Here is a 112,350-nt window from a genome sequence, read left to right on the forward strand (position 1 = left end):
TCTGCCTTCACCAGCGCCTCGATCGAGCCGATGAAGAGATCATCGGGCAGCTCGGGCATCGCCATCCGCCGCGCCGAATCGCGAAAGCGCTGTGCATTAGCGTCGGGGCGGAACAGCGCGATCCCGCCATCGTCGTGGCGATAGGCCTTCAGCCCCTCGAAAATCTCCTGCGCATAATGCAGCACCGCCGTCGCCGGATCGACCGTCAGCGTCGTGCGCGCCGTGATCGTCGGTTCATGCCAGCCCTTGTCGTCGCTCCACCGGATCGTCGCCATATGATCGGTGAAAACACGGCCGAAGCCCGGATCGGCGATCCGCGCCGCGCGCTCGCTGGCGGGGATCGGCGCGGCGTTGGGCACGAAGGCGAAAGGCACGGCAGGAGGCTCCCAAGAGGCGCGAACGTCGCTTCTAAGCGGTTGCGGTCGGGTAGGGCGGATGGCAAGGCCGGTCAACATGGCTGCCCCGACGTCCTCCGCCTCCCCGCTTTTCCTGCGTGAACCCGAGATTCGGCGTGGGCTGGAGCTGCTGTATTTCGGCAATGCGCACGTCACGCGCTCGATCGATCACGGGCTGGCGCGGCGCGGATTGGGGCGCGCGCACCACCGCGCGCTGTACTTCATCGCGCGCAAGCCGGACATGGCGGTGTCTGATCTGCTGGCGCTGCTCGGGATCACCAAACAGTCGCTCGGCCGCGTACTCGGCGAGCTGACCGAGCGCGGGCTGGTCGAAGCGCGGCCGGGCGAGCGCGATCGGCGGCAGCGGCTGCTGCGTCTCACCGAAGCGGGAAGCGCGTTCGAGGCCGAACTGTACGATGCCCTGCGCGAGCGTCTGGCTGCGGCCTATTCCAAGGCCGGCCAGGGCGCGGTGAGCGGCTTCTGGGCAGTGCTCGAGGGGCTGATCCCCGACGAAGAAATCGAGCGCGTCGAAGCGCTGCGGGGTTAGCTACTCGCGGCCGTGCGCGCGATCGCTGCCAGTTCGGCATTGCGATCGCGGCTCGCCGCCAGCGTCGCCGCCAGCAACGCGTTCAGCGCGCCATCGCGGTCGAGTACGTTGAGCCCCTCACGCGTCGAGCCGCCGGGGCTCGCGACACGGTCGGCCAGCACGGCAGGCTCTTCCCCTGCCCCAGCCGCCATCGCCGCGGAGCCTTCGACCGTCGCGAGTGCAAGCCGCGCCGCCTGATCCGCCGGCAAGCCGAGCGCCGCGCCCGCCTGCGCCAACGCATCGATGAAGCGGAATACGAAGCCCGGCCCGCACCCCGACAAGGCCGTGACGGCGTCGAACAGCGCCTCGCCCGAAATCCATTCGACCGCACCCAGCGGCGTCACCAGCGCCTCGGCGGTCGTGCGCGCTGCCGGCGTCGCGGTGGCGGCATGCAGCGCGGTCACGCCCTTGCCGATCGCGACCGGCAGATTGGGCATCGCACGTACCACCGATTCCGCCGGGATGCGCGTCGCCAGCGTCTCTTCCTCCACCCCGGCGAGGATCGATAGCAGCAGCGCCGGTCGCACCGCTGCGAGGGACGGCGCCACCGCATCGAGCAACTGCGGCTTCACCGCGAGCACCAGCACCTCGGGCGCTGCCTCGCCCGGCGGCGTATCCAGCACGCGCACGCCGCTCGGCACCACCGGCGCACCGGGATCGATCACCGTCACTGCCTCGGCCGCCATCCCGGCGGCAATCCAGCCGCGCAGCATCGCACCACCCATGTTGCCGCAACCGACGAGCCATAACGACTCCGGCCACTGCGCCGTCGGCAGCATCATGCCTCGCCTTGGGTTTCGATCAGAGCGGCGGCAATTGCCTCGCGCGGCGTCTTGCCGCCCCACAGTACGAACTGGAACACCGGGTAGAAGCGCTCGCACTCGTCGATCGCCGTCTCGATCAGCAGTTGCGCGGCATCGAGCGACAGGGTCGCCTCTTCGTCCTCGTCCTGGTCGATTAGCGCGGCATGACGGTACAGCAGGATGCCGCTCGACGACCACAATTCGAAATGGCCGAGCCACAATTGCTCGTTCGCGAGACCGATCGCCTCGTAGATCGCAGGGCGCGAATGCTCCGCCACCTTCACGTCTGGGAAGGCGAGGAACTGCAGCACGCCATCCTCGTCGCGCCACAGGGCACGCAGCTCATACTCCGTCCAGCTGCCCTTGACGGTCGCGGTGATCTCTTCCTCGTGCCGCTCGTAAGTCCAGCCGTGCGCGGAGAAATAGCTCTCGAGCATATCGAGCGGCGCTTCGGGTTCGTCGTCCTGGTCGGCTTCGTCGAGCATCATGTCGGTATCGCACAACTCAGGGCCGGCGCGCAAAGCCCCGCCGCAAACGCTTGCATCACGATTTTCAGCCCTGCTGCTTCGCCTCGAGTACATCGAGCCGGGCGCGCAATGCATCGGCTTCGTCGCGCGCGGCAACGGCCATGGCCTTCACCACCTCAAATTCCTCACGGCTGACGAAATCGAGCCCGCCGATCCATTCGCGCGCACGATCGCGCGCGCCGGCCTGCGCCTCGCGGCCAACGCCTGCCACGGTGCCGGCGGCGCCGTTCACCAGCTTCACCAGATCGTCGAACATCCGGTTTTCGGATTGCATGCTTTCGGCCTTTCGGAAAGGAACTCAGCCGATGACTTGGGAGGTTCGCGCGCCGGGCACAAGAGTTTCTGCATCGGGGTTTAGCTGACCGATCCGCCAGTTGAGCCCCGTCGCGAAGCTGAGCCACACCAGATACGGCACCATCAGCCACGCCGCGGTGCGCCGGATGCGCGCGAATTGGAACGTTGTGGCGATCGACAGCAGCAGCATGCCCACGATGGTCAGCAACGCCCAGCCGACCAGATGCGCGCCGAAGAACAGGGGCGACCAGGCAAGGTTCAGCCCCAGTTGCCCCGCGAACAGCGCCACCGCCAGCCCCCGCCCACGTGCGCCGCGCGCATTGAGGATCATTGCCAGCGCGAACCCGATCATGATGTAAAAGGTCGACCAGGCGACCGGGAAAAGCCAGTCCGGCGGCGTGAGTGCTGGTTTTACCAACGCTGAGTACCAGCGGTTATCGTTGCCGGTCGGCACGCTCCGACTCGACAGGAAGCCCAACAGCACCACCAGCGGCACGCACACGAGCGCCCAGCGTGCGAGCGACATGCGCAACTGTCCCTTAGACGCGATCCCGCCCACATTACCTCCGCTATTGGTTCGCTGCCCTAACCACGACTGGCGGAACGCGTAAACCGTAGGAACAACGCGCTGCGGCGCGCACCTGCCTCATCCTCGGACAGCGGCGAGCAGATATTCGACATTGCCTTCCGGCCCGGTAATCGGGCTCTCACTGATCCCCTGCACCTGCCAGCCCTTCGTTTCGAACCAGGCGGCGACGTCGTCGCACGCGCGCTGCCGCACCGCGGGATCGCGCACCACCCCGCCCTTGCCGACGTCCTCGCGCCCCGCCTCGAACTGCGGCTTCACCAACGTCATCGCGCGTGCAGCGGACCGAGCGAAGCCGAGCGGCACGTCGAGCACCTTGGCGATCCCGATGAAGCTTGCATCGCACACGATCAAGTCGACCGGCTCGGGAATATGCGCGGGCGTCAGGATGCGTGCGCTGGTCTGTTCGTGAACCAGCACGCGTTCGTCCTGGCGCAGCTTCCAGGCAAGCTGGTTGGTGCCGCTGTCGACCGCATAGACGCGCGCCGCGCCGCGCGTGAGCAGCACATCGGTGAAACCGCCAGTCGACGATCCGACGTCGATCGCCACCGCGCCGGCCACGTCCCAGCCAAAGTGGTCCAGGCCATGCGCCAGCTTGATCCCGCCACGCGAAACCCAGGGATGATCGCGCCCGCGCACATCGATCGCGGCATCGTCGGGGATCGTCTGCCCGGGCTTGTCCACCTTGCGGGTGCCGACGAACACCAGCCCCGCCATGATCAGCGCCTGCGCGCGCGTGCGCGATTCGGCGAGGCCGCGATCGACGAGAATCTGGTCTGCACGCGCCTTTGCCATAGCGGCTCTATCGGGTCGCAATCGCTTCGTCGCAAGCGCTGGGCATTCCGGCTCTCGCGAGGAACCGAGTCATTGCCCATCGATTTAGTAGGCTATACATCGAGGTCAGAGGTCGCGGTTCCGGGCGCCCCCCTAGAGCACCGGAAACGCGGCCTCGCCGAACAGCAGGAGAGCCATCATGGGCCATTTCGCGTCCAATCTCGCGCTTCGTCCGAGCGTGCTGACGGTTCCGGGGCTGGGCAATTCCGGCCCATCGCACTGGCAGACGCTGTGGGAGCAGAGCCGGCTCGATACGCGCCGGGTCGAGCTCGGCATGTGGGATACACCGCATCGTAACGTCTGGGTGACCAAGCTCGATCAGGCAGTGTCGCAAGCGCAGGCGCCGGTGATCCTCGTCGGCCACAGCCTCGGGTGCCTGGCCATCGCCTGGTGGGCCTCGCTGAGCCCACAGCCATATGGTTGGCCCGTGGCCGGCGCGCTGCTCGTCGCCCCGGCCGATGTCGATCGAGACGACACGCCCCCCGAACTCGCGACCTTTGCGCCTGCGCCCAAGACGCCCCTGCCCTTCCCATCGATCGTCGTGGCAAGCACCGACGATCCCTGGATTGCGATCGACCCCGCGCACAGCCTGGCGGTCGACTGGGGCAGCCATTTCGTCGACGCCGGCGCGCAGGGCCACCTGAACGCAGCAAGCGGGCTTGGCTGGTGGCCCGAGGGGCAGGAACTGCTCGAACGCGTGATCGAAGCCACCGGCGGCCCCTATGGCGAAGTGCGCACGCCGGGCGATGCGAGGGCGATCCTCACGCGGCCAGCGGAGGCGCGTTCCGGGGCACGAGCCTAACCACGTCGGGTAGGATCGGGGGAGGCTTACTCCCCCTCCCGCTCCTCCAGTGCCACCAGCCGCCGCACTTCGCGCAATCGACGCCAAAGCGCGACATTGAACCCGATCAATGCCACCAGCACAATTGCCGTGGCGAGGATTACCTTGGTCCAGCCGCTCACGCGCGAGCGCCGAGCGCCCCACTTCCCTCCGCGTCGTTCCAGCGCAGCGCCTTGAGCACCGTGGCGACGATCCCATCAGCGTCGAGCCCGGCGGCGGCATATTGCACCTCGGGCTTGTCCTGATCCTGGAATATGTCAGGCAAGCGCAGCGTCCGCAGCTTCAGGCCATTGTCGATCAGCCCCGTGTCAGACGCCAGCGTCAGAACGTGCGCGCCAAGCCCCCCGATCGAGCCTTCCTCGATCGTCACTGCGACCTGATGGCTCGCCAACAAGCGCTTGATCAGCGCTTCATCGAGTGGCTTGGCGAAGCGCAGGTCCGCAACCGTGGTCGACAGCCCCTTCGCCTCGAGCTGATCGGCCGCCTTGAGCGCCTCGGCCAACCGTGTGCCAAGCGAAAGGATCGCCACGGTCTTGCCCTCGCGCACGATGCGACCCTTGCCGATCTCCAGCCGCTCCGGAACCGTTGGCAGCGCCACGCCGGTTCCATTGCCGCGGGGATAGCGAAGCGCGATCGGCCCCGAATCATGCTCGACACAGGTATGCGTCATGTGAACGAGCTCGGCCTCGTCGGCCGGCGCCATCACGACGAAATTGGGCAGCGTTGCGAGATACGTCACGTCGAACGACCCGGCATGTGTAGCGCCGTCCGCGCCGACCAGCCCGGCGCGGTCGATCGCAAATCGCACCGGCAGATTTTGGATCGCCACATCGTGAACAACTTGGTCGTACGCGCGCTGCAGGAAGGTCGAATAGATCGCGCAGAACGGCCGCATCCCCTGCGCGGCAAGGCCGGCCGCGAAGGTGACGGCATGCTGCTCGGCGATGCCGACGTCGAATGCGCGATCGGGATGGCGCTGCGCAAAGCGGTCGATCCCCGTCCCGCCCGGCATCGCGGCAGTGATCGCGCAGATTCGCGAATCCTTGTCCGCCGCGTCGGCGAGCGCATCGCCGAACACGTTCTGATACGCCGGCGGCCCCGGCGGGGCCTTGGCCTGCGCGCCGGTGATGACGTCGAACTTCTGCACGCCATGGTACTTGTCGGACGCGGCTTCAGCGGGCGCATAGCCCTTGCCCTTCTTCGTCACGACGTGGACGAGGATGGGGCCTTCCTCCGCATCGCGCACGTTCTCGAGCACGGGAATGAGATGGTCGAGATTATGACCGTCGATCGGGCCGACATAATAGAAGCCGAGTTCCTCGAACAGCGTGCCACCCATCGTCATGCCGCGGGCGAATTCGTCGGTCTTGCGCGCGGCGACATGGATCGGCCGCGGCAAGCGGCGTGCGACTCGCTTCATCAAATCGCGCAGCGACAGGAACTCGCGACTCGTCACGATCCGCGAAAGATATGCGGAGAGGCCACCGACCGGCGGCGCGATCGACATGTCGTTGTCGTTGAGGATCACGACCAGCCGATTGCCCGCCGCGGCGGCGTTGTTCATCGCCTCATAGGCCATGCCGGCCGACATCGCGCCATCGCCGATCACCGCAATTGCCTTGCCCGGCTGCTCACCCAGCTTGTTGGCAATCGCAAACCCGAGCGCGGCCGAGATCGAGGTCGAGCTGTGCGCCGCGCCGAACGGGTCGTATTCGCTTTCGCTCCGCTTGGTGAACCCGCTGAGCCCCCCGCCCTGCCGCAGCGTGCGGATACGATCGCGCCGCCCGGTCAGGATCTTGTGCGGATAGCATTGGTGTCCCACGTCCCAGATCAGCCGGTCGCGCGGCGTATCGAAAACATAGTGGATCGCGGTCGTCAGCTCGACCACGCCCAGCCCCGAACCGAGATGGCCGCCGGTCGAGCCGACGGCGCTGATCGTTTCCGTGCGCAGTTCGTCGGCGAGCTGGCGGAGCTGATCGGGGGCGAGCTTCCGGAGGTCGGCCGGCGTCGATACCGTATCGAGCAGCGGCGTCTGGGGCAGATCGGTCATCGTACGGCGCTTACCTCAGCGTATCGGTCGTGTCGAATGCAACCGATTTGAAGGCGCGTAAAGCGCCTTCCGCATGTCACGCCACGCTGCACTCGGCGCAACGCCCACGCACTTCGATCACTGGCCGCACCGGGCTGAACCCTGCCGCCTCGGCCGCGCTGCGCACGCCAACAGTGATGCGATCGTCGTCGAGGTGAGTCGTCTGGCCGCACGAATCGCACACGAGGAAGATGCAGTCGTGCAGGCAATCCGGGTGCGCATTTGCGACATAGGCGTTCGCGCTCTCCACCTTGCGCGCCAGATTCGCGCCAACAAAGAGGTCGAGAATGCGATACACACTGTTCGCCGCCACCCGCCGCCCTTCGGACTTGGAAACGGCGTCGGCGATGTCATAGGCACTCGCCGGCTTGTCGAACCCCGCCAGCGCACCGAACACAGTCGCCCGCATGCTCGTCCATTGCTCGCCGGCGCGTTCCAGCGTCGCCTGCGCTGCGGTCGCAAGATCGGCGCCTTGCGGCTCGTGGTGTTGATGCGCGTGGGCCATGTAAGGGATTTAGGTGCGCGACCCAGTCTCAGCAAGCATCACGTGCAGATCGACCACGCGGTCAATAGCCGCATCGTCGAGCGTGATCTGCTGGTCGAGGAGCAGCATCGCAAGCCCGTGAACGAGTGACCAGGATTGCAGCGCGAAGATCTGCGGATCAACGCCGTCGGGCGCGAGCGCCGCGGCATTGGCTTGCAGCATCGCCATCGCATCGTCCGCCGGATCGCACCCCGGCGCAAATTTCGGTAGCGGATGGCCGTAGACGAGGCGGAACAGGCCCGGATTGCTCAGCGCGAAGCGGACATAGGCGATACCGGTCGCCTTGAACCCCGCCGCCCCGCCACCGGCCGCGTCGGACGCCGCGCGCTGGGTCTCCCCCAGCTTCTCCAGCCCGACGCTGGCGAGCGCGGCCAACAGCGCCTTCTTGTCGGGAAAGTGACGGTACACCGCGGTCGCGCTCACCCCCACCACGCGCGCCAGCTCGCGCAACGACAGATCGTCCGCGCCGCGCGCTTCGATTGCCGCCAGCCCGGCCTCCACGAGCGCCGCACGCAGGTCACCATGATGATAAGGTCGCGAAGCCATCACGCCGGTTAGCCGCGCGGCATCGCCACGACAAGCGAAGTTGACAACGTTCACATCCGAGGTATGTTTACGCCATACACATGCGGAGAATCGTCATGGCAAGCAGCGTCGAAACCTTCATCCGTTCGGCCATCGGCAAGGGAGTCGAGGCCGTCGCCGACTTCAACCGACGCCGCATGCCGACCGCGCCGCACCCCTTCCTTGAAGGCATCCACACGCCGATGACGGAAGAGCTGACGATCGTCGATCTCGCGGTGACCGGAACGATCCCCCCTGCCCTCGACGGGCGCTATCTGCGCATCGGCCCCAATCCCATACAGCCCGACCCTGCCGGCTATCACTGGTTCAGCGGCGACGGCATGGTCCACGGCGTCGCGGTGAAGGATGGCAAGGCGCTGTGGTACCGTAACCGCTGGATCCGCTCGCGCGCAGTCGGGGCAGCGCTCGGCCAGCCCGCCGCGCCCGGGCCGCGCCACGGCGGCTTCGATACCGTGAACACCAACGTGGTCGAGATCGGGGGCCGCACCTGGGCGCTGGTCGAGGCGGGCAGCTACCCGGTCGAATTCGACGAGGAACTCGGTGAGCAGACCTACAATCCCTTCGACGATACGCTGCAAGGCTCGTTCACCGCGCATCCGCATCGCGATCCGCTGACGGGCGAGCACCATGCGATCGCTTATGAAGGGACCGATCCCACCACGATCCGCCACGTCGTGATCGCACCCGACGGCAAGGTGGTCCGCGAAGAACCGATCCCCGTCGAGCACGGCCCGTCGATCCACGATTGCGCCATCACCGCGCGCTTCGCGATCATCCTCGATCTGCCAGTCACCTTCTCGATGAAGGCGCTGATCGGCGGGCACCGCTTCCCGTATCGCTGGAACCCCGATCACCGCGCCCGCGTCGGCCTGCTGCCCCGCGCCGGCACGGCGGCCGACGTGATCTGGTGCGACGTGCCGACCAGCTACGTCTTCCATGTCGCCAACGCCTATGACGATGACGATGGACGCGTGGTGCTCGATGTCTGCGCCTTCGAGACGATGTTCGACGGCGGAGGAGAAGGGCCGAACGGGCGATCCCGCGGGCTGGAACGCTGGACGATCGACCCGACGACCCGCGCCGTGTCGATCCGCACCATCGACCCCGCGCCGCAGGAATTTCCGCGGCCCGACGAGCGGCGCATCGGTCAACCGTATCGCTACGCCTATACGATGGCGTTGCCGCCCGAAGAGATGGATCAGGTGATTGGCGCGACTCAGCTCTACAAGCACGATCTTGCTACCGGCACGCGAGAGACGCACGAGTTCGGACCGGGGCGGCACCCCGGCGAATTCGTGTTCGTGCCCGCGCACGAAGCAGCGGGCGAAGACGAAGGCTGGTTGATCGGGCTGGTCGTCGATTTGCCACATGAGACGACCGACCTCGTCATCATCGACGCCCGCGACTTCACCGGCACGCCCGTCGCAAGCATCCGCGTGCCGCACCGCATTCCGCCGGGCTTCCACGGCAATTGGCTGCCGCGGGGGTAAGGCTCATCCCGTTCAGGGTGGGGATGACGGCGATGTACCTGATCGCCTAATCCCCCTCCCGATACGAACGGGAGAGAATTGCCATGGACCTGGGCCTCAGCGGCAAAACCGCCATCGTCTGCGCCTCGAGCCACGGCCTCGGCCGCGCCTGCGCCACCGAACTCGCCCGCGCCGGCTGCCGCGTCGTGATGAACGGCCGCGAGCCACAGCCGCTCGACGACGCCGCAGCTTCGATCCGCGCGGAAACCGGCGCGACGATCGATACCGTCGCCGGCGACATCGGCGACGCAGGCGTTCAGGCGGCACTGATCGCCGCCGCCGGCACGCCCGATATTCTTGTCAACAATAATGGCGGCCCCCCGCCGCGCGGCTTCCGCGATCTCGATTCGGACGCGATCCACGCCGGGCTCGACGCCAACATGGTCACCCCGATCCGCCTCGTGCAGCAGGTGATCGACGGGATGGTCGAGCGACGCTTTGGCCGCATCGTCAGCATCACCTCAGCCTCGATAAAGTCGGTCGCAGCCGGGCTCGATCTGTCGAGTGGCGCGCGAATCGGCCTGCACGGTTTCCTCGCCGGCGTCGCGCGCGAAGTCGCTGGCGCCAACGTCACGATCAATTTCCTTCTGCCGGGCCTGTTTGCCACGCGCCGCATCGATGGCGTCATGGGTTTCGCCGCCAAGGCGCAGGGTATCGACGTGGAAACCGCCGCGGCGCGCAGCCGCGAGCGTATCCCCGCCAAGCGCTTCGGCGACCCCGCCGAGTTCGGCGCCGCCTGCGCATTTCTGTGCTCGGCGAGCGCTGGCTACATCACCGGGCAGAGCCTGCTGATCGATGGCGGCGGCTATCCCGGCGTGCTATAAAGCTCAGCTTGTTTGCGTGGGCCGCCGAATTCCCGCATGGGCGCGCCCCGAAAGGAACCGATCTCATGGCCGCTAACTGGGCCCCGAATAGCTGGACCTCGCACGAGGCACGCCAGCTCCCCAACTATCCCGACGCCGCCGCGCTCACCGCGGCCACCGACACGTTGCGCAACTATCCCCCGCTGGTGTTCGCCGGCGAGGCGCGCCACCTGACGGCCGATCTGGCGCGCGTCGCAGCAGGCGAGGCATTTCTGCTCCAGGGCGGCGATTGCGCCGAGAGCTTCGCCGAGTTCCACCCAAACAACATTCGCGACACGTTCCGCGTGATCCTGCAGATGGCGGTCGTCCTCACCTACGCCTCGAAGCTGCCGGTGGTGAAGCTCGGCCGTATGGCGGGCCAGTTCGCCAAGCCGCGCTCGACCGACACCGAGACGATCGATGGCGTCGAGCTGCCGAGCTATCGCGGCGACAACGTCAACGACATCGGCTTCACCGCCGCCTCGCGCATCCCAGATCCGCAGCGAATGGTGCAGGGCTATTCGCAGGCCGCCGCAACGCTCAACCTGCTGCGCGCCTTTGCGCAAGGCGGTTATGCGAACCTCGCGCAGGTCCACCGCTGGACGCATGATTTCATGGGCCGCAGCCCGTGGGCGAAGAAGTACGCCGAGACCGCGGATCGCATCGGCGAGGCGCTCGACTTCATGGCCGCCTGCGGGATCGACCCCGAAACCGCGCCGCAGCTCGCACAGACCAGCTTCTTCACCAGCCACGAAGCGCTGCTGCTGCCGTATGAAGAGGCGATGACGCGGCAGGATTCGCTGACCGGCGACTGGTACGACACGTCGGCGCACTTCCTCTGGATCGGCGATCGCACGCGCTTCGAGGGTTCGGCGCATGTCGAATTCCTGCGCGGTATCGGCAACCCGATCGGCGTGAAGTGCGGCCCCACCCTCGAGCCCGACGTGCTGCTGCGGCTGCTCGACACGCTCAACCCGGGGCGCATTCCCGGCCGCATGACGCTGATCACGCGCTACGGCTATGACAAGATCGAGGCCGCCTTCCCCAAGCTGCTCCGCGCCGTGACGCGCGAGGGCCATCCGGTGGTGTGGAGCTGCGACCCGATGCACGGCAACGTGGTGAAGGCAAACAACGGCTACAAGACGCGCCCGTTCGACCGCATCCTGGCCGAAGTGCGCGGCTTCTTCGCGGTCCACCGCGCGGAGGGCACGCACGCCGGCGGCATCCACGCCGAGATGACCGGCCAGAACGTCACCGAATGCACCGGCGGCGCGGTCGACGTGACCGAGTTGAGCCTCGCGGACCGCTACCACACGCATTGCGACCCGCGCCTCAACGCCAGTCAGAGCCTCGAACTCGCGTTCCTGCTGGCCGAAATGCTCAACGCCGAAATGGCCGAGCGCCGCAAAGCCGCGGCCTGATCGATCGGGGTGTCGCGCGGCTTGACGGCCCCGCGCGACACCCGTACAGGCGCGCTTCCCGCTCGCACGGCCCCTTCGTCTAGCGGTTAGGACGTCGCCCTCTCACGGCGAAAACACGAGTTCGATTCTCGTAGGGGTCACCAGCGTTTCCGAACTCTCCGGCGCTTGCCTGCCGGCTAAAATCCGGACGCACCGTTTCCTCATCGCCGTGCGTTATACCGCCGTCACGAAGGAGACGGCGATGAACCCCACCCGCATTCCCGGCAACGAGCCGGATCCCGGCGATATGTCGACCGAGCCGGGCATTCCGAACCCGCACGATCAGCCGAGCGAGCATGACTTGCCCGACGACGAGGCCGAGAAGCTTGGCGATTTTGCTTAAACGGCGACGAACGCTTTTACCGCGCGTCAGGTCACGAGTTGCGACCTCGCGCTGCTGAAACGACAAAAAGGCTGGGCGACCATCACGGTCGCTCAGCCTTTGTCCGATCCAGCAACCGCGCCGATCACCGGCGCGGTGCGGTCAGGCCAGTGCGGTCAGGCGCTTGGTGAGGCGCGAGAACTTGCGGCTGGCGGTGTTGCGATGCATCACGCCGCGCGCGACGCCGCGTGCCAGCTCGGGCTGCACCGCGGCAAGCGCTGCGGACGCTGCCGTCTTGTCACCCGCTGCGAGCGCTGCCTCGACCTTCTTCACGAAGGTACGGATGCGGCCAACGCGCGCACCATTGATCTCGGCCCGGCGCGCATTGCGGCGGATACGCTTCTTCGCTTGCGGCGTGTTCGCCATTTAAAATCCTCGAAAATATCGGTCGATGAAAAAAGGGCGGCGGGAACACCCATCGCCCTCGAAGCCGCGGCCCTTAACGAGATCAGCCAAGATGGTCAACTGCGCTGACAGGCCGGGCACCAGAAGGTGGAGCGCCCACCCTCAGCGTACCGCTGCACCGTGCCGCCACAGACGCAGGGCTCGCCTTCGCGGCCATAGACCGCGAACTGCTTGGAAAAATAGCCCAGCTCGCCATCGGGCCGCGCGTAATCGCGTAGTGACGATCCGCCCGCCTCGATCGCCGAAAGCAGCACCGCGCGAATCGCTTCGACAAGCATATCGAATCGCACCCGGCTGATACGCCCCGCCGCACGCTTCGGCGAGATTCGCGCCAGAAACAGCGCCTCGCACACGTAGATATTGCCCAGCCCGGCGACGATTCGCTGATCGAGCAGCATCAGCTTGATCGACGCCCGCCGCCCTGCAAGCGCCGCGTGGAGGTAAGCGCCGGTCAGCATCGGCCCCAGCGGCTCGGGCCCGAGCGCCGCGAACGCCGGAAACGCGTCGAGCTGCTCCGTCGCCCACAGGTCGACCGAGCCGAAGCGCCGCGGATCGTTGAGCGCCACGCGTCGCCCCGCCGCCGTGTCGATCACCAGATGGTCGTGCGGCAGCAGTTCGCCTGGGTCGAGGCGCCAGCGCCCCGACATGCCGAGGTGAAAGATCATCGTCTGCCCGCGATCGGTGTCGATCAGGCCGTATTTGGCGCGCCGGCCGAGCGCAGTGATCGTGGCGCCGGTCATCACTTGCCGCAGCTCGGGCGGGAATGGCCGGCGCAGGTCGCCACGGCGCGTTTCGATCGCGGCGATGGTCGCACCGTCCAGCACGGGCCGCAATCCGCGCACCGTGGTCTCGACTTCAGGCAGTTCTGGCACCCGCGACCCCTAGCCCCATGCCCCCCGCGCCGCTAGAGCCGCGAGGATGAGCGAAACTGCCTCCTTCGGGTATGAAGACATCCCCGCCACGGAGAAGACCGCGCGCGTCGGCGGCGTCTTCACCAATGTCGCCAGCCGCTACGATCTGATGAACGATGCCATGTCGGGCGGCATGCACCGGCTGTGGAAGGATCGCTTCGTGCGCCGCGTGAAGCCGCGCGCGGGCGAGCAGATTCTCGACATGGCCGGCGGCACCGGCGACATCGCCTTCCGCCTGCAGGCCGGCGGCGCGTCGGTGACGGTGGCGGACATCAACCCGGCGATGCTCGAAGTCGGCATGAAGCGCGCGCAGGAGCGCGGCATCGATGGGCTGGTATGGACCGAGGCGAACGCCGAGGTGCTGACCTTCCCCGATCGCTTCTTCGACGCGTACACGATCGCTTTCGGCATCCGGAACGTCACCGACATTCCCGCCGCCCTGCGCGAGGCGCATCGCGTGCTGCGGCGCGGCGGGCGCTTCTTCTGCCTCGAATTCTCGACCACCACCTGGCCGGGGTTCAAGGAAGCGTACGACGCTTATTCGCACAAGATGGTGCCCAAGCTCGGCCAATTGCTGGCGCAGGATGCCGACAGCTACCGCTACCTGATCGAATCGATCCGCCGCTTCCCCGACATGCCCGCGTTCGAAGCAATGATCCAAGACGCCGGCTTCGTGCAAACGAAGGTCGAGCCGCTGCTGGGCGGCCTGGTCGCGATCCACAGCGGCTGGAAGGTATGAGCGACACGTTCCTCCCCTCCCGCTTGCGGGAGGGGTGATTGACCCACGCCGTCGTACACACGTGGCGATTGTTGAAGTGGGGTCGCACGCTCGCGCGCTATGGCGCGCTGCAGGGGCTCGAGCGCGACGTGAACACGCCGCCGGGGCTGCGCCGCCTGGTGCGCCTCGCTCGGCTTGGTGCGCGCGTCCCTGCGCAGCCGCGCTATGCCGATGCGTTCGAGGCGATCGGGCCCGCGGCGGTAAAGTTCGGGCAAACGCTCGCTACCCGCCCCGATATCGTCGGTGACGAAGCCGCGCTCGATCTGCTGCGGCTGCAGGATGCGCTTCCGCCCCTCCCGTTCGAGGCGCTCCGGCCGCAGATCGAGGCCGGCCTCGGCCGCCCGATCGCCGCCGCCTTCTCCAGCTTCGATGAAACCCCGATCGGCGCCGCTTCGATCGCGCAGGTCCATCGCGCGGTGACGACTGACGGTCGCACCGTGGCGGTCAAGGTGCTGCGTCCCGGCGTCGAGGAAGAATTCGCCCGCGCGATCGAGACGTACGAATGGGCCGCCGCGCAGATCGAGGCGCAGGATATAAAGGGCGGCGGCGGCGAGATTTCCCGGCTTCAGCCGCGGCTCGTCATCGCCACCTTCAAACGCTGGACAGCGCGCGAGCTCGATCTGCGGCGTGAGGCCGCCTCCGCCAGTGAACTCGCCGAATCGATGGCCGCCGAGCCCGGCTTCCACGTCCCCGCGATCGATTGGCAGCGCAGCTCGGGCAAGGTGCTCACGCTTGAATGGATCGACGGCATCAAGCTGTCGAACCGCGCCGCGCTCGCCGCCGCTGGCCTCGATAGGCAGCTGCTCGCGAAGACGCTGGTCCAGGCCTTCCTGCGCCAGGCGATCGCCGATGGGTTCTTCCACGCAGATCTCCACCAGGGCAATCTGTTCGCGCTGCCCGACAATCGCATCGCGGCAGTCGATTTCGGCATCATGGGCCGGATTGATCGGCGCGCGCGGGTGTGGCTGGCGGAGATCCTCTACGGCCTGATCACTGGAAATTACCGCCGCGTCGCCGAAATCCACTTCGAGGCCGGCTACGTCCCCCCGCACCACGACGTCGCCGAGTTCGCGACAGCGCTGCGCGCCGTCGGCGAGCCTATGCGAGGGCTTCCGGTCAAGGACATGTCGATCGGCATGATGCTCGACAGCCTGTTCTCGATCACGCGCGATTTCGACATGGTCACCCAGCCGCATCTGCTGTTGCTGCAGAAGACGATGGTGATGGTCGAGGGCGTCGCCACCGCGCTCGATCCCGACATCAACCTGTGGGACACCGCGCAGCCGTTCGTCGAGGATTGGATCCGCACCGAGCTTGGCCCCGAGGCCGCCATCGCCGACCGCATCGTCGCCGACGTGAAGACGCTGTATCGCCTGCCCGAACTCGTCCGCCGGATCGAAGCCCGCTTTCCCGCCCCCGGCGGGGCACCGCCACTGCCACCACTGCGCGAGATCGAGATCGTGCGCATCGGCGGCGGCTGGCGCTACGCTGCCGTCGCGCTGGCAACGGCGGTCGCCAGCGTCGGAGCGACACTCGCGATCCTGTGGTGGTAACGCCGCCTGCGCCGCTCTGGCTGGCGCGGCCGACGCGGTTTGCGGGCCGATCGCCGCGCCAGGCGCGATGGCTGCTCGCGCTGCTCGGCATGCTGCTGCTCGCGTCGCTGACGGCGCTCGTCACGCCCGCGCCGCCGCCCGTTTCGATCGACGCCGCAGCGGTTGCCGAGGATCGCGCCGACGATTTGCTCTACGAGGCGATTGTCGACGATCTGCGGCACGGCGCTGAATATTATACCGCCGCGGCCAACGCGCTGCGCAGCAGCGGCTATCCGCTGCGTCCGTTCGTCGCTTTCCGCCTGCCGACGCTCGCGATCGTCCAATCCTGGGTGAGCCCGGTGGCGGCGGCGTTGCTGCTCTACACGCTGGCGCTCGTGACCTTGTGGGCGTGGTGGAAGCGCTTCGGCGACGCCTTCACCCGCGCGCGGCCGCGGATGATTGCCAGCCTGCTCGCCGCCGCTGGGATGGCGAGCGCCATCCAGGGCGAGCTCGCCGCCTTCCACGATATTTGGGCCGGGCTGCTCATCGCGCTGTCGCTCGCCGTGCGGCGACCGGGGCGTTGGGTAACCGCGGTGGCAATCGGCCTGTGTGCGATGCTGATCCGCGAGACGGCCGCGCTGTACGTTGCGATCATGGCCGGCGTCGCGCTCGTCGAGGGCGAGCGCCGCGAGGCCGGCGGCTGGATCGCAGCGCTCGGTATTCTGGCGATCGTCGTCGTGCTGCACGCGCAGGCCGTCGCGGGCGTGGTGCGCCCGCTTGATCAACCATCACCGGGCTGGTCGGGGATGCTCGGCTTCGGCTTCGGCATCAAGGCGCTGGTGCTCACGACGGCGGCTGCGTTGCTGCCCGCCGCGCTCGGCGCGCTGCTCGCCGGGCTGTCGCTTGCTGGGTGGGCCGCATGGCGTGATCCACTCGCGACCCGCGCGCTGGCCACGTTGATCGGCTACGTCCTCCTGCTGTCGCTCTTCGGGCGAACCGACACCTTCTATTGGGCGTTCCTCGTCGCACCGATCGCGTTCGTCGGGCTGGCTTTCGTGCCCGATGCGATCCGCGATCTCCTGCCGGCTGCCCTCGACAGGCGGCGAGTCACCGTGACAAGGACGGCACGATGAAGCGCGTGCTCCTGATCGTCGGCGGCGGCATCGCGGCCTACAAGGCGTGCGAACTCGTGCGGCTGCTGCGCAAGGCCGGCCACGGCGTGCGCTGCGTGCTGACAGAGGGCGGCAGCCACTTCGTCACCGCGATGACGCTGGCGGCGCTGTCCGAGGAGGAGGTTCACACCACGCTGTGGGATCTCAAGGACGAGGCCGAAATGGGCCATATCCAGCTCAGTCGCCAGGCCGATCTGGTGGTCGTTGCGCCCGCCACCGCTGACCTCCTCGCGCGCATGGCCGCCGGGCTCGCCAACGATCTCGCGACCACGCTGCTGCTGGCGACCGACAAGCCGGTGCTCGCCGCGCCGGCGATGAACGTCCGCATGTGGCTCCACCCCGCGACGCAACGCAACGTCGCCCAGCTGCGCGCCGACGGCATCAGCGTGATGGGACCCGACGAAGGCGCGATGGCCTGCGGCGAATACGGCCCCGGCCGCCTGCCCGAGCCGGTAGAGATCCTCGCTGCGATCGAAAGCCTTCTCCTCCCCTCCCGCTTGCGGGAGGGGTCGGAGGAGGGCCTGTCGTCATCGATCGCCGACGCGGCATTCCCTACCCTGCTTCGTGATAAACACATCATCGTCACCGCCGGCCCCACGCACGAGCCGATCGATCCCGTCCGCTACATCGCCAACCGCTCCTCCGGGAAGCAGGGCTTCGCAATCGCCGCCGCACTCGCGGCGCTCGGCGCGCGCGTGTCGCTGATCGCCGGCCCGGTCACGCTGCCCACGCCCCCCGGCGTCACCCGCATTGACATCGAGACGGCGCGCGAAATGGCCGCGGCGGTCGACGCGGCGCTCCCCGCCGATGCCGCCGTGATGGTCGCAGCCGTCGCTGACTGGCGCGCCGAGCAAAGCGCAGGCCAGAAGATCAAGAAGGACACCGACGCCGCCCCGCAACTGCGGCTCGTCGAAAATCCCGATATCCTCGCCGGCCTCGCCCACGGCCCACACCGCCCCGGCCTGCTGATCGGCTTCGCCGCCGAGACCGAGCACGTCGTGTCCCACGCCCAGTCCAAGCTCGCCCGCAAGGGCACCGACTGGATCGTCGCCAACGACGTATCCGGCGACGTGATGGGCGGCGATGCGAACACCGTCCATCTCGTCACCGCCGATGGGGTCGAGACATGGGAGCGGATGCCGAAGAACGCAGTGGCCGAACGGCTCGCCGCAAGGATTGCCGACGCGCTGACGCAACCGGCCTGAGCCGTTCCTATCTGCCAGCACGGAGAAACCATTGACCAATCCGATCACCATCCGCGTGCTGCGCCTGCCAAATGGTGCGGACCTCCCCCTGCCCGTCTATGCCACGGCAGGCGCCGCAGGCATGGACGTCGTCGCGGCCGAGGATGTGACGATCGCCCCCGGTGCGCGCCATGCCGTGGCGACCGGCTTTGCGATGGCGATCCCCGCCGGCTTTGAAGTGCAGGTCCGGCCGCGTTCGGGCCTCGCGCTCAAGCATGGCGTCACGTGTCTGAACACGCCGGGCACGATCGACAGCGACTATCGCGGTGAAGTGAAGGTCATCCTCGCCAACCTCGGCGACGTGGATTTCGTCGTAGCGCGTGGCGATCGCATCGCGCAGCTCGTGCCCGCGCCGGTGCAGCGCGCCACGTTGGACGAGTGCGACGGACTCGATGATACCGAGCGTGGGCAGGGAGGGTTCGGGTCGACGGGGCGATGATTACAGGCACGATGCTTCTCGCCGCGCTGTTACAGGTGACGCCGCCGGTGGCGGTGGTGCCGAGCCAGCCAGCGCCGTTGCCGCTACCCCCGGCTGACTTGACAGCCTTGCCCGAGCTGCCGCTAACGCGCCGTTGGCCGGAAGACAGCACCTTGTCAGACTATGTGCGCGACGAAATCCTCGCCGGCCGCTGCTCAATCGAGGGCCAGCGCATCCAGGTCGATCTCGCCGTGCTCGTCGCCGGCAACGGCCAGATCCGCCGGGTAACTCCGCGCGCGATTCAGTGCCCGACGGTGGAGCAATATGCCTCAGGCGTGATGTCACGCATGGCACGCGGCAATGTCGCCCCCCCCGGCGAGGATCGCTGGTATCGTACGGCGCTCGTCTTCGCGTGGAGATGACGCTCGATGAGGCCGAGCGCGCTCGCTACGCCCGTCAGATCATCCTCAAGGAGCTCGGCGGCGCTGGTCAACGCCGCCTGAAGCGCGCCACTGTCGCAGTGATCGGCGCCGGCGGGATCGGCTCGCCCGCGATCGCGTACCTCGCCGCCGCGGGAATCGGCCGGCTAATAATCATCGACGACGATTCGGTCGACCTGTCGAACCTCCAGCGCCAGATCCTCTTCGACACCGCCGACGTCGGCCGCGCAAAAGCCGAAGCGGCCGCCGCCGCGGCCCGCGCGCTGAACCCGCATGTCGCGACCGACGTCATCATGCAGCGAATCGACACCGCCAACGCCGCCGCGCTGCTCGCCGGCGCCGACGTGGTGCTCGACGGCTGCGACAATTTCGCGACTCGCCTCGCCGTCGCCGACGCCGCCCTCGCGCTGAAAATCCCCCTGGTCTCCGCCGCCGTCGGCCAGTTCGAGGGCCAGCTCGCGGTCTATCGCGGATGGGAGGCGGACAAGCCCTGCTATCGCTGCCTTGTCGGCAGTGCGCCCGATCGCGACGAGGCGAGCTGCGCCGAACAGGGCGTGCTCGGCCCGGTCACCGGGATGCTCGGCAGCATGGCCGCGCTCGAGGCGATCCGCGCGATCACCCCGTTCGGCAGCGATGCCGCGGGCCAGCTGATCCTCCTCGACCTGCTCGACCTGCGCTTCCGCAACGTCCGCTTGCCCAAAGACCCCGCCTGCCCCGCATGCAGCGCCGCCGGCTAGATTTCCCCCAGCGCCCGCCCGCGCAGGAGCTGCTCGACCGCCAGACCCGTCACCGGCAGCGCACCATTCCCTTTGCGCACCGCCACCAGTCCCGCATCGACATGCACGCTCTGGATCGCCGGGCTGGCCGCGGCGAGCACCGTCAGCTCGAAAACGAAGTTCGTCAGCGCCGGCTGCTCGTGCCACGCATGCGCGGCCGATTGCGCATTCGGGCGATGCGCCCACGCCCAATTCTCGATCACGTAGAACCCGCCGGGCCGAACCAGCGGAAAGATCGCCGCGAACGTCGCCTTGGTTTCGGCATAGAGATGCGACGCATCGTCGATCGCCAGGTCGACGCCGGTGGGAAAGTTCTCCCGCGCCGCCATCACCGTGCCCGGCTTGTCCTGCCCGCGCCCATAATAGGTGCGGATGTGTGGCCGCTCGGCGCGATAGGCCTCCAGCGCCGCGACCGGCTGACGCCGACGATCCACCCCGACAAGGCAGCGCGGCGCGAACAACTTGTCCCACAGCACCAGCGACCCGCCCTCGTACAGGCCGATCTCGAGCACGTCGCGCGGGCGATACTTCGTCAGCGTGCGATAACATTCGATCTGCTGGTCGCTCTTGCACAGCACGAAGCGCCGCTCATCCGATCGCGGCCGCTCCGACCCGTGCGCCCGATCGAACAGGAACGTCACGCCATCGAGCACGAAAGTCAGGTCGGCAGGCTCCGCAGTACCCTTCGCCATCAACCGTCGCCGACCCCCGCCCCAACCATCCGCCCCAACGCTGCACCAGGACTCGGGGCCGACGCAAGCCGCGCCGCACTCAGGGCAGCTGCATTTCCCGCGATTCGCCGAACCCCAGCAAGCCGCGCGCAAAGTCGCGCACCGCCGGCCCGATGTCCTCGCGCCGCAGCGCCAGCGCGAGGTTCGCCTGGATGTAGCCAGCCTTGTCGCCACAATCGTAGCGTTGGCCATCGAAGGTATAACCGTGGAACGGCTGCTTGCCGATCAGCTGCGCCATCGCGTCGGTCAGCTGGATCTCGCCACCGGCGCCCTTCACCGGATTGTCGAGGATCTTCATCACCTCCGGCTGCAGTATATAGCGGCCGGGAATCATCAGGTTCGACGGCGATGTGCCCTTTGCCGGCTTCTCGACCAGCGCCAGCACCTCGGTCAGCGCACCATCGATCTTGCCCGGCGAGATGATGCCATATTTGTCGGTCTCGCTGTCCGGCACCTCAAGCGCGCCGATCACGTTTCCGCCGACCTTTTCATACGCCGCGACCATCTGCTTCATGAACCCCGGCGTTCCCGCCATCAGCTCGTCGGGCAGCAGCACCGCGAACGGCTCGTCGCCGACGATGTCGCGCGCGCACCATACAGCATGGCCGAGCCCAAGCGGCTCCTGCTGGCGCACATAGACGGGCGATCCCGGCTTTTGCCGGATATTCTCGATCACCGTCAGGCTCTTGCCGCGCGCGCGCATTGTCGCCTCGAGCTCGTACGAAATGTCGAAATGATCCTCGAGCGCGCCCTTGCCGCGCCCGGTGACGAAGATGATCTGCTCGATCCCCGCCTCCAGTGCTTCTTCGACAGCGTATTGGATCAATGGCTTGTCGACGACGGTGAGCATTTCCTTCGGCATCGACTTGGTGGCGGGAAGGAACCGCGTGCCGAGACCGGCAACAGGAAACACTGCCTTGCGCAAAGGCTTGATCGACGACATCGAAATTGTTCTCCCCGTTTCGCGCGCTGGCTTAGCGCGGGGCCGCACAGCGGCAAGTAGCGAATTTTCTATAGTCCGATTAGCGACGCCTTAAATCACTTGCGTTACGATACATCGCATGAAGATCCTGGTGATATTCGGAACACGTCCGGAAGCGATCAAACTGTTTCCCGTCGTGCGCGCGCTCGCCGGCGTGCCGGGGCTGGCGGTGCGCACCTGCGTCACCGCGCAGCATCGCGGCCTGCTCGATCAAGTGCTGGCGATTGCAGGGTTAGTGCCCGACATCGACCTAGACATCATGGAGCCGGGACAGACCCTCGATCGGCTCACCGCGAGGCTGCTGGTCGGGATCGGCGATGTGCTTGATGCCGAGCGGCCCGATCGTGTCATCGTCCAGGGCGACACCGCCACTGCGATGTGCGGCGCGCTCGCTGCCTATTACCGCAAGATCCCCGTCGCGCACGTCGAGGCCGGGCTGCGCTCGGGCAACATCTATCATCCCTGGCCCGAGGAGGTGAACCGCCGCATCGTCGCGCCGATCGCCGACCTCCACTTCGCGCCCACCGAGACCGCCGCGCAGGCGCTGGCCCGCGAGAACGTCCGCGAGGGTGTCCACGTCACCGGCAACACGGTGATCGATGCGCTGTACTGGACGCGCGAACGGATCGACGCCGACCCCACCCTCGCCGCCGGGCTCGATCCGATCGCTGCTCGGTTCGCGGGCAAGCGCATCGTCCTCGTCACCACCCACCGCCGCGAGAATTTCGGCGACGGCATGGCCGCGATCGCCCGCGCCATCGCCCGCATCGCGGCCCGCGAGGATGTCGCGGTGCTGTTCCCGATGCACCCCAATCCCAACGTCGTCTCGGTGATGGATACGATCCTCGGCGATCACGCCAACGTGGCGCGGATCAAGCCGCTCGATTACCCGCATTTCATCCGCGCGCTCGGCCTCTGCCATCTCGCGCTCACTGATTCGGGCGGTGTGCAGGAAGAAGCGCCCGCGCTCGCCCGCCCCGTGCTCGTGATGCGCGACACGACCGAGCGTCCCGAAGGCGTCGCCGCCGGCACCGCGAAGCTGATCGGATCCGACGAAGACCGCATCGTTTCCGAAGTTTTCACCCTTCTCGACGACAAGGCGACCTACGCCGCAATGGCCCGCGCCCACAATCCATTTGGGGACGGCCATGCGAGCGAACGGATCGCAAGGATCGTCGCCGATGGTTTCGGATGTTGAACTCAACGTCGTTGTTCTCGGGCTCGGCTATATCGGCCTGCCTACAGCCGCGGTGATCGCGCGCACCGGCGCCAAGGTGCTTGGCATCGACGTTCACCAGTCGGTCGTCGACACGATCAACTCGGGCAAGGTGCATATCGAGGAAGTCGATCTCGACGGCCTCGTCTCCGGCGTCGTAGCGCGCGGATCGTTGCGCGCCTCGATTCAGATCGAGCCAGCGGATGTCTTCGTTATCGCCGTGCCGACCCCCTTCTCCGACGATCGCTCGCCCAACATCGGCTATGTCCTGAAGGCCGCGACCAGCGTCGCCGCGGTGCTCAAGACCGGCGACACAGTGATTCTTGAATCGACCTCGCCCGTTGGCACGACCGAACAGGTCCGCGACCTGCTCGCCAAGCTGCGCCCCGATCTGCGCGCGCCGGGCCTCGGCGACGGCGCCGACTATGCCGTCGCTTACTGCCCCGAGCGCGTGCTCCCGGGCCGCATTCTCGTCGAGCTGATCGACAATGATCGCGTCATCGGCGGCATCACCCCGCGCTGCGCCCGCAAGGCGCTCGCCTTCTACCGCCGCTTCGTGCGCGGCGCCTGCGTCACCACCAATTCGCGCGCCGCCGAGATGACGAAGCTGACCGAAAACGCCTTTCGCGACGTCAACATCGCCTTCGCCAACGAACTCAGTCTGGTCGCCGACACGATGGGTGTCGACGTGTGGGAAGTGATTCGCCTCGCCAACCGCCACCCGCGCGTGAACATCCTGCAGCCCGGCCCCGGCGTCGGCGGCCATTGCATCGCAGTCGATCCGTGGTTCCTGGTCAGCGCCGATCCGAAGAACACCCCGCTGATCCGCACCGCGCGCGAAGTGAACGACGGGAAGACCGAACACGTCATCGCACGTGCCGCCGCGCTGATCGAAGCGAATCCCGGCGTGGCGGTCGCTTGCATGGGCCTCGCCTTCAAGGCCAACATCGATGATTTCCGCGAAAGCCCCGCGTTGAAGATCGCCGCCGCGCTGGCGCAGCGCTTCGGCAGCCGCGTCCGCATCGTCGAGCCTTACGCCTCAAGCCTCCCCGAAGCATTCGATCGCACCGGCGCGACACTGATCGACGTCGACACCGCGATTGAGCGCTGCCCGGTGATGATCGTGCTCGTCGATCACGACATCTTCCGCTCGATTCCGCTCGAAGAGCGCGACGGCAAGCAAGTGCTCGACACCCGCGGCATCTGGACCGACCAACCCCCCGCCCGCACCCCGCAGCCGCTGCGCTTGGCGGTCTGATCGACGTACAAAGCCGCGACAGGGCTGCCTCACTACCTTTAGGTTGCCCCGCGCTCCCCTCCCTCCGTTCGTACTGAGGAGGTGCTGAGCCGCAGGCGAAGTGCCGTCTCGAAGTACATTGCCAGACTCAACCCTCCGAGACGGCACCTCGCCGCCGGCTCAGCACCTCCTCAGCACGAACGGGCTTTGCAGAGACCCCCGCACTGGCGCCCCTCACCCATGTTGCAGCCGCGAAGAAGCTCCGGTAAGGGCAGCGCTTTCCCGAAGTACCCTCGCTTATGCTTTCGCGCCTTCTTTCGCGCCGCCGCCCCGAACCGATCCACGCACAGCTGCCCCACGGGCGGCGTATCTACGCCATCGGTGATATCCATGGTCGGCTGGACTTGCTCGATGATCTGCTCGCCCAGATCGCGGAGGACGATATGGCCCGCGGGCCGGCGCAGACCGGGCTCGTCTTCCTCGGCGATCTCGTCGATCGCGGCCCCGAATCGGCCGGCGTGGTCGAGCGCGTCCGTGTTTTATGCGCCGAGCGGCCCGACACGCGCTGCCTCGCGGGCAATCACGAGGAAATCCTGCTCGGCGCCTATGACGGCGACACGGATCTGCTTCGGTTGCTGCTGCGCGCCGGCGGGACGGAGACGCTGCTGAGCTACGGCCTCGGCGAAGCGGAGTTCGATGCCGCGACAATCCCAGAACTGGCCGAGCTGATCGTCCAGCACATCCCCGCCGAACACATCGCCTTCTTGCGCGCACTCGATGATTACGTCGTCGAAGGGGATTATCTCTTCGTCCATGCCGGGATCCGCCCCGGCGTCGCGCTAGACCGTCAGGCGACCAACGACCTGCGCTGGATTCGCGAGCCGTTCCTAAACCACGGCGGCAATCACGGCATGCTCGTCGTTCATGGTCACACGATCACTGAAGAGATCGACGAGCGCGACAATCGTATTGGCATCGATACCGGCGCCTATCGCAGTGGCAGGCTGACCGCACTTGGAATGGAAGGCGACCGACGCTGGAGCCTCGCGACTGGGGCGGACAAGCATCTGGCGACGCTGTCGTAAATCTGACATGTCGTCTTTCGGCATCAGTCCGTCGTTTTTGACTTGAACCTCCACGGATTTGGAGTGTTTATCGGATTGCGTTGCACTGTGATCTCTGTAAGGGGCTCGGCGACGGACAATAAAGGGAGTCCTGTAATGAAGCTTCGTGGTTACCTGGCAGCTGTTGCTGCCGCTTCGCTCGCTGCGGCTCCTGCCGTTGCTGCTCCTGCCAACTCGGCATCGAGCCTCTCGGTCGCCAAGGCATCGCGCGCTTCGGCACCGGTTGCCAAGGGCGACAAGGCTGCTGGCGGCGGCATCATCGTTGCGGTTCTCGCCGCAGCGGCTGTGATCGCTGGCATTGTGATCATCGCCGATTCGGACGATGATTCGGACAGCAACTAAGTCCAACCGGATTTGGTAAGGAATAGCGGTCCTTCGGGGCCGCTATTTTTTTGTCCGCCGCAGATCGGTTCGCTCAGCACAAGTCTGTCCTACATTCTCGCTCGGCTTCATGATTGGACGATGGTCCTCTCTGCCGCACGCCCGCCGACCGTGAATGTTGAGACGTTGGACAAAACCGTGCGACAGCCTCAACTTCCTCAACATTCGCGGCCAACGCCCGCGACCCGCTAAGCGGGCGCGTCAAAAATCAGGAGAGAGAACAATGCCCTATTCCCCCTTCGACCTTGGCGGCAAAGTCGCGCTGATTACGGGCGGTAATGGTGGAATCGGGCTCGGCATGGCCGATGCGCTCGCGCAGGCCGGTGCCGATGTGATCGTCTGGGGCAATAATCCCGCCAAGAATGCCGCTGCCGAGGCAAAGCTGTCCGCGCACGGCACCCGCGTGCTGGTCGAGCGCGTCGACGTGGCAGACGAAGCCGCGGTCGACGAGGGTGTAGCGCGCGCAGTCGCGACGTTCGGCCGGCTCGACTTCGTCGCCGCCAACGCCGGCGTCGGCGAGAGCGCGGAGTCGTTCCACACCACCAGCACCGATCTGTGGCGCCGCGTGCTCGCGGTGAACCTCGATGGCGTGTTCTGGACGCTGCGCGCCGCGGCGAAGCACATGGTTGCGCGCGCCGACTCAGGCGATCGCGGCGGCTCGCTGCTCGCCACCTCATCGACCTCCGCCGTCCATGGCGCGCCGCGCAACCAGGCCTATGCCGCCACCAAGGGTGCGCTACTGCCGATGATTCGCGGAATTGCAGTCGAATACGCCCGCCACGAGATCCGCGCCAACGCGATCCTCCCCGGCTGGATCCGTTCGGACATGACCGCCGGCGCACAGGGCTCGCAGAAATTCACCGACAAGGTGATCACCCGCGTGCCGATGCGCCGCTGGGGCGAGCCCGAGGATTTCGGCGGCCTCGCGGTGTACCTCGCCTCGGACGCCTCGCGCTTCCACACCGGCGACACGTTCACCGTCGATGGCGGCTATACGATCTTCTGATGTGGCGAGTCGGCGCCCGCTCGCCTACAGGCCGCGCATGACCGAGATCACCGTCGCTGCGCTGCAGCTCGCCTTCTCCGACGATATCGACCGGAACATCGCCAACGTCTCGCGCCTCGTGCGTGAGGCTGCGGCAAAGGGCGCGCAAGTGATCCTGCCGCCCGAACTGTTCGAAGGCGAATATTTCTGCCGCGTCGAGGACGAAGGCCTGTTCGCCAACGCCAAGCCGACCGCCGAGCACAAGGCGGTGCGGGCCATGCAAGCGCTCGCCGCCGAGCTCAAGGTCCACATCCCGACCAGCTTCTTCGAGGCTGATGGCCCGCATCACTACAACAGCCTCGCGATGATCGGCCCCGACGGCCAGGTCCAAGGCGTCTACCGCAAGAGCCACATCCCCGATGGCCCCGGCTACGAGGAGAAATTCTATTTCCGCCCCGGCAACACCGGGTTCAAGGTGTGGGATGGTCCCGCTAAGCTGGGTGTCGGCATCTGCTGGGACCAATGGTACCCCGAAACCGCCCGCGCAATGATGCTGATGGGCGCCGAAATACTGTTCTACCCCACCGCGATCGGCAGCGAGCCGCACGACACCTCGCTCGACACCGCCCGCCTCTGGCGCCGCGCGATGGTCGGTCATGCCGTATCGAACGTCGTACCCATCGTGGCGGCAAACCGCGTCGGCGTCGAGCACGGCCAGACCTTCTACGGCACCAGCTTCATCTGCGACGAGCGCGGCGACATCCTGGCCGAGCTCGGCCGCGGCGACGAAGGCGTGATAACCGCGACGCTCGACCTCGACATCGTCAAGCGCCACCGCGCCGCCTTCGGCTTCTTCCGCGATCGCCGCCCCGAACTCTACGGCCGGCTGGTAGCGGACATCTGACGCTCCCCTCCCGCAACCGGGAAGGGAGCCGTAGACTTAGGCTTCGGCAAGCTCCGCCTTCGCATTGATCTTGCTCGTCGCAAGCTTCGAGAGCTTCTCGTCGGTCGCCTTCTCTTCAGCCAGCGTCTCGCCAAGAACCTTGGCGATATCGGCATGCCCAAGCTCCTCGGCCCAGGCGATCAGCGTGCCGTAGCGCGTGATCTCATAATGCTCCACCGCCTGCGCCGAAGCGATCAGCGCCGCATCGAGCACCGCCTTGTCCGAAATTTCGCCAGCGATCTCGTTGGTCTCCTTGATGATCCCATCGATCGCCGGGCACGTCACCGCCTTGGGCTTCTGGCCATGCATCTCAAACACACGCTCCAGCCGCGCGATCTGGCCCTCGGTTTCTTTCAGGTGCAGCTCGAAGCCCTTGCGGAGTGCCGGCGCGGTCGCCTTGGCGATCATCTTCGGCAGCGCCTTGGTGATCTGATGCTCGGCGTAATAGATATCCTGCAGCGTATGGACGAACAGATCGTCCAGGGTCGCAATATCTTTCGTGAACAGTCCCATGATCTCGCTCCTAATGCTCGCTATGATCAAGTTTCGCCCGCATTGTGCGAACTTAACCTATAGCGAGCATGCGGCGCGGAGGTTCCGGCCAGCGGCCGCGCACCGTCAAGCCATCGTCGGCAGCCGCTCAAGATGCTTTTCGAGCGTGATCGGATAATCGCGCACCCGCACGCCCGTCGCGTTATACACCGCATTGGCGATCGCCGCGCCGACGCCACAGATGCCCAACTCGCCGACACCCTTCGCCTTCATCGGCGACGTCGTTGGATCTGCCTCGTCGATGAAAATCACTTCCTGATGCGGAATGTCGGCATGCACCGGCACTTCGTAGCCCGCCAGATCGTGATTGACGAAGAAGCCGAAGCGCTTGTCGACCGCCAGCTCCTCCATCAGCGCAGCGCCCGCGCCCATCGTCATCGCCCCGATCACTTGGCTACGCGCCGACTTGGGATTGAGGATCCGACCGGCTGCGCACACCGCGAGCATCCGGCGGATGCGCACTTCGCCCGTCCAGCCATTCACCGCAGCTTCGACGAAATGCGCGCCGAACGTCGATTGCTGGAAGCGCTTGGCGAGATCGCCATATTCCATGAAGTCCTCGGCGACGATCTCTCCGTCGCGCGCCGCGTCAGCAAGCTTCACGCTGCGGTTGCCCGACCTGACCTGGCCGTCCGCAAACGCCACGTTGGCCGTGTTGAAGCCGAGCTTCTGCGCAACGGTCCCACGAAGCTTTTCGCAGGCTGCATAGACGCCCGCAGTCGCGCTGTTCGCGCCCCACTGCCCGCCTGAACCCGCCGAAATTGGGAAGGACGAATCACCCAGCCGCACGTCGACGCGCTCGATCGGCACACCGAGCATCTCCGCCGCGGTCTGCGCGATGATCGTGTACGTGCCAGTGCCGATATCGGTCATGTCGGTCTCGACCGTTACGATGCCGCTGGACGCCAGCCGCACGCGCGCGGCGGACTTCTGGTTGATGTTGTTGCGGAACGCCGACGCGACTCCCATGCCGATCAGCCACTGGCCATCGCGCACCTGCGCCGGCACGGCATTGCGCCCCGACCAGCCGAACCGCTCCGCGCCCTGCCGCAGGCACTCGATCAACCGGCGTTCGGAAAAGCGGCGATCCGGCTTCTCGGGATCGACCTGCGTGTCGTTGCGAATGCGCAGCTCGACCGGATCCATCTTCAGCTTCTCGGCCAGTTCGTCGATCGCGATCTCAAGCGCCATCAAGCCCGGCGCTTCGCCCGGCGCGCGCATCGCGTTGCCCTCCGGCAGATCAAGCACCGCCAGCCGCATCGACGTCATCCGATTGGCTCCGGCATACAGCAGGCGCGTCTGCGCGGTCGCCGTCTCCGGGCCACCGCCGGGCAGATCGCCCGAGCCGCTCTCGTGCGCGATCGCAGTGATCGTGCCTTCTTTGGTGCTGCCAAGGCGGATGCGCTGAACCGTCGCAGGGCGATGCGTCGTGTTGTTGGCGATCATCGGCCGCGGCAGCGCGACCTTCACCGGGCGTCCGGCGGCTTTTGCGCCAAGCGCCGCCAGCACTGCGTCGGCGCGCAGCAACAGCTTCCCGCCGAAACCGCCGCCGATATAGGGCGAGATCAGCCGAACGTTCGCTTCCGGAATCGACAGCGTACGCGCCATGTCCTTCTTGCCCCAGTTGATCATCTGATTGGAAGTCCACAGCGTCAGCTTGTCGCCGTTCCACGCGGCGATGGTGGCGTGCGGCTCCATCATCGCATGGCTCTGGTCGGGCGTCGTGTAGGAGGCGTCGAGCTTTACCGATGCGGCCGCAAAGGCCCGCTCGAAATCACCGACGCGGTCGATCGGCGGCGCGCTGCTGCCCTCGCCCGAATCACTGCCCTTCAGCGGCGCAGTCTTGAGCTCTTCATCGAGGTCGAACCGACCCTTCACCCGCGTATAGTCAATCCGCACGAGTGACGCCGCAGCGCGCGCCTGCTCGAATGTCTCGGCCACCACCAGCGCCAACGCCTGGTGATAATGGTCGATCTCGGGTCCACCGAGCAGCTTGGCGGTGTTGAAATTGCCTTTGACGAGCTTGCCGGCATTGGCAGCCGTCACGATCGCGATCACCCCCGGTGCCGCTTTCGCCTCGGCAAGGTCCATCGCGTTTACACGGCCTTTCGCGATGCCAGCAGCGACAATATAGCCATAGGCTTGGTTCGGCACCGCGTCGTGCCGCTCATAGGCATAAGCTGCAGTGCCGCTCGTCTTGGCGGGGCCGTCGATGCGATTGGTCGGCCGGCCGATCACCTTCATCTGGTCGATCGGGTTGGTCCCGGCTTGTGTGTCGAACTTCATGCCGCGGCCCTCTTATCCTGCGCTTGCGCCATGACGGCGCCGATCGTCCGCTCGACGAGCGGCAGCTTGAAGGCGTTGTCCTGCGTCGGCTTGGCGCCGGCCAGCAGCTGTGCCGTCACCGCCTTCGCTCCATTCGGGATCGCTGCGTCCGCAGCCTCGACCCGCCACGGCTTGTGCGCGACTCCGCCCACGGCGACGCGCCCCGTTCCGTCGCGCTGGATCACCGCAGCGACCGAGATGAGCGCAAAGGCATAAGACGCACGATCGCGCACCTTCTGGTATATATGCTCACCGCCAACCGGTGCCGGCAAGGTCACTGCCGTGATCAGCTCGCCGGGCTGCAGCGTCGTCTCGATGTACGGTGTCGTTCCCGGCAGGCGGTGAAAGTCCGCGATCGGGATCGCACGCGTCTGGCCGCCGGCATTCACCGTCTCGACAGTCGCGTCGAGCACCCGCATCGCCACTGCCATGTCGCTCGGATGCGTGGCGATGCATGCGTCGGACGTGCCGACCACCGCCAGTTGCCGAGAATAGCCGCCGATTGCCGCGCAGCCCGATCCGGGCTTGCGCTTGTTGCACGGTTGATTGGTGTCGTAAAAATACGGGCAGCGCGTCCGCTGCAGCAAATTGCCCCCCGTCGTCGCCTTGTTGCGCAACTGGCCGCTAGCGCCAGCAACGATCGCCCGCGTCAACACCCCGTAATCGCGCCGCACGCGCGTGTCGGCGGCAAGCGACGTGTTCGATACGAGCGTACCGATGCGAAGCCCGCCTTCGCGCGTCGGCTCGATCCGGTTCAGGCCGAGGTCCTGCACGTCGATCAAGGTCGCCGGCGTCTCGATCTCCAGCTTCATCAGATCGAGCAGGTTCGTGCCGCCGGCGATGAACTTCGCGCCGGGGCGCGCTGCTGCCGCTGCGGCTTCCGCCGGGCTCTTCGCGCGCAGATAGTCAAACGCCTTCATGCCTTCACCCCCGCGACATCGGCCCCAGCGGGCGCAAGCCCGGCCACGTCAGCCATCGCATCGGCGATGTTAGAATAGGCGCCGCAGCGGCAGATATTGCCGCTCATCCGCTCGCGCATCTCGATCACCGTCATCGCCGGTTTGCCAGCGACGTCGCCCTGCACATGGCTCGGAATGCCGGCGCGAATCTCATCTAGCACCGCTACCGCCGAGCAAATCTGCCCCGGCGTGCAATAGCCGCACTGATAGCCATCGTGCTTCACGAACGCCGCCTGCATCGCGTGCAGCTTCTCAGGCGTGCCGAGGCCCTCGATCGTCGTCACCTTGTCGCCGTCATGCTGGACGGCGAGGCTCAGGCAGGAATTGATCCGCTGCCCGTCGACGATCACGGTGCAGGCACCGCACTGGCCGTGATCGCAACCCTTCTTCGTGCCGGTAAGCTGAAGATGCTCGCGCAGCGCATCGAGCAGCGTCGTACGTGTATCGATCTCCAGCGCGCGCTTCTTCCCGTTCACGGTCAGCGACACCTTCGCCAAGACTGGCGCGCGTGCCGGGCGCGGCTGCGCGTCCACTGCCGGTGCCGCGGTCAACGCGACACTCGCCGCCGTGCCCGCCAGCACGCCCCGTCGGGATACCGCGAGCGATCCGCCCTCAGCCATAGTCGCTGCTCCAAATTTTCTAATGTGCCCAAGCTGGCATACCCCTGCGCTTTTCAATCGTCGAAACCTGGATTGGTTTCAATTGAGAACGAATCGCATGGGTAGGTCGCTGGTGGGTCCGCCGGGGCTCGAACCCGGGACCTCTCGATTAAAAGTCGCTTGCTCTACCAACTGAGCTACGGACCCTCACCAGTGCGGGAGCGCCTAGGGAGCGGGCGGCGGCTGGTCAACCGGGCGCGAAGCTGGCGCATGGTAAGGCCGGTCAGCGGATCACGCCAATCCGGTGCGATAACGCACAACGGTGCCAGGACGAAATCACGGCCGCGGAACGCCGGATGCGGGATTTCGAGCCCCGGCACTGAATAGGCGCCGCCCGTCCACAGGACGATGTCGAGGTCGATTACTCGAGCGCCCCACCGAAGCCCGTCGCGGCGGCCGAGGCTGCATTCGATCCGCTTGAGCCGATGAAGCATCGTTTCAGGATCAACGTCGGTCTGGACCAACGCGACGGTATTGGCGAAGCGCCGTGTCGATGGGCCTAGCGGTGCGCTCGTGATGATTGGCGCGGCTAGGACATCGCCCGGGATCGCCGCCAGCGCGCCCGTCACTTCGGCTTCGGGTCGCCCGTGCCGTCCCCAACGATTCGAACCCACGGCCACGACATAGGTTGAGCGCTGCATGCCGCTCAGCCTATCGCGTGACGATGAACTTCGCACCATCTCCGCTACCCGCGACCGAACCACCCCGAAATTGCCCGCTTTGTCCCCGTTTGGTCGAGTTTCGCGATATCGCTCGCTCGCAGTTTCCCCCGTGGTGGAACGCTCCCGTACCCGCTTTTGGCGACCCTGACGCGTGGCTGGTCATCGTAGGACTCGCGCCCGGCAAACATGGCGCAAACCGCACCGGACGGCCATTCACCGGCGATTACGCCGGCCAATTGCTCTACGCGACGCTGGCAAAATTCGGCCTGAGTGAAGGCACTTACGACGAGCGCCCGGATGATGGCCTGCGCCTGAAGGGCGCAATGCTCGTCAACGCCGTCCGCTGCTTGCCCCCTGAGAACAAACCAACCCCCGATGAAATCCGCACCTGCCGCCCCTTCCTCGAAGCTCCCCTCGCGGCACTCCCAAAGGCAAGTATTTTCATAGCGTTAGGCCAAATCGCGCACCAATCCGCCGTCAAAGCGCTCGGCGGCAAACTGCCGAAAGCCAAATTCGGCCATCTAGCCGAACACCGCATGCCCGACGGCCGCCTCCTGATCGATAGCTACCACTGCTCGCGCTACAACACGAACACAGGGCGATTGACAGCGGCGATGTTCGAAGCGGTCTTCGCACGGGCGCTGGAAGTAAGAGAAGGCGAAATCAGTCGCTTAGGCGTGCTGGAGCGGGTGAAGGGAACCGATCACGAACCTTCATCCGAGAAAGCCGGCTTTTTGAAAGCACGCGTCTAATTTGATGAATTACATGGGTGGATAGTTCGCGCCACCAGCCCTGATTCCAGTCGATAAGTCAGTCGATGCCGAAGCAGTATGCAGGCGGTTCGGGGTTCTGCAGTGTGGGCGTGCTGGAAACGCAATATTCGCCGGCGAGGAGAGTCTGCGGCAGCACGAGCTGGACCATTGAGGTTTTATAGGGTCGCGCCTCAAAACTGACCGCTTCGCCTGGCCGCTGTTTTCCACCCAATAGGCCGCCGGAGACGGCGGACAGCACACGGTTTCCTTTCTCGACCTTAGCGTAAATCACCTTGAACAGGTTGGCAGGGTCAATCTGAGGATCGCTCACGCGCACAATCAGGCTGATTGGTGAAGCTGATGTGAATCTGACCGGCGACCGATCACCGGGCACGTAGAAACTTGTCTTCGCTCCGCCCAAGCCCAGAGCTCGCACTTTGAACTTTGACGTGGTTACCTGCCGCTCGAGCGCAACATCGGCTGAACTCGCTCCTACTCTCGCCACGAACGTTCCCTGATATTGAGGATCGGCGGCGACGGGAAACCCTAAGGTCAATGCGATGACTATAGCTGGCCAAGCTGCAAACGTCTTCATCTTCACCTCTCCAAGATGAGAGAGGCTGGCACCGTTTGAAGCTATCTGCAACGTGAAAGAAAGCACCAAACTGTCAGGTTCAATGCAAGAACATCAGCTAGGCTTGGATGAGTAAGCAGCTTGGAAGGCTGCTGTACTACCATTGTACTATACCCGCTTAACCGTTGATCTTGCACGATAATCTCGCACCGGTCTCACGTTATTTTGCAAATGTGTTTTGCAGCCGCTTCGATACCGCGAGCGCGGCAGTCGATCAACCAAGCGGCGATCGTCCCGACAGTGCCAGCGTTTGAAGTAGAACAAACGCGGAACGCGACCTGTACCGGCAACGAACGATTCGGAGGTCACGATGCCCGACCCTGCCCTGCGCTACACAGATGCCAAGCCGACGTTCGGCGCGTGGTTGATCGAGCAGCGCAAGCGCGACGGGTGGCTCGGCGACTTTGCGCTCGCCGCGCACGCTGACCGATCGTTCCCCCGCCAGGGTGACGTAGAGGCCGTGAAGAAGTGGCTGAGCGGAAAGATGGCCACCGGCGACGACTGGGCCGCGCTCGACGACGCTGAGAACGATTGGATCTGTTACTGATGAAGGTGAGCAATCCCCACGCCCGGCTGGAGGAGCTGGCGAAGGCGCGCCGTGTCAGCCTTACCGAGGTTGCGAGGGTCATCCGCCGGCCGGCGCGCTACGTGCACCGCTTCGTCCGCGAAGGCTTCCCGCTCGAGCTGCGGCCGGACGAGCGCAAGACGCTCTCACAATTCTTCGGCGTGGCAGAGATCGAGCTGGGTGGTGAGGATCCGCGCTGGGCGAAGTTCAAGGTGGTGAAGTGAGGCAGGTCAACCGCGACGAGTTCGCCTGGTCAGTCGCGGCTGCGCTCCGCAAGGTATCGACCACGCTCCGGAAGCATTTGGCGACCGGTACCGCGGAGCAGCAGGACAAGGCCCGCGCTACGATCGCGCTCCACATCGCTGACGATCTGAAGCGCTATGAGATCCTGACGGACGCACCAGAGCACCTGATGGGCGACGAGGCTTATAGCCGGCCGCTGCGCAACATGCTCGGCGACAGCCGCGCCTAACGCGGCCAAGACTCCACCAGCATCCGGCGCATCGACCTCAACAATCCGGCTCACGTTGCAGGGCTCAACAACGAGTGGTGAAGCGCACCAGAGACGCGTACGCAGCTAGGTCGTGGTGGCTGGAAGTTAGTCCCGCTCCTCGGTAACTAAATCCCAGTTGTGAGCCGCAAAATATCGGGCATATAGAGCCAGGTAAACGGGGGCTGGCTCTACATGGACCGAAACATATCCACTGCTGTCGCTGAGATCGCGAAGCATCGCGACCGCACATGGGCGTGGGCGAACTTTCTGCCTTCAGTCCGATCGCTGATCGAGACGAGTGGCGCGAAAAGCGTTATCGAGATCGGCGGCGGCAGAGGCCCCTCATTCAGCCAAAACGAAGTTGAGCGGTTTGGACTGTCCTATACCTCGAACGACATTTCCGCGCGAGAGCTGAGCAAAGCGCCCGCGTGGGTCGGGAAAGCGCATTTCGACGTGCAAAGCCCCGATCCTGCGACCATAGCCCCCTATGCTGGTCAGTTCGATTTCGCATTCTCGAAAATGGTGATGGAGCACGTCGAAAGCTACGAGCGCGCCTATGCCAATATCCACATGCTGCTGAAGTCCGGCGGCATCTCGATAGCCTTTCACCCGGTGCTTTACGCGCTCCCGTTCGTGCTCAACAGGATGGTCCCGGAATTCGCATCGAGCGCCTTGCTGACCAAGGTGTTCCCCGACCGAACGGACGATGGTTATCCCAAGTTTCCGGCATGGTATAGCGGGTGCTATGTCTCGCCGGCAATTCAGAACCGCTTGCGTGAGATAGGATTTACCAACGTCTGGCAGGTGCCGTTTTACGGGCACAAATACTACAAGAAAATCCCAGGGCTCTGGCAGGCGCATCAGGCCGCGACGGGGTTCTTCCGAGATAGGAATATGACGAAGATGGCGTCGTTCGCGTTTACGATCGTCCAAAAGTAGGGCGTTATTACACTACACGTACCTGGGGATTGCAGCCTGATGCCTAGCGCAGACCCAAATGAACGCGGCGGCGAAGTGGTCGGTTTATTGTTTTGAATTCGCCGTCGCCTCAGACCATTCCTTAACGGCCTGCAGGCGCGAGCGACAATCCCGCCCAGCCACAACGACCTCGCTGGTCCACACGCTCACCGTCGCGTCAGTTAGTTCTACTGGCACCAGCGGCTCCGCCTTGCACGTCAGATACTGGATCGGAGGCCGGGCAATCTCAACGCGGACGCTGCTGTTCCCGCACGCGCTCAAGACCAGCATCAGTCTGCGCATATTCCCTCGTCGTGTTGATGGATCGCACGATAATCGGCTGCATGGCGGAGATGCGGCCGGCGTAGTTGGTCGCGGCCTGGGCGAGGTTCGTCGCGTAGCGGCGCTCAGCTTCGAGCTTCAGCTGCTCGGCCCGCCTGATCTCCGACGACCAAGCGTCGCGCTCGGCGCGAAGGGTGGCGGTGCGGTCGGCCAGCGTAGCGCGGGTGGCGAGCAGCGCGATCGTCAGCACGGCGATCGGGACCGACCACCAGAAGCGGCGCAGCAGCGCTAAGGCTCCAGCGAGCGTCATCGATCGAGCTCGAAGTGCGGGCTATCGGTCTCGCCCTTCTCGCGCGGCTTCCCGTCACGATCCCAGTCGGCGCCCCAGCGGATCGCGACGCCCTCGGCCTTCGCCGCCGCCAACATCAACTTGCCGAGCCGGTCGAAGCGCGCCAGGTCGTTCCAGTCGATTGGATATGGCGCGAGGTCGACGGCATGTGAGTAGCCCGTCGATTGCTTCACGTGCTTCGAGGCCAGCGGGTTGCTGAGCCACGTCACCTTAGCCAGCTTGGGCTGAACATAGCTGGCAGGCACGCCTTTCGCCTTGCACTCCGACGCTGTTCGCCCCTTGCCGAAGTTGACCCAGCACTGTTCCTTTGTGCGGACGCCTTCGAGCACGGTGAAGTCGTCGACCGGGTCCGCATCGACCACCGCGCGCCTCACGACGCGGACAAGATCGGGTTGCACGCCTTCGAGCCGCGCCAGCGAGCGCTGGCCCAGGATGATTGCCATTGATCTATATCCTTGCTTTTGTGCCAAAATGATACGAGTGGCCGCGCCCAGCCCGGCGCTAGCCCGCCGTGGCTCCGCAAGCGCCGCGCTTCCCACAAGGGTCGCACCGAGCGTTGCGCTTGCGTCGCGGGGTTCAGCTTGCCGGTGGGTCGATCTTCATCCCGGCCATCTGCTGGCCAGCGAAGCGCGCTGCCGCGACGACCAGCCGGAAGGTGCCGAAGCCGGTCCATCCGGCAGCGATGCCGGCACCGAGGATCGTCCAGATCGGCCACGAATATTCCGCCGCCAGTGCGCCCCCGAGCGCGCCGAACGCTGGGAGCATGGTCAGCTCGACGATCACCTTCTTACGGCCGACAGCTTGACCGCGTTCGTACCGCTGCCCGAGCCGGCCGATCTGTCCCGACGCCACCGCAAAAGCCATCAGCACGAACGCCGGCCAGCTATCCTTGATGCTCACTGGTGGACCGCCGAAACCGCGCCGATCCCGACACCCATGAGTGCAAAACCGAGGCTGGTGACCAGGCTCAGCGATCGATGCTTCGTCACGGCCGCGTGGACTGCCGCCATGCCGACACACAGGCCGACCGCGCTCGCCATGTCCATGCTGCGATCGAACCCGTCCCAGTGCGCCGGAGACATGGCGACCAATTGCACCACGTCGCCGACGCTTCCAACCGCCAGCCCCGCCCCGATCGTTACCATCCCGACGAACAGCAACATCACGCTCCACGGCGTCGTGATCGCGATCAGCAGCTCGGTGTATTGCCGATCCAGGCTGGCAATCAAGCGCCTCCGGCAGGCTGTCCTATCGCCGCCTTCACAGCGGATCAGGTGCCAGATGCAGCTCGCTACGGGCTTGAGGCCGTAGAAGCCGACCAGTGCGAACCGGATCGCCGACAGAAAGATATTCCAGACGGCCGTGACGCCTACGATGTGGATGACGGTGGGATCGCTCACGCGCGCCTCCAATTCGCAGCCACCAGGGCGCGAGGCCTGTGTTGTACATCGATGTCTCCAACCGGGACCGCCTCCCCCGGAAGGGTGATGATCGACCCGAAATTACGGTTATGACGAGTTTACGGATCGGGGCTTCGGGGGAAGCTACATGACTACCAAGGGGACCGTGATGAACTCACGTCCGCAAACGACCGGCGATACGCCATGGCTCAAGGCCGCTCATCCATGGATGGTCGGGCCCTCCTGCTATTTCGGCAGCGGCGTGCAACATCGTGTACCCATAACCACCAGCATGCCCACCCGCGATCCGGACACAACGCTGAGCACCACTCAACGCGGGGGGGCGTGATGCTTGGACTGCTATGCTTGGTGTCGGGCCACAGACGATCGAAGGTCGTGCGGAACGACGGGCTAGATTTTCGGTCTGAATGTGTCCGCTGCCACAGGCCGATGCTCAAACACTTCGCGACCGGATGGCGGCTCTTCGATCCAGATCAGGATGCCGATCCGAGGCGTCACGAAAGACATTAGCGTCTCGGACCCGCAGCCGCCGATAATTAGCCGAGGCGCAGGAGTGAACCGTGCTCATCCAGGTCCGCCTTCGCGGGCTTTGCTGCGCCAGTGGGCGGCTTCGGCGGCGAGGTCTTGCATGCCATTAGAGACCCCGCGCCGCGCTCATACGAACACGACCTGTCTTGCCCTTGCGAGCATCTGCATCTCTTCCATCACACCCAGAAGGGCCTTGAATACGCAGCGTGCGTGATCGGCGATGTCGTCCCGCTCGCGCAGCGACTTGATCATCGCTTCCGTCTCGATCGGCAGGGCATAGACGACGTGCGCGCTGGGCAGCCCGGCGCCTGCCATCGTCTTCGCCAGCACCCTGCCGCCTCGCCGGTGCGCGCCGTGCAACACGTAAGCCGCGCCGTGCCGGGCAGCGTCACAGTTCAGGCTGGCGGCGAGAACTTCCGCCGACGCGCTTACGGGCGTCTGCGGCAGAATGGACAGATCCGCATCCAAAAGCGCGACGCGCGCCAGATGCGCCGGAAAATGCGGATCGATCGCTTGGTGAATCTCTCTGAACGCCGACAGCCAATACGCCCATTCACCGGGCGTGATGGCTCCCGCCGTCATGCGCTGGCCGATCGGGTGCGCCTCGCACGCGTGGTGCAGATCCCTTGTTGCTTCGTAGAGGCTCATGACGCCTCGACCATCGCCGCGGCGCGGAACAGATCGTCCATTTCCAGCGCGTCGTACCCGAGCATCTGTCCCAGGTGCTCCATCGTTGGTGAAGTCCTGCGCCACTCGATCGCGTTGTTGATCGTCTCGCGCACCACCCACGGCGTGTCCGGGTCCGCCCCCAGCGCGTCGATCGCCGCGCACGTTTCCGCGCCGAGCGTCAAACGCCCCTGCAGGCGCGACACAACCATACCAGATCGCTCTTCGGAAAGAGCCTGCGCACCAGGATCTGCCAGTGGCGGAGGCGTGGCGTTCGGATCAGTGCACGACACCAGCCCCATGTCTGCAATCGCATCGAGTGCGGGCATGTCGATTCGTACCGAGATCGCATCAGCCGATGCGAGGCCGCTGAAACACAGCCCGACATCTTCCAAGCCTACGACGAACGCCTCTGGGAACAGCCCGCTCATCAGGGCGTGGCACGCATCGGCTGCATCGGCCGGACCCCATTCCAGCGCGGTGAACGTCTCCGCGTCGCCGGGACTGTCGCCCAGTGCGGCCATCAGCGCATTGCCTTCGTCCAGAAGCCCCGCCGGGACCGCCATCGTCACCAGATGATAGTTCATGCCGGATACCCCACGACGTTGACGACCCAACCACGGGCGCGCAACGCGTCCACGGCGGGTCGGCCGGTTGCGACCGAAGGCGAAGCATTCGCGCCAAGATTGATGTCGATCTGACCATTGTTCAGATTGAAGGTTGCGGCGGAGGCCGCGACGCTTGTCAAAATGTTATCGACGCTGGTCTGCGTCAGCGCGCAACCGGTGAAGGCGTTTGCGTAATTGTTCGTCCTACTGGCGTTGAACACCCCAGCGGGGAACGTCGTCAGGGCTGAGCAACCTTCCCACGCGAGTTGGAACCCGTGAAGGCTGCCGATGCCAACAGTGCCGAGCGCCGATTGAAAATTGAGCGGCGGGAAGGAGGTCAGAGCGGCGCACCTTCTCCAAGCTGAGAAGAAGTTTTCCCCCTTCGCGGTGTCGATCATGGGGAAGCTGTATGGGTCCCCACCCGGCACCCCATAGTTCATGATGTTATTTATCTTGGCGCAGTTTTCCCATGCCGAAAAGAAGTCTATCCCGTTTCCGGTGTTGATCGGCGGGAAGTTTAAGAATGACGCGCACCCGTTCCAAGTTCGGTTAAATGAATTCACTAGGGATACGTCGAACAAGGGAAAGCTCCACCCGTTGTCCGCCTGCTTGTTGTTAAGGGATGTGCAGGCTTGCCACGCGTAGGCCCAACTGTTTACCGGGGGGAGAACAATGCCGGTCGGGAAAGTGAGCAGTCTTGTGCACCCCTGCCAAGTATACCAAAGTGCGCTGTTGTCTCCCGCCCAACCGACCGCCATGTTCAGCGCGGGAAACGATAGCATGGACGAGCACCCTTGCCATGCTGATCGAAAATCCCGGCAAACAGGAAAGGCTATCGCTGGAAAAGATTGAAGAGAGGTGCAGTTTTGCCACGAAGCCTCGACGGAAAGACATTTCGCCATGCTGAGAGCCGGAAATGTCTGCAACTTTGTGCAACCTAACCACGCACCAGTCGAGCTGCCAAAACCCATGTTTGTTACGTTGGATGTATCTATCATTGGGAAGCTGGTGATTTCGGTACGATCACGCCAGGCGGAACGCAGATCGGTAACTGACGCGAAATTGTCCCTCACGCGAAACCGCGTATCAACCAGAAAGTCCTTGAACGCTTCGATCTCGCTGTTGGTGAGAAACTTGCTTAGCAGCAACACTTCCTCGACTGGCAGATGATCCCAGCGCCCATAGGTGTAAGCCCCCTGGGGGATATCCACGCCTAGCGCGTAGATGCCCTGCGACGTGCAGACGATCATGGTGCCCTGCGTGCGGATCGGGATGTCCAGCACACACGCCTGCCCTAAGCGGTTGAACGTGATCTTGTTGATGGTTCGGTTTTGCCCCGCCGCCAGCCGCGTGACTTGGCTCCACGTCGGTCGGCTGCCAGAAACGGATTGCGACCAGTTGACGCGCGGCATCGCCGTGCCGGAAAGCACAAGTCCTACCGGGGCGGGCGGCGCGGCCACCTGGACCAGTCCAGCGCTCGTCTCAAACATGCTTGCTGGAAGGGGCAGCATCCAAGACAAAAGGTCATTGTCGAGATAGGAAAAGTCGAACTTGTTGGCGATCACGCGGCGATTGGTGAAGTCGCCGCCGAGCTGCCCCGATATTTCGAACCAGCCTTCGGGCACGCCTACCCACGGCGGGATCATCATCTCGGTCCCCGGGGGAGCAAGCGGCACCCATTCCTCGCCGTTCGACCACTGCATCTCACCGCCCTCGGTGACGACCCAGGTGCCCTTGTAGACACCGGGCGGCAGGTCGATCGGATATGGTTGGTCAATCAGCCGTTGCGACGTGGCCGATCGCCCGGTCAGATACTCGCGGTCCTTCAGGAAGCGGCTCATGTCAGACCCCGCTCGGCTGATGCTGTTCGGCTGCGCCTTCCGACGCCGCCGCAGTAAGATGGATCACGCCTGCCACCTCGGCACGCACCTGCAACCGGTCGCCGGATGCGCTTGCGAGGGTGAGTTTCAACAATCGCTGGCCTGGTGCCGGGTGCATGTACGTGTCACCGGCGGGGATGGTGATCCGCGCCTGCACCACCTCCGCAGCATCCTCCGTCAAGATGCGGATATCGATCCTCCGCTCGACCACATCAGTGTTGTGAAACATCAGGGGAGCCTCAATCAGCGCGAACCCAGGCTGGATGCGGCGATCAGCGTTCGCGGGGTCCCGGTTTGCGACGCCCGGCCAGCGGACCGACGTGTCCGGCACGCTGAAATCGTTTGCTTCCAGGATCGTCGTCCAGTCGACCGGCACCCCGGCCAGTGCGATACGCAACGGCTTTGCCGCCGCGCTTTCCCTGGTAATGATGCGGGCCATTATGAGTAACCTCCGACGATGGTCGCCGCACGGCGGGCGCGCGGCAGGATTGTGCGGTCGACGGGCGGACCTTCGAACTGCCCCGTCAACGGGTTCACCAGTGCGCCGCCGGTGAAGTAGAACTTCCCGCGCTCATCGATCCCGCTGTACGTGATCGTGCCCAGGTCGCGCTCGACGATGCTGTCGGGCACGTCGAGCGACGGCCGGGACAGCGCTCGGCCGTTCACGCCCGCCATCACAGCATTCCATTGATGCCCCACCGCGATGATGTTGCTCGGCTTTGTGCGCTTCACCGGCGCTGTCACCGTAGCGATCAGCGCATCGATCAGCCCGTCGATCATGTTGTCGGCGTCGGCACCGACCAGCGCCTTGATCTGCGCGCGCATGTTGTTCCAAGCGAACACGAAGGCGGGCAGCACCTCGACAGGAAACACCCGGTCGCCAGCATAATTGAACATGCCCGACGCGAAACGCTGGACGCTTTCCTGCTGACCCGCCGCGAAGTCGAATGCGATGCTGTCGAGCAGGATCGTGGCATCGGTGCGGGTCTTGCCTTCGTTGAGGCAGAAATAGGGGAACGCGGCGTCCGTCGCGGTCCACATTGCGTCCAGAATCGCGGCCTTGTTGGCGACGACCGCGTTCGATGCCGCTGTCTGCACCGATACCGGCCCGATGCTGACACCGGGCACGACCTCCTGCGTCGAACCTTCGGACCACAGCGTGTAGTCCCCGAACTGCGAGGCACAGTTCGTCAAGATCATCTGACCGCCGCTGAGACACAGATACTGCTTGTGCATCCATAGCGCGACGGCGTTGATGCCGTTGATGAACGCGCCGTTTTTCGCGCAATAGCCAATGCCGTTCGGGCTGACCGGCGTCGCGCCCCAGAGCATGATCTGCGGGAACACCGAATAACCGCTGACGACCGCCCGGTCGGCCAGCGCAACGCCGCCGCCGCGTCCGACCATAGGGTTGCCGTTCAAGCGATCGAGCGGCGGCGGGATCAGGGCTGGTGGTCCACCGCGCCAGACGGTGATGTTGTGCGCGTAGACCGTGCGCCGGATGATCGCGCCGGGCCGGAACGAGATTGCGAAACCTTCGGACGGGTCGTCGAGGTCATCGACCCGCCAGCCTTCGAAGCTGAAACCCTGCACGTAGCCGCCATCGCCCATGCGGAACTGGTTCTTTTCCTCATTGCCAACGGTGGGCAGGATTCGCGTGGAGCGCGCCGCCCCGGTTCCGATCACGCCCGTGCAATTGTCGGGGAAGTCAATATGGCCGGCGGTTCGATATTCACCGGGATAAACCATGATGGTTGCCGGGCCGTCGTAAGCCGCGACCAGATCGCGTGCCGCCTCGATGCTCCGCACCGCGTTGTGCAGCGCCTCGCCGTTGTTCGCGTCATCACCGCCCTGGCTGACATAGATCACACGCTCGACGCGTTGGCTGGCAAAAGCGGCCTCGACCGCTGCGCCTGTTGCGGATGCAACTTTTCCGTCGATCGCGGCGAGGTCCGCATCGGTCAGCCCGGGCCCTCGAAGCCCGCCAACCTGCGCGCCGATGATCTCTCTCATGTGGTGGTCACTCCTGGCGAAAGGACGAAGGTGCCGCTCGACAGGATTTCGGAGAGACCGTCGGCGTAGGTGATCAGGATGTCGAAGGCGAAGGGGAACGGTTCGCCCAGCTCTGGTGCGTGCAGCCCTGGCAGCACACTCAGCTGCGCCGATGTTGCAAAGGGGAGGAGGGAAAGCCGTCGCCGCTCGTCTGCGGATCCGGGCGCGCCCGACACCAACGCGTCGCTAAACGGGATGTTCGCCAGGCGGAGGTTCGCTGCGCCCGCCTGGCCGGGGTAAAGTCGAAGTTCCATCGCGATCGCCGCGCCGGTCAATGGTAGCGCTGCGCCCTCGTAATCATAGATGAGCGTCGGCGCCCACGTCGCATTGCGCGAAGCGAGGAACCTCTGATTGACGGGCATTGATGTCTCCGAAGGTCAGGCGGGGAGGCGCAGCATCATGGTGCCCGCCGCAACGCTGGGCAGCATGCTCAACTACAGCCCGGAGGTGGTGTTTCGCGGATCTGGCACCATGGGGTCGGGTTCCCGCCATAGTAGCCACCGCCCCCGCCATAGCCGGGTGGCGGCGCTTCGACGTCGGGCGGCGTGCCGTCCGTGTTCAGGGTGCCCTGACGTACGATGAACACGAACGACGGTGACGCAAGGCGTGTCGGGGCTGGATCCAGCTCGACCTCGTATGCCCTCGTGCCGGTGTTCCAGAACAGGTTGTAGAAGGTGCCATCGGTCAGGCTCGGGATGCTGACGCTGGGCAGCACAAGCGATTGGCCGGTGTCGAGCATCACGGACGATGCGGCAATGGTCAGGCTCGAGGCACTGCTCGTCACCGGAAAGGGCGGATCGCTCGCGACGACACGCAGCGCGCCACGCGGCGCAGTCGGGTCGCCGATCGCATCTGCAGGCGTTAGCACCGCCATCTCGCCCGGCTCGAGATAGGAGTCGGGATCGAAGTCGAACATCTCGGGTCCGGTTTCCTCCAGTTGCAGTCCAACCGAGAAGTCCTGGTTGAGGCCCCAGCTGCTCACCTGGAAGGCGTAGTTGGACAAGCCGTACCGCTCGGTTGCAAGCTGCACCGTGTCGAGCGTCGAGATCGCGATGCCCATGATGTTCATCGGCCAGGTCACGCGGCGCTCCGCCTGTGCCTTCCGCAGGTAGAATTCGAGGATGCGCTGCCCGCGGTACACCGACGTGATATGCGGCAGATCATAGCTCAGCTGCCGTGTATCCTCCGCAGCGATCGCGCGGGTCGGCACGTCTGCCGGCTGGTAAAGGTTCGGCTCGATGTATGTGCCGGTCACCTCGTTGCCGATCTGGTCACCAGGCATCAGCGCCGGCACCGTGATCGGCCGGCGAGATCGGCTTCCTGAAGCGTCGCGCTCGGCGGGACATAATAGCCCGGCCGCATCAGCATCTTGCCGCCGCAATAGGTGAACGATCCCGCGCAGCAGACGACGAAGGTATCCCTCACCTCGCTCGGTGCGCCACCCGTCTGAATATAGCTGTCGAACTCGTAGCGCCTCTCGGTGCCGAACGGCGTGGCAACCAACTCTGAACAGACGTTTGCCTGCGCTGCTATCCAGTCCCAGTCGATCTCGTCGCCGTAGGCACCGAAGCCGCCTTCCTCGCGCGGCGTGACCATCCAGTCGTAGAACACGAGCGCAGCGTTGCGCGTATAGCCACGGGTGTTTGTTCGCGGGTCAAGAATGTCGTCTTTGCCCTCAACTTCCGCAGTGATGTTCGGCATGCCGGCCTGCACCACGTCATCGGTCATCTTGAATTTGGCGTAGATCAGCGCGGTGTCGCGGCCGCGGTGATCCGAGCTCCACTTCCCCCCGGTCTCCCCCACGAACGTCGGGTGGGCGGCCTGATCTGCCGTGCCGCGTGCGAACCACAGCCACGCATTGTTGGCATATTTGCCGCTGGTGACCTTCCCCGCGCCGTCGACCGACACCTCCTCGTCACCGAGGAACCACCGCGTGACGCCCTGGCAGCGGTGCCCTGCGACCGCGATCACGAAATAGCGCCAATCCTTTCCCACCGGGTGGAAGAAGATCATCAGGCCGCCCACGCGACGCTTCCCATAGATGATGAAGCTGTTTGCTAGGGTCTGGCGAAACACGCTTGGTGTTGCGCTACCTGCCGCTGACGGCTTACCGACAAACAAGGACAAGCCGGTACTCACGGCGACGCCGATAGCGGTAGAGACGATCGTTGCGGTCAGCGCTGCTGCCGTTATCCCGCCTCCAACAAGGCCGGCGTTGATGAGCGCAGCCGAGATCTTTGGAGCAAAGTACGCAACAGTGACGGCCACAGCGATGATCGCAACTGCCTTGAGGACTTTGCCCAAAGGATACTCCAGCTATGATCGCCTCTAAGGAAGAGGTGCGACATGAAGTGGTTGAAGCGGACGGCGATCGGCGCGCTGGTGGCCTTGGCGCTAATCATCCTGATCGGCACCCTAGCGCCGCAGAAGTATCGAGATGAGGCGGCTCGGCGCTCGGCGGCCGAGCCGCGGGTTGCGGCGCCAGCGGCGGCGCCGCGTTTACCCGAATGGGTCAAGTCGGTCGATCGGTCGGGACCGGTAATGACGGTGACAATTGACATCAGCACCCATCCCAAGGATCAGCTTGTCGGCACCCTTGGTCGCAGGATTCTGCAGCTTGCCGAAGAACACCGAGAGGGGAGGTTCCCAATACCGAGCGAGGTGAATCGCGTCCTAATCCATGGGGACGTTGCCCTATTCGACCAATCCGGGGCGCCCACTGGACTAGAGACTGCGCTCCGGGCCTCCTTCCCGAAAGGTGCATTTGTGGCCGCCGCACACCCTGCGCAGAATTTCTGGACCGTCTTCAAGCTGGCTGATCACACAAACCAGACACGAGTGTCAGAGATGAACGACTTGCTCGGTGACTTCTGCATCACCGACTTTGGCGCGCAGACCGGGGATCTGTGTCTCACATAAGGCCCACGACCTCTCTACTTCCCGCATCGGCACCATGTCGCCGCCAAAAAACTCGGCCTTGTCTCCGCGGCAGATGCCGATCGCCCAGCCACGCTGGACAACGTCGCCGCGCATCGCCTGGCGGGACGGCACAGGCTCCCCGTGAACCGCGCTGATGACCCCGGCCATGTCGCGAACGCCGAGCCGTCGCATCATGGGGGCCCAGTCCCGCGGACGTCTGGGCGATGGCCCGACGACGTCGCAGACGTCAGCCCCGGTCTGGGCCAGCACATGCTCGCGCCACCGGTCGCCGCAGTGGATTGACCATGCCGGGTCGGTCACAGGACGGCGTTCTGTGACGCCTTGGCCCATAGGATTGGCACCTCGACCATCCGACTGACGTATTGAAATGCCTTGTCGCCGGGCCGGCGCCGTTGCTGCCACCAATCAGTGAAGCGCCTGATCGCCGGGCGCCGCTGATCGCGCATCCGGCTCTCGCCGCCGACGGTCACTGTGATCGTCTTGCCAGCATCGACGATCTCGTAGGTGTCGAGCCTGCCCTTCCAGATGTTCTTGAAGCCGATCACCTCGCGATACGAGGGATCCAGAGCGCCCACGAAAAGCTCGTAGAGGCAGCCTCGCGTCGCCTGGTCGGCAATATCATCACGGAACTCGCTGGGCACTTGGTAGAGCGTCGCGCGCACGCCGACGGACGAGCCGTCGCTGCCCTCCTCCACAGTGTCGATCTGGCCAAGGCCGCCCACTGCCGACCACGTCTCACCACCGTAGGTAATCGTCGCGTTGCAGGTCACCGCGTACACCGGGTCCGGCAGATCGATGTGCAACCCGAGGAAGGGCCGCAGCTCCGGCTTTTCGATCTCGTCCTGCAGCGCAGGGGGTAGGTCGCGCAAACCGCTCACAGCAGGCTCTCCACGAAGTCGAGCACATATTCGGAGATCCCGCCGACCCCCGTTTCGTTGGCGCCGGCATCCTCGCTGATCAGCTCGAACCTGCCGGTGACAGGCCACGTCAGCACCGTCCCCGCCTCCACCGCGGCAGATAGAGGCGGCTTGAACCCGATCGTCGCAGCGCCGCTGGCATCCGCGACAATGGTGCCCGCGCCGGCAACCACGCCGCCCGCCGCGATGGTCATCGCGCGGCTGACCAAATGCGGCCTTCCATCGCCGCCGATATAGTCGCCGACGCAGAGCGCTGGCGCCCCCGGGGCGAAGCCGCCGACCTTAATGCTGCTCGATCCGACGGCGGTCGCCTCCGCGACCGTAGGTGCCGATATCAATGACATGCGACCAAGCGGCACAGGCCGGCGGAAGTCGTGGAACACGGCGATGTTCAAGCCGCCCTCAAGATCCGCGATCATCGCGTCGAGCTGCGGCCAGTAAGGGGTTCACACCCCGCCCCGGCTCTCCGGCACGCAACGCCCTGCGGGGGGCTGGCGGACGCCGCGTGATCCGAAATGGTGTGAGCCGGCCGCATCAGATGTTGCCTCCCGAGCGCCCACCAACGAGGCGCGTGATGTCAACAGACGCTCCAGCAAGAGCGCTCACCATCGACAGCGCGATCTTCCGCTTGGAAGGCACCGCTGCTTTGATGAACCGCCCAATCAGCGGCTCGGCCAAGACCTGCTTCGATCGCGCCTTCATGCCGCTGCTCGATACAGCCGAGGGGCAGGACGCTCGCCCCAGCCGCCTTCCGGCCGGCAGCGCCAATCGGATGTCAGCACCGCGCGCCCGGTGCGGGTCGAAATCAGAAACGACAGGTCAGCGCCCGGCTCCAGCTCTCCGGCGATCCAGCGCCACACCGTCGTGACGTCTACCCACAGGTCGTGGGCCAGCCGCTCGATCGCACCGGGGCGTTGTTCGCACAGCCGACGCGACTGGCGGCATGAAGCACGATCCGGCCCTGATCGACTTTGTGAAGGCGCTTGCGCGCGCCGCGGCTGCGCGGGACATAGCAGAGCGCCGAAAGGAACGACGAAGTGCGGACGGTCATCTACGCTCGGTTCTCCAGCCAGCTTCAAAATAGCCGGTCGATCGACGATCAGATCGCGGTCTGCCGCGAGCGCGCCGATCGCGAAGGCTGGCCCGTGCTCGAGATCTTCACGGATTACGCGATCAGCGGCGCGGCCGGGATCAGCGAGGCGCAGCGCCCCGGCCTCGCCGCCCTCCTGTCTCGCGTCGAAGCAGGCGGCGTCGACCAGGTGCTCACCGAAGCGACCGACCGCATCGCACGCCACCAGGGTGACAGCTTCGCTATTCGCGAGCGCCTGAGTTTCGCTGGCGCGCGACTGTTCACCCTGTCCGATGGCGAGGTCACTGACATCAGCGGCACCTTCAAGGGGCTGATGGACGCACAGTTTCGGAAGGAGCTCGGCGCCAAGATCAAACGTGGCCAGCGCGGCACCGTGGCGGCCGACCGCTCACCGGCCGGGCTGGCGTATGGGTATCGCACTGCCAACCGGATCGACGAGAACGGGCGCCCGCTTCGCGGCCTGCGCGAGATCCAGCCGGACGAGGCCGATATCGTCCGCCGCATCTTCCGCGAGTTCAACGCCGGTATGAGCGCGCGAACGATCGCGGCCGCGCTGAATGCAGAAGGCGTGCTCGGACCGCGCGGGTCGCACTGGCGCGCGACGACGATCAATGGCGATGGGAAGCGCGGCAACGGCATCCTTCGCAACGAACTCTATATTGGCCGCCTGGTGCACAACCGCACCAGCAAAGTCGTCGAGCCCACCACGCGAACGACGCGGATCCGCGTCAATCCGGAGAGCGCGTGGGTCACCGAAGACGTGCCGCATCTGCGGATCATCGACCAGGAGGCGTGGGAAGCGGCCCGCGAGCGCCATGCGCGCAGCGAGAGCCTGCCGCTCCATCGGCGCGTCCGATCGCGCCGGATGCTGTCGGGCCTCGGCGTCTGTGGACTCTGTGGCGAAAGTTGGATCGTCATCGGCAGCGAGCGATGGGGCTGCACCAAACACAAGAGCGACGGCAGCTGCACCAACAACCGGCAGATCACCACCGACCAGTTCGAACGTCGCGTGCTAGCCGGCCTGCGCGAGCGCATGCTCGATCCCGAGCTCGTCGCGCTGTTCGTCCGCGAGTACCATCAGGAATATGCCCGGCGGTCGGCCGACACGAAGCGCGAGAGCACAAAGCTGGAGAAACGCGTGACCGACGCGGCCGCCAAGGTCCAGCGCCTGGTCGCGGCGATCGCCACCGGCGCCGGCGAGTTCGCCGAGATCCGCGAGGCGCTGACGAAGGCAAAAGCAGATCGCGACGCGGCCACGGCCGAGCTGGCGGAAGTCGAGTCGCTTCCGGTGGTCGCACTCCATCCGACCATCGCCGCGGACTATCGCCGACGAGTCGACAAGTTGAACGAGGAACTTGCCGATCCCGAGGCCCGCCAGGAGGCACTGCCGGCATTGCGCGGATTGATCGACCGCCTGGTCATTCACCCGCATCCGACCGCCCGCGGTGTGGAAATCGAGATCGAGGGACGCCTCGCTGCCATGCTCAGCCTGGCGGGCTTTGTGCCTCAGCCAGAGCAGGTTAGCGCGAGTGGAGACGGACGGCTGTATGTGCTGGAGCGGGTGAAGGGAATCGAACCCTCGTCGTAAGCTTGGGAAGCTTCTGCTCTACCATTGAGCTACACCCGCGACGGCTTAAGCGCGCACGCTGTCATCGACCCGATGGCGATTATCGAAACTAGCCGGGGCGCGCAAGCGCACGATCGATTCGCGCGAATTTCACCAAACAAACGCGATCGTTACGCTCGCGCCTCGCCTCCTACGAGACAGCGGCAAACCTTTGTTTACCACAATGAGCAACGCGCCAGTCAGCGCCTGCTTGGTAGTCAGGGAATGTGATGAAGCGCCCCCCCCTCGCTCTCGTTGCCGCGTTCGCTTGTTCCCTCGCCTGCCCGGTAGAGGCGCGTTCGCTGCTCGATTATGTCGGCCAATGCGTGCCCTTCGCGCGCCAAGCTTCCGGCATCCAGATATACGGCGATGCCTGGACTTGGTGGGATCAAGCCGACGGCCGCTACAAACGCGGCGAGCGGCCCCGCGTCGGTTCGGTGATCGCCTTTGCGCGGCAATCGCGCCTGCCGCTCGGGCACGTCGCCGTCGTCAGCAGGATCGTCGAGGATCGAGTGCTTATGCTGACGCATGCGAACTGGTCGCGACTGAACGGCGCCCGCGGCCATGCCGAGCAAGACGTGACGGTATTCGATGTCAGTTCGCGCAATGACTGGAGCGAAGTGAAGGTCTGGTATCGCGATGCCGATGGGCTAGGTGGCACGATCTACAAGGTCCACGGCTTCATCTACTCCCCAGGTCACCCGCGCGAGGAGCTGACCAGCCGCAGCCCGGACTATGTTGGCGCGCTGATCGACGCCTATGTCCCAGGAGCTGGCGCGGGCAGCGCGCGCCGTTGAGATCAAGTTCACACTGTTGCGTCGTCACCACTTCTGCCATCACGCTATCAAAAGCAGACGATGGGCGGATGGCTGATGTTCCTCAACTTCCTCGACGAGCTCCGCGTCGCCGGCATACCGGCGAGCATGAAGGAGCACCTTATACTCCTCGAGGCGCTGCAGAAGGACGTGATCGAGCGGACCCCGGAGGACTTTTACTACCTCTCCCGCGCGGTGTACGTGAAAGATGAGGGGCTGCTCGACAAGTTCGATCAGGTTTTCGCCAAGGTCTTCAAGGGTATCGAGACGAGCTTCGCGCAACAGGGCGCTGAGATCCCGGCCGATTGGCTGAAGGCGGTTGCGGACAAGTTCCTGACGCCGGAGGAGATGGAAGCGATTAAGTCGCTCGGCTCCTGGGAAGAGATCATGGAGACGCTGCAGAAGCGGCTCGACGAGCAGAAGAAGCGCCACCAGGGCGGCAACAAATGGGTCGGCACCGGCGGCACAAGCCCATTCGGCAACTCAGGTTATAATCCCGAAGGAGTGCGGATTGGCGGTGAATCGAAGCAAAAACGTGCGTTGAAGGTGTGGGACCAGCGCGAGTTCCGCAACCTCGACAACACGAAGGAGCTGGGCACTCGCAATATCAAGATTGCGCTGCGTCGGCTGCGCAAGTTTGCGCGCGAGGGTGCCGCGGACGAGCTCGACATCGACGCGACGATCGACGGCACGGCGCGACAGGGCTGGCTCGATGTCCACATGCGGCCCGAGCGGCGCAATGCAGTGAAGTTGCTGCTGTTCCTAGACGTCGGCGGATCAATGGATCCATTCGTCAAGCTGTGCGAGGAATTGTTCTCCGCCGCGACGACCGAGTTCAAGAACCTGGAGTTCTTCTACTTTCACAACTGCCCCTATGAGGGCGTGTGGAAGGACAATAAGCGGCGCTTCTCGGAGCGCACGCCGATGTGGGACGTGCTTCACAAGTTCCCACACGATTATAAGGTAGTGTTCGTCGGCGACGCCTCGATGAGCCCGTACGAGATCACCCATCCGGGCGGTTCGGTCGAGCATTTCAACGAGGAATCGGGCGCGGTGTGGATGCACCGGCTGACCACTACCTATCCCGCAGCGGTGTGGCTGAACCCAGTAGCGCAAGCGCAATGGGGATATTCGCAGTCGGTGAAGGTGATCCGCGAGTTGATGAACGACCGGATGTACCCGCTGTCGCTTGCAGGGCTGGACGATGCAATGCGGGAGCTGACGCGAAAGCGGTAGCGGCGCTCCCCGTAGCGCGGGGGCCAAAGATCGCTACCGGCGCCCGCGCCAGATCTTTACGCGCGCGTTGAGCTTCACACCGCCCTGATGAGCGGGACATCGGGCGTAGCGGAAGCTCTTGTCCATGCAGAGCCAAACCTCATCCAGCCAGCCGCCCCGGTCGGTGGTGATCCGCATCATGTCGGCGCGCATGCCTGGATTTACACGCGCGATAGCGGTGGCGAGCCGGCCGGCGGTCAAGGGTCGGCGCGACAGCGCTACCATGTCTGGGTAGCGCAGCTCGCGGAACAACGCCGTCGAGCGGCGGAAATAGCTTTCGGGAGTTTCGCCGGCCATGCAGGTGCCGTGCTTCGCCCATTCGTGCTGTAGCAATTGCGCCGAGGGTGTCGCGCACATGTTCGCGCGGAGCGTGGCGGCCGGTATCAGCGTGGTCGACTTGCAATACTGCGGCCACTTTTCCCCCACGCCGTCAGGCCACAGTCCGTGCAACACGAAACCAAACCGGCTCGCGCCGCCGCACTGGAAACGCGACCGGGCGGCCTTATCGGGTGCACGGCAATATTGCGGGGACCAGCTGATCGCCAACGTGTAATGCCCGATCGGCAGCAGACGCTGCGGCTCGCGTTCGCTCGGCAAGTCAGGGCGAACGGTGAGCGCCGCAGCGTCAGGAACGGCGCAGCTGTAGGCCTGCGCCGATGCGACACCTGGCGCGAGGAGAAGAAGGGCGGCCGCGGCGCGGATCATGCGTCATGCTCCTGGTAGCTTTTGCCGAACCACGATCGTGTATCGGGTCGGAATAAATGAAAAGCAGCGGCGATGTACAAGGCGGCCGCGGCGATGCCGGCAAGTGCTGGCGGAAGCGACGAGATCGCGCCGGTGGTCAGCGCCAGGACGCCGGACAGCAGGCCGATCCCGGAGATTACCGCCAACGCAACGACAATCCACTTGGCGGTGACGCTCGCCCAATGCGCCACGAAATACCAGAGCACGACTCGAAGTGCGAACAGCGACGCTACCATAACAGGAAGCACCCAAGTCATCTCGGCTCCCGCAGGCGAGGCTGTAAATCGTGCCATCCAGCTCGACCAATTGAGCGCAGCATTAGCGGCGTCTAGCACCAGCGCGGCGAGGTACAGCCGCTCGAAACGGACGATCGACAAAGGGCGAGGCATCGGGGGCTCCGGACTCTCAGGCGAGCGCAAAGTCGAGGCCGATATCAGCGGCGGGTGCCGACTGGGTCAGCCGCCCGACGCTGATGAAATTCACGCCAGTCTCCGCGATCGCGCGGATCGTCTCCAAGGTTACCCCGCCCGACGCTTCCGTCGGAACGCGCCCACCAACTAGCGTCACGGCGCCGCGCAACACCGGCGGGGGCATGTTGTCCAGCAACAACCGCGTCGCGCCGGCCGCAAGCGCCGGCTCGATCTGATCGATGCTGTCGACCTCTACGATGATCTCGGCGATAGCCGCAGCCCGCGCGCGGCGTACGGCCTCCCCCACCCCGCCGGCCACGGCGACATGATTGTCCTTGATCATCGCTGCATCCCACAAGCCCATGCGATGGTTGCGCGCGCCGCCGGTCCGCGTAGCATATTTCTCAAGCACGCGCAGGCCGGGGATCGTCTTGCGCGTATCGAGCAGGGTCGCGCCGGTTCCGACAATTTTGTCGACGTATCGCGCGGTCAGCGTTGCGATTCCCGACAGATGCTGCACCGTGTTCAGCGCGGAACGCTCGGCGGTGAGCAGCGCCCGTGCACTTCCCTCGATGCGCATCAGATTGGTGCCCTTGTCGACCCGCGCGCCATCCGTCACCAGCAGCTCGATCGTCGCGGCGGGGTCGAGCCGGCGGAAGAAGGCGGCCGCGATCTCAAGCCCCGCGACGGTTATAGCGTCGCGCGTGTCCATCACCGCGGCGAAACGGGCATCCGCCGGGATCACGGCCTGCGACGTGACATCGCCGCCCGGCCCCAAATCCTCCGCGAGCGTCGCGGTGACGAACGCGTCCATGTCGAAGTCGGTGATCATCGCCCCACTCACGGCAACGTCTCGTCGGCAGCGACGCCCCACAGCCGGCTCGCTTCGGCGAAACCCGCCTGCCCCTTGACGTCGAAGCGGCACCAGCCCCGCGCACACTGGCTGACGCGCCCGACCACGCCGGGTTCGGCACGCCAGAGAATGCGCGCGCCGAATGCCGGGCGATCACGCAGCTCGAGGATCGATCCCTGCACGACCGCAGTGCGCGTGCTGGCAATCAGATTGCCAAGCATCCAGCCCTGGACGCCGCCCGGATCCTCGACCTTGCGCCATTCCTTGAACACATCGATCACGCGCACCGGCAGGTCCGCGCGCACATAGAGCCAGGTCGCCGGGAAGGTGCGGCCTGGGCCAGAGCGCATCCGCGCCTTGCCGGCGCCGATCGACGCGAAATATGGCGGCTTCGGCTTTTCCTTGGCGGTCTGAGCGGCAATCCGGCTGGGGGCGACGCCCGCCATCAGCGTGGCGATCGCGGCCAATGCCGCCACTATTCCCGTCACTTGCCGCATTTGCTGCCCCCGCCGATCCACGCGCTCTTTAGCCTCCGATTTCAACCGACGCCAAGCGATCGTTGACGTTCGCGTGGGGCTTCGCCAAGCCGGATACATGGTTCAAGTCCGCCGCGTTGCCAGCCCGAGAGTGGTCGTCACCCGTGAGTTGCCGGATATCGTCATGGACCGGCTGCAGACGCTGTTCGACACGCGCAACAACCGCAGTGACCAGGCAATGCCGCGCGAGGCGCTGGCTGCCGAAATGCGCGAGTGCGACGTGCTGGTGCCGACGGTCGTCGACACGATCGATTCCGAATTGATCGCGCAGGCCAGCGAGCGGCTGAAGCTGATCGCCAATTTTGGGGCCGGCGTGAATCATATCGATCTCAAGGCGGCGCGTGCCCGAGGGATCATCGTCACCAATACGCCGGGCGTCCTCACCGAGGACACGGCCGACATGACGATGGCGCTGATCCTGTCGGTGCCGCGCCGACTGGCGGAGGGAGAGAAGCTGGTTCGCTCGGGGGAATGGAAGGGGTGGACACCGGGCGGGATGCTTGGCCATCGCATCAGCGGCAAGGCGCTCGGCATCGTGGGGATGGGGCGGATCGGCCAGGCGGTTGCGCGGCGCGCGCGGGCGTTTGGGCTGTCGGTCCACTACCACAACCGGCATCGGCTGCCCAAGGTGGTCGAAGCCGAGTTGCAAGCGCAATGGCATCCCAATCTTCATGAGATGCTGGCTGCGATCGACATCTTGACGATCCACACGCCACGCAACGCCGACAGCGAGAATTTGATCGACGCTGGTTGTATCGCGCTGCTGCGCCCGCACGTTTTCCTGATCAATGCCAGCCGCGGTGGGATCGTCGATGAGGATGCGATGATCGATGCGCTTGAAGCGGGCCGGCTGGCGGGCGCGGGGCTCGACGTGTGGAAACACGAGCCGGCGATCGACCCTCGTCTACTCGCGCTGCCCAACGTGGTGATGACTCCGCACATGGGCTCGGCGACGTATGAGGGACGGCTTGCCACCGGCGAGAAGGTGATCACCAACATTCGCATGTGGGCGGATGGGCACCGCCCGCCGGACCAGGTGCTGGAAGGCTGGGCCTAGCTTCTTCCTGCCGGCGCGGCATCGAACAGGGCATCGAGCACGCGGCCGGTGTAGAGCAGGCACAGCTGCTGGTGGATCGCGGCGGCGACGGGGTGTTCGGCGGCGATCGCTCGGAGCGCTTCCTGGCGGGCGCGTTGCGAGAAATAGGCGCAGTCGGGATCGTCGAACATGGGAACCTCCTGGGGAAGGTTCACCGATGCCCGCCGCATCGCACCGCACGATGTCGGAGCGTTGCGGCGCCGACATATCGCTTCGGCCGTCAGTCGCCAGTCAGGATACGATCGACGAGCTGCTTAACTGTCGGCACAAACCCGTTCGAATAAAATGGATCGCGCTTGAAATTGTAAGCGGCATGGCCGGCGAACATCAGGTTCGAATCGATATCGCCGCCGTGCGCGATTTCCTGCAGCGTCTTCTGGATGCAGAAACTGCGTGGATCGGCCAAGCGTCCGGTCGAGTTGGTTTCAGTATCGGCCCAGCTCGAGAACAGGCAGTGGCTGAGGCAGCCCATACAATCGGACTGGTCCTTGCGGATTTCGGCCTTTTCCGTCGGCGAGACGAAGACCAGCGTATTGTCAGGCGTCTTCAATGCGTCGGTGAAGCCATAACCGAACCATTCGCGGGCGCGGAGCAGATCACCCTTCGTGACCCAGAAGTTCTTGCCCTTCACGCCGACGTCGAGCTGGAACACGTGGTCGCCCGCCTCTTGCGTCGAGAATGCGATCTGACGCTCCGAACGGCCTTCGAGGCTACGGAGGAATGGGTTGCGCACCGCCGACGAATAGAAACCGGTCGGGGAGAAACGGTGAAGTAGCACCTCGCCCTCGTCGATCGACGTCAGGCGATCCTTCCACGCCTGGGGAATTGGGCTTTCCTGCGTCAACAGCGGCCGGGTGCCATATTGAAAGGCGATGGCGCCAAGTTCCGGATTGTCGATCCAGTTGCTCCAGTCGCGCAGATACCAGACGCCGCCGGCCATCACGATCGGGGTCGAATCGGGGATGCCGCCTTCGCGCATCGTCTCGCGCAGCGCCTTGACGCGAGGATAGGGATCCTCGGGCTTCAACGGATCCTCGGCATTCGAGAGGCCATTGTGGCCTCCGGCGAGCCAGGGATCTTCATAGACGACCGCGCCGAGCAGCTCCGACACCTTGGAATAGGCGCGCTTCCACAAGGCACGGAACGCGCGGCCGGAGGAGACGATCGGCAAATAGTTGACGTTGTACGATGCGGCGATTTCGCTGAGCTTGTATGGCATGCCCGCACCGCAGGTGACGCCGGCGACCAGCCCCTTGGTGCGTTCCAGCACACCCTGCAGCACGCGTTGCGCGCCGCCCATTTCCCACAATACGTTGATGTTGATCGCACCGCGATTGCTGCCGGTTGCGTTCGCGATTTCCCATGCGCGCTGGACCTGCTGGACCGCGCCCTCGATGGCATAAGCGATCAGTTCCTCGTGCCGCTCGCGCCGCGTGAGCGCGTGGTAAACCTGCGGAACGATCTTCCCGTCGGGATCGTAGCTGTCGGCGTTGACTGCGCTGACCGTGCCGATTCCGCCAGCCGCCGCCCAGGCACCGGCCGAGGCATGGTTGGTCGCCGCCACGCCCTTGCCGCCTTCGACCAGCGGCCAGACTTCGCGGCCGTTGTAGACGATGGGCTTGAGCCCCTGGAATACGGCGGTTGCCACGGCCTTCGTTCACCTCTTGATTAAGATTACGGCCCGGTAACGTGAAAGGTTGCACCGGGCGAGGAAATTTGCGCGATCACGACTGATCGCTCGACAGGGCGCCGGGCCGGCCGATCGCGGCCTCGTAGAGCGCAGCATAGCGCGCGATCATTCGTCCCTCGTCATATTCGGCCTGCGCCTTGCGACGGTTCGCCTCGCCGACGCTGCGGCGCAGATCGGGATCAGCGATCAGCGCCTGCATCGCATCACGCAATCCCACCTCGTCGTGCCGATCGATGATGAACGGCGCATTCTCGGCAGCGACCATCCCCGGCACGTCGCCGACCGGCGGCGCGACGATTGGCAACCCAGCCGCCATCGCCTCGACCACCGAGATCGGAAACTGCTCAGACAGCGAGGACAGCGCGAGCAGATCGAAGTGGCCGATGAAGCGATAGGGCTGATCGAGAAATCCGGGCAGCACCAGCCGATCCTCGATCCCCATCGCCAGCGCGGCGTGCTCGATCGCGGTGCGTTCCGGACCCTCGCCGACGATCACGAGGCGGAAGCGACTGGAAAGCCCGCCCGCGGCGCGAACGAGCGCCGGAAGATCCTTGACCGCACGCAGGCCAGCGACAGTGCCGATTACCGTCTCCTTCGGCTTGCGCAAGAAGCCGGGGATCGCCTTTGCCTCGGGACGCCTGGTGTAAAGCTCGGTCGCGATCCCGTTGACGATGCGGTGGACCTTGCTGCGCGGCTGCTTCCACGTTTCCAGCGCGATCCGCTCAAGCGTGGTCGACGGCACCGCGAGCGCATGCGCGGCGCTTAGCGCGAGACGACGGTAAAGATTGCGCTCCCGCTTCAGACCGTCAGCCTCGTCCTCGTTGAACCCGTCCTCGTGGTGGACGACGGGCGGGACGCCACGGCCGAACACGCGCCGCGCCATAACGCCATCGATCGCGCCCCAATTGTACGTGAGCACCAGATCGAAGCGTCGCATGTAGCGCGCGATCGCCTCATAGCGTGCGACCGAGGGGCGGCCCTGCAGCGGCGGCGGGTCTTGCGCGATCTCGTATTTCACGTGCGGGTCGATGCGGTCGCGCGCGCTGTGGCGACCCGCCATCCCCGATACGACCGTATGGCTTGCGCGATCGCCGAACGCATTCATCAAGCGCACCGCGCGAGCCTCCTTACCGCCCAGATCGAACGTGGAATGGAGGTGGAGGATGCTGATCGGCCGGATCATCAAATCAACGACTTAGCGCGCGAATGTTGAGGAAGTTGAGGCTGTCGCACGGGTAGCGCAGCGGTCTCAACATTCGCGTCGGCGCGGCGGGGCGAGGTTGGCAGGATCATCGTCACGCATTGCCACATTCGAGGCACCGTAGGACAGTGCAAGCCAGCAAACGCCCGTCGGCTTGCGAAAAACAGGCGCGATCACACTTACCCAAGTTAAGAAGCATTTGAATATTTACAGGGCATTAAGGCTGACCGCGTAGCCCGATGTGGCAGGACCACGGGTGATAGAATATGCAGGCAGGGTGCACGGGCTGCAGATCGAAGGCCGATACCTTCGATATTGCGATGGCTTTTCAACCGATCGTCGATGCCGAGACGGGGCGTCCCTTCGCCTATGAGGCGTTAGTGCGTGGCAGCAACGGCGAAGGCGCGTACGACGTGCTTTCGCAGGTGACGCCTGAAAACCGCTATGCCTTCGACCAGCAGTGCCGCGTCACCGCAATCGAGCTAGCCGTTGCGGCCGGTATCATCGACACGGGCGCACGGCTGTCGATCAATTTCCTGCCGAACGCAGTCTATTCGCCGGTGGCCTGCATCCAGCTGACGCTAAAGACCGCGCGCGCAACAGGCTTTCCGCCTGACCGGCTGATCTTCGAATTTACCGAGAACGAGGAGATGGCCGACACTTCACACGTGAAAACGATCGTCGAGACGTATCGCAAGATGGGCTTCGCGACTGCGATCGACGATTTCGGTGCCGGCCACGCCGGGCTCGGCCTGCTCGCAAAATTTCAGACCGACCTGATCAAGCTCGACATGGATCTGATCCGTGGGGTGGACACCAGCCTGCCGCGCCGGATGATCATCGAGAGCGTGGTTCGACTGTGCGAGAACCTTGGCATCACGGTGATCGCGGAGGGGATAGAAACGGTCGCCGAATATGAAGCGCTGCGGGCGATCGGGGTGCGCTATATTCAGGGGTATCTGCTGGCGCGTCCGGGGTTTCGGACTTTGCCCGAAATTACGTTACCGGGGGGCTCGATTGCGGCGGCGGCTTGAGAATATGGTCTGACCGGTGGCGAGTACGAAGCTTAGCGTTTGCAACAGGAAGGTGCGGTTCGTGACGGAGGCGGAGGCGAGTGCGGCGGCGGTTCGCGCCGACATCGATTTGCGGGCCTATCGATGTGATCGCTGCGGACTGTTTCATCTGACCAGCCGGACGAAGGGAAAATGGGTGCCGCAGGCTGGAGCATGACGGCGTAGGACGACTGATTACCTCACCTGGCCGAGCCGATCCTTTGGAATATGCGTGATGCGGCAGGCGAGATCGGCCTCGCCGCTAGCAACGATCCAGTAATGGCCCGCGTCGGCGATCCCTGTCGTGAAGACCACGTCGTCGATGTACATCTTGTCCTCGAGCGGCGCGGTCAGTGCCGGGTTGGGGCTGAGCAGCGGTTGGTACTGGGTTGCGAGGGTGCGCCAGGGTTCGTGCTTGTCGAGCAGCGTCCAGTACGTGCGATAGATGCCTACGACACCCGATGGCTCGACGCCGTGCCACAGCGTCATCCAGCCCTCCTGCCCGTCGATTGTGGTCAGTACCGGCGGGGCGCCGCCGCCGATGCGCGCGGTGGAGACTGTGGCGGCGTGGGGACGGATGCCGGGATGGTCGCTGGGCTTCCAGTGCAAGGCGTCGGGGGACGCGGCGAGGTTGATCGACGGGCCGGCGCGCCATTCGCTGTTGGGAGGATAAGCGAAGTACAGATCGCCGAGCGGTCTGGTCTGCGCCCAATAGTGTCCGCCGATCTGCCCTTCGAAGATCAGCATGTCCTTGTTCTGGTGATCGAGGACGATGCCTTCGAGCTTCCAGTCGATCGCGTCAGGGCTGGTGTAGAGCGTGGTCGAATGGCGTTCTGGGCTTACCGAGCAGGTGGTCATTAAATAGCGATCACCGACCCGGCTGATGCGGGCGTCCTCGACGCCGTAGGTCTGGTACGGTGCGCGCGGGGCGATTGCGCGGTCGTAGCGGATTGCCTCGATGCGGCGGCCTTCGGGATCGAGCTCGACGGGTAGCAGCCACGACAATGAGGTGAGCGCCATCACCTTCCACCCGTCGCCGCGCACCATGAACTTGCGCGGATCGGTGGTGTCGACGAGATCGAGCGGCCAGGCGTCGAGCACGTACGCGCCATCCTGCCAGCGGATCGCGCGGACGTTGCCGTCGCGGATCGGCGCGCGCAGCGCCTCGGCGATGCGGACCATCAGCAGGATGTTGCCGTTGGGTAGCCGCGTCATGCCGGGGTTGAAGGCGCCCAGAACGTACGTTTCTTCGCCGAGCTGGCCGGCGAGCGGGGAGCGCGACAGGTCGACGTCGTCTGGGCTGAAGACGAGATGGTCGAGCGGGAAATCTTCCTGGTGCATCGCGGCGCTTAGCGGCTCAGGCCGCCTGCGGTTCCCGTTCAGCGCGGGCGAGGAGGCGGTCGATCGCGGCGTCTACTTCGGGCTCAGCGAGCGTGGGAGCATGGCCGATGTCGGGCAAGGTCAGCAACTCGGCGTCGGGCAGCGCGGCGATCATTCGCTCGGCGACCGGGGCGGTCAGGATGTCCGAGCGGCCGCCGCGCACGACCAGGACGGGCGCCTTGCGGAGCGCGGCGAGCGCGCGCCACATGTCCGGCCCGGCCTCGTTGCCCGGCACGCGGAACGGCTCGGCGATCTTGAGATCGTAATCGAGCACGATGCGGCCGGCATTGTTCAGCCGGTACAGCCGCTTGGCCATCGCCAGCCAATCCTTGATCGTCCAGTCGGGATAAACTTCCGCATTGCCTTCCTGCACCGCGCGGGCGGCGTGCATCCAGGTCGGCCAGGCGCTGGAGCGGCCGACATAGCCGCGGATGCGCGCAAGGCCGGCGGGCTCGATCTCGGGCCCGACATCGTTCAGCAGTGCGCCGGCAATGCGGCCGGGCAGCATCCCGGCGAGCAGCATCGTGACGATCCCGCCGAGCGAGGTACCGACCGCGACGAAGCGCTCGATTTTCCGATCGGCGAGCAAGGCGGCGATGTCCTGCGCGTAGGTGAGCGGGACGTAGCTCATCGGATCGCGGGCGTAGGCGCTTTCGCCGCGGCCGCGCAGATCGACCGCGAGGACGCGGCGCGGACCAGCGAGGCGGCGCGCGAGCACGTCGTAATCGCGCGCGTTGCGGGTGAGTCCAGGGAGGCACAGCACCGGCAACTTGTCCGCCGCGCCGGGATATTCGCGCGCGTGGAGGCGGAGGCCATCGTTCGACCACCAAAAGACATCTTGCCAGGCGGCCATGGTTGCACCTCCCTTTGTGCGTGCCCCATATCCACGCATGATGTTCGACCCGCAAGCGTATCGCCCCGAGACGACGATCCTTTCGCTCGGGGAGAATTTCTACGATCCCGTCGCCGCGGCGGACTTCCCCGCGACGACGCTGCGCTTTCGCAACGACCGCGCGGCGTCTCAGGTGGGGCTCGATACGCTCGACGATGCCGAATGGGTGCGTCATTTCGGACGGTTCGAGCCCCTGCCGGGCACGCTGCCGCAGCCGCTGGCGCTGCGGTATCACGGGCATCAGTTCCGCGTGTACAATCCCGACATTGGCGACGGGCGCGGCTTCACCTTCGCGCAGATGCGTGATCGCGAGGGGAGGCTGCTCGACCTGGGCACCAAGGGATCGGGGCAGACGCCGTGGAGCCGCTTCGGCGACGGGCGGCTGACGCTGAAGGGCGGCGTACGCGAGGTGCTGGCGACCGAGATGCTCGCGGCGCTGGGGGTGAACACGTCGCGCAGCTTTTCGCTGATCGAGACCGGCGAGGCGCTGGAGCGGGGCGACGAGCCCTCCCCTACTCGCTCGGCCGTGCTGGTGCGGCTGAGCCATTCGCATATCCGGATCGGCACCTTCCAGCGGCTCGCGTACGAGCGCGACGAGGCGGGCATGCGGCGACTGGTGCGGTATGTTCTTGGCAACCTCTACGGCGAGGACGGCGAGGATCCGGTGCGGCTGCTGGAGCTGGTGGTCGCGCGCACCGCGCGGCTGGCGGCGTCGTATATGGCGGCAGGGTTCGTCCACGGCGTGCTCAATTCGGACAACATCAACGTGACGGGGGAGAGCTTCGACTATGGGCCGTGGCGGTTTGCGCCGACGTGGGATCCGGAGTTAGTCGCGGCGTATTTCGATCACGCCGGGATCTACGCCTTTGGGCGCCAGCCCGAGGCGATCCACTGGGATGCGATGCAACTCGCCGCGTCGCTGCGGCTGATTGCGGAGGCGGAGCCGCTGATTGCGGCGCTGGATGGTTTCGGCACGGCGTATCAGCCGGCGGTGACGGGGGCGCTGCTGTGGCGGATGGGGCGGCAGGCGGTGTCGCCGGAAGCAGATCGCGCAGCGATTCAGGTTATCGAACGTGCGCTGCGCGAAACGGGCGTGGCGATCGACGAGTTCTTCTTTGACGTGTTCGGCCAGGCGTTGCCGGCGCAGTACGGCGCTGAGTGGGACGAGGCGCGCGCCGTGCTCGACGCCGCGCCGCTGCGTGCCGATCGGTCGCACCCGCATTGGTCGGGCGCGCCGTGCGCGATGCTGATCGACGAGGTTGAGGCGATCTGGAGCGCGATCGCCGACTGTGACGATTGGACGCCATTCAATGCCAAGATCGCCGCAATCCGTGCGATGGGCGAGGCGCTTAGCGGCAACTTGTCTCGCCCGGCTGATTTCTCGTAAGGACAAACGGAAGGATTGCCCTTCACAACGGGGCGAACACCAGAGGTTTGCCCGTGAGTGAGATCGTATCCTTCGAACCTGCGACCGGTGCCGAGCTGTGGCGTGGGCCGATCGGCGATGTCGATGCGGAAGTCGCCGCGGCGCGGAGCGGCTGGTCGACCTGGGCGGCGCGGCCGCTGACCTATCGTATCGAGACGATGCGGCGCTTTGCAAATGTCGTCCGCCAGCGCGCCGAGGCGTTTGCCGACGTGATCGCACGCGAGACGGGCAAGCCGCTGTGGGAAGCGCGCACCGAGGTCGACACGGTAATCGGCAAAGTCGACATTTCGGTATCGGCTTATTCGGAGCGTAGTGCGCAGCGACGGCTCGACGCACCGATGGGATCGCGTATGGCGCTGCGGCACAAGCCGCACGGCGTGCTCGCGGTGCTGGGGCCGTACAATTTTCCGGCACATCTGCCCAATGGCCATATCGTGCCGGCGCTGATCGCGGGCAATGCGGTGATCTTCAAGCCATCCGAGAAGACGCCGGCGACGGGCGTGTTCCTCGTGGAATGCTATCGCGCCGCTGGCGTGCCGGAGGAATGCATCCGGCTGTTGATCGGCGGGCCGAACGAAGGCCGAGCGCTGGCCGGGCACGACGGGATCGACGGGTTGCTGTTCACAGGATCGGCGCGCACCGGGATCGCGCTGAATCGTGCTTTCGCCGAAAAGCCCGAGAAGATCCTGGCGCTCGAAATGGGCGGCAACAACCCGATCGTGGTGTGGGACACGCCCGATCTCTACACTGCAGCGGTGCTGGTAATCCAATCGGCGTTCACGACGGCGGGCCAGCGCTGCACGGCAGCGCGGCGGCTGATCGTCGACGAGAAACTCTATGAGCCGCTGATGGAGCAGATCACCAAGATCGTCGCTCGGCTAATCGTCGATCATCCGCACGCCGACCCGACACCGTTCATGGGCCCGGTGATCGACAATCAGGTTGCCGACGAACTGACCGAGAGCTTCCTCGCGCTGATGATGCGTGGCGGGCGGGCGATCCGTCACTTGGTTCGACCCGTCGAGGACCGGCCGTTCCTGCTGCCCAGTATCATCGATATGACCAACGTGGCCGATCGGCCCGACATCGAGCTGTTCGGCCCGATCCTGCAGGTGGTGCGCGAGACCGACTTCGACTCTGCGGTCGCCGAGGCAAATAACACGCGCTATGGCCTGTCGGCGTCGCTGATCAGCCAGACGCCCGCGCTATACGACCGGTTCTGGGCCGGGACGCGCGCCGGCATCGTCAACTGGAACCGGCCGACCAACGGCGCATCGTCCTCGGCGCCGTTCGGCGGCGTCGGCTGGTCGGGCAATCACCGGCCGAGCGCCTATTACGCGGCTGATTATTGCGCATATCCGGTTGTGTCGAATGAGGCGGATGCGGCGCGTGCGTCGATCGGGATCGGCCTGCGGGACGCCTGATGAGGTGAACCTCATCTTGTATCAGCAATGCCGTCGCAATCGTTGGGGTACGGAAATGGCCAAGACTGCCAGGGCCCCCAAGCTAACCTACGCCTTCGCCAAGCATCGCTCGGTTGCTGTGGGCCGGGGCGAGGACCATCTCCCTGGCAATGGCTAGCCTTCTCGATCCCGATGCGCGTGGGCGCGTGATCCTCGTCGGAGCGGGTCCGGGCGATCCGGGGCTGCTGACGGTGCGTGCGGTCGCGGCGTTGAAGGCGGCGGATGTCGTGGTGCATGATGGGCTGATCGATCCGCGCGTGCTCGCGATCGCGCCGGAGAGTGCGCATCGGATTTCGGTCGCGAAAAAGCGCGCACGGCACACGGTGCCGCAGGACGCGATCAATGCGCTGATCGTGGCGCACGTGCGCGCCGGCAGTGTCGTTGTGCGGTTGAAGGGCGGCGATCCGTTTATTTTCGGGCGCGGCGGCGAGGAGGTCGAGGCGGTGCGCGCGGCGGGGTTGCCGGTGGAGGTAATTCCCGGTGTCTCGGCGGCACTCGGCTGCGCAGCGGAGGCGATGCTGCCGCTGACGCATCGCGACCATTCAAGCGCGGTCAGCTTCGTGGCGGGCCAGTGCAAAGGGCTGAGCGACCAGGATTGGGCCGGCCTCGCGGGCCAGGGCCGCACGTTGGTGATCTACATGGGCGTCGCAACAGCGGAGACGATCGCCGACAAGCTGATGGCCGACGGCGTAGCGCCCGACATGCCGGTCGCGGTGCTGGAGCGGGGCACCCTGCCCGGCCATCGCGCGCTCAAGACTTTGCTGGCGGATCTCGGCGCGATGGTGCAGCGCGAGGCGGTGGCGAGCCCGGCGATCATCGTCGTGGGCGAAGTGGTCGAGTTGAGCGATGCCGAGGATCGGCTGGCCGGCTGGGCACGTGCAGCGGAGTCGATGAGCGCATGAAATTGCTGACCGGAAACGATCTGGCGACGGGCGACGTGACGTGGTGGACCGGCACGGGCTGGTCACGGCATGTCGAGGATGCGGCCGATGTCGGTGACAAGGGCGAGGGCCTGGCCAAGGCCGAGGAAGGCGCGCGGCGCGTGAACGTTCCGTATGTGATCGACGCGGTGGCGACAGCGGATGGGCCGCGTCCGGCGCATATCAAGGATCGCATCCGTGCGCTGGGGCCGACGGTTCGGCCGGACCTGACGCTGAAGCCGGCGGATGTCGATGCCGGCAGTTGGGTGATTTGAATTTCAATCCTCCCCGCTTCGCGGAGGGGGACCATGCGCGAGCATGGTGGAGGGGCGGCGCCACAGACGACGCGCTCGCGGAAACGCCCCTCCACCACCCGGCGTTGCCGGGCGGTCCCCCTCCCCGTGCCGGGGAGGAGCTAGGAAGAGACGATGTACAAATACGACCAATATGATCAGTCGATCGTCGATGCCCGCGTGGAGGAATTCCGCGACCAGGTGAAGCGTCGGCTTGCCGGGCAGATCACCGAGGATCAGTTCAAGCCACTGCGTCTGATGAACGGGCTGTACCTGCAGCTGCACGCGTACATGCTGCGCGTGGCGGTGCCGTATGGCACGCTCGACGGGCGGCAGATGCGGATGCTGGGGCATATCGCGCGCAAATATGACCGCGGCTACGGCCATTTCACGACGCGGCAGAACATCCAGTACAATTGGATCAAGCTGGAGGACGCGCCAGACATCCTCGCCGAGCTGGCGACGGTGGAGATGCATGCGATCCAGACGAGCGGAAATTGCATCCGCAACATCAGTTCGGATCAATACGCCGGCGCGGCAGCGGACGAAGTGGCGGATCCGCGGCCGTGGGCCGAGCTGCTGCGGCAGTGGAGCACGTTCCACCCGGAATTCAGCTACTTGCCGCGCAAGTTCAAGATCGCGGTTATCGCGAGCCCGGAAGATCGCGCGGCGATGCGGCTGCACGATATCGGGATCGAGCTGGTCAAGCGTGACGGCGTTCTGGGCGGGCGGGTATTCGTCGGCGGCGGCATGGGCCGTACGCCGATGATCGGCCCGAAGATCAAGGACTTCGTTACCGCCGACGATCTGCTGAGCTATGTCGAGGCGTGCCTGCGCGTGTACAATCGCTATGGCCGGCGCGACAATATCTACAAGGCGCGGATCAAGATCCTGATTCATGAGATCGGCGCGGACGAATATCGCCGGCAGGTCGAGGAAGAGTTCGCGCATGTGAAGACGCTGGGAATCGATCCGCCGGTGGCGGAGCTCGAGCGGATCACGGCGTTCTTCGCGCCACCCGCGTTCGAAACCGGTGCTCCCGACGAGATCGACCGGGGCGACCCCGATTTCGCGGTGTGGGTCGATCAGAACGTGAAGCCGCACCAGGCGCCGGGCTATGCGATCGTCAACATCTCGCTGAAACCGGTCGGCGGCATCCCGGGGGATGCGACCGCGGACCAGATCGACCTGATGGCCGATCTTGCCGAGCGCTATGCGTTCGACGAGCTGCGCGTGACGCATGCGCAGAACATCGTCCTGCCGCACGTGCGCAAGGCAGATCTGTACGCGGTGTGGCAGGCACTGACCGACGCGGGGCTCGCCGAGGCGAACCTCGACCTGATCAGCGACATCATCGCTTGCCCAGGGCTCGATTATTGCAGTCTCGCCAACGCGCGATCGATCCCGCTCGCGCAGAAGATCGCGACGCGCTTCAGCGACCTCGATCGGCAGCGCGATCTGGGCGAGCTGAAGCTCAAAATCAGCGGCTGCATCAACGCGTGCGGCCACCATCATGCCGGGCACATCGGCATCCTGGGCGTCGATAAGAAGGGCAAGGAGAATTACCAGCTCCTACTCGGCGGATCGGGCGCGGAGGACGTGAGCCTCGGCAAGATCACCGGCCCCGGCTTCGACGAGGATGGCGTGGTCGATGCGATCGAGCGCGTGACCGATCGCTTCGTTCAGGTGCGCGAGCCCGGCGAGCGGTTCCTCGACACGTACCGCCGCGTCGGCTTCGAGACGTTCAAGGAGGCGATCTATGGATAATCTGCTGCGCTTCCGCGACGACGAGGCACATGACGAGCCGGCGGTGACGCTCGATTCGTTCCTCGAAGGCCAAACCAACGCTGGTGCGGTGCGGATCGAGGCGGGTGACGATGCGCGGGCGCTGCTGCCGCATCTGGGACAATTGGCGCTGGTCGAAGTGAGCTTCCCGACGTTCCGTGATGGCCGTGGCTATTCCGCCGCTCGCGTCCTGCGCGAGGGCGGCTATGTCGGCGAACTGCGCGCGGCGGGCGATGTGCTGGTCGATCAGATTCCGCTGATGCGGCGCTGCGGTTTCGACAGCTTCGCGCCGGAAGCGCCGGTCGACGCCGAGACGTTGCAACGCAGCCTCGTCCGTTACGATTTCCGGTATCAGTCGGCTGCCGATGCGGTGGTGCCGGTGTGGAAGCTGCGGCATGGCTGAGGCCGCACGGCGCCTCGACATGATCGACGTCGCACCGGCATTCACACTGCTGGACGCGGCGACGATGGAGATGCGCTTTGCGGGTGTCGACACGCAGGAGATGCTGCGCGAGCTGCTGGCCGGTGAACTGAAGGGGCGCGTCGCGGCGGTTTCGTCGTTCGGATCGGAGTCGGCGGTGCTGCTGCACATGATCGCGGCGGTCGACAAGGACGTGCCGGTCGTGTTCACGAACACGCAGAAGATGTTCGGCGAAACGCTTGAATATCGCGACGAACTTTCCGAGCGGCTGGGGTTCACCGACCTCAGGGTGTACCGCCCGGATCCGCGCCTGCTCGCAGCGAAGGATGCCAATGGCCTGCGCTGGTCGTATGATCCGGACGGCTGTTGCGACATCCGCAAGGTCGAGCCGCTGCGCCGTGCGCTGCAACCGTTCGATGCGTGGATTTCGGGTCGCAAGGGCTTCCAGGCGCGGACGCGGATCGCCTTGCCGCGGTTCGAGGTCGACGAGGGGCGGTTGAAGCTCAACCCGCTGGCGGATTGGGACAAAGCGCGGATCGAGGCGTATTTCGACACCCACGAACTGCCGCGGCATCCGCTGGAGGCGGACGGCTATCCGTCGATCGGGTGCAAGCCCTGCACGTCCAAGGTGCTGCCGGGCGAAGACCCCCGCGCCGGGCGCTGGCGCGGGTGGGAGAAGGTCGAGTGCGGGATCCACGTACCCGAGAAGCCAGGGGAAGAGCCGGTTTTCTGATCTTGGTTTCACCCCGGACTTGATCCGGGGCGACAGGAATCGCTCAATACCCAGCGTAATCGCTGAAGCGCGTTACCGTGGGATCGAACTTCATCGTCACTTTGCCAGTCGCGCCGTGGCGCTGCTTGGCGATGATCAATTCGGCCAGGCCGTAGACGCGTTCCATGTCGCTCGCCCAGGTCGCGTGATCTTCGAAGATCTTCGAATTGTCGCCTTCGGTCGGGCGCTTGGGCTCCTTGGCAGCGACGTAATAGTCTTCGCGGAATACGAACCAGACCATGTCGGCGTCCTGCTCGATCGAGCCGGATTCGCGCAGATCCGACAGCTGAGGGCGCTTATCCTCGCGCTGCTCGACCGCCCGGCTTAGCTGCGACAGCGCGAGTACCGGCACGTGGAGATCCTTGGCCAGCGTCTTCAGGCCGCGGCTGATCTCGGAGATTTCCTGCACGCGATTGCTCTCGCTCGACTTGCCACTGCCGCTGAGAAGCTGGAGGTAATCCACGATAACCAGGCCGATTTCATTGTTGTGACGACGCTGGAGCCGGCGCACGCGGGTGTGCAGCGCGCCGATCGAAAGGCCACCGGTATCGTCGATGAAAAGCGGCAAATTCTCAAGGTCCGCGGCGGCGGCGGCGAGCTGGTGGAACTCGCTGCGGCTGATATCGCCGCGACGCAGCTTTTCGGACGTGATCTTGGATTGTTCGGCCAGCACGCGGGTGGCGAGCTGGTCAGAGGACATTTCCAGGCTGAAAAACGCGACCTTCGCGCCGATTGATTCGCTCGGCGCGATGCCGGCCTTCATATCCATCATCCAGCGCTGCGCGGCGTTGAACGCTATGTTGGTGGCAAGCGATGTCTTGCCCATGCCGGGGCGGCCGGCGAGGATCATCAGATCCGACCGGTGCATGCCGCCGATCCGGCCATTGATCGTATCGAAGCCGGTGGTGATGCCGGAGACCTTACCGCCGGAGTTGAGCGCGGTCTCGGCCATCTTCAGCGCGACCTTGGTGGCTTGCGCGAAGCTCTTGATCGAATTCTCGGTCGTGCCGTCGGCGGCGACCTTGAACAATTCCTCCTCGGCCAGCTCGATCTGTGCGCGCGGGTTCACCTCCTCCGAGGTGTCCATCGCGCGGTCGACGAGCGTGCGGCCGACCGTGACCAGCGAGCGGAGCATGGCGAGATCGTAGATCTGCTTGGCGAACTGGCGCGCGCCGATCAGCCCGGCGCCCGATCCGGTGAGCTGCGCAAGATAGGCCGGGCCACCGAGCTCGCGCATGCCTTCGTCGGCCTCGAACATCGGGCGCAACGTGACCGGGGTCGCGAGCATGTCGTTCGAGCGCAGCGTCTTGATGGCGGCAAAGACGCGGCCGTGGACGGGCTCGTAGAAATGCTGCGGATCGAGTTGGTCGGCGATGTCGTCGGCGAGGCGGTTGTCGATCATCATCGCGCCGAGCATCGCGGCTTCGGCCTCGACGTTGCGTGGGAGGTGAATGGGTTCGGCGGGGGCCGGAGCGGGGAATGCGAGCGTTGCCATCGGTCTGCTGATACGCAGTCGCTCGCGCGCCTCAAGCGCTGCGCGATGAAACGCGTGGATAAGGCGGGCCGTTGTCGCGCGCGCGGTTCGTCTCTATCGCGACACGATGGCCGATCCGCGGATCATCGATGTCGAACTGGACGAGCGCACCATTCTGTGGCGCTCGGCGGATATCGAGCAGGAACGGCGGATCGCGATCTTCGATCTGATCGAAGGCAATTACTTCGCGCCGCAGAAGGAACATGCCGACGGCTATGCCGGGCCGTACCGTCTGGCACTGTCGGTCGAGGAAGGTCGCCTGGCGATGCAGGTGAAGCGCAAGGACGGCACGCCGCTCGAGCTGCACATCCTCGGCATGGGACGCTTCCGCCGACCGATCCGCGACTATTTCGCTATATGCGACAGTTACTTCCAGGCAATACGTCAGGCGACGCCGCAGCAGATCGAAACGGTGGATATGGCGCGGCGCGGCATCCATAACGAGGCGGCCGAGCTGCTCAAGGAGCGGCTGACGGGCAAGATCGACGTCGATTTCGATACCGCGCGGCGGTTGTTCACGCTGATCTGCGTACTTCATATCAAGGGCTGAGCACAAATGTACGGGCTTGGTCGCCTCGTCCTGATCCTGTTCGCGATCGGGCTGCTCGGCGTCGCCGGGTGGCAAGGCGCGACGCGCTGGCGGCCGTCGGTCGAGAAGTTTCCGGTGCAGGGCATCGACGTCAGCGAGGCGAACGGCGCGGTCGAATGGCCAGTGGTCGCAGGCGGCGGCGCGGACTTCGCCTATGCAACGGCGACCCATGGGCGGCAGCGCGACAGCCGCTTCGAGGAGAATTGGCACGGTATTGCCACCGCCGGCCTACGACGCGGCGCGGTCCACGTCTGGTCGCTGTGCCTGCTCGGGGTGGATCAGGCCAATGCGTTCAATACAATCGTGCCGCGTGACACAGCGGCGCTGCCGGTGGCGATCGACGTCGACTATGCGCCCGGCTGCGACGCTCGACCCGATCGAGCGGTGCTGGTGCGCGAGATCGCACAGGCCGCAACGATGATCGAGGCGCATATGGGAAAGCCGGTGCTGCTGCGCGTCTCGCGCGACGTGGAGGGCGATTATGACCTCGCCAGCGCCCTGCCCCGCACAATCTGGGCTGCGGCCACGTTCTTCCCGCCCGACTATGCCACACGGCCGTGGCGGATGTGGCGCGCGAGCGACATGCGGCGGGTTGATGGCATCGAAGGACCAGTAAATTGGAACGTGGCGGCACCATGATCGACGAGGCAACGCAGTTGATCGCGATGGCGCGAGATGCGGCACGGCATGCGCATGCGCCCTATTCGGGGTTCGGCGTGGGCGCGGCGGTGCTGCTGGACGACGGAAGCGTGATCGTCGGGAGCAATGTCGAGAATGCGAGCTACGGCCTGTCGCTCTGCGCCGAGACGGTGGCGATCGCGACCGCGAGCGCGCAGGGGAGGCTCGGCGCCGTGGTCGCGCTCGGCGTCGTCGGCGGGATGATCCGCGATGGCGCGATCACTGGCGCGGCCATCGTGCGGCCGTGCGGTCGCTGCCGCCAAGTGATCAACGAGGCGGCGCAGATCGGCGGACGCGACATCCGGGTGCATTGCGGGGGCGCCGAGGGGGATGGCGTGACGAGCTATCGCCTGTCGGAACTGCTGCCGGATGCGTTCGGGCCGGCCGACCTCGGAATGGTGCCACCGGGCTGATCGTGCTAGCGGCTCGCCGCGCATGAGCGGGGGCTTCTAGTGCAGAGAATCAAGTATTGGGCAATTGGCTTGGCCGGAGCATGCGCGTCGGTTACGGCACTGGCACTGGTCGGGACGGGGTCGCTACGGGCTGATGATCCGCGGCACATCGTCGTCGTGCCAGGTGGTCGCGTCGCTCCTGCCGCGGCGCCGTCCAAGCCCCTGCCCGCTGCCGCGCCGGTCGGCAGCAATGCGGTCACGATTACCCCGGTTACCGGATATGTCCTTGAAAACCCATGGGCGCTGGTGTTCCTGCCCGACGGGCGGCTGTTGGTGACCGAAAGGCCGGGGCGGCTGCGGATCGTTACCCAGGCGGGACAAGTGTCAGCGGCCGTGGCCGGGGTACCCGCGGTGTCTTTCAAGTCGCAGGGCGGGCTGCTCGATGTTGCGCTTGATCCGGACTTCGTGACCAATCGCCACATCTGGTTAAGCTATGCCGAGCCGGGTAGTTCGGGCGCGAGCCTCGCCGTCATGCGCGCTACGCTCACGCTGGCTGCGGACGGCAACGGACGGCTCGACGATCAGCAGGTGATCTGGCGTCAGATGCCACGCGGTGCCGCTACCGAGGCGCACTTCGGAGGGCGGATCGCTTTCTCGCCCGACGGCAAGCTCTTCGTGACGGCTGGCGAGCACCAGCAGGAGGCGATGGCACAATCACTCGCCAACACGTTCGGGAAAATCATCCGCCTCAATCGCGACGGATCGGTGCCTGCAGACAATCCGTATGTCGGCCGGCGCAAGGCGATGCCCGAGATCTGGAGCATCGGCCATCGCAACCCGTATGGCCTTGTGTTCGGGTTGAACGGTCGCCTGTACGAGAGCGAGATGGGGCCGGCTGGCGGTGACGAGTTCAACCTGATCCGCGCGCGCAATTTCGGCTGGCCGCTGATGTCGGAAGGCGACCGCTATTCGTCGGAGGGTGGCGCGCCCTACCCGCGGCACAGCACGGACCCAAGCAAGATCGCGCCGCTGCTGAGTTGGACGCCGGTGATCGCGCCGGGCGGGATGATCCAATATACGGGGCGGCTGTTCCGCGGATGGAACAGGGATTTCGTCCTAGCTGGGCTCGCTAGCAAAGCGCTCATCCGCGTTCGTGTGACGCAAACCCGCGCGACAGAGATCGGACGGGTAGCCATGCCGGCCCGTATTCGCGAAGTGGAGCAGGCACCTGACGGATCGCTCTGGGTAGTGGAGGATCAGCGCAAGGCACGGCTGATCCGGGTTACGCCGGGGTGATCGGAATGGTTCAGGCCGCCACCTTCTCTCGGGCGGGCAGCGGGTTCGAATATTCCATGCTGTCGTCGACCGAACCAAAACGCAGTGCCATTACGTCGAGCGCGTAATTCTGGTTGAGCTTCCACGGCTTGCGGTTGCCCTGCTTGGGCAGCTGATCGGCGACGCGCTGGATGTAGCCCGACGAGAAGTCGACGAACGGCTCGGGCGTCACTTCCTCACTGCCGATGCGCGGGGTGGCCTGGCGAAGCCCGCGCTTCTTCATCGTGTTGAGCAGGCGGCACATGTACATCGCCACGAGATCCGCCTTCAGCGTCCATGAGGCGTTGGTATAGCCGAAGGTGAAGGCGAGGTTCGGCACGTCCGAGAACATCATTCCCTTATACTGCAGCGCGCTGCCCATCTTGATCGGCACGCCATCGACCACTGGCGAGATGCCGCTGAGCAGTTTCACTTCGAGCCCAGTCGCGGTGACGATGATGTCGGCGCGCAGTTCGCGGCCCGAGGTCAGCAGGATGCCAGTCGGGGTGAAGCGCTCGATCGTGTCGGTAACGACATCGGCGCGGCCGGCCTTGATTGTATCGAACAGATCGGCGTCAGGGACGAGGCACAGCCGCTGATCCCATGGATTGTACCGAGGGGTGAAATGGGTGCCGACGTCGTAGTCGGGGCCGAGATGTTCGCGGACCGCATCGAGCAGCTTCTGCTTCACCTTCGCGGGGCTTTTGCGCGTCATGCGATAGAAGAACATGCCCATCAGCACGTTCTTCCAGCGCGTCATGCCGTACGCCGCCTTGCTCGGCAGTTTCGAGCGCAGCCAGTTGGCGAGCGCATCCTCGCCGGGACGTGACACGACATACGTCGGCGAGCGCTGGAGCATCGTGACGCTCGCGGCCTGCTTCGCCATCTCGGGCACGAGTGTGACGGCGGTGGCGCCGCTGCCGATCACGACGACGCGCTTGCCGCTATAGTCGAGATCTTCGGGCCAGAGCTGCGGATGGACAACCCGGCCGGCGAAACTTTCCTGCCCGGAGAAGTCCGGCGTGTGGCCGCGATCGTAATCATAATAGCCCGAGCACATATGGACGAAATTGCAGGAGAAGTGCGCCGCGCCGTCAGGGCCATCAGTGCTGATCGTCCAGCGTGCATCGGGGGTCGACCATTCGACGCCAGTGACGCGGTGACCGTAGCGGATGTGGCGATCGATCCCGCCTTCCTTCGCGGTGTCCTCGATATATTCGCGGATCGAAGGGCCGTCGGCGATCGACTTCGCCTTCGTCCACGGGCGGAAATTGTAGCCGAGCGTGTGCATGTCGCTGTCCGAGCGGATGCCGGGGTAGCGGAACAGATCCCACGTGCCGCCCATCGCCTTGCGCGCCTCCAGGATGAGGTAGCTGCGATCCGGGCAGCGTTCCTGCAGGTGATGCGCGGCGCCGATGCCGGAAAGGCCGGCGCCTACGATGATGACATCGACGTGCTCGTTCATGCGCGATCCTCTTCTTGGAGGGATCGTATCGCATCGATGCGTTGCGGAAAAGGACTTAACTTACCAGCGTGTCAACAATGACGCGCTCCCGTCCCGGCAAGGCAGTGGAGCTTTGCGCCGTCAATAATCCTTCGAGTAGCGGAGCTGCGCGTTCGAGCCACCGAACGAGCCGGCCTGAGTCAGCACACTGAGCGATTTGGTCAGCGCGATCGTCAGCTGGGTAGCGGTAAAGCCGCGGGCGTCGGTGACGATCTCGATGTAGATATCGTCGGTCAAATATTTGCCCGCCGCCAGCGCGCTACCGCGTCCGGTCGCTTCGTCGGCCCCGAGGATGCGCAGGCGATCGAAGCCAGTTGCCGAACGCAGCTTACCGAGCGGGTTCAAGCCGCCGCCCGAGCCACGCAGCGAGTTGAGCGCGGCAGCGAGCTGGATCGCCTCGGTCGCCGACAGATTCTCCGGGTTTGTACCGAAGAGCAAGCGGCTGAGCACTTCGTCCTGCGGCAGCGCCGGGGTCGAAGTGAAGGCGATCTGCGGGCGCTGGCCGCTGCCGGTGATGTTGATGACGAAGGTGACGCCATCGTTCTCCGTGGTCGCGCGGATGTCGATGTCGGGATCGGTCAGCGCGCCGCCGCGGAAGCGGACGCGGCCGCGCTCGACCTCGAAGCGCTTGCCGGCGAACGAATAGGTGCCGCGAACGAGATCGAGACCGCCGGCGATGGTCGGAGCAGCGGAGGTGCCGCCGACCCGCATGTCGGCTTCCCACTCGCTCTCGAGGCCCATGCCCGAGACGAATAGCTTGTTCTCGGCACGTACGCGCATGTCGAGACGGAACAGGCCGGCAGAGGCGGTGGCTGCCGCGGGACGATCGGTGATGCGCGCCGGGCGAATGTCGCTCTTGCGGCGTACGCCGGTCAGTTCAGGCACTTCGGCGGCACCCTGGCGGATGATCTCGTAACGCGCCTCGGGGATCGTGATGTCGGCTTTGATCAGGCCGCCATTGCGCCCGTTGGTAATCGCAACGGTGCCGCTCGCCGTCGCGCCGATCGCGTCGGATTTGGCAAGCTGCGCATTGGTGAGCTGAGCGTCGATCTGGAGCGGGTATCCCTGATCGGCGGCAAGGCTGACATAGCCTTGCGCCTGAACCGAGCCATCGCCCGCCTTCGCCGTCATGCTGTCGAGCTGCAGCCGATCGTTGGTGAAACGCGCGCGGATCGCCATCTGCGAGAGGCGCGTGCCATACGTCTCGTTGTCGTACGTGAGCGCGTCGGCGCGGATCACGCCGTTGAGGCGTGGGTCAGACACGCGGCCGCCGAAATCTGCGGCGATCGCGATCGGGCCGGACAATTGCTGCTCGGGCAGCGCGGCGAGGCTGAAGAGCACGCCCGATGGCCCGTTGTAGCGGATGCCGCCGCTGAGCGGAGCAGCCATCAGCTGCGACGCCCAGGAGCCGCCGCCGGAGACCGGGCGCAGGAACGCCTGCATCCGCCCGACGGTGGTGGGCCCACGCTTGATCAGCGCGCGCGCTTCCGCGCCCGACGACACCAAGCGGCCGGAGAAGACCACGTCGACTGGCTGCGAGATGGCGGAGAGGCTCGAGCGGGTGAACCCGGTGATGGTCATCCGCGCATCGGCCTGCGGGAAGGCGTTGGGGTTCGCCTGGACGAAATCGAGGCTGCCCGTCGCCTTGCCGGCAATGCCGAGATTCGGGATCAACGCATTGGCGACCGACAGGTCGAGCGCGTCGAGCCGCAGCTGCGCGGTCATGCCGCTGCCGTAGCTACCGGCGATCCGTGCGCGGCCCTGATCGAAGATGATCTGGGTCGGCGCGAGGCGGTACGTGCCGCTCGCCGCGGTGATCCGGGCGGGATTGCCGGTGCGGAAGTTTATCGCATTCGCCTGGCCCTGCAGCGCAACGAGATAATCGTTGGGCGCGAGCTTCGCATTAAGCGCGAGGCGGAACGGCACGCCGTTCGAGCCGGTGAACAGCGCCTGCGCGTTGCCGCGGCCGCCGGTGTAGTTGATCTTGGCGCGGCCAGTCTGGATCACGGTGGGGCCATAGCGGAGGTCGGCGACCTGCGCGTCGGCGATCACCTGCGGGCTTTCGTAGAGGACGACACTGGCCTTCACGATCGCGCGGCCGATGACGAAATCGACTTGGCCGGGGATTTGCGCCGCATAGGCTCGCGCATCGACATCGGCGCGCTGGTACTTGCCTTGTGCGGCGAGCTGAACCGCGCCGTTGAGCCCCGAACCTGAGAAGCCGACACGGCCGGCGAAGGGCCCAGCGACGGTCTGTACAACGCGGCCGGCGAAGTTCACGCCGGCGAAGACGACGCGGTTGATATCGACCGCGAGCTGCGCCCCGGGACGGACGAGCACGTCCGCGTTGAACGGACCGTAGGTCGTGCCGCCAGTTGCGGTGACGCCATAGGCCCCGCCGCGCCCGACGATGCGTGCGTTGAGATCGGCAAGACCAATGCCAACGCCGGGACGCGGCGCGCGCAGGTTCACAATCGGCGCCGCTGCGCTGCCGGTGACGCGGGCGAACAACGGGCCGTACTGGTTCGAGTAAGCGTCGGCATCGACCGCGACAGCCCCGGTGTTCAGGTCGTAGCGACCCTGTCCGCGGGTGACGCGGAACAGCGGCGCGTTCATCTTCAGATCGCGGAAGGTGACGATGCCGTCGGTGTCATAGCCGAAGTTGGTGAACATCGTGGCGTTGCCGCCGAGGAAGGTACGCGCGCCTTCGTTGAAGATCTGCCGCGTCTGGATGCCAACGCGGCCAACGATGCCGAAGCCGCCGTTGGACTTGGTCACCAAATTGGCATCGGTGTCGAGATTGATGATGCCGACGCTTTCGACGCGAAAATTGTTGACGCGGCCCTTGAGCGCGCCGGTGTAGCGGCCGGTTTCCATGTTGGCGGCGATGATCGCGGTCGCGTCGATCGTGTCGGAGCGAATGCGCAGATTGTCCGACAGGATTGTCGGCATGTCGATCGCGATGTCGCCTTCAATCCGCACGTTGGTGGTAAGACCACCAAGCGCCGGGTTGAGCCCGGTGATGCGCTTGGCACGGGCGCGGATCGGAACGAGAATACGCTCGGAATCGACCCGCGCGAGTCCTTCGGCATAGACGTTCTCGAGCGTCGTCTCGGCGAAGCCCATCGAGGTTGCGCGCAGCTTGTAATCGACCGTCGGCGTGGCGAAGGCGCCGTTAAGAACAACCCGCGCAAGCACGTCGCGGCCGCGCAGGTTGGGGGCAATCGCGCCGGGCGTCAGCAGCTTCGCGTCGACCGCGAAATTGCCGAACGTGCTGTTGGCAAGATCGATGATGCCGCCGGCGTCAACCGCAAGTGCGGAGGACGAGAGCTTGATGCGGGTGTCAGCACGGCGCTCGGCGAGCGTGGTGTCGATCACCACGTTCATCTGTGGTGCGGTAAGACGCTCGACGGGGCCTTCGAGGTACAGGCCGGGGCGCGTGGCGCCGCGAATCTCGAAGCGGCCGTTACGCGCGGTGATGCCGAGATCGGCGAGCTGGCCGCCGCCGAGCGTTGCGACTGCCTTGCCCTGCCACGAAGCCCAGCTGCCCTGCCCGCCCACCGTGGCGGTGAGCGGCGCCGTCGTGCCGGCGAGGCCCGACACGAGGCCACCAGCCGGCGCGAACAGGCGTGCGCTCAGATCGAGCTTGTTGTCATCGGGCACCGCATCGAGCTTCAGCTTGAGCGTATCGCCACCAGCGACGCCAGGACCGCGCAATGCGGCGGCGTCCACCGTCAGCTGCGCGCGGCGATCGGCGATGTGCGCTGCGCCATTAAGCCGTGCGACGTGGCGCTGGCCGGCGACGGGCGCCTCCATTACGAAGCGCGCCACGCGCAGGCGATCGATGTCGATGTCGAGATCGGGCAGCAGTGGCGCGTTGGGGTCGGTCGGCTGCGGGATGAATTCGGGGTTGCGCGTCATGGTGACGAGCTGGCTTTCCAGGCTCTTCACATCGACGTGGTTGTTGATGAAGGCAAACGGCCGCCAGTCGACGTCGAGCCGGGGCGACGAGACGAACACGCCCTTGGGATCGCTGACGCGCACGTCGCTGAGCACCATCCGGCCGTACAGCGACCCGTCGATCCGCCCGACCTTGATGTTGAGCCCGCCAGCGGTCTTATAACCGCCGAGCTGGTCGGCGACGAAGCGGCGGCCCGGATCGGTGTTGATGCCAAAGACGATGATCAGCAGCAGCAACACGATCGCGGCGACCGCGATGCCGATCCACTTGAGGATGCGCTGCCACAACGGGCGATGTGCAGCGATCGGATCGGTCTGCGCTACAGAATCGACCATCAGAATGCCTGCCCGATAGACACGTATAGCGCGACCTTGCCGTCGCCGGGCCGCGGGTTCAGCGGGGTGGCTAGATCGACCCGCATCGGCCCGAAGTTGGTGTAGAACCGCCCGCCGATGCCGGCGCCCATCCGCAGATCAGACGCGGTCGGGAAGGTGCTGTCATACGCATTGCCGGCGTCGATGAAGGGCACGATGCCGAAATTGCCGAAGCGATAGCGCGCCTCGATCGCGAATTCGTTGATACTGCGCCCACCGACCGGGCGAAGATTGCCGATGTCGATGTTACCCTCGTCGTCAGGCACCAGCGACGAGACCGGCTCGAACGGTCCGAGGCGCTGGAAACCGTAACCGCGCACCGAACCGCCGCCGCCGCCATAGTAACGTCGCGAAGGCGACAGATCGTCGCGATCGATGCCGAAGATCGATCCGGCGCGCGCGCGGCCGGCGATAACCAAGCTGTCGTTGATCGGGTAGTAAACCGTACCCTCGACCATGGTGCGGGCGTACGGGCGAACCGAACCCTGCACTGACGTTTCGGGGCTAAGGTTCAGCTTCAGGCGATAACCACGCGTGGGATTGAGCAAGTCGTCTGACGTGTCCCACACGGCCTGTGCGGGGATCGCGGCGATGCCGTAGGTGCGACGGACCCGCTCGTTGCGGCCGAAATCGAACACGCTTTCGTTGGTGCCGGTCAGCTCGGCGCCGAACGCATAGGTGAAGCGCTTCTGCCAGATCGGCGTCGAATCATAAGCCCACCGCACGAACGCCGTGCCGGTGAAGGCATCGAAGGCGTCGTAGCTCGAGTGATTCGCGGCAAGACCAGCAGAGAAGGAGCGATCGCGCCTGCCCGCGTTCTGGCGGCGGAAGGTGGCCGATGCACCCTGCTGCTGCGTGCCGCCGATCGCGGTGAGGATCAGTCCACCTTCGGGCGGGAAGAGATTGCGGTGAGTCCAACTCGCCTCGACCTTGGCGCCTTCGCCCGTGCCGTAGCCGGCGCTGCCGGCAAGGCTACGCTGCGGGCCGGCGGTCTGACTGACCATGAGGTCGATCTGTTCGGTGCCGTCGGGGCCAGGCTGACCGGTGCGGACCGGCTCGACGCCGAGGCCATTGAACAATCCCGTCGCGACCAGCGCCTGGCGCAGATCATCGGCCTTGCGATTGTCGTACAGTTCGCCCGGCTTGAAGCGCGGGAAGACGTTAAGATGGTCTAGATCAAATACCGCATCGCCCTGCGTCCGAAGTGCGCCAAACGACGAGCGCGGGCCGGTATCGACGGGGAGCGTATAGTCTCCGGTAACGGTCTCATCGTCGAGCAGGATGTCGCGCTCGCCGACCTTGATGAAGGGGTAGCCGCGCTGCGGCAGGATCAGGCTGACGTTCGCCTCAGCGCCCTGAATGCGCGCGGCCTCGATCGGGTCACCCGTGCGCAGTGGCAATTGCTCGCGGACGAGGTTGGGCGGCGTGGTCGGGGCGGCGGTCACGGTGATCGCGGCAAGCTTGTAGAGCCGACCCGGCGTAGCGGTGACGATCGCGCGCAGACGGACGGGCTGGCCGGGAATCGTCTCCAGCGTCGAGACTGCGACACCGTCATAATAGCCAAGTGACTTCATCAGCCGAACGGCGAGCGCCTCGTCCTCTCGGGCGCGAGCGTTGACCTGGGTCGCATTGCCGGCCTTGCCGTCGCCATCTTCCAGTGCCGACAACGACTTGAACTCGTCGTCGAGGCCGATCGGCTCGAGCCCGCGGACAACCGTTTCATAACGGATCTCCGGTGCGTCCGCGTCGACCACGTCGGCGGCGGTGACTAGCGGCACGGTATCAGTGCTGCCGAGCGGCTGGAGTGGCTGGGCAAGCTCGGGCTCGGGTGTGGCAGGCGGCGGCATCGTGCCAGTGGGCACGATCGGGGCTGGCGCGACTAGCGGTTCGCTTCTGGTGGCCGGCATCGGTTCGAGCGGCGCGTTCAGGTCGTCCGAGAGCGGCGGAAGAGCGGCGTTGAAGGTCGCGTCTGGGACAATCGGCTCGCCCGCCTGGGGGTCCACAGTAGTCGGTGCGCCCGGCTCGGGCTTGTTCGCGTCAGGCTTAGGCGCGTCAGGACCGGTGGCCGGCGCGGTTCCCGGCTTCGCCATCTGAGCTGTGGCGGCCGTCGCGGCAGCCGCTGTCGCGACTGCAAATAATGCAGCAACTAGCCAGCGGTGACCTTCGATATTCAACTGCACGCATAGCCCCTTCTCACCCGGCTGCGCTTGCCTTACCGACACGCCCCCGCCACCTGCAACTCCCCGATCCGAAAAGAGTTTCCCGCGTTGCAACAATCGCACAGCAGCGTAGACTGAAACGTCTCGACGAATGTGGGTAGGCCCTGTTAACGAATGGCCTTACGGCATTCGCTTGTGCAGCATACAGCAGAGAACGGGATACAATGGATCGTCCGTTTGTTCGTGCGCCAAAGGCGACATGTCCCGCGAAACAATTGACGGGCGGCGAGCGGGATTGATGCATTTGATCGACGGACGAAAGTTGGCCGTGCTCGGCGCGGTTGCGCTAGCCGCATGTGGCGGCGGATCGGACAAGCCGCAGGGCAAGGGTCGAGGCGGCCCGGTGCAGGTCGGCTATGTCGTCGTGCAGCCTACGCGCGTGCCGATCGTGACCGAGCTCGCCGGGCGGACCTTCGCGTTCCAGAGTTCCGAAGTGCGCCCGCAGGTGAGCGGCGTGATCCAGCGGCGCTTCTTCCGGGAGGGTACGGTCGTGCGCCAGGGCGAGCCGCTCTACCAGATCGATCCCAGCCTTTATCGCGCCGCCGCGAACGAGGCGTCGGCGAACGTCGCCAGCGCGCGTGCAACGGCGGAGGCCGCACGCGTTCGCGCGGATCGCTTCCGACCGCTCGCTGAGATCGAGGCGGTCAGCAAGCAGGATTATACCGACGCGATTGCAACGCAGCGCCAGGCCGAAGCCACGATCGCGCAGAACCGCGCACAGCTCGAAACGGCTCGGATCAACTTGCGGTTCACTACCGTACCAGCGCCGATCACCGGGCGGATCGGGCGATCCTTGTTCACCGTCGGGGCGCTCGTCACGACGAGCCAGGCCGATCCGCTGACGACGATCCAGCAGCTCGATCCTATCTATGTCGATATTCAGCAAGCGGCGGCTTCGATCCTGTCGCTGCGCCGCGGATTGGCCAGTGGCGGCGTGTTGCCAGCGAGTGCGACAGTGCGCCTCAAACTGGAGGACGGCAGCGATTATGGGGCGACCGGCACTGTAGAGTTTTCCGAGGTGGTGGTCGACCAGCAGACCGGCACCGTCACGCTGCGTGCGCGCTTCCCCAATCCGCAGGGGCTGTTGCTGCCCGGCATGTTCGTGCGCGCCGTGTTCGCGCAGGCTGTGAATGCGGCGGCGTTCCTGGTTCCGCAGGCCGCCGTGTCGCGCGATCCGCAAGGTAATGCGACGGTGTGGATCGCCGGCCCCAACAACAAGGCAGTGCAGCGCACGATCAAAGCCGAGCGGGCGGAGGGCGCGAATTGGGTCGTCACTGAAGGGCTGCGCGCGGGCGACAAGGTGATTACGCAAGGCGTCAGCAATATGCGTGCCGGAGCCGACATCCGCCCGGTACCCGCGAATACCCCGCAGCGCCCGACGCCGCCCTCGCCCGAGCAGCTAAAACAGCAGCAGCAAGCCAAGGGCAAGGGCGCCTAAGTGTCGCGGATTTTTATCGACCGGCCGATCTTCGCCTGGGTACTTGCGATCATCGTGATGATGGCCGGGGTCGGCGCGATCCTGGCCCTGCCAATCGCGCAATATCCCGACGTGGCGCCACCGCAGGTGTCGATCCGCGCGACCTATCCTGGCGCCAACGCCGAAACGATCGAGAATTCGGTCACGCAGATCCTCGAACAGCAGCTGACCGGCATCGACGGACTGCTGTATTTCGCCTCCTCCTCCACCTCACGCGGCTCGGTTTCGATTACTGCGACTTTTGCCAAGGGTACCGATCCGGACATTGCGCAGGTTCAGGTACAGAATCAGATCCAGGCAGCACTCACTCGCTTGCCGGCGCAGGTTCAGCAGCAGGGCGTCGTGGTTCGCAAATCGAATCCGGACTTCCTGCTGATCGCCGGCGTCTATGACGCGTCGGACAAGATGACGAACCGCGACGTATCGGACCTGATGGTTTCGACGTTGCAGGATTCGCTCGGCCGCGTCGAAGGGGTTGGCGACACCAACGTCTTCGGATCGCAATATGCGATGCGCATCTGGCTAGACCCTGCGAAGCTCGCGAGCTTTCAGCTGATGCCCGGCGACGTGGTCTCCGCCATTCAGACGCAGAATACCGAGGTCGCGGCGGGCGAGATCGGTGGGCAGCCGATGCCGAGCGAGCAAATGCTGAACGCGACCGTCACCGCGCAGGCGCGGCTTCAGACGCCGCAGCAGTTCCGCGACATCATTTTGAAAACGGCGGCATCGGGCGCCACCGTGCGCGTCGGCGATGTGGCCCGCGTCGAGCTTGGCTCGGAGAATTACAACGCGAGCAGCCGGATCAACGGCCACCCCGGCGCAGGCATCGCGGTACTGCTCGCGCCGGGCGCGGACGCGCTCAAGACGGCCGAGTTGGTGAAAGCGGAAATCGCGCGCATCGCGAAAACCTACCCTTCGAACATGCGCGTCGCGTACTCGAACGACACCACCGCCTTCATCAAGCTGTCGATCGAAGAAGTGGTGAAGACGCTGATCGAAGCGATCATTCTGGTCGTCATCGTCATGTTCGTCTTCCTGCAAAGCTGGCGCGCGACGCTGATCCCGACCATCGCGGTGCCGGTGGTGCTGCTCGGCACGTTTGCCATATTCTATTTCGCCGGATTCTCGATCAACACGCTGACCCTGTTCGGGCTGGTGCTCGCGATCGGGCTGCTCGTCGACGACGCGATTGTGGTGGTCGAGAATGTCGAGCGGCTGATGGAGGAAAATCCGGATATGTCGCCGCGCGAGGCGACGATCCAGTCGATGGATGAGATCACCGTGGCACTGGTCGCCATAGCGCTGGTGCTCTCGGCGGTATTCCTGCCAATGGCATTCTTCGGCGGATCGACCGGCGTGATTTACCGCCAGTTTTCGATCACGATCATTTCGGCGATGATGCTGTCGGTCGCGGTGGCGGTGATCCTGTCGCCGGCGCTGACTGCGCATCTGCTGAAGCAGCATAGCGCCGAGGAACGGGAGAAGCGCGCTGCAGGCGGGGGACGTTTTGCCTGGCTAAAAGTTCGGGCGACTCGCGCGGGCGACTGGTTCAACCGCAATTTCGAGCGCGGCACCGAACGCTATGTCACCGCCGTACGGCGTGTCGTCGATCGCAAGTGGCTTTTCCTGCTGGTGTACCTCGGGATCGTCGGGTTGCTTTCGGTGCTGTTCCTGCGGCTGCCGACCGGCTTCCTGCCCACCGAGGATCAGGGCGCAGCGCTCGTACAGTATCGCTTGCCCGCCGGCGCCACGATTGGCCGAACGGCGGAGGTGCAGCTTCAGCTCGAGCAGTATTTCCAGCGCTACGAGAAAAACAATATCGGAACGATGCTCACCGTGTCGGGCGGCGGCGGTGGCGGCGCCAGTGGTCAGAATACTGGCCAGGGGTTCATCCAGCTCCGAGACTGGGCCGAACGCGAGGGCAAGGAGAATGCCGCCGACGCGATCGTCGCGCGCGCTGCGGGCGCCTTTCGCGCCTTACGAGATGCGCAGGTCTTTGCGCTGATCCCGCCGGCGATCCGCGGTCTTGGCCAGTCCGAAGGCTTCACGATGGAGCTGCAGAATACTGGAGGGCTAAGCCAGCAGCAGTTCGCCGCGGCGCGCGACAAGTTGTTGGCACTGGCGAACGGCGATTCCCAGCTGACTGGGGTTCGCTTGTCGGAACTCCCCGACATTGGTACGCTCCAGGTGAAGACTGATGCGCAGCGGATCGCTGCGCTCGGCGTGTCGCAGACCGATGTGAACACGACGCTGTCGACAGCCTGGGGCGGCCGCTACGTCAACGATTTCATCGACCGCGGGCGCGTGAAGCGAGTCTTCGTGCAAGGCGACGCGGAGTATCGCGACAGCCCCGACACGCTCTATCAATGGTTCGTGCGCGGATCGAACGGGCAGATGGCGCCGTTTTCGAGCTTCGCGACGACGGCATGGTCGCAAGCACCGACGACGGTGTCGCGGTTCAACGGAATCGCCTCGTTCGAATTCCAGGGGCAGAGCGTCGGCGGCAGCTCGGGCGATGCGATGGCGCGGATCGAGGAGCTGGCGAGCCAGATCCCCGGCACCAGCATCGCCTGGGCGGGCATTTCGTATCAGGAGCGGCTGTCATCCGGCCAGGCGCCCTTGCTGTATGGCCTGTCGATCATCGTCGTCTTTCTGTGTCTTGCCGCTTTGTATGAGAGCTGGACTATCCCGCTCGCGGTGCTGCTGGTCATTCCCACAGGATTGATCGGCGCGATCCTCTTCGTCACGCTGCGTGGGCTGACCAACGACGTCTACCTCCAGATCGGGCTGCTGACGACGATGGGGCTGGCGGCAAAGAATGCGATCCTGATGATCGAATTCGCCGAGCAGGAAGAGAAAAAGGGCGCACGCGTCATCGATGCCGCGCTGACCGCGGCGCGCATCCGGCTGCGGCCGATCCTGATGACGAGCCTCGCCTTCATCTTCGGCGTGCTGCCGTTGGCAATTTCCACCGGCGCCGGGGCGAACAGCCGCATCGCGATCGGAACCGCGGTGATCGGCGGGATGCTGACCGCGACGGTGCTGGCGGTGTTCTATATTCCCTTGTTCTTCGTGCTGGTGCGCCGCGGGTTCCGCGACGGCATGGCGAAGTTGCGCGGGCGTGAGCCTGGCTTCCACCCACCAGAGGTCAATCAAGGCCCACCGAACAATCCGCCACGGCTGGAGCAATCGTGATGCGCGCCGGAATCGCATTACTGCTGGGCAGCGCTTTGGCGGCGTGCAGCATGGCGCCCAAATATGTCGAACCAGCGCTGCCGGTACCGCAGTCTTGGCCAGTCGGCGATGCCTATCTGCGGCAAAGCGAGGCGGCGCTGCCGAGCGTCACCTATCGCGACATTTTCCGCGATCCGCGCCTGCAGCAGATCATCGATCAGGCACTCGCCAACAACCGCAACTTGCGCGCGTCGGTCGAGAACATTGCGGCAGCGCGGGCGCAATATCGCATCCAGCGCGCCGAGTTATTTCCTCAGATCGGCACCGGCGGGACCGTCACACGACGCGAGATCGGCGCAGGCGCGGCGGGCGGGGCGTTTTCGGTCGGAGGCACGACGTATCAGGCAAACGTCGGCGTCAGCGCGTTCGAGCTCGATCTGTTCGGACGCGTCCGCTCGCTGAGCGATGCCGCGCTCAATCGCTACTTTTCACAGGAAGCGGCCGCACGTGCCGTTCGCCTGACGCTGACCGGCGATGTTGCCGGCGCGTGGCTTACCTATGCCGCGGATCAGAGCCTGATGCGGCTCGCCGAGGATACGGCTGGGATCGCGCGCCGCTCGGTGACGCTGACGCGCGCGCGGGTTGAAGGCGGCGTCGCGCCGCGGACCGATCTGCGGCAGGCCGAGCAGATCCTCGCTACGGCTGAGGCGAATATCGCGAGCCAGCGCACCGCGATCGCGCAGGATGCGAACGCGCTCCAGCTGCTCGTCGGCGCGCCGGTCGATCCCGCGCTGCTGCCTGCATCGATCGAGGAAGCGGCAGGCACGGTCGCGGAATTGCCGGCCGGTCTCGACAGCCGGGTGCTATTGCGCCGACCAGACGTGGTGCAGGCGGAATATGAGTTGCGTGCTAGCAACGCCGAGATCGGCGCGGCGCGGGCGGCGCTGTTCCCGACGATCTCGCTCACCGGGCTGTTAAGCTTTGCCAGCACCGCCCTGTCCTCGCTGCTAACCAGCAATTCATTGACCGAAAGCGTTAGCGGCAGCGTCAATTACCCGATCTTCCGCGCCGGCGCCGGACGCGCGGGCGTCGAGCAGACGACAGCGTTGCAGCGGGCGCAACTCGCGACCTACGAGGGTACGATCCAGACGGCGTTCCGCGAAGTCGCCGATGCGCTGGCGCGACGCGGTACGATTACCGACGAGCTGGCCGCCAACGAGCGCTTCGCTGCGGCCGCAGCGGACACTTATCGGCTGACCGACGCACGATATCGCGGTGGGATCGACACGTTTCTGACGAGCCTTGATGCGCAGCGTTCGCTCTACACGGCGCAGCAACAGGTAGTGCAGTCGCGGCTGGTGCGGGCGACCAATCTTGTGACGCTGTATCGCACGCTCGGCGGCGATTCGCGGTTGGAGACGGCCGGCGGGGCACCGGTCCTGACTACGCCGGAGGGCCCGCAGCAATAACTTGACGCTCGCGACAGGCCGTGAAAGGCTCCGCATTATGGAGAGAAACACGCCCGACCCGGGAGCATTCTTCCGTGATATGCTCGGCCAGTGGGAAAAAACGGTCAACAGCTTCGGCGGCGAAGCGATGAAGTCCGAGGAGTTCAGCCGCACGATGGGCGCGGCCACCGCCGCAACGGCCAACATGCAGGCCGGCATGCAGCAGATGACCGAAAAGGCGCTCGCCGCCGCCAATCTCCCCACCCGAACTGATATTGATTCGCTTGCCACTCGTGTCGCCGGGATCGAAGCTTCGCTTGCGCGGATTGAAGCGGCGCTGGGCTGCGCGATTACCGACGCGGCCAAGCCACGCCCGACGCGTGGTCGCAAGCCGCCGGCCGTGAAGACCTAAGTGGCGAACACTTCTACCTTCGACCCGATCACCGCCGGGGCTCGCGAATTCGAGCGGCTGATGGCGCGAAACATCAAGGGGCTGGAATATTTCACCTCCCCTGCCCCGGTCGTCGGCGCGACCGCGAAGGACGTGCTGATCGAGCGTGGCACGATGCGGCTCAATCATTACCGACCGCTTGTCGACGACGTGTATCGCGTGCCCGTTCTGCTGGTGATGGCGACCACCAACCGTGGCTTCATCTTCGATCTGGTGCCAGGCCAGAGCATGGTCGAGTTCCTGCTGCGCGCGGGTTTCGACGTGTTCATGCTCGAATGGGAAGCGCCGCGCCCGCACGAGAAGACGCTGACGTTCGAAAGCTACACGCTCGATTTCATGCCGCGTGCGATCGCCCGCGTTATGGCCGAGACGGGCGAGCCGGACGTGAGCGTGGTCGGATATTGCTTCGGCGGCGTGCTGTCGCTGATCTACGCCGCGCTCAACGCCGATGGCCCGCTCGCAAACCTCGCGACCTTCACGACGCCGGTCGACTTCACGCAGATGGAGATGTTCCAGGCGTGGTCCGACAAGCGCTTCTTCGACGTCGATCGACTGGTCGACACGTTCGGCAACGTGCCGGGCGAAATGCTGTATTCGTCATTCGACATGCTGCGGCCCGCAACACGCGCGGCAGGAAACGTGCGGTTGTTCGACAACCTTTGGGACGACGAATATGTGAAGTCGTTCCGCATGTTCGAACGCTGGAACACCGACACGTTGCCGCTCGCTGGCGAATATTTCCGCCAGACGACGAAGCGGCTCATGTGGGACAATGCGTTGCTTCACGGCACGCTCGATATCGGTGGGCGACGTGTCGATCTCGGCGCGATCACCGTGCCGTTTCTGCATCTCGCAGCCGAGCACGACCATATCGTGCCACGCGACGCCTCTGCCCCGCTGCTGGACATGATCGGTGCGACGGACAAGCACGAGATCGTCCTGAAGGGTGGCCACGTCAGTCTCGTCGCCGGCCCCAATGCGGTGAAGCGGATGTGGCCGTCTCTCGCCGGCTGGCTTGCCGAAAGGTCTACATGACGCATCGTATCCGTGGGTTCCGCATCGCCGATCGCGAGGCGATGATCGCGTTCGCCGACAGCCTGCCCGACCACGACCTGCTATTCCTCGGGCGTGACTTGAAGCATCCACGCGTCATTGCCGCATGGCTGGGCGCGATCGCGGAGGGGTGGATCGATAGCCTGATCGCAGAGGATGACGGCGTGATCGTTGGGACCGCGGCGCTGGTGCAGGATCCGCTCGGCTGGTCGGCGCATGTCGGTGAGATCCGTCTGCTCGTCTCATCGGAACGGCGCGGCAGCGGGGTCGGGCGCGATCTGCTTGAAGCGATGCTGCAAGTCGCGGGCGAACGTGAATTGGCGAAGCTGACCGCCGCGATGACGCCCGATCAGGTGGGCGCAATTGCCTTGTTCGAAAGTCTTGGCTTCCGCGGCGAAGCGCTGCTGCGTGATCAGGTGCGCGATCGTGCCGGCAACCCGCACGATCTTGCGATCCTGTCCTTTGATGCGGGGCGGGCAGCGGCGCAGCATCATGCTTACGGGTTCGGCGCGAACTGAGTTGAGCGGCTTGAACCTTTTACGACAGCCGGCGCGTTGACGCCGGTATTTCAGGAGCTTTCATCGATGGCTAGTGCCGCCGCCCTAAACCAGCCTTCCGTTCAGCCACCGTCCAAGTTACTCGCCGTTACCGAATTGCCACGCGCGATGATCGAGTTCGGAGCGCTGCCATGGGCAGCCCCGCTGCTAGCAAGCGCGCCGCGCGGGGATGGGCACCCGGTGCTCGTCCTGCCGGGTTTTACGACATCGGACCGCTCCACCGCAGTGCTGCGCCGTTATCTCACCCGCAAGGGCTATGATGCGCACACGTGGGATCTCGGCCGCAATCTTGGCCCGCGCGCAATCGGGCTGCAGGGCGAGAAGCTGGTCGACCGGCTCAACGCCGTGCACGAACTGACCGGCAAGAAGGTCAGCCTCGTCGGCTGGAGCCTTGGCGGCGTGATGGCGCGAATGGTGAGCCGGCGCGTGCCCGACGCGGTGCGGCAGGTAATTTCGCTGGGCTCGCCGTTCACCGGCACGCCGCGCGCGACGAACGTATGGCGTGCATATGAGCTGCTGACCGGACAGCGCATCGATGACAATGAGGTGCGCGAGCAACTGCGTGAAAGCGCAACTCCGCCGCCGGTGCCGTCGACCGCGATCTGGAGCCGCGAGGATGGTGTTGTCGCTTGGCAGAATTGCGTTGAGCCATTCGCCACGAACAGCGATAACATCGAGGTTCATGGCAGCCACTGCGGGCTCGGTGTGAATCCGGCAGTGCTTTATGCTGTGGCTGACCGATTGGCGCAGCCCGAAGACGATTGGAAACCATTCGACCGTCGCGGCTTGATGCGCGGCGTCTTCTATCCGTCTGCTGGGCATGCTTAATTGATACAGTCGCACGCTTTGGGCTGCGCGGGTTTGGCATGGCGGGGCCGAGCACGAAGCTTTGGTTTGCCATCGTCGCTTCGCGACTTGGTAATCAGGGAAGGATCAGGTCAGCTCGAACCAAGTCGATGAGGTGGCAAAGCAATCAGCGGTCTGGCGGACCGCTCCCGACGGAAATACTATGGTCCCACATGTCGCCCCGTCGCCGAGCGACACGGCAACCCGCAAGGTCCGACCATCAAGCCGGCGCTCGAACGCCATGATCGAACCCTTCGATGAGTTGGCCGGTTCGTAACTCCCTGCCGTGAATAGCGTTGGATGTTCTCGCCTTAGAGCGAGCAAGTCGCGGATCAGGCGCATTTTGGCCGGGGGATCAGCAAGCGCGCTTTCGTTCGCGTGGAAATCGATCGGCCGCCGATTATCGGGGTCGACCAGGGTTAGGTCTTCGCATTCGCAACCCTGATACAGATCGGGGATACCGGTAACAGTGTATCTTAGACATACCGCAGCAAGGCTGTTGCGCATCGCGACAGACCAAATTTCTACCAAAAAATCGCCTATAGCTGCGCAAAATGCGCTGTTTTTGATCAACGACTTGGCGAGATCGTTGCAACGCTGCTCATAGGCTTCGTCGGGAGCCTCCCATGACGAACGCAGCTTCGCCTCACGCAGCGCCTTGGTCTGCCAGCCGGCGATGCGCATCGCGAACGCGTCGTCAGGCGCGTCGGGCCAGGCGCCTAGTAGCGACTGGAAAAGCATGTAGCGGTCACCGCGATCGATCCCTGCGGATAGCGGATCGGCGATGGCCTCCCAGCGTGCCACTTCCTCGCGCCAGCGATCGGGGATGGCGCTGAGCACCGCGAGGCGCGCGCGGCTGTCCTCGCCGCGCTTGTGATCGTGCGTGGCGGTGGTGAGCATCGCGGCAGGCCAGTGGGCGGCGCGCTCCTGCATTGCAGCGTGGAAATCGGCGATAGACAGGCTCATCCACGCGGCGTCAAACCCGACATCATTACGCGACAGCAGCCGACCGTAGCGGTAGAAAGCGGTGTCCTCGAGCGCCTTGGCGGCGATCGGGGCTGAAAGCTGCTGGAAGCGGCGGACCGCTTCGCTGGCCAATGTGGGGTCGCCGGGGTCGGTGCCGGCGAGCCAGGCGAAGATCAGGTTGACGACTGCCCCCTCCCCTGGCGGAACGTGGGGCGTCACGCGGCGACGCGCCTCGGCGCGGATTGGTTCGTCGCTCGCGGGGGCCGCGCTGCCGGTGCCGTAGGTGCGGTAGACCGGGAAGACCCACAGGAGCCGCTCAATCGCGCGACGCAGCATGGCGGGCGTGATGCCCGATGCATCGGGCGTGCTGGCGGCGAGGGTGACGAAGGCGGCGACGCAGGCTTCGAGCTGGCCGGTGAATTGCCAGGCGAGGAGTTGTTGACGGGCTAGAAGCTCCTCGGGACCGAGGTCTGCCGGTCGGCCACTAAGCTCGTGCCAGAGCTGGCCGAGCGGCGCGGCGCTGGCGGGATCGTGGAGCACGGCGGAGGCCTGTTCCATAAAATCGTAGCCGCTGGTGCCATCGACGCCCCAGTCGCGTGGCAGGGCTTCACCGGGGCCGAGGATCTTTTCGACGACGATCCACGCGTCGTCGCCGAGCCGGGCGCGCAGGCGGCGGCAGTAAGCAGCGGGATCGGTTAGGCCGTCGACGTGGTCGACGCGGACGCCGTCGATCAGGCCTTCGTCGTGGAGGCGGAAGTATAGCGCGTGGGTGAGATCGAAGACTGCGGGGTCTTCGGCGCGGACGCCGGCTAGTTCATTGATCGTGAAGAAGCGCCGCCAGTTCAACTCGTCGTTGGCGGTGCGCCACCAGGCCAGGCGATAGTTCTGGCGTTCGAGCAATGACTTAAGGTCATGCGTGGAGGCGTGCGCCTGATCCTCGTCGCGGATCGGGAAGCGGTGTTCGCCATAGGCCACGATCGACCATTGCCCGTCGTGCTGCTCGACGGTGACCGCGCCATTCGCGAGCGCCTCGCGTAGCGATGTGCCGAGCACCGGAAGGAGGATCGGGCGAGACCAATCGATGTCGAAGACGTCGGCATATCGACTGCCTTTTCCGTGCCTTAGCACGTCATTCCACCAGGCGTTGGTGCCGGTTGCAACGCCCATATGGTTGGGGACGATGTCGATGATCACCCCCATGTCGCGGGCTCGGAGCGCCGCGACCAAGCTGCGGAAAGCGCCCTCCCCGCCCAGTTCCGGGTTGATCCGGGTGGGGTCGACGACGTCATAGCCGTGGGTGGAGCGGGGGGCCGCGACGGTGATGGGGGAGGCGTAGATGTGGCTGATCCCGAGCTGGTCGAGATAGGGCACCAGCGCCTCGGCATCGGCGAAGGTGAAGCCGGCGTGGAACTGCAAACGGTAAGTGGCGCGCGGGATCATTCGGGGGTTTTCTCGGTCAATCGACTCGATATTTGAAGCGTTTCGGGACGTCCCAGCAATTTGGCGGAGGCTTGAGGCATGCGGCGTCGCCAGTTGGGATGTTCGTCGATCGTGCCAGGAATGTTGGGCTGTTCTTCGAGGCCGAGCAGGTCTTCGAGCGGGATGATCGCGAGCGGCACGGGGGCGTCGGCGACGGCGTTCAGGATCTTGTCGAGCGGCGGTTGCGCGGGTGGCGCGCCCTCGCCGTCGATGGCGTTCCAGAGCGACGCGCGCTCGACGACGCGCTGCTGCTCGGCCTCGTCCATGCCGGTGCGGCCGAGGCGGCGGCCCCAGGCGATGTCGCGGCCTATCCACCAGCCGGCCATCGTTGGCGTGTCGTGCGTGCCGGTCATCGCGATCGCGCCGCCGCGCCACTGCGCCGGCGGGACGAAGGCGCCGGCGTCGTCGCGCTCGAACAGGAGGACGCGCATGCCGAGCATGCCGCGGGTGGCGAGATCGTCGCGGAAGCCGGGCGGGACGGTGCCGAGATCCTCGGCGATGACGATCGCGTTGGCGCGGTGCGCTTCGATCGCGACGATGCGCTTGAGGTGCTCGCCGGGCATCGTCAGATAGGCGCCGTCACTGGCCGGTGCGCCTTCGGGCATGACCCAGAGGCGATCGAGGCCGAGCGCGTGATCGATCCTGATCCCGCCGGCGTGCGCGAGCGCGGTGCGGATCGTCTCGATGAAGGCGGCGAAGCCGGTGCGGGCGAGCGCGAAGGGATCGAGCGTGGTGATCCCCCAGTTCTGCCCATCGGGGCCGAGTGGATCGGGGGGTGCGCCGATCGTGAGGCCGGTGAGCAGTTCGTCGCGGCGGCTCCAGCCGTGGCTGCCGCTCGAATCCATGCCAACCGCGAGATCGGCGACGAGGCCGATTGCCATCCCGGCGCGCGCGGTGCGGTGCGCGGCGGCGAGGCTCTGGTCGGCGAGCCATTGCAGGGAGGCGTGGAAGGTGATCCCCTCGGCCTGGTCGGCGGCGAAGCGCTGAACCGCCTCGCCGGCGGGATCGCGATACGCGCTAGGCCAGGCGCGCCAGCCGCCGCCGCCGAGCGCCGCGTCGAGCGCGTCGAAGCGGGCGTGCGCCTCAAGCCCGGCGCCGCGCTGAGCACGGTAGGCGGCGACGGCGGCGTGGATCGGCTCGCCGGCGGATTCGAAGGCCGTCCGGAGGTGCGCCAGCCGGGCGGGGATCGCGTGCTGCCAGTCGATCAGGTCGGGCGCTGGCGCAGATGGCGGCGGTGCGCCGATCAGCGTGGGATCGGCGAGCAGGACGTTGTGGAACAGGCGGGTCGAGGGTGAGTAAGGGCTGAAGCGGCTTGGGTCGGCGGGGAACAGCGCATGCGTTGGGCTGATCGCGAGCGCGCTGCAGCCGGCGCGGCCAAGAATGGCGGCGGTTTCGGCGAGCGTACCGAAGTCGCCGTACGCAGTGTCGGCCTCGCCCCGGAGCGACGGGATCTGCACGGCGACGCCCCAGCCTTTGCGCGGTGGTTGCGGGCAGCGCGGCGGGGCCACGGCGAGCGTCGTCGTGCGGCCGGCGATGGTGAGCTGGTGATAGCCGATAGCGTCGGGCGCACGCATCTGCCCATCGACGATCGAGAGCCGAGCGGCGGTGCCGTCTTCCAGCGTCAGCTCATATGCGTCCGCGGGCAATTGCAGCGGCGCGCCGGCTTCGGCGGAGAGGAACGGTACGGCGGGCGGGGTCGTGTCGAGCCGCGCAAGGATCGCTTCGAGCACGGCGTCGTCGACGCGCTGCGCGCGACTGTTGGCGTCCTGCCAGTCGGGTTGCAGGCCGGCGGCGGCGGCATCGTCGTGCAGGCGGCTCATCGTTCGATCCACGCGACGAAGCGATCGCCTACGATGGCGATTGGGTCAGCCAGCTCGGGCAACGGAGCGGGCACGTCGGCGAGATCGATCGCGATGCCGAGGATCGAACCGTCGTCGAGGCGCCAGCGCGCCGTGACCGCGGCGTCGCCGGTGGTGTGGGCGCCGAGTGCCTGTGCGCCGGCGAGGTAGGGCACGATCCGGTCGCGGCGCAGCGCCAACAGATCACGATACAGCGCGCGCCATTGCTCGGCCTGCGGGCCGGGCTCGGGACGGGATTGATCGAAGGTGCTGCGCGCGTTCGGATCGGGGATCCTGGTGCGCGCGGCCTCGTCCGCGAAGGCGGGGAATTTGGCGAACTCGCGGCGGCGGCCTTCGCGGACGGCATCGGCGAGATCGTCCTGGAACCTGGTGAAGAACAGGAACGGCGTTTCGCTGCCGTCGATGTCGCCCATGAACAGCAGCGGGATCTGCGGGCAAAGCAGCAGCAGCGCGGTGGCGGCGCGCAGCTTTTCGGGATCGGCGAGGACGGTCAGCCGCTCGCCATGCGCGCGATTGCCGATCTGATCGTGATTCTGGAGGAACGACACGAAGGCGGTCGGCGGCAAATGCGCGCTCGGGGTGCCGCGCGGGCGGCCATCGTGATTGGGCGAGCCTTCGCCCTGATAGATGAAGCCTTCGCCAAGGCAGCGCGCGAGCCGATCGGCGGGGCGGTCGGCGAAGTCGGCGTAGTAGGCGTGCGCCTCGCCGGTGAGCAGGACATGGAGGACATTGTGGAAATCGTCGTTCCACTGCGCGTCGAAGGCGGCAGGGTGGAGGCGATCGGCGTCGTTGTGCTCGTTCTCCAGCACCAGATGGACGTGTCGGCCCGGACTTTCGGCGTCGAGTGTGGCGCGGATCTCGGCCGCCATGCGATCGAGGAAAGCGACGTCTCGGATCGCATGGACCGCATCGAAGCGCAGGCCGTCGATGCGATAGTCGCGCAGCCACATCAGCGCATTGTCGATGAAGAAGCGCGCGACGGGCTCGCGCGACACCGCGACCGCGCCGCCCCATGGTGTGTCCGCCGCGGGATCGAAAAAGTCGGTGGCGTAGAGCCCGAGGTAATTCCCGTCGGGGCCGAAGTGATTGTAGACGACGTCGAGGAACACCGACACGCCGAGGGCGTGCGCGGCATCGACCAGCGTCTTGAGCTCGGCCGGGCTGCCATATTCCTCGTGGACGGCATGCGGCAGGACCCCGTCATAGCCCCAGCCGCGCGTCCCGCCGAACGCGCCGACCGGCATCAGCTCGATCGCGGTGATGCCAGCGTCGGCGATCGCGGGGAGCTGGCGCATGAGATCGGCAAAGCCGCCGAGCAAGCCGGCGTGGCATTCGAGGATCACCATTTCGTGCCACGGTCGCCCGCGCCAATCGCCGGCCTCCCAATCATGCCGATGATCGACGACCACGCTCCAGCCATGGACGCCGCCGGATTGGGCGTGCGCGGCGGGATCGGGCACTGCGGTGTCGCCGATGCGGAAGCGGTAGCGCGTGCCGGGGCCGGCCGGGAGGGTGACGGACCACCAGCCGTTGCCGGTTGGGGTCATGCACTGTTGTAGGTAGTCTGTTCCCCGGCGAAGGCCGGGGCCCAGTTGCGGGAGGGTGCCGTGTGAAACAGTCGTCTCCCCGACTGGGCCCCGGCCTTCGCCGGGGAACAGGGCTGCCTCGTCATCGATCTCAATCGCGACCGCGTCGGCATCGGGCGCCCATAGGTTGAAGCGCGTCGTGCCGTCGTCGCACGGTTCCGCGCCCCAGCGGTTCATGCCGCCCACGCGCTCGTCCAGGTGAGCAGCACCGCGCCCTGCGGCGCGACCTCATACTCGTCGCCGATCTCGATCTCGGCCTGATCGGGTTTCGCGCTGTCGATCAGCACGCGGCGGCGCTCGCCCGGCGGGGGCAGGCGGAAGGTGACCGGATCGCTGCCGCCGTTGAGCAGCAGCGAGACGGCTTCGACCTCGTCGCCCGCCGTGCGGATCGCGCGGCGCATCAGCAGCGCGCGGCCTTCGGCATTCTGCCAATCTTCGGGGCTCAAGGACTGGCCGCGTTCGTCCCACCATTCGATGTCGTTGATGCCCTGCCCCGGCGTTTCCTGGCCGTAGAGGAAGGTCGCGGCGTGGAGCACCGGGTAGCGCTTGCGAAGGGCGATCAGGCGCGCGGTGAAGTCGATCAGCGCTTCGCCGTCGGGGCTCGCCGCGGCTTTCCAGTCGAGCCAGCTGATCGCATTGTCCTGGCAATAAGCGTTGTTGTTGCCCTGTTGCGTGCGGCCGAATTCGTCGCCGGCGACCAGCATCGGCGTGCCGAGCGAGGCGAGCAGCGTCGTCATCATCGATCGCATGACGCGGCCGCGCGCGTCGTTGATCGAGGGATCGTCGGTCGGGCCTTCGGCGCCCCAGTTGCGCGAATGATTGTTGTCGTGCCCGTCGCGATTGTCCTCGCCATTGGCCTCGTTGTGGCGATCTTCGTACATCACCGTGTCGGCGAGCGTGAAGCCATCGTGCGCGGCGATGAAGTTGACGCTGGCCCAGGGGCGGCGGGCGCGGCGGTCGAAGAGGTCGCCCGAGCCCGACAGGCGCGCGGCCAGTTCGCCGCGCTGGCCAGCGTCGCCGCGCCAGTAGCGCCGCACCGTATCGCGATATTTGTCGTTCCATTCGGCAAAGCCGGGCGGGAAATTGCCGAGCTGATAGCCGCCGATGCCGACATCCCACGGCTCGGCGATCAACTTGAGCCGGCCGAGCACCGGATCCTGCCGGACGACATCGAAGAAGGCGCTGCCGGGATCGAAGCCGGTCGCCTCGCGGCCGAGCGTGAGGCCGAGATCGAAGCGAAAGCCGTCGATGCCGAAGCTGGTTGCCCAGTAGCGCAGTGAATCAGCGACCATCTGGATCACGCGCCCCTTGCTCATGTTGAGCGTGTTGCCCGTGCCGGTATCGTTGATCGTGTAGCGCGGCTGATCGGCAACGAGGCGGTAGTAGCTGGCATTGTCGAGCCCGCGCCACGACAGCGTCGGGCCCTTTTCCGAGCCCTCGCACGTGTGGTTGTACACCACGTCGAGGATCACCTCGATCCCGGCATTGTGCAGCCGGTGGACCGCCCGGCGCAGCTCGTCCTGATGCTCGGACGACATATAGGCCTGCTCAGGGGCGAAGAAGCCGAGCGTGTTATAGCCCCAGTAATTGCGCAGGCCCTTCTCCTGCAGAAAGCGATCCTGCGTGAAGGCGTGGATCGGCAACAGCTCGAGCGCGGTGACGCCGAGCCGCTGGAGATGGCGGATCACCGCGGGGTGGCCAAGCGCGGCATAGGTGCCACGTTCGCGCGCGGGCACTTCCTCCATCAGCCGCGTCAGGCCCTTGGTATGCGCCTCATAAATGACGGTATCGGACCAGGGCGTGTTGGGGCGGCGATCGCGCGACCAATCCCAGTGATCGTCGACGACGACCCCCTTGGGCATCGCAGGCGCGCTGTCACGCTTGTCGAACGACAGATCCTCGCGGCGGTGGCCGATGCGATAGCCGTGGAGCGCGTCGGTCCATTTGATCGTGCCGTGGAGCCGGCGGGCATAGGGATCGAGCAGCAGCTTGTGCGGGTTGAAACGGTGGCCGGCCTCGGGATCGTAGGCGCCGTGCGCGCGGAAGCCGTAGAGCAGGCCCGGCTCGGCATCGGGGAGATAGCCGTGCCAGACTTCGTCAGTGCATTCGGGCAGCGGCAGGCGCGCGAGCTCACGCTTGCCGGCGGGATCGAACAGGCACAGCTCGATCGCATCGGCATTGGCGGAGAAGACCGCGAAGTTGATGCCCAGGCCGTCAAAGGTGGCGCCGAGCGGATAAGGTGAACCCGGCTGCAGCCGGTCAGCGAGCGATGGCAAGGCGTGGTCCGTACCTGCGGTTGTGGTGGGCGACGGGATGGCGATGGCCCTACGTCGTCCGGGCCATAACTCACCTTCGCCGGTTCCGCCGCATCGGGGCAACGAAATTGTCGCGTGCTTCGGGCAGACCGAGTGCGTCGAGCACGATTTGCGCTTGCCGGCGCCAGGAGAAACGCTCGACCTGGCGATAGCCGCGCTCGACGAGCAGCGCGGCGTGATTCGGATCGCGCGTCACCCGGCGGACCGCGGCGATGATGCTGGCGAACTGCGCGGGGTCGCAATATTCGACCGCGTCGGCGCAGCGCTCGCGCATCGCGGGGATGTCCGACGCGACGACGGGGCAGCCGAAGCGCATCGCCTCAATGGGGGGCAGCGGCGACGCTTCGTAGAAGGACGGCAGCAGCAGGCAGCGCGCCGAAGCGTAGAGCGCGGCAAGCTGCGCCAGATCCTCGACCTGGCCGACGAAGCTGACGCGATCGCGCACGTCGGGCGGGACTTCGGTTTCGGCGGGTGTCAGGATCGGGCCGCATGAGCCGACGATGACGCTGTGGAGCCCGTCCTCGCGCGCGAGCTGGATCGCTGTGCGCAGGACGGTGTCAAAATTCTTCCGGCGCGAAAACGAGCCGACGTAGAGGAGGTAGCCGGCGGGTGGTGCTTCGACGGGCGACGCTGGCGTCTCGTCCTCGCGCCAGCCGCCGTTCTGCGCCACGACGATCCGGTCGCGCGCGCCGGCGGCGACGCCGAGCAGCGCCTGGCGCTCGGTTTCGGAGACGGTGATCACCGGATCGGCGCGGCGCAGCAGCAGCGGGAGCATCAGCGAATGGCCGAGCCGGTAACGGCGGCTATAGGCCTCCGGATACAGGCGGTACGACAGATCGTGAATGATCACGCCGACCGGCCGCGGGCCGAGCAGCGAGGCGATCGGCGCGGTGTTGCCGAAGCACAGCAGCCGCGCGTCGCGCACCGCGCGGGGCAAGGCGACCTGTTCCCACCAATGGCCCTGCCCACCCGGCACAGTCTCCACCCTGGTCACGCGCAGGTCGAGATCGTCGGGGCGCGCGCCCGCTTCGCACAGCAGCCGCAGGCGGAGGTTGCGGTGGCCTGAGGCGACGAGGTGATCGATCTCGCGCGTCAGTTCACGCGCGACTCGCTGCACGCCGGTGGTGGGCTGGGTGAGGAAACGCCCGTTGATCGCCAGCTCTTGCGCATCGCCCGCCATCACCCGGAACGCTATCCCATTGTTCAGACCGACGCGGCTTGCCATCCGCAGTGTTTGCCCTGCGGTGCTGCGGGACTAGCACGGCATACGGGAAAATCGAGCGAGCGCGAGCCGCGAGACGTTGCTTGAGCAGTGAAATGTCCGATGCGGATGTTACTGTCTCGAAACACGCTATTCTTTAGTGCGCCCATGGATAGATCAGCCAGCTGGCGGCGCTCCGACCAGATTAGTCGTTGTCGGGGGGACACGATGGCCAGGTTGTTCGTAATCGTCGCTACGGTCGGCCGTGCTGCATTGACGGCGCAGACGGTCGCCATGCTGGAGCGGCAGACGCGGCGGCCGGACGGTGTGATCGTCGTCGGCGTGACGCCGGGCGATGTCGCCGGGATCGGCGAAGGACTAAGCCACGTCGAGGTGGCGCTTGGCGAGCGCGGGCTGCCGCGGCAGCGCAACCGCGGGCTCGACCTGCTGACCGGGCGGGCTGACATCGTCACCTTCTTCGACGATGATTTCGTGCCCGCGCGCGACCATCTGGAGCAGGTCGAGCGGATCTTCGGCGCGCATCCCGACGTGGCGGGGATCACGGGGCATCTGGTTGCCGACGGGATCAACGAGGCGGGTTATTCAATCGCGGAGGCCGAGGCGCTGAATGCCGCGCAGGCCGCGGGGCTCGATCCGGCATTCCGCACGCGGCAAGCGCTGTACGGCTGCAACATGTCGATCCGGCTGGCCGCCGCCGAGGGACTGCGGTTCGACGAGCGGTTGCCGCTATACGGCTGGCTCGAGGATATCGACTTTTCGATCCAGCTCGCGCGGCGCGGCCGGCTGGTGTCGACGGGGCGCGTGACCGGAGTTCACCTGGGCACGAAGGGCGGGCGCACGTCGGGGCGCAAGCTCGGCTATTCGCAAGTTGCCAACGTCGTTTATCTCGCGCGCAAGGGGACGATGCAGCCGGGGCTCGGGCGGCAGTTGCTGACGCAGAACCTAGTCTCAAACCTCGTCCGCAGCGTGAAGCCCGAGCCGCATATCGACCGGCGCGGGCGACTGTGGGGCAATACGCTGGCGATTGCCGATCTTGTGCGTGGCACGATCGACCCGCGCCGCGTCGAGACGCTCTGACCCGCGATGCGGCCAATCGTGTTCAACGGGAAGTTCAATGCCGGTGGCTTGAACGGGGTGCATCGCGTGGCGGATCGGCTGATCCGCGAATGCGACGGGCTGCTGGCGGCAATCCCGGTGAACCGGCGGCCGAAGGCGCGGCTGCTGGTACCCGAGCGGCGGCGCTGGGAGCCGAAGCTACGCGGGATCGAACTGGTGCCGGTCGTGGGGGCGGACAGCCAGAAGTGGGAGCAGATCGGGCTGCCGACGGCGGCGGGCGATGCGGTGATCGTCAACCTCGCCAATCTCGCGCCGGTGCGTGCGACGCGCCAGATCCTGCTGTTGCACGACGCACAATTCCTGTTTCCCGACAGCGGCTATCCGCTGCGCCAGCGGCTCGGCTATCGCCTGCTCACGCCAGTGATGGCGCGGCGTAGTGCAACGGTGCTGACCGTATCGCATTATTCGCGGCAGATGCTCGACCTGCTCGGCGTCGCGCCGCGCGGGCGCAGTGCGGTGCTGTACAATGGCGCGGACCATATTCTCGACGTGCGCGCCGATGACGGCGCGCTGGCGCAGCTCGGGCTGACGCGCGGCGGCTATGCGCTGATGTTCGGCAGCCCGAAGGGGTACAAGAACAATCAGGTCGTGTTCGACGCGTTCGGCGATGGCGCCGCGCAGGTGCGGCTGGTGGTGGTGGGCGCGGAGGCGGCGGCGCTGACGGCGGCAGGGCTGACGGTGCCGGCCGGGGCGCTGTTCGCGGGGCGGTGCGACGATGCGGCGCTGCGTGCGCTGTACGATGGGGCGCATAGCCTGCTGGTGCCGTCGCGGACGGAGGGTTTCGGGCTGCCGCCGATGGAAGCGATGCTGTGCGGCTGCCCCGTGATCGTCGCGCCAGCCGGCGCGCTGCCCGAGATGTGCCGGGATGCGGCGCTGTACGCCGACGTCGACGATGCTGCGAGCTGGCGCGCGGCGATCCGAACACTCGACGATCCCGCGGTGCGCCACGCCAAGATTGCGGCGGGGCGCGAGCGCGCGAGCCACTTCACCTGGGCGCGTGCCGGGGGCGACTTGCTGCGCCACATCCTGCGGCTCGGCGCCGAATGAAGCAGAATCTGCGCAGCGCGGGCGCCGCGCTGCTCGCGATCGGATCGCGCGCCAGCACGCAATTGTTCGTCGTAGCGGTCACGCTGGTCGCGACGCGGTATTTGTCGCCGGATGACTTCGGCGTGTTCGCCATTGCAACGGTGTTCATCACCCTCGCGCGGACGCTGCTGTATACCGGCCCGTTCGAATATCTGATGAAGGCGCCGGATCTGGCGCGCACCGCGAGCGAGTGCCTTGCGGCGACGGTGCTGACGGCGGCGGCGGCGAGCATCGCGGTGCTGCTGCTGGCGCTCGTGCTGCTGCTCGGGTTCGGATCGGGCGCGATCGCCTGGCTGATGCTGGTGCTGGTGCCGACCAATCTGCTCGCCGCGATGGCGAGCTGGGAGGAAGCGCTGCTGCTGCGCGCGGGGCGGCTGCGCGCCTATTACGTCGCAACGATGCTGATCGAGCTGTCGAGCGCGCTCGTCGCGATCTGGCTGCTCGTGATCGGGTGGCAGCTCGGCGCGCTGGTGGCACAGGTATATTTGCGGATGGGGCTGGCGGTGCTCGGCTATGCCGCGCTGATGCGCTTGCCCCCGCTGCGCCATCCACGACCCGGGGGCGTGCGACGCGTGCTGCGCTGGTCGTCGGCGCGGTACGGCGCGACGTTCGTCGGGTTCCTGTCGAATTATAGCGGCGATCTGATCCTCGGCGCGCTGCTCTCGCCCGCCGCGACCGGCGTGTTCCGCGCGAGCAACCGCGTGGTGACGGCAGCGTCGGACATGTTCAGCCAGCCCGCGGCGCTGCTGTCGCGCACGGCATTGTCGCATCGCTTCGCGCAGGGGCGGCCGGCGGACGGAAGCTGGTTCGCGATGTTCGTGGCGATCGGCTTCATCGGCTGGCCGGCGTTGCTTGGGGTGGCGCTGCTCGGCGACTGGATCGCGGTAACTGCGCTTGGGCCGGCGTGGTCGAGCGCGGCGGGACCGATCGCGATCCTGGCGGTGGCGCGATTGTGGTCGATGCTGACGGCGGTCGCGACCGCGCTGCTGGTCACCTACGACCGGCAGCGGCTGGTGCTGTCCAGCCAGATGCTCGCGGCGGTCGGCGTGGCGCTGGCGACGGTGGCGCTGGCGGTTTGGGGAGTGACGGGGGCGGCGCTCGCGGCGCTCGGGGTCAACATGGCGGTGAGCCTGTGGCTGGCGCGCGCGGCGCTGCGGCTGGGGCCCCTTCCCTTCGCCGAGGCGGACCAGCTGCTGCAGGCCATACTATTGCCGTCGCTGTGTACCGCGGTGGGTACGATTGTCGGGCGCCTGTTGGCGGTCGATCATGTCGCCGTGGGCGCGGGGCAGCTAGTGCTCGCCATCGGATGCGGTTCGGTCGGTTGGGTGGTGGGGGTCGTGCTGGTGCGACGGGCAGCGCTCGGCGCGTTGCTGCTGCTGACGCAGCGTAGCTGATCGTCAGGCCGGGAGCGGTTGCGGCTCGAACTGGGGCGGTCGCCAGAAGAGGCGCATGCGGCGCAAGGCCAGCGCGCCGCCGGCCAGGATCGCGAAATCGGCACCGGGGTCGGGCGTTGCGGCGCTGATCGATTGCGTGGCGAACAGGATCAGACACGCCCAGGCCGCGGCGGCGCCGGTCGCGCGGGGATCGGGCGCGTCCGCCTCGAAGGTGGTGCGGCGCCACGGTTGCCAGATCTGGACGAGCAGGATGAGGAACGCCGACGCGCCGATCACGCCGGTCGAGCCGAGGATCGCGGTGGCGATGCTCGACGAGCGGAAGCTGCCGGGGCCGATGCCGATACCGAAAGTCGCGACAAAGGCATCAAGCCCCTGCCGCGCCCAGAAGCTGCGTTGCAGGCCGGAGAGCGAATCGCCCTTGTCGACGGTGAAATGCCGGATCAGCCCGCCGATCTCGGCCGCGAAACGGTGGCTGCCGACCGTCACGCCCAACACGATCAGCAGCCCGACGAGGCCGATCGCCGCCAGCGTCAGCATCGCACCGAGCCGGATGCTGCCGGGGAACAGCAGCATCCGCAGCAGCAGCACCGCGACGTAGAGGCCGAGGCCGAAATAGGCCGTGGTGGAGGTGGAGGCGATCAGCACCGCGAACAGCGCGAGCGCCGCCGCGCCGGTGAGCCGGGGGCGGATGCCGCGTAGTGCGCATTCGGTGAGGAACACCATCCATGTGAGGCCATAGGTGCCGTAGCCCGAAGCCTCGGGGAAGATGCCGGTGATCCGCACGAACCCCTGATAGCTATGATCGAGCATCGCATAGGAGCCGTTGCGGAACAGCTGCAGGATCGCGTCGGCGGGCGTGCCCTTCACCAGGAGCGCGAGGACACCGAGGCCGGCGTGGACCAGCCCGACGATCGCGCCGGTGCGCACGAGCGTGTCGCGGCCGCGCGGGTTGCTGATCGCGACGTGGGCGGCAATGGCGAGGATCAGCGTGCCGGTGAGGTAGATCGACGTCGTCATGTTCTGCGAGGTCGGGCGCAGTGGCACGGCAGCGTAAATGTACGCCATCATGTTGGTATACGAACTCGCCGCCTGGCCGCGCATCGGCGTGACGTCGATCTGCCCGGCGAACAGCCGCGGCCCGATGATCGCGATCAGCACGCCATAGCTTACGAACACCGCCAGCGGGGCGAGATCGCGCAGCGCGGTCGCGAGCAACGGCCGCTGGGCATCGGCCTCACGGAGCAGGCGCAGCACCAGAAACACCAGCGCGAGGTTAACCGGCGGGATCGACGAGCCGCCGAGCGCCGGCAGCAGCAGCGCCGCCGAGCCGCCCATCAGCCCCGAGAGGATGACGAAGGCGAGCGTGCCCGGGATGCTGCCGAACGCCAGCAGCAGCGTGCCGATCAGGAGCTGCGCGATGCCGATGAAGGTCGGCTGCATTGGTCAGCTGACGGGTTGGGGACGGTGCGGGCACGCGACTGGCTGCGCGGCGCCACGCGCGAACAGGCGGACGCGATAGGCAAAGGCGTCGCCGCCGGCGGTCTGGTGCGGCCCGACGCTCAGGTCGAGCGTGCCGCCGCGGGCGAGATCGACGTCCACACCGGTAAGGAGCGCGTCTTGCGTCAGGACGCGGCTCCAGACGGTGCGGCCGGAAGCGATCACTGAAACATCGACGCCGTCGCCGTTCGGCTTTTTCGTGAAGCAGCCGGCGATGCTCAGCCGCGCGGTGGCAGGCGACGTGTAGCGGACCACCGCACGGACTGGCGCGGCGGCCGTACCGGCGACTGCGGCGGTGATGTCGCTGATCCGCAACGGCTGGAAATTGCGTGAGGCATAGCTGCTGTCCCACTGCCCGTCCGACAGCGCGAGCGGGTGCAGCTTGCCGTCGCGGGTCTGCGCTAGATACGACCAGGGGGGCTGGCCGTAGCCGAAGGTGGTGTCGGCGACGATCATGCTCGATTGCTCGCGCCGCGGCGTGCCGGCGGCTGTGACGATCAGCGGCAGCGGGCCGACATCGACCTTGGTGGCGCTGCCGCCGACTGCCCGGCCGTACGCATCATGCGCCGTAAGGCTCCCGCCGAACGCGACGCGGCCACCACCGCCCCAGACGACATAGGCGCCGCTCCCGAAGCGGTAGAGGCGGATGCCTTGATCCTTGAGGTCGATCTGCGTCGCGCGACCCGTGCTGGTGAGCGCGGCCATCCGGCCATAGGCGCGCGCGGCGGGCTTCTCGGTCGGGCCGCTGTAGAGGCCCATGTGGCGGAACCATTGCTGGTCGATCAGCGCGTACCAATAGGCCCGCGATACGCCCGCGGCGCTTAGCAGCGTGACCATCTTGACCAGTTCCTCGGCGGCGATGTCGGCGGTCGCGTAATTGTCGCTGAATTCGGTGGCCCAGATCGGGAGCACGCGGCCGTGGCGGCGCATCACGTCGGTGAGGTTGGCGAGCTCGCGATCGACGTTCTCGGCTTGCGAGCGATACGGGTGAACCGCGATCGCATCGGCCGCGTCGAGCAGCCCCGCGGCGAAGAGCCGGTCGAGGAAGCCGGTGCCGATGACGTTGGTCGAGCCGCCGACGACCGCCGTTGTCGATCCGCGCCGCCGCAGCTCGGTGCCGGTCGCACGCACCAGCGCGACGTAGCGGGCGGGGCCGTTCACCCCGGCGGGGTAGGACAGGTTGCGCGAGTCGTTGATCTCGTTGCCCACCTCGATCCCGGCGAGGCAGGTGCGGTAGCGGTCGGCGAGCGCGCCGGCGTAGCGCGCGAAGGCGGCGATAGCGCGGTCGCTGTGCGCGGTCTTGCCGCCATCATACGCCGGGTGCTCGGGCGCGAGCGTGAGGAGCAGGGTGCGGCCGCTTTGGCAGACGGCGTCGAGCGCGGCGGGAGCGGCGACGTCGAGCGCGTAGCGGCCTGGGGTCGGCTCGCCGCGCGACCATGGCACGCCGTCGCGCACTGCGGTCGCTCCGCTCGTGCGGACGCGGTCGACGAGTGTTGCTGGCCAGCCCTGGCTGAAATGGGTCTGGACGCCGAGCGTCATGCCGGGGGTGGCGACGGGAGCGGCGGCGCTTGGCGGGGGCGGTGCGACGTCGACGCCCGGCGACGGCTGCGCCGGGGCGAGCACGACGGTAATCAGCTGTCGCTTCGTCGACTGGGCCGGCGCCCCCTGCCCTTCGGCGGCCGACAGCGACATCGTCGTCTCCGCGCCCGCGATCAGCATGGTCAGCGCGACGGTGGTGGTGCGAACGATAATCATGCGGCGAGTGCCGCGAGGATGCCGGCGTCGAAATGCTCGGGCGCGAACGTGCGCGCCTGGCGCACCGCGACGGCGGGGTCGAAATGCGGCGCCCAGGTTTCGAAGGCACGGACGGCTTCGGCGAGGGATTCGGCGTTCTGTTCGGGGAAGAACAGCCCGGTCTCGCCCGGCACGATGCTGTCGAGCACACCGCCGCGGCCGTAGGCGATCACCGGGCGGCCAGAGGCCATCGCCTCGACCGGCACGATTCCGAAATCCTCCTCCGCCGTGAACACCAGCGCGCGGCAGGTGGCATAGGCGCGGCGGAGCTGATCGAAGTTCAGCCGATCGACGATTTCGATCGTCGGCCCGGCGCGGCGGCGCAGCTCCTGCGCCAGCTCGCCGGTGCCGACCATCAGCAACGGCAGACCGAGCTGGTTGAAGGCGTCGAGCGCGATGTCGGCGCGCTTGTACGGCGTCATCTGGCCGACCCACAGGAACCGGTCGGTCACCTCGTGCGGCGCGACGGGGGTGAACAGGTCGACCTCGACCGGCGGGTGGACGACATTGGATTCGCGGCCCCACGATTTGGCAATCCGCGCCTTGATGAAGTGCGAGTTCGCGACCAGCCGATCGACGCGGCGCGCGGACGACACGTCCCAGCCGCGCAACTGGTGGAACATCCACGGCATCAGCGCGCGCGTGAGCCCGCCGGCCGACGCGCGATACTGGTGATAATGGTCCCAGAGATAGCGCATCGGCGAATGGACGTAGCAGAGGTGCAGCGCATCCGGGGTGACGATCACGCCCTTGGCCGGGCCGGATTCGCTCGAGATGACGAGATCGTACCCGCGCAGATCGAGCTGCTCGAGCGCCATCGGCATCAGCGGCAGATACTTCTGATAATGTTTACGCGCGCCGGGAAGCCGGCCAACGAACGTCTGTGTCACCCGCCGCCCGCGGATCAGATCGGACACCGCGTCCTCGGCATAAACGTGCGTGAACACGTCGGCGTTGGGAAACAGTCGCAGCAATTGTTCGACCACGCGCTCACCGCCGCGCATCGTGACGAGCCAGTAATGGATGATCGCCACACGCCGCGGCCAGCCCGGCGGGCGGCCCTCGATCATCGGGCGTGCCGCCAGATCTGCCTCAACCATAATAGCTTTTGTACCGATCATAATAAGACGCATCGTCGCCGAGCCCGAAGCGGGCGAGCTGCTTGATATCGACACGAGTCAGCACCACGCCGGTGACGGAATCGCGCTCGCGCGGCAGCTGGCGGAAGGCCGCGCGGACCGCGTGGTCGGGGGTGCTGCGCCAGCGGACGACGAAGACGCTCGCGTCGGCCTTGCTCAGCATCAGCCGCGCGTCGGCGATCGGCAGAACGGGCGCGGTATCGATGATGATCGCGTCGAAGCGTTCGCGCAGCAGCGCGAGCAGCCGATCCATTTCCTCGCCCATCAGCAGTTCGGACTGATCGTGGCCTTGCGAGACGGGCAGCACTTGCAGCCCGGTCTGAAAATCCTTCGACAGCGCTTCGTCGAGCGTGTTGGCGCCGCGCAGCACCTCAATCAGCCCCGGCCGACCCTCGCGATCGGGCAAACGCCGGCTGACGCCCTGCTGGCGCAGATCGCAATCGATTAGCACGGTATTCTCGCCCGACATGGCGATCGATCGGGCGAGGCAGATCGCGGTCGCCGTCTTGCCCTCGCTCGGCAGCGCGGAGGTGATCGCGATCACCTTCGCATCGTGCCCGGCGGCGAAGCGGATCGACGCGCGCAGCGAGCGGAAGGATTCGGCGAAGAATGAGCGCGGATCGGCGACGATCAGCGAGGTCGGGGTCTCGTTGGCCTTCGTCACGCTGCCCACGGTCGGTACGAGGCCGAGATATCGAACGTGCAGCTTGCGCGTCACATCGCTGCCGGTGGTGATGCCGGCAAAGTACAGCTCGCGCGCGAACGCCGCGGCGACGCCCAATGCGGTGCCGAGCACCAGCGCGAGCGCGATGTTGAGCAGGCGATTGGGCGAGGCAGGGAAACGCGGCAGGCGCGCGTTGGTGAGCACGGTGGCGGTCGGCTGTTCGGTGCCTTCACGTGCGCTCAACTGCTTGTAGCGGTTGAGATAGCTTTGATAGAGTTCCTGCGAGGTCTGCGCGCGCTGCTCCAGATCCTTCAGATCGACCATCGCGCGGTTGTTCTGCGCCAGCGCGCCGCGCGCCTGTCCGAGCGTCGACGTCAGCGAGCCGAGCCGCTGCTGCGACACCTGCGCGCGCGCGGCGAGGTTCGAAATGACGCGGTCGATTTCGGCCGCGACCTGGCGGTTGACCGATTCCAGCTCGCTGCGCGCGCGGATCACATCGGGGTGAAGCGCGCTGTACCGCGCGGTGAGATCGGCGACGCGTGCGCCGATCGTCGCCTGTTGCGTGCGCAACGAGCCGATCACCGACGACCCGAGCGCTTCGCCGACATCGTCACCAGTCGATCCCGAACGTAACTGGCTGCGCGCCGTCGCGAGCCGCGCCTGATCCTCCGCAGCGGCGGCGCGCGCCAGGGCGACCTGCTGGTTGTAGATCGATATCTCCTGCTCGGTCAGCGATGTGCCGGTCGTGCTGAGCAAATTGTTGGCGATGCGATATTGCTGGACCGCCGCTGTTTCCTCGAGCGCCCGCGCGCGCAGCTGATCGAGCCGTTGCGCAATCAGCGTGTTCGCGTCGCGCGTCTGCGCCTGCTGGTCGCCCAGATCGGCCAGCGCATATTGGCGGGCATATTCGTTCGCCAGCCGCGTCGCCTCGGCTGCGTCCTCGCTCTCGACGCTGATTTCGAGCGCGTAGGTGCTGCCGGTGCGACGCACGTCGAGCCCGTGTTTGACATAGTCGATCGCGGCAGTGCGCCGTTCCTCCGCGGTGCGGACGCGCGGCGCCTGTTCGGTCTGGCCGAGCAGCCGCGCGATCTGGCCGAGCCGGTCGGGCGCTTCGACCCGGATATCCTGGCGCGATTCGATGGCGAGCGCGTTGGCGACCTTCAGCGCCATGCCATCCGAGCGGATCATCGCGACTTGCGTATCGACATATTGATCGGTCGGGTTGCCGGGCATCGGCGTGCGCTCGTCCATCGCCGGCGGCGCGGCCGGCGGCGCGCCCTTCAGCGCGACGCTGGACCGCGCGATGAAGATTGGCGTCTGGCGCAGCGTGATGATCACCCCGAGCACAACGACGAGAGACAGCACGGCGAGGAACGTGCCGATCCGCCGCCGGAAGATCGACCAGATCGACCGCATATCGACGCGATCCTCCGGCATCCGCGTCGGGAGTTCGTACGGGATCGCGAGCGCGGGCGTTCGCCCCTACCTGCTCGAAATTATTCTCGTCCAGCGGCACGCGGACGTCGTTGATCCGCGTCGGTTCGTACCGGAACTGGCCGACATTGCCGCCGACCGTGAGCGAGATGGGGCCGAAGCGATGCTCGCCCGACATGCTCGCGGAAACCTCGCGATAGGCGATCGGTGGGAAGACGCCGACGAGCGTCTCGTCCTCGGTGCCGCGGCGCTGAATGCGGCGCGCGAGCGTGAGGCTGGTGGCGAGCTGGGTGTCGCGATCGAGCTCCAGCCGACCGCTCGCCACGACGCCGACGCTCTCGTTATTCTCGATCGTCTGATTGGCGTAGCGCGTGACAATACCCTCGGCGACCAGCGACAGCGCATAAGCGCGGTTCTCGATCGAGGTGATCGCCACGCGCGGGGTGAGCAGCAGCGCAGCATCATCGACCGGCGCGTTCGGCAGCGCGTAGATATTGCTGTCGTAGCTCGCGCGTGTTTCGACCGAGGGATAGACCCGGAACGCACCGAGCGGGATCCCGATCGGGGCATAGCCCGGCCGGGCGCGCCCGATCACCGTGTCGCGCGTCGCCACCACCGGAGCGGTGGTGCGAATGCCGGTCTGGGCCACGGCCGGCGGCGTTGCGGCCATGCCGCCGCCCAGCATCGCCAGGCCGATCCCAACAACGTGACCCCGCAAATGACCATCCCCCCCGGCCGCCACGCACGTATCGCCACGAAGCCTGTCTTCGACGGGCCAGCTATCCCGTTGAGCGATGCCGCATCTTAGAGCCTTGAATTTGATCGAGTGCGACCAATGGGTCCGATCTGACGCTAATAGGCCCACCGATCGGCGTTCCGTAAGATTACAAATAGGCGACGCTACTTTCGGGAACTGACGCGGGAAGATGATCTCCGCGACACGACCGATGAAGATCTGGGGGATGTATCATGTCGCGAGCTTTTCGTCCGTTGATCGCCGCTTGCCTTTGCGCGGCGCTTGCTTCGTGCGCGACGACACCGCCGCCGCTGATGACAGCCGACGGCGCAAAGCCTGCCGGATACATGCTCGATTCGGGCGACAAGCTTCGCATCAATGTCTATAACGAAGACAAGTTGAGCGGGGATTACAGCGTTTCCGCGGGCGGTACCCTGGCCTTCCCGCTGATTGGCTCGGTGGGCGCGAAGGGGCTGACGGCCGACCAGCTCGCGGCAGCGCTAGCGGGGCAGCTGAAGGCCTATGTCAACGAGCCCCGGGTGGCCGCCGAGGTGCTCAACTATCGGCCTTATTACATCCTCGGCGAAGTGGCGCGACCGGGCGAATATCCGTTTGTTAATGGCTTGCGGATCGAGCAGGCGATCGCGGCGGCGGGCGGGTTCACCTATCGCGCGGACCAGAAGAAGGTGTTCGTGCAGCGCGGCGAGGCGAGCGAGCGGACGGTGCCGCTGCGGGACACGCCGATCCGCGTGATGCCGGGCGATACGATTAGGATCGGCGAGCGGTATTTCTGACGGGGCGAATGATTGCGGCCCCAGGCTGCGACTGACGGATCAGCTCAGCGCTTTCAGCAGCGCGACGACAGCTACCCATGCGGCTGCGCCGCCGCCGATGAAGATCGCCGTCCGCACCGCTCGCGGCCACGGCTCTCCCGTGTCGATCTCTCCGGCGCCCGACGTGAGGCCCGGCGTCTGGATGACGGTACCGGACGTGAAGGCG

The 112,350-nt window shown here is 65.8% G+C and carries 111 protein-coding genes, 3 tRNA genes and 1 pseudogene (2 of these 115 cut by a window edge); 53 read left to right on the forward strand and 62 right to left on the reverse strand.

The genetic code is table 11. The annotated features are described in order from the left end of the window. Window positions 1-374, reverse strand: partial view of a branched-chain amino acid aminotransferase gene (locus LLW23_RS02410; RefSeq protein WP_228947197.1) — the 5' portion only. Its footprint begins 706 nt before the window's first position; the window shows 374 of its 1,080 coding nt (coding positions 1-374); its start codon is at window positions 372-374; its stop codon lies beyond the left edge, outside the window. A 79-nt stretch (window positions 375-453) separates the two neighbouring features. Between LLW23_RS02410 and LLW23_RS02415 the strand changes: the two genes are divergently transcribed. Continuing rightward, window positions 454-942: a MarR family transcriptional regulator gene (locus LLW23_RS02415; protein WP_228947198.1), complete on the forward strand. Its 489-nt coding sequence runs from the start codon at window positions 454-456 to the stop codon at window positions 940-942. On the opposite strand, the gene proC is transcribed toward LLW23_RS02415, so the two are convergent. The 5 genes from proC to LLW23_RS02440 form a co-directional block, all read right to left on the reverse strand. Then, a complete protein-coding gene (proC, locus tag LLW23_RS02420; RefSeq protein WP_228947199.1) occupies window positions 939-1,763 on the reverse strand; it encodes a pyrroline-5-carboxylate reductase in 825 nt (274 codons plus the stop codon). The genes LLW23_RS02415 and proC overlap by 4 nt on opposite strands. After that, entirely contained in the window at window positions 1,760-2,272 is a 513-nt protein-coding gene (locus tag LLW23_RS02425) for a type III secretion system chaperone family protein (protein ID WP_228947200.1), read from the reverse strand. Before LLW23_RS02425 ends, proC begins: the two co-directional genes overlap by 4 nt. 64 nt (window positions 2,273-2,336) lie before the next feature. Next, window positions 2,337-2,585: an accessory factor UbiK family protein gene (locus tag LLW23_RS02430; protein ID WP_228947201.1), complete on the reverse strand. Its 249-nt coding sequence runs from the start codon at window positions 2,583-2,585 to the stop codon at window positions 2,337-2,339. A 24-nt stretch (window positions 2,586-2,609) separates the two neighbouring features. After that, window positions 2,610-3,131: a TspO/MBR family protein gene (locus LLW23_RS02435; protein ID WP_228947202.1), complete on the reverse strand. Its 522-nt coding sequence runs from the start codon at window positions 3,129-3,131 to the stop codon at window positions 2,610-2,612. Between the two features lie 120 nt (window positions 3,132-3,251). Then, window positions 3,252-3,986 (reverse strand): TlyA family RNA methyltransferase, encoded by a 735-nt coding sequence (locus LLW23_RS02440; protein ID WP_228947203.1) that lies wholly within the window; start codon window positions 3,984-3,986, stop codon window positions 3,252-3,254. 178 nt (window positions 3,987-4,164) lie between these two features. Between LLW23_RS02440 and LLW23_RS02445 the strand changes: the two genes are divergently transcribed. Next, complete coding sequence (locus LLW23_RS02445; RefSeq protein WP_228947204.1) at window positions 4,165-4,827, forward strand: RBBP9/YdeN family alpha/beta hydrolase; 663 nt, start codon at window positions 4,165-4,167, stop codon at window positions 4,825-4,827. Window positions 4,828-4,853: 26 nt separating this feature from the next. Here the strand turns inward: LLW23_RS02445 and LLW23_RS17500 are convergent, their stop codons facing one another. The 4 genes from LLW23_RS17500 to LLW23_RS02460 all read right to left on the reverse strand — a co-directional run bounded on the left by LLW23_RS17500 (window position 4,854) and on the right by LLW23_RS02460 (window position 8,045). Continuing rightward, the gene (locus LLW23_RS17500; protein WP_270049247.1) at window positions 4,854-4,988 is read right to left on the reverse strand and encodes a hypothetical protein; all 135 of its coding nucleotides are present in this window, start codon (window positions 4,986-4,988) and stop codon (window positions 4,854-4,856) included. Further along, window positions 4,985-6,916 (reverse strand): 1-deoxy-D-xylulose-5-phosphate synthase, encoded by a 1,932-nt coding sequence (dxs, locus tag LLW23_RS02450; protein ID WP_228947205.1) that lies wholly within the window; start codon window positions 6,914-6,916, stop codon window positions 4,985-4,987. The genes LLW23_RS17500 and dxs overlap by 4 nt, the downstream gene beginning before the upstream one ends. Window positions 6,917-6,992: 76 nt before the next feature. Next, window positions 6,993-7,460: a Fur family transcriptional regulator gene (locus LLW23_RS02455; RefSeq protein ID WP_228947206.1), complete on the reverse strand. Its 468-nt coding sequence runs from the start codon at window positions 7,458-7,460 to the stop codon at window positions 6,993-6,995. 9 nt (window positions 7,461-7,469) lie between these two features. Further along, window positions 7,470-8,045 (reverse strand): TetR/AcrR family transcriptional regulator, encoded by a 576-nt coding sequence (locus LLW23_RS02460; protein ID WP_228947207.1) that lies wholly within the window; start codon window positions 8,043-8,045, stop codon window positions 7,470-7,472. A 95-nt stretch (window positions 8,046-8,140) separates the two neighbouring features. Here LLW23_RS02460 and LLW23_RS02465 point away from each other — a divergent pair, with 95 nt between their 5' ends. The 5 genes from LLW23_RS02465 to LLW23_RS02485 all read left to right on the forward strand — a co-directional run bounded on the left by LLW23_RS02465 (window position 8,141) and on the right by LLW23_RS02485 (window position 12,258). Beyond that, window positions 8,141-9,574, forward strand: coding sequence for an 8'-apo-carotenoid 13,14-cleaving dioxygenase (locus LLW23_RS02465; protein WP_228947208.1), 1,434 nt, complete (start codon window positions 8,141-8,143; stop codon window positions 9,572-9,574). 83 nt (window positions 9,575-9,657) lie between these two features. Next, the gene (locus LLW23_RS02470; protein WP_228947209.1) at window positions 9,658-10,437 is read left to right on the forward strand and encodes an SDR family oxidoreductase; all 780 of its coding nucleotides are present in this window, start codon (window positions 9,658-9,660) and stop codon (window positions 10,435-10,437) included. A gap of 65 nt (window positions 10,438-10,502) precedes the next feature. Beyond that, complete coding sequence (locus tag LLW23_RS02475) at window positions 10,503-11,876, forward strand: class II 3-deoxy-7-phosphoheptulonate synthase (RefSeq protein ID WP_228947210.1); 1,374 nt, start codon at window positions 10,503-10,505, stop codon at window positions 11,874-11,876. Between the two features lie 68 nt (window positions 11,877-11,944). Then, a tRNA-Glu gene (locus tag LLW23_RS02480) sits at window positions 11,945-12,019 on the forward strand. Window positions 12,020-12,117: 98 nt separating this feature from the next. Beyond that, window positions 12,118-12,258, forward strand: a complete 141-nt coding sequence (locus tag LLW23_RS02485) for a hypothetical protein (RefSeq protein ID WP_228947211.1) — start codon at window positions 12,118-12,120, stop codon at window positions 12,256-12,258. 141 nt (window positions 12,259-12,399) lie between these two features. On the opposite strand, the gene rpsT is transcribed toward LLW23_RS02485, so the two are convergent. Next, on the reverse strand, window positions 12,400-12,663 hold the full coding sequence (rpsT, locus tag LLW23_RS02490; RefSeq protein WP_228947212.1) for a 30S ribosomal protein S20: 264 nt from the start codon (window positions 12,661-12,663) through the stop codon (window positions 12,400-12,402). 95 nt (window positions 12,664-12,758) lie between these two features. Beyond that, window positions 12,759-13,574: a bifunctional DNA-formamidopyrimidine glycosylase/DNA-(apurinic or apyrimidinic site) lyase gene (gene mutM, locus LLW23_RS02495; protein WP_228947213.1), complete on the reverse strand. Its 816-nt coding sequence runs from the start codon at window positions 13,572-13,574 to the stop codon at window positions 12,759-12,761. Between the two features lie 46 nt (window positions 13,575-13,620). Here mutM and LLW23_RS02500 point away from each other — a divergent pair, with 46 nt between their 5' ends. From LLW23_RS02500 to LLW23_RS02530, 7 genes are read left to right on the forward strand one after another with little or no spacing between them, the layout of a single operon-like run. Then, window positions 13,621-14,352: a class I SAM-dependent methyltransferase gene (locus tag LLW23_RS02500; RefSeq protein WP_228947214.1), complete on the forward strand. Its 732-nt coding sequence runs from the start codon at window positions 13,621-13,623 to the stop codon at window positions 14,350-14,352. Between the two features lie 38 nt (window positions 14,353-14,390). After that, a complete protein-coding gene (gene ubiB, locus LLW23_RS02505) occupies window positions 14,391-15,944 on the forward strand; it encodes a 2-polyprenylphenol 6-hydroxylase (protein WP_228947215.1) in 1,554 nt (517 codons plus the stop codon). Then, window positions 15,938-17,056, forward strand: coding sequence for a hypothetical protein (locus LLW23_RS02510; RefSeq protein WP_228947216.1), 1,119 nt, complete (start codon window positions 15,938-15,940; stop codon window positions 17,054-17,056). Before ubiB ends, LLW23_RS02510 begins: the two co-directional genes overlap by 7 nt. After that, window positions 17,053-18,300: a bifunctional phosphopantothenoylcysteine decarboxylase/phosphopantothenate--cysteine ligase CoaBC gene (gene coaBC / locus LLW23_RS02515; protein ID WP_228947217.1), complete on the forward strand. Its 1,248-nt coding sequence runs from the start codon at window positions 17,053-17,055 to the stop codon at window positions 18,298-18,300. Before LLW23_RS02510 ends, coaBC begins: the two co-directional genes overlap by 4 nt. A gap of 31 nt (window positions 18,301-18,331) precedes the next feature. Continuing rightward, a complete protein-coding gene (gene dut / locus LLW23_RS02520; protein ID WP_228947218.1) occupies window positions 18,332-18,778 on the forward strand; it encodes a dUTP diphosphatase in 447 nt (148 codons plus the stop codon). Then, window positions 18,775-19,179 carry a hypothetical protein gene (locus LLW23_RS02525; RefSeq protein WP_228947219.1) on the forward strand — a complete coding sequence of 135 codons (405 nt, stop codon included), beginning with the start codon at window positions 18,775-18,777 and terminating at the stop codon, window positions 19,177-19,179. The genes dut and LLW23_RS02525 overlap by 4 nt, the downstream gene beginning before the upstream one ends. Then, window positions 19,176-19,934, forward strand: a complete 759-nt coding sequence (locus tag LLW23_RS02530) for a HesA/MoeB/ThiF family protein (protein WP_228947220.1) — start codon at window positions 19,176-19,178, stop codon at window positions 19,932-19,934. Before LLW23_RS02525 ends, LLW23_RS02530 begins: the two co-directional genes overlap by 4 nt. Here LLW23_RS02530 and LLW23_RS02535 read toward each other — a convergent pair. After that, the gene (locus LLW23_RS02535; RefSeq protein WP_228947221.1) at window positions 19,931-20,665 is read right to left on the reverse strand and encodes a class I SAM-dependent methyltransferase; all 735 of its coding nucleotides are present in this window, start codon (window positions 20,663-20,665) and stop codon (window positions 19,931-19,933) included. The two genes, LLW23_RS02530 and LLW23_RS02535, sit on opposite strands and share 4 nt — an antisense overlap. Window positions 20,666-20,744: 79 nt before the next feature. After that, window positions 20,745-21,647: a UTP--glucose-1-phosphate uridylyltransferase GalU gene (gene galU, locus LLW23_RS02540; protein ID WP_228947222.1), complete on the reverse strand. Its 903-nt coding sequence runs from the start codon at window positions 21,645-21,647 to the stop codon at window positions 20,745-20,747. A gap of 118 nt (window positions 21,648-21,765) precedes the next feature. Between galU and wecB the strand changes: the two genes are divergently transcribed. From wecB to aguB, 6 genes are all read left to right on the forward strand, one after another. Beyond that, complete coding sequence (wecB, locus tag LLW23_RS02545) at window positions 21,766-22,884, forward strand: non-hydrolyzing UDP-N-acetylglucosamine 2-epimerase (protein ID WP_228947223.1); 1,119 nt, start codon at window positions 21,766-21,768, stop codon at window positions 22,882-22,884. Further along, window positions 22,868-24,160: a UDP-N-acetyl-D-mannosamine dehydrogenase gene (gene wecC, locus LLW23_RS02550; protein ID WP_228947224.1), complete on the forward strand. Its 1,293-nt coding sequence runs from the start codon at window positions 22,868-22,870 to the stop codon at window positions 24,158-24,160. The genes wecB and wecC overlap by 17 nt, the downstream gene beginning before the upstream one ends. Window positions 24,161-24,438: 278 nt before the next feature. After that, the gene (locus LLW23_RS02555; protein ID WP_228947225.1) at window positions 24,439-25,224 is read left to right on the forward strand and encodes a metallophosphoesterase family protein; all 786 of its coding nucleotides are present in this window, start codon (window positions 24,439-24,441) and stop codon (window positions 25,222-25,224) included. A 135-nt stretch (window positions 25,225-25,359) separates the two neighbouring features. Continuing rightward, complete coding sequence (locus LLW23_RS02560) at window positions 25,360-25,605, forward strand: hypothetical protein (protein ID WP_228947226.1); 246 nt, start codon at window positions 25,360-25,362, stop codon at window positions 25,603-25,605. 262 nt (window positions 25,606-25,867) lie between these two features. Beyond that, on the forward strand, window positions 25,868-26,650 hold the full coding sequence (locus tag LLW23_RS02565) for an SDR family NAD(P)-dependent oxidoreductase (protein ID WP_228947227.1): 783 nt from the start codon (window positions 25,868-25,870) through the stop codon (window positions 26,648-26,650). A gap of 37 nt (window positions 26,651-26,687) precedes the next feature. Further along, entirely contained in the window at window positions 26,688-27,533 is an 846-nt protein-coding gene (gene aguB / locus LLW23_RS02570) for an N-carbamoylputrescine amidase (protein WP_228947228.1), read from the forward strand. 36 nt (window positions 27,534-27,569) lie between these two features. On the opposite strand, the gene LLW23_RS02575 is transcribed toward aguB, so the two are convergent. The 6 genes from LLW23_RS02575 to folK all read right to left on the reverse strand — a co-directional run bounded on the left by LLW23_RS02575 (window position 27,570) and on the right by folK (window position 32,708). Next, complete coding sequence (locus LLW23_RS02575; RefSeq protein WP_228947229.1) at window positions 27,570-28,085, reverse strand: YciE/YciF ferroxidase family protein; 516 nt, start codon at window positions 28,083-28,085, stop codon at window positions 27,570-27,572. A gap of 105 nt (window positions 28,086-28,190) precedes the next feature. Continuing rightward, window positions 28,191-30,410 carry an aldehyde oxidoreductase molybdenum-binding subunit PaoC gene (gene paoC, locus LLW23_RS02580; RefSeq protein ID WP_228947230.1) on the reverse strand — a complete coding sequence of 740 codons (2,220 nt, stop codon included), beginning with the start codon at window positions 30,408-30,410 and terminating at the stop codon, window positions 28,191-28,193. Beyond that, window positions 30,407-31,369 (reverse strand): FAD binding domain-containing protein, encoded by a 963-nt coding sequence (locus LLW23_RS02585; protein WP_228947231.1) that lies wholly within the window; start codon window positions 31,367-31,369, stop codon window positions 30,407-30,409. The genes paoC and LLW23_RS02585 overlap by 4 nt, the downstream gene beginning before the upstream one ends. Further along, window positions 31,366-32,028: an aldehyde dehydrogenase iron-sulfur subunit PaoA gene (gene paoA, locus LLW23_RS02590; RefSeq protein ID WP_228947232.1), complete on the reverse strand. Its 663-nt coding sequence runs from the start codon at window positions 32,026-32,028 to the stop codon at window positions 31,366-31,368. The genes LLW23_RS02585 and paoA overlap by 4 nt, the downstream gene beginning before the upstream one ends. Window positions 32,029-32,138: 110 nt before the next feature. Next, window positions 32,139-32,214 (reverse strand) — tRNA-Lys (locus LLW23_RS02595). Next, the gene (gene folK, locus LLW23_RS02600; protein WP_228947233.1) at window positions 32,205-32,708 is read right to left on the reverse strand and encodes a 2-amino-4-hydroxy-6-hydroxymethyldihydropteridine diphosphokinase; all 504 of its coding nucleotides are present in this window, start codon (window positions 32,706-32,708) and stop codon (window positions 32,205-32,207) included. The genes LLW23_RS02595 and folK overlap by 10 nt, the downstream gene beginning before the upstream one ends. A gap of 23 nt (window positions 32,709-32,731) precedes the next feature. On the opposite strand from folK, the gene LLW23_RS02605 reads away from it, so the two are divergent. Beyond that, a complete protein-coding gene (locus tag LLW23_RS02605) occupies window positions 32,732-33,481 on the forward strand; it encodes a uracil-DNA glycosylase (protein WP_228947234.1) in 750 nt (249 codons plus the stop codon). 58 nt (window positions 33,482-33,539) lie between these two features. Here LLW23_RS02605 and LLW23_RS02610 read toward each other — a convergent pair whose 3' ends face one another. After that, window positions 33,540-34,076 carry a hypothetical protein gene (locus LLW23_RS02610; protein ID WP_228947235.1) on the reverse strand — a complete coding sequence of 179 codons (537 nt, stop codon included), beginning with the start codon at window positions 34,074-34,076 and terminating at the stop codon, window positions 33,540-33,542. Between the two features lie 349 nt (window positions 34,077-34,425). Between LLW23_RS02610 and LLW23_RS02615 the strand changes: the two genes are divergently transcribed. The 4 genes from LLW23_RS02615 (at window position 34,426) to LLW23_RS02630 (ending at window position 36,112) form a co-directional block, all read left to right on the forward strand. Then, the gene (locus tag LLW23_RS02615; RefSeq protein WP_228947236.1) at window positions 34,426-34,662 is read left to right on the forward strand and encodes a hypothetical protein; all 237 of its coding nucleotides are present in this window, start codon (window positions 34,426-34,428) and stop codon (window positions 34,660-34,662) included. Then, on the forward strand, window positions 34,662-34,904 hold the full coding sequence (locus tag LLW23_RS02620) for a hypothetical protein (protein WP_228947237.1): 243 nt from the start codon (window positions 34,662-34,664) through the stop codon (window positions 34,902-34,904). Before LLW23_RS02615 ends, LLW23_RS02620 begins: the two co-directional genes overlap by 1 nt. Next, window positions 34,901-35,152 (forward strand): hypothetical protein, encoded by a 252-nt coding sequence (locus tag LLW23_RS02625; protein ID WP_228947238.1) that lies wholly within the window; start codon window positions 34,901-34,903, stop codon window positions 35,150-35,152. The genes LLW23_RS02620 and LLW23_RS02625 overlap by 4 nt, the downstream gene beginning before the upstream one ends. A gap of 213 nt (window positions 35,153-35,365) precedes the next feature. After that, entirely contained in the window at window positions 35,366-36,112 is a 747-nt protein-coding gene (locus LLW23_RS02630; protein ID WP_228947239.1) for a class I SAM-dependent methyltransferase, read from the forward strand. 265 nt (window positions 36,113-36,377) lie between these two features. Here LLW23_RS02630 and LLW23_RS02635 read toward each other — a convergent pair whose 3' ends face one another. The 12 genes from LLW23_RS02635 to LLW23_RS02690 form a co-directional block, all read right to left on the reverse strand. Continuing rightward, the gene (locus LLW23_RS02635) at window positions 36,378-36,722 is read right to left on the reverse strand and encodes a hypothetical protein (protein WP_228947240.1); all 345 of its coding nucleotides are present in this window, start codon (window positions 36,720-36,722) and stop codon (window positions 36,378-36,380) included. After that, on the reverse strand, window positions 36,719-37,204 hold the full coding sequence (locus LLW23_RS02640) for a M15 family metallopeptidase domain-containing protein (RefSeq protein WP_228947241.1): 486 nt from the start codon (window positions 37,202-37,204) through the stop codon (window positions 36,719-36,721). The genes LLW23_RS02635 and LLW23_RS02640 overlap by 4 nt, the downstream gene beginning before the upstream one ends. A gap of 133 nt (window positions 37,205-37,337) precedes the next feature. Next, window positions 37,338-37,661 carry a hypothetical protein gene (locus tag LLW23_RS02645; protein WP_228947242.1) on the reverse strand — a complete coding sequence of 108 codons (324 nt, stop codon included), beginning with the start codon at window positions 37,659-37,661 and terminating at the stop codon, window positions 37,338-37,340. Beyond that, a complete protein-coding gene (locus tag LLW23_RS02650; RefSeq protein ID WP_228947243.1) occupies window positions 37,658-38,161 on the reverse strand; it encodes a hypothetical protein in 504 nt (167 codons plus the stop codon). The genes LLW23_RS02645 and LLW23_RS02650 overlap by 4 nt, the downstream gene beginning before the upstream one ends. Before the next feature lie 675 nt (window positions 38,162-38,836). Further along, on the reverse strand, window positions 38,837-39,358 hold the full coding sequence (locus LLW23_RS02655) for a heme oxygenase-like domain-containing protein (RefSeq protein ID WP_228947244.1): 522 nt from the start codon (window positions 39,356-39,358) through the stop codon (window positions 38,837-38,839). Continuing rightward, window positions 39,355-39,963 carry a hypothetical protein gene (locus LLW23_RS02660; protein ID WP_228947245.1) on the reverse strand — a complete coding sequence of 203 codons (609 nt, stop codon included), beginning with the start codon at window positions 39,961-39,963 and terminating at the stop codon, window positions 39,355-39,357. The genes LLW23_RS02655 and LLW23_RS02660 overlap by 4 nt, the downstream gene beginning before the upstream one ends. Further along, window positions 39,960-41,825: a hypothetical protein gene (locus LLW23_RS02665; RefSeq protein ID WP_228947246.1), complete on the reverse strand. Its 1,866-nt coding sequence runs from the start codon at window positions 41,823-41,825 to the stop codon at window positions 39,960-39,962. Before LLW23_RS02665 ends, LLW23_RS02660 begins: the two co-directional genes overlap by 4 nt. A gap of 1 nt (window position 41,826) precedes the next feature. Beyond that, a complete protein-coding gene (locus tag LLW23_RS02670) occupies window positions 41,827-42,303 on the reverse strand; it encodes a hypothetical protein (protein ID WP_228947247.1) in 477 nt (158 codons plus the stop codon). Then, the gene (locus LLW23_RS02675; RefSeq protein WP_228947248.1) at window positions 42,303-43,877 is read right to left on the reverse strand and encodes a hypothetical protein; all 1,575 of its coding nucleotides are present in this window, start codon (window positions 43,875-43,877) and stop codon (window positions 42,303-42,305) included. Before LLW23_RS02675 ends, LLW23_RS02670 begins: the two co-directional genes overlap by 1 nt. Beyond that, a complete protein-coding gene (locus LLW23_RS02680) occupies window positions 43,874-44,278 on the reverse strand; it encodes a hypothetical protein (RefSeq protein WP_228947249.1) in 405 nt (134 codons plus the stop codon). Before LLW23_RS02680 ends, LLW23_RS02675 begins: the two co-directional genes overlap by 4 nt. Window positions 44,279-44,346: 68 nt before the next feature. Next, complete coding sequence (locus tag LLW23_RS02685; RefSeq protein ID WP_228947250.1) at window positions 44,347-45,198, reverse strand: phage tail protein; 852 nt, start codon at window positions 45,196-45,198, stop codon at window positions 44,347-44,349. Further along, a complete protein-coding gene (locus tag LLW23_RS02690) occupies window positions 45,198-45,941 on the reverse strand; it encodes a hypothetical protein (protein WP_228947251.1) in 744 nt (247 codons plus the stop codon). The genes LLW23_RS02685 and LLW23_RS02690 overlap by 1 nt, the downstream gene beginning before the upstream one ends. Window positions 45,942-46,262: 321 nt before the next feature. On the opposite strand from LLW23_RS02690, the gene LLW23_RS02695 reads away from it, so the two are divergent. Then, window positions 46,263-46,835: a hypothetical protein gene (locus LLW23_RS02695; protein ID WP_228947252.1), complete on the forward strand. Its 573-nt coding sequence runs from the start codon at window positions 46,263-46,265 to the stop codon at window positions 46,833-46,835. Here the strand turns inward: LLW23_RS02695 and LLW23_RS17645 are convergent. The 4 genes from LLW23_RS17645 to LLW23_RS02710 form a co-directional block, all read right to left on the reverse strand. Then, entirely contained in the window at window positions 46,758-47,186 is a 429-nt protein-coding gene (locus tag LLW23_RS17645) for a DUF6950 family protein (RefSeq protein ID WP_408642009.1), read from the reverse strand. The genes LLW23_RS02695 and LLW23_RS17645 overlap by 78 nt on opposite strands. Then, window positions 47,153-47,734, reverse strand: a complete 582-nt coding sequence (locus tag LLW23_RS02700) for a patatin-like phospholipase domain-containing protein (RefSeq protein WP_228947253.1) — start codon at window positions 47,732-47,734, stop codon at window positions 47,153-47,155. Before LLW23_RS02700 ends, LLW23_RS17645 begins: the two co-directional genes overlap by 34 nt. Then, complete coding sequence (locus LLW23_RS02705) at window positions 47,731-48,192, reverse strand: hypothetical protein (RefSeq protein WP_228947254.1); 462 nt, start codon at window positions 48,190-48,192, stop codon at window positions 47,731-47,733. The genes LLW23_RS02700 and LLW23_RS02705 overlap by 4 nt, the downstream gene beginning before the upstream one ends. Window positions 48,193-48,307: 115 nt before the next feature. Beyond that, on the reverse strand, window positions 48,308-48,475 hold the full coding sequence (locus LLW23_RS02710) for a hypothetical protein (protein ID WP_228947255.1): 168 nt from the start codon (window positions 48,473-48,475) through the stop codon (window positions 48,308-48,310). A gap of 335 nt (window positions 48,476-48,810) precedes the next feature. Here LLW23_RS02710 and LLW23_RS02715 point away from each other — a divergent pair, with 335 nt between their 5' ends. Continuing rightward, the gene (locus LLW23_RS02715) at window positions 48,811-50,451 is read left to right on the forward strand and encodes a recombinase family protein (protein ID WP_228947256.1); all 1,641 of its coding nucleotides are present in this window, start codon (window positions 48,811-48,813) and stop codon (window positions 50,449-50,451) included. Here LLW23_RS02715 and LLW23_RS02720 read toward each other — a convergent pair. Beyond that, window positions 50,417-50,490, reverse strand: a tRNA-Gly gene (locus LLW23_RS02720). The genes LLW23_RS02715 and LLW23_RS02720 overlap by 35 nt on opposite strands. 209 nt (window positions 50,491-50,699) lie before the next feature. Between LLW23_RS02720 and LLW23_RS02725 the strand changes: the two genes are divergently transcribed. Then, window positions 50,700-51,266 (forward strand): CHAP domain-containing protein, encoded by a 567-nt coding sequence (locus LLW23_RS02725; protein WP_228947257.1) that lies wholly within the window; start codon window positions 50,700-50,702, stop codon window positions 51,264-51,266. Between the two features lie 75 nt (window positions 51,267-51,341). Next, entirely contained in the window at window positions 51,342-52,520 is a 1,179-nt protein-coding gene (locus tag LLW23_RS02730) for a vWA domain-containing protein (RefSeq protein WP_228947258.1), read from the forward strand. A gap of 33 nt (window positions 52,521-52,553) precedes the next feature. Here the strand turns inward: LLW23_RS02730 and LLW23_RS02735 are convergent, their stop codons facing one another. Genes LLW23_RS02735 through LLW23_RS02750 form a run of 4 tightly spaced genes read right to left on the reverse strand, consistent with a single transcriptional unit; the run spans window position 52,554 to window position 55,063 of the window. Further along, complete coding sequence (locus tag LLW23_RS02735) at window positions 52,554-53,264, reverse strand: ribonuclease T2 family protein (protein ID WP_228947259.1); 711 nt, start codon at window positions 53,262-53,264, stop codon at window positions 52,554-52,556. Further along, a complete protein-coding gene (locus tag LLW23_RS02740; RefSeq protein ID WP_228947260.1) occupies window positions 53,261-53,692 on the reverse strand; it encodes a hypothetical protein in 432 nt (143 codons plus the stop codon). Before LLW23_RS02740 ends, LLW23_RS02735 begins: the two co-directional genes overlap by 4 nt. Window positions 53,693-53,708: 16 nt before the next feature. Continuing rightward, window positions 53,709-54,545: a carboxylating nicotinate-nucleotide diphosphorylase gene (gene nadC, locus LLW23_RS02745; RefSeq protein ID WP_228947261.1), complete on the reverse strand. Its 837-nt coding sequence runs from the start codon at window positions 54,543-54,545 to the stop codon at window positions 53,709-53,711. Between the two features lie 8 nt (window positions 54,546-54,553). Beyond that, complete coding sequence (locus LLW23_RS02750; RefSeq protein ID WP_228947262.1) at window positions 54,554-55,063, reverse strand: SH3 domain-containing protein; 510 nt, start codon at window positions 55,061-55,063, stop codon at window positions 54,554-54,556. A gap of 97 nt (window positions 55,064-55,160) precedes the next feature. On the opposite strand from LLW23_RS02750, the gene LLW23_RS02755 reads away from it, so the two are divergent. Continuing rightward, the gene (locus LLW23_RS02755; protein WP_228947263.1) at window positions 55,161-56,159 is read left to right on the forward strand and encodes a 2-hydroxyacid dehydrogenase; all 999 of its coding nucleotides are present in this window, start codon (window positions 55,161-55,163) and stop codon (window positions 56,157-56,159) included. Here the strand turns inward: LLW23_RS02755 and LLW23_RS02760 are convergent. The 3 genes from LLW23_RS02760 to LLW23_RS02770 form a co-directional block, all read right to left on the reverse strand. Next, window positions 56,156-56,329: a hypothetical protein gene (locus LLW23_RS02760; protein WP_228947264.1), complete on the reverse strand. Its 174-nt coding sequence runs from the start codon at window positions 56,327-56,329 to the stop codon at window positions 56,156-56,158. The genes LLW23_RS02755 and LLW23_RS02760 overlap by 4 nt on opposite strands. An 89-nt stretch (window positions 56,330-56,418) precedes the next feature. After that, on the reverse strand, window positions 56,419-57,846 hold the full coding sequence (locus LLW23_RS02765; protein WP_228947265.1) for an NAD(P)H-dependent flavin oxidoreductase: 1,428 nt from the start codon (window positions 57,844-57,846) through the stop codon (window positions 56,419-56,421). A 76-nt stretch (window positions 57,847-57,922) separates the two neighbouring features. Next, window positions 57,923-59,071 carry a glycosyltransferase family 4 protein gene (locus LLW23_RS02770; protein WP_228947266.1) on the reverse strand — a complete coding sequence of 383 codons (1,149 nt, stop codon included), beginning with the start codon at window positions 59,069-59,071 and terminating at the stop codon, window positions 57,923-57,925. A 284-nt stretch (window positions 59,072-59,355) separates the two neighbouring features. Between LLW23_RS02770 and LLW23_RS02775 the strand changes: the two genes are divergently transcribed. Beyond that, window positions 59,356-60,123, forward strand: coding sequence for an EAL domain-containing protein (locus LLW23_RS02775; RefSeq protein ID WP_456299976.1), 768 nt, complete (start codon window positions 59,356-59,358; stop codon window positions 60,121-60,123). A 213-nt stretch (window positions 60,124-60,336) separates the two neighbouring features. On the opposite strand, the gene LLW23_RS02785 is transcribed toward LLW23_RS02775, so the two are convergent. Together LLW23_RS02785 and LLW23_RS02790 are read right to left on the reverse strand one after the other, a co-directional pair. Beyond that, a complete protein-coding gene (locus LLW23_RS02785; protein ID WP_228947269.1) occupies window positions 60,337-61,482 on the reverse strand; it encodes a glycoside hydrolase family 130 protein in 1,146 nt (381 codons plus the stop codon). Window positions 61,483-61,498: 16 nt separating this feature from the next. Beyond that, complete coding sequence (locus LLW23_RS02790; RefSeq protein ID WP_228947270.1) at window positions 61,499-62,374, reverse strand: alpha/beta fold hydrolase; 876 nt, start codon at window positions 62,372-62,374, stop codon at window positions 61,499-61,501. 37 nt (window positions 62,375-62,411) lie between these two features. Between LLW23_RS02790 and LLW23_RS02795 the strand changes: the two genes are divergently transcribed. From LLW23_RS02795 to LLW23_RS02825, 7 genes are all read left to right on the forward strand, one after another. Then, window positions 62,412-63,800: a protein adenylyltransferase SelO family protein gene (locus LLW23_RS02795; protein ID WP_228947271.1), complete on the forward strand. Its 1,389-nt coding sequence runs from the start codon at window positions 62,412-62,414 to the stop codon at window positions 63,798-63,800. 53 nt (window positions 63,801-63,853) lie between these two features. Beyond that, window positions 63,854-65,263, forward strand: coding sequence for a succinylglutamate-semialdehyde dehydrogenase (astD, locus tag LLW23_RS02800; protein WP_228947272.1), 1,410 nt, complete (start codon window positions 63,854-63,856; stop codon window positions 65,261-65,263). A 149-nt stretch (window positions 65,264-65,412) separates the two neighbouring features. Next, window positions 65,413-66,204: a uroporphyrinogen-III C-methyltransferase gene (gene cobA, locus LLW23_RS02805; protein ID WP_228947273.1), complete on the forward strand. Its 792-nt coding sequence runs from the start codon at window positions 65,413-65,415 to the stop codon at window positions 66,202-66,204. Then, window positions 66,201-66,497, forward strand: a complete 297-nt coding sequence (locus tag LLW23_RS02810; RefSeq protein WP_228947274.1) for a DUF2849 domain-containing protein — start codon at window positions 66,201-66,203, stop codon at window positions 66,495-66,497. Before cobA ends, LLW23_RS02810 begins: the two co-directional genes overlap by 4 nt. Before the next feature lie 153 nt (window positions 66,498-66,650). Then, complete coding sequence (locus LLW23_RS02815; protein ID WP_228947275.1) at window positions 66,651-68,282, forward strand: nitrite/sulfite reductase; 1,632 nt, start codon at window positions 66,651-66,653, stop codon at window positions 68,280-68,282. After that, window positions 68,275-68,703 (forward strand): DUF934 domain-containing protein, encoded by a 429-nt coding sequence (locus tag LLW23_RS02820; RefSeq protein ID WP_228947276.1) that lies wholly within the window; start codon window positions 68,275-68,277, stop codon window positions 68,701-68,703. Before LLW23_RS02815 ends, LLW23_RS02820 begins: the two co-directional genes overlap by 8 nt. Next, on the forward strand, window positions 68,696-69,454 hold the full coding sequence (locus LLW23_RS02825; protein ID WP_228947277.1) for a phosphoadenylyl-sulfate reductase: 759 nt from the start codon (window positions 68,696-68,698) through the stop codon (window positions 69,452-69,454). The genes LLW23_RS02820 and LLW23_RS02825 overlap by 8 nt, the downstream gene beginning before the upstream one ends. A 43-nt stretch (window positions 69,455-69,497) precedes the next feature. Here LLW23_RS02825 and LLW23_RS02830 read toward each other — a convergent pair whose 3' ends face one another. After that, complete coding sequence (locus LLW23_RS02830) at window positions 69,498-70,988, reverse strand: replicative DNA helicase (protein ID WP_228947278.1); 1,491 nt, start codon at window positions 70,986-70,988, stop codon at window positions 69,498-69,500. 106 nt (window positions 70,989-71,094) lie between these two features. Between LLW23_RS02830 and LLW23_RS02835 the strand changes: the two genes are divergently transcribed. From LLW23_RS02835 to LLW23_RS02850, 4 genes are all read left to right on the forward strand, one after another. Beyond that, window positions 71,095-71,577 (forward strand): UPF0262 family protein, encoded by a 483-nt coding sequence (locus tag LLW23_RS02835; protein WP_228947279.1) that lies wholly within the window; start codon window positions 71,095-71,097, stop codon window positions 71,575-71,577. Between the two features lie 6 nt (window positions 71,578-71,583). Continuing rightward, complete coding sequence (locus LLW23_RS02840; RefSeq protein WP_228947280.1) at window positions 71,584-72,255, forward strand: GH25 family lysozyme; 672 nt, start codon at window positions 71,584-71,586, stop codon at window positions 72,253-72,255. Next, window positions 72,252-72,707: a cytidine deaminase gene (locus LLW23_RS02845; RefSeq protein WP_228947281.1), complete on the forward strand. Its 456-nt coding sequence runs from the start codon at window positions 72,252-72,254 to the stop codon at window positions 72,705-72,707. Before LLW23_RS02840 ends, LLW23_RS02845 begins: the two co-directional genes overlap by 4 nt. Window positions 72,708-72,776: 69 nt before the next feature. Then, window positions 72,777-73,982 carry a PQQ-dependent sugar dehydrogenase gene (locus LLW23_RS02850; protein WP_228947282.1) on the forward strand — a complete coding sequence of 402 codons (1,206 nt, stop codon included), beginning with the start codon at window positions 72,777-72,779 and terminating at the stop codon, window positions 73,980-73,982. 10 nt (window positions 73,983-73,992) lie between these two features. Here the strand turns inward: LLW23_RS02850 and LLW23_RS02855 are convergent, their stop codons facing one another. The 3 genes from LLW23_RS02855 to LLW23_RS02865 form a co-directional block, all read right to left on the reverse strand. After that, window positions 73,993-75,465 (reverse strand): flavin-containing monooxygenase, encoded by a 1,473-nt coding sequence (locus LLW23_RS02855; protein ID WP_228947283.1) that lies wholly within the window; start codon window positions 75,463-75,465, stop codon window positions 73,993-73,995. A gap of 120 nt (window positions 75,466-75,585) precedes the next feature. Then, a complete protein-coding gene (locus LLW23_RS02860) occupies window positions 75,586-79,800 on the reverse strand; it encodes a translocation/assembly module TamB domain-containing protein (protein ID WP_228947284.1) in 4,215 nt (1,404 codons plus the stop codon). Beyond that, a complete protein-coding gene (locus tag LLW23_RS02865) occupies window positions 79,800-81,929 on the reverse strand; it encodes a BamA/TamA family outer membrane protein (protein ID WP_228948441.1) in 2,130 nt (709 codons plus the stop codon). The genes LLW23_RS02860 and LLW23_RS02865 overlap by 1 nt, the downstream gene beginning before the upstream one ends. 367 nt (window positions 81,930-82,296) lie before the next feature. Here LLW23_RS02865 and LLW23_RS02870 point away from each other — a divergent pair, with 367 nt between their 5' ends. From LLW23_RS02870 to LLW23_RS02900, 7 genes are all read left to right on the forward strand, one after another. Beyond that, window positions 82,297-83,496, forward strand: coding sequence for an efflux RND transporter periplasmic adaptor subunit (locus LLW23_RS02870; protein WP_228947285.1), 1,200 nt, complete (start codon window positions 82,297-82,299; stop codon window positions 83,494-83,496). A gap of 57 nt (window positions 83,497-83,553) precedes the next feature. After that, window positions 83,554-86,730 (forward strand): multidrug efflux RND transporter permease subunit, encoded by a 3,177-nt coding sequence (locus LLW23_RS02875; RefSeq protein WP_270049257.1) that lies wholly within the window; start codon window positions 83,554-83,556, stop codon window positions 86,728-86,730. Beyond that, window positions 86,727-88,178 (forward strand): efflux transporter outer membrane subunit, encoded by a 1,452-nt coding sequence (locus tag LLW23_RS02880; RefSeq protein WP_408642010.1) that lies wholly within the window; start codon window positions 86,727-86,729, stop codon window positions 88,176-88,178. The genes LLW23_RS02875 and LLW23_RS02880 overlap by 4 nt, the downstream gene beginning before the upstream one ends. 37 nt (window positions 88,179-88,215) lie before the next feature. Beyond that, entirely contained in the window at window positions 88,216-88,569 is a 354-nt protein-coding gene (locus LLW23_RS02885; protein ID WP_228947288.1) for a poly(R)-hydroxyalkanoic acid synthase subunit PhaE, read from the forward strand. Then, window positions 88,570-89,643: an alpha/beta fold hydrolase gene (locus LLW23_RS02890; RefSeq protein ID WP_228947289.1), complete on the forward strand. Its 1,074-nt coding sequence runs from the start codon at window positions 88,570-88,572 to the stop codon at window positions 89,641-89,643. Then, entirely contained in the window at window positions 89,640-90,179 is a 540-nt protein-coding gene (locus LLW23_RS02895) for a GNAT family N-acetyltransferase (protein ID WP_228947290.1), read from the forward strand. Before LLW23_RS02890 ends, LLW23_RS02895 begins: the two co-directional genes overlap by 4 nt. Window positions 90,180-90,326: 147 nt before the next feature. After that, window positions 90,327-91,046, forward strand: coding sequence for an esterase/lipase family protein (locus LLW23_RS02900; protein WP_228947291.1), 720 nt, complete (start codon window positions 90,327-90,329; stop codon window positions 91,044-91,046). 105 nt (window positions 91,047-91,151) lie between these two features. Here the strand turns inward: LLW23_RS02900 and treY are convergent, their stop codons facing one another. The 5 genes from treY to LLW23_RS02925 all read right to left on the reverse strand — a co-directional run bounded on the left by treY (window position 91,152) and on the right by LLW23_RS02925 (window position 100,494). Next, window positions 91,152-93,470 carry a malto-oligosyltrehalose synthase gene (gene treY / locus LLW23_RS02905; RefSeq protein ID WP_228947292.1) on the reverse strand — a complete coding sequence of 773 codons (2,319 nt, stop codon included), beginning with the start codon at window positions 93,468-93,470 and terminating at the stop codon, window positions 91,152-91,154. Continuing rightward, window positions 93,467-95,329, reverse strand: a complete 1,863-nt coding sequence (gene malQ / locus LLW23_RS02910; RefSeq protein WP_228947293.1) for a 4-alpha-glucanotransferase — start codon at window positions 95,327-95,329, stop codon at window positions 93,467-93,469. Before malQ ends, treY begins: the two co-directional genes overlap by 4 nt. Then, window positions 95,326-96,915, reverse strand: coding sequence for a malto-oligosyltrehalose trehalohydrolase (gene treZ / locus LLW23_RS02915; protein WP_228947294.1), 1,590 nt, complete (start codon window positions 96,913-96,915; stop codon window positions 95,326-95,328). The genes malQ and treZ overlap by 4 nt, the downstream gene beginning before the upstream one ends. A gap of 212 nt (window positions 96,916-97,127) precedes the next feature. Then, a complete protein-coding gene (gene glgX / locus LLW23_RS02920; RefSeq protein WP_228947295.1) occupies window positions 97,128-99,230 on the reverse strand; it encodes a glycogen debranching protein GlgX in 2,103 nt (700 codons plus the stop codon). A gap of 70 nt (window positions 99,231-99,300) precedes the next feature. Then, window positions 99,301-100,494 (reverse strand): glycosyltransferase family 4 protein, encoded by a 1,194-nt coding sequence (locus LLW23_RS02925; protein WP_228947296.1) that lies wholly within the window; start codon window positions 100,492-100,494, stop codon window positions 99,301-99,303. Window positions 100,495-100,698: 204 nt separating this feature from the next. Here LLW23_RS02925 and LLW23_RS02930 point away from each other — a divergent pair, with 204 nt between their 5' ends. The 3 genes from LLW23_RS02930 to LLW23_RS02940 are packed head-to-tail and all read left to right on the forward strand — an operon-like array spanning window position 100,699 to window position 104,087. Next, window positions 100,699-101,568 (forward strand): glycosyltransferase family 2 protein, encoded by an 870-nt coding sequence (locus LLW23_RS02930; RefSeq protein WP_228947297.1) that lies wholly within the window; start codon window positions 100,699-100,701, stop codon window positions 101,566-101,568. A gap of 18 nt (window positions 101,569-101,586) precedes the next feature. After that, window positions 101,587-102,654 (forward strand): glycosyltransferase family 4 protein, encoded by a 1,068-nt coding sequence (locus tag LLW23_RS02935; RefSeq protein ID WP_228947298.1) that lies wholly within the window; start codon window positions 101,587-101,589, stop codon window positions 102,652-102,654. Continuing rightward, on the forward strand, window positions 102,651-104,087 hold the full coding sequence (locus tag LLW23_RS02940; RefSeq protein ID WP_228947299.1) for an oligosaccharide flippase family protein: 1,437 nt from the start codon (window positions 102,651-102,653) through the stop codon (window positions 104,085-104,087). Before LLW23_RS02935 ends, LLW23_RS02940 begins: the two co-directional genes overlap by 4 nt. A gap of 3 nt (window positions 104,088-104,090) precedes the next feature. Here LLW23_RS02940 and LLW23_RS02945 read toward each other — a convergent pair whose 3' ends face one another. The 5 genes and pseudogenes from LLW23_RS02945 to LLW23_RS17650 form a co-directional block, all read right to left on the reverse strand. After that, window positions 104,091-105,527 (reverse strand): hypothetical protein, encoded by a 1,437-nt coding sequence (locus tag LLW23_RS02945; RefSeq protein WP_228947300.1) that lies wholly within the window; start codon window positions 105,525-105,527, stop codon window positions 104,091-104,093. Window positions 105,528-105,530: 3 nt separating this feature from the next. Next, window positions 105,531-107,339 (reverse strand): glycosyl hydrolase, encoded by a 1,809-nt coding sequence (locus tag LLW23_RS02950; RefSeq protein WP_228947301.1) that lies wholly within the window; start codon window positions 107,337-107,339, stop codon window positions 105,531-105,533. Continuing rightward, window positions 107,336-108,478 (reverse strand): glycosyltransferase, encoded by a 1,143-nt coding sequence (locus LLW23_RS02955; RefSeq protein WP_408642011.1) that lies wholly within the window; start codon window positions 108,476-108,478, stop codon window positions 107,336-107,338. The genes LLW23_RS02950 and LLW23_RS02955 overlap by 4 nt, the downstream gene beginning before the upstream one ends. Then, window positions 108,471-110,597 (reverse strand): polysaccharide biosynthesis tyrosine autokinase, encoded by a 2,127-nt coding sequence (locus tag LLW23_RS02960; protein ID WP_228947302.1) that lies wholly within the window; start codon window positions 110,595-110,597, stop codon window positions 108,471-108,473. The genes LLW23_RS02955 and LLW23_RS02960 overlap by 8 nt, the downstream gene beginning before the upstream one ends. Before the next feature lie 109 nt (window positions 110,598-110,706). After that, window positions 110,707-111,300: pseudogene (locus tag LLW23_RS17650) on the reverse strand (outer membrane beta-barrel protein); the annotation flags it as partial. 284 nt (window positions 111,301-111,584) lie between these two features. Between LLW23_RS17650 and LLW23_RS02970 the strand changes: the two are divergent. Further along, entirely contained in the window at window positions 111,585-112,145 is a 561-nt protein-coding gene (locus LLW23_RS02970) for a polysaccharide biosynthesis/export family protein (protein WP_228947304.1), read from the forward strand. 39 nt (window positions 112,146-112,184) lie between these two features. Here the strand turns inward: LLW23_RS02970 and LLW23_RS02975 are convergent, their stop codons facing one another. Next, window positions 112,185-112,350, reverse strand: the final stretch of a protein-coding gene (locus LLW23_RS02975) for a PilZ domain-containing protein (protein WP_228947305.1). It continues 326 nt past the right edge of the window; 166 of the gene's 492 nt are visible here — the last part of the coding sequence; the start codon falls outside the window, past its right edge; its stop codon occupies window positions 112,185-112,187.

It is taken from the genome of Sphingomonas radiodurans, from assembly GCF_020866845.1.
Classification (GTDB): domain Bacteria; phylum Pseudomonadota; class Alphaproteobacteria; order Sphingomonadales; family Sphingomonadaceae; genus Sphingomonas; species Sphingomonas radiodurans.

Coding starts and splice junctions, on each gene's coding strand:
- LLW23_RS02415 (WP_228947198.1), top strand. CDS start 454: ATGGCTGCCCCGACGTCCTCCGCCTCCCCGCTTTTCCTGCGTGAACCC.
- proC (WP_228947199.1), bottom strand. CDS start 1,763: ATGATGCTGCCGACGGCGCAGTGGCCGGAGTCGTTATGGCTCGTCGGT.
- LLW23_RS02425 (WP_228947200.1), bottom strand. CDS start 2,272: ATGATGCTCGACGAAGCCGACCAGGACGACGAACCCGAAGCGCCGCTC.
- LLW23_RS02430 (WP_228947201.1), bottom strand. CDS start 2,585: ATGCAATCCGAAAACCGGATGTTCGACGATCTGGTGAAGCTGGTGAAC.
- LLW23_RS02435 (WP_228947202.1), bottom strand. CDS start 3,131: ATGTCGCTCGCACGCTGGGCGCTCGTGTGCGTGCCGCTGGTGGTGCTG.
- LLW23_RS02440 (WP_228947203.1), bottom strand. CDS start 3,986: ATGGCAAAGGCGCGTGCAGACCAGATTCTCGTCGATCGCGGCCTCGCC.
- LLW23_RS02445 (WP_228947204.1), top strand. CDS start 4,165: ATGGGCCATTTCGCGTCCAATCTCGCGCTTCGTCCGAGCGTGCTGACG.
- dxs (WP_228947205.1), bottom strand. CDS start 6,916: ATGACCGATCTGCCCCAGACGCCGCTGCTCGATACGGTATCGACGCCG.
- LLW23_RS02455 (WP_228947206.1), bottom strand. CDS start 7,460: ATGGCCCACGCGCATCAACACCACGAGCCGCAAGGCGCCGATCTTGCG.
- LLW23_RS02460 (WP_228947207.1), bottom strand. CDS start 8,045: ATGGCTTCGCGACCTTATCATCATGGTGACCTGCGTGCGGCGCTCGTG.
- LLW23_RS02465 (WP_228947208.1), top strand. CDS start 8,141: ATGGCAAGCAGCGTCGAAACCTTCATCCGTTCGGCCATCGGCAAGGGA.
- LLW23_RS02470 (WP_228947209.1), top strand. CDS start 9,658: ATGGACCTGGGCCTCAGCGGCAAAACCGCCATCGTCTGCGCCTCGAGC.
- LLW23_RS02475 (WP_228947210.1), top strand. CDS start 10,503: ATGGCCGCTAACTGGGCCCCGAATAGCTGGACCTCGCACGAGGCACGC.
- LLW23_RS02485 (WP_228947211.1), top strand. CDS start 12,118: ATGAACCCCACCCGCATTCCCGGCAACGAGCCGGATCCCGGCGATATG.
- rpsT (WP_228947212.1), bottom strand. CDS start 12,663: ATGGCGAACACGCCGCAAGCGAAGAAGCGTATCCGCCGCAATGCGCGC.
- LLW23_RS02500 (WP_228947214.1), top strand. CDS start 13,621: ATGAGCGAAACTGCCTCCTTCGGGTATGAAGACATCCCCGCCACGGAG.
- coaBC (WP_228947217.1), top strand. CDS start 17,053: ATGAAGCGCGTGCTCCTGATCGTCGGCGGCGGCATCGCGGCCTACAAG.
- LLW23_RS02525 (WP_228947219.1), top strand. CDS start 18,775: ATGATTACAGGCACGATGCTTCTCGCCGCGCTGTTACAGGTGACGCCG.
- LLW23_RS02530 (WP_228947220.1), top strand. CDS start 19,176: ATGACGCTCGATGAGGCCGAGCGCGCTCGCTACGCCCGTCAGATCATC.
- LLW23_RS02535 (WP_228947221.1), bottom strand. CDS start 20,665: ATGGCGAAGGGTACTGCGGAGCCTGCCGACCTGACTTTCGTGCTCGAT.
- galU (WP_228947222.1), bottom strand. CDS start 21,647: ATGTCGTCGATCAAGCCTTTGCGCAAGGCAGTGTTTCCTGTTGCCGGT.
- wecB (WP_228947223.1), top strand. CDS start 21,766: ATGAAGATCCTGGTGATATTCGGAACACGTCCGGAAGCGATCAAACTG.
- wecC (WP_228947224.1), top strand. CDS start 22,868: ATGGTTTCGGATGTTGAACTCAACGTCGTTGTTCTCGGGCTCGGCTAT.
- LLW23_RS02555 (WP_228947225.1), top strand. CDS start 24,439: ATGCTTTCGCGCCTTCTTTCGCGCCGCCGCCCCGAACCGATCCACGCA.
- LLW23_RS02560 (WP_228947226.1), top strand. CDS start 25,360: ATGAAGCTTCGTGGTTACCTGGCAGCTGTTGCTGCCGCTTCGCTCGCT.
- LLW23_RS02565 (WP_228947227.1), top strand. CDS start 25,868: ATGCCCTATTCCCCCTTCGACCTTGGCGGCAAAGTCGCGCTGATTACG.
- aguB (WP_228947228.1), top strand. CDS start 26,688: ATGACCGAGATCACCGTCGCTGCGCTGCAGCTCGCCTTCTCCGACGAT.
- LLW23_RS02575 (WP_228947229.1), bottom strand. CDS start 28,085: ATGGGACTGTTCACGAAAGATATTGCGACCCTGGACGATCTGTTCGTC.
- paoC (WP_228947230.1), bottom strand. CDS start 30,410: ATGAAGTTCGACACACAAGCCGGGACCAACCCGATCGACCAGATGAAG.
- LLW23_RS02585 (WP_228947231.1), bottom strand. CDS start 31,369: ATGAAGGCGTTTGACTATCTGCGCGCGAAGAGCCCGGCGGAAGCCGCA.
- paoA (WP_228947232.1), bottom strand. CDS start 32,028: ATGGCTGAGGGCGGATCGCTCGCGGTATCCCGACGGGGCGTGCTGGCG.
- folK (WP_228947233.1), bottom strand. CDS start 32,708: ATGCAGCGCTCAACCTATGTCGTGGCCGTGGGTTCGAATCGTTGGGGA.
- LLW23_RS02605 (WP_228947234.1), top strand. CDS start 32,732: ATGAACTTCGCACCATCTCCGCTACCCGCGACCGAACCACCCCGAAAT.
- LLW23_RS02610 (WP_228947235.1), bottom strand. CDS start 34,076: ATGAAGACGTTTGCAGCTTGGCCAGCTATAGTCATCGCATTGACCTTA.
- LLW23_RS02615 (WP_228947236.1), top strand. CDS start 34,426: ATGCCCGACCCTGCCCTGCGCTACACAGATGCCAAGCCGACGTTCGGC.
- LLW23_RS02620 (WP_228947237.1), top strand. CDS start 34,662: ATGAAGGTGAGCAATCCCCACGCCCGGCTGGAGGAGCTGGCGAAGGCG.
- LLW23_RS02630 (WP_228947239.1), top strand. CDS start 35,366: ATGGACCGAAACATATCCACTGCTGTCGCTGAGATCGCGAAGCATCGC.
- LLW23_RS02635 (WP_228947240.1), bottom strand. CDS start 36,722: ATGACGCTCGCTGGAGCCTTAGCGCTGCTGCGCCGCTTCTGGTGGTCG.
- LLW23_RS02640 (WP_228947241.1), bottom strand. CDS start 37,204: ATGGCAATCATCCTGGGCCAGCGCTCGCTGGCGCGGCTCGAAGGCGTG.
- LLW23_RS02655 (WP_228947244.1), bottom strand. CDS start 39,358: ATGAGCCTCTACGAAGCAACAAGGGATCTGCACCACGCGTGCGAGGCG.
- LLW23_RS02660 (WP_228947245.1), bottom strand. CDS start 39,963: ATGAACTATCATCTGGTGACGATGGCGGTCCCGGCGGGGCTTCTGGAC.
- LLW23_RS02665 (WP_228947246.1), bottom strand. CDS start 41,825: ATGAGCCGCTTCCTGAAGGACCGCGAGTATCTGACCGGGCGATCGGCC.
- LLW23_RS02670 (WP_228947247.1), bottom strand. CDS start 42,303: ATGGCCCGCATCATTACCAGGGAAAGCGCGGCGGCAAAGCCGTTGCGT.
- LLW23_RS02675 (WP_228947248.1), bottom strand. CDS start 43,877: ATGAGAGAGATCATCGGCGCGCAGGTTGGCGGGCTTCGAGGGCCCGGG.
- LLW23_RS02680 (WP_228947249.1), bottom strand. CDS start 44,278: ATGCCCGTCAATCAGAGGTTCCTCGCTTCGCGCAATGCGACGTGGGCG.
- LLW23_RS02685 (WP_228947250.1), bottom strand. CDS start 45,198: ATGCCTGGTGACCAGATCGGCAACGAGGTGACCGGCACATACATCGAG.
- LLW23_RS02695 (WP_228947252.1), top strand. CDS start 46,263: ATGAAGTGGTTGAAGCGGACGGCGATCGGCGCGCTGGTGGCCTTGGCG.
- LLW23_RS17645 (WP_408642009.1), bottom strand. CDS start 47,186: ATGGGCCAAGGCGTCACAGAACGCCGTCCTGTGACCGACCCGGCATGG.
- LLW23_RS02705 (WP_228947254.1), bottom strand. CDS start 48,192: ATGATCGCGGATCTTGAGGGCGGCTTGAACATCGCCGTGTTCCACGAC.
- LLW23_RS02710 (WP_228947255.1), bottom strand. CDS start 48,475: ATGAAGGCGCGATCGAAGCAGGTCTTGGCCGAGCCGCTGATTGGGCGG.
- LLW23_RS02725 (WP_228947257.1), top strand. CDS start 50,700: ATGAAGCGCCCCCCCCTCGCTCTCGTTGCCGCGTTCGCTTGTTCCCTC.
- LLW23_RS02730 (WP_228947258.1), top strand. CDS start 51,342: ATGTTCCTCAACTTCCTCGACGAGCTCCGCGTCGCCGGCATACCGGCG.
- LLW23_RS02735 (WP_228947259.1), bottom strand. CDS start 53,264: ATGATCCGCGCCGCGGCCGCCCTTCTTCTCCTCGCGCCAGGTGTCGCA.
- LLW23_RS02740 (WP_228947260.1), bottom strand. CDS start 53,692: ATGCCTCGCCCTTTGTCGATCGTCCGTTTCGAGCGGCTGTACCTCGCC.
- nadC (WP_228947261.1), bottom strand. CDS start 54,545: ATGATCACCGACTTCGACATGGACGCGTTCGTCACCGCGACGCTCGCG.
- LLW23_RS02750 (WP_228947262.1), bottom strand. CDS start 55,063: ATGCGGCAAGTGACGGGAATAGTGGCGGCATTGGCCGCGATCGCCACG.
- LLW23_RS02755 (WP_228947263.1), top strand. CDS start 55,161: ATGGTTCAAGTCCGCCGCGTTGCCAGCCCGAGAGTGGTCGTCACCCGT.
- LLW23_RS02760 (WP_228947264.1), bottom strand. CDS start 56,329: ATGTTCGACGATCCCGACTGCGCCTATTTCTCGCAACGCGCCCGCCAG.
- LLW23_RS02770 (WP_228947266.1), bottom strand. CDS start 59,071: ATGATCCGGCCGATCAGCATCCTCCACCTCCATTCCACGTTCGATCTG.
- LLW23_RS02775 (WP_456299976.1), top strand. CDS start 59,356: ATGCAGGCAGGGTGCACGGGCTGCAGATCGAAGGCCGATACCTTCGAT.
- LLW23_RS02785 (WP_228947269.1), bottom strand. CDS start 61,482: ATGCACCAGGAAGATTTCCCGCTCGACCATCTCGTCTTCAGCCCAGAC.
- LLW23_RS02790 (WP_228947270.1), bottom strand. CDS start 62,374: ATGGCCGCCTGGCAAGATGTCTTTTGGTGGTCGAACGATGGCCTCCGC.
- LLW23_RS02795 (WP_228947271.1), top strand. CDS start 62,412: ATGATGTTCGACCCGCAAGCGTATCGCCCCGAGACGACGATCCTTTCG.
- cobA (WP_228947273.1), top strand. CDS start 65,413: ATGGCTAGCCTTCTCGATCCCGATGCGCGTGGGCGCGTGATCCTCGTC.
- LLW23_RS02810 (WP_228947274.1), top strand. CDS start 66,201: ATGAAATTGCTGACCGGAAACGATCTGGCGACGGGCGACGTGACGTGG.
- LLW23_RS02815 (WP_228947275.1), top strand. CDS start 66,651: ATGTACAAATACGACCAATATGATCAGTCGATCGTCGATGCCCGCGTG.
- LLW23_RS02820 (WP_228947276.1), top strand. CDS start 68,275: ATGGATAATCTGCTGCGCTTCCGCGACGACGAGGCACATGACGAGCCG.
- LLW23_RS02825 (WP_228947277.1), top strand. CDS start 68,696: ATGGCTGAGGCCGCACGGCGCCTCGACATGATCGACGTCGCACCGGCA.
- LLW23_RS02830 (WP_228947278.1), bottom strand. CDS start 70,988: ATGGCAACGCTCGCATTCCCCGCTCCGGCCCCCGCCGAACCCATTCAC.
- LLW23_RS02835 (WP_228947279.1), top strand. CDS start 71,095: ATGGCCGATCCGCGGATCATCGATGTCGAACTGGACGAGCGCACCATT.
- LLW23_RS02840 (WP_228947280.1), top strand. CDS start 71,584: ATGTACGGGCTTGGTCGCCTCGTCCTGATCCTGTTCGCGATCGGGCTG.
- LLW23_RS02845 (WP_228947281.1), top strand. CDS start 72,252: ATGATCGACGAGGCAACGCAGTTGATCGCGATGGCGCGAGATGCGGCA.
- LLW23_RS02855 (WP_228947283.1), bottom strand. CDS start 75,465: ATGAACGAGCACGTCGATGTCATCATCGTAGGCGCCGGCCTTTCCGGC.
- LLW23_RS02860 (WP_228947284.1), bottom strand. CDS start 79,800: ATGGTCGATTCTGTAGCGCAGACCGATCCGATCGCTGCACATCGCCCG.
- LLW23_RS02865 (WP_228948441.1), bottom strand. CDS start 81,929: ATGGCGAAGCCGGGAACCGCGCCGGCCACCGGTCCTGACGCGCCTAAG.
- LLW23_RS02870 (WP_228947285.1), top strand. CDS start 82,297: ATGCATTTGATCGACGGACGAAAGTTGGCCGTGCTCGGCGCGGTTGCG.
- LLW23_RS02875 (WP_270049257.1), top strand. CDS start 83,554: ATGATGGCCGGGGTCGGCGCGATCCTGGCCCTGCCAATCGCGCAATAT.
- LLW23_RS02885 (WP_228947288.1), top strand. CDS start 88,216: ATGGAGAGAAACACGCCCGACCCGGGAGCATTCTTCCGTGATATGCTC.
- LLW23_RS02895 (WP_228947290.1), top strand. CDS start 89,640: ATGACGCATCGTATCCGTGGGTTCCGCATCGCCGATCGCGAGGCGATG.
- LLW23_RS02900 (WP_228947291.1), top strand. CDS start 90,327: ATGATCGAGTTCGGAGCGCTGCCATGGGCAGCCCCGCTGCTAGCAAGC.
- treY (WP_228947292.1), bottom strand. CDS start 93,470: ATGATCCCGCGCGCCACTTACCGTTTGCAGTTCCACGCCGGCTTCACC.
- malQ (WP_228947293.1), bottom strand. CDS start 95,329: ATGAGCCGCCTGCACGACGATGCCGCCGCCGCCGGCCTGCAACCCGAC.
- treZ (WP_228947294.1), bottom strand. CDS start 96,915: ATGACCCCAACCGGCAACGGCTGGTGGTCCGTCACCCTCCCGGCCGGC.
- LLW23_RS02925 (WP_228947296.1), bottom strand. CDS start 100,494: ATGGCAAGCCGCGTCGGTCTGAACAATGGGATAGCGTTCCGGGTGATG.
- LLW23_RS02930 (WP_228947297.1), top strand. CDS start 100,699: ATGGCCAGGTTGTTCGTAATCGTCGCTACGGTCGGCCGTGCTGCATTG.
- LLW23_RS02940 (WP_228947299.1), top strand. CDS start 102,651: ATGAAGCAGAATCTGCGCAGCGCGGGCGCCGCGCTGCTCGCGATCGGA.
- LLW23_RS02945 (WP_228947300.1), bottom strand. CDS start 105,527: ATGCAGCCGACCTTCATCGGCATCGCGCAGCTCCTGATCGGCACGCTG.
- LLW23_RS02950 (WP_228947301.1), bottom strand. CDS start 107,339: ATGATTATCGTTCGCACCACCACCGTCGCGCTGACCATGCTGATCGCG.
- LLW23_RS02955 (WP_408642011.1), bottom strand. CDS start 108,478: ATGGTTGAGGCAGATCTGGCGGCACGCCCGATGATCGAGGGCCGCCCG.
- LLW23_RS02960 (WP_228947302.1), bottom strand. CDS start 110,597: ATGCGGTCGATCTGGTCGATCTTCCGGCGGCGGATCGGCACGTTCCTC.
- LLW23_RS02970 (WP_228947304.1), top strand. CDS start 111,585: ATGTCGCGAGCTTTTCGTCCGTTGATCGCCGCTTGCCTTTGCGCGGCG.